Source organism: Citrobacter sp. CK195, assembly GCF_030333365.1.
Classification (GTDB): Bacteria; Pseudomonadota; Gammaproteobacteria; order Enterobacterales; family Enterobacteriaceae; genus Citrobacter_B; species Citrobacter_B koseri.
The window spans coordinates 300834-416176 of sequence record NZ_JAOWGB010000023.1 but is presented as its reverse complement, the minus strand read 5'-3'; the positions used below and the strand labels follow the sequence as shown (position 1 = coordinate 416176).

Annotated in this window: 115 protein-coding genes and 2 pseudogenes (2 of these 117 cut by a window edge); 52 read left to right on the top strand and 65 right to left on the bottom strand. The window is 53.3% G+C overall.

Annotated elements, in window-relative coordinates:
* On the bottom strand, positions 1-434 hold the 5' portion of the coding sequence (locus OGX93_RS10540) for a DUF481 domain-containing protein (RefSeq protein WP_071258191.1). 325 nt of this gene lie to the left of the window's left edge; 434 of the gene's 759 nt are visible here — the first part of the coding sequence; it begins with the start codon at positions 432-434; its stop codon lies off the left edge, out of view.
* Between the two features lie 287 nt (positions 435-721).
* Here OGX93_RS10540 and pfkB point away from each other — a divergent pair, with 287 nt between their 5' ends.
* The 3 genes from pfkB to OGX93_RS10525 all read left to right on the top strand — a co-directional run bounded on the left by pfkB (position 722) and on the right by OGX93_RS10525 (position 3016).
* Positions 722-1651: a 6-phosphofructokinase II gene (pfkB, locus tag OGX93_RS10535; protein WP_049008572.1), complete on the top strand. Its 930-nt coding sequence runs from the start codon at positions 722-724 to the stop codon at positions 1649-1651.
* 106 nt (positions 1652-1757) lie between these two features.
* Complete coding sequence (locus tag OGX93_RS10530) at positions 1758-2045, top strand: type V toxin-antitoxin system endoribonuclease antitoxin GhoS (protein ID WP_012132615.1); 288 nt, start codon at positions 1758-1760, stop codon at positions 2043-2045.
* 110 nt (positions 2046-2155) lie between these two features.
* A complete protein-coding gene (locus tag OGX93_RS10525; protein WP_024130386.1) occupies positions 2156-3016 on the top strand; it encodes a fructosamine kinase family protein in 861 nt (286 codons plus the stop codon).
* A 79-nt stretch (positions 3017-3095) separates the two neighbouring features.
* On the opposite strand, the gene OGX93_RS10520 is transcribed toward OGX93_RS10525, so the two are convergent.
* Positions 3096-3632, bottom strand: coding sequence for a YniB family protein (locus OGX93_RS10520; RefSeq protein WP_012132617.1), 537 nt, complete (start codon positions 3630-3632; stop codon positions 3096-3098).
* 148 nt (positions 3633-3780) lie between these two features.
* On the opposite strand from OGX93_RS10520, the gene hxpB reads away from it, so the two are divergent.
* The 4 genes from hxpB to tcyP all read left to right on the top strand — a co-directional run bounded on the left by hxpB (position 3781) and on the right by tcyP (position 7571).
* On the top strand, positions 3781-4449 hold the full coding sequence (hxpB, locus tag OGX93_RS10515; protein WP_012132618.1) for a hexitol phosphatase HxpB: 669 nt from the start codon (positions 3781-3783) through the stop codon (positions 4447-4449).
* Positions 4450-4597: 148 nt separating this feature from the next.
* Positions 4598-5359 carry a 2-dehydro-3-deoxy-D-gluconate 5-dehydrogenase KduD gene (gene kduD, locus OGX93_RS10510; RefSeq protein ID WP_012132619.1) on the top strand — a complete coding sequence of 254 codons (762 nt, stop codon included), beginning with the start codon at positions 4598-4600 and terminating at the stop codon, positions 5357-5359.
* Positions 5360-5444: 85 nt separating this feature from the next.
* On the top strand, positions 5445-6047 hold the full coding sequence (locus OGX93_RS10505) for a metal-dependent hydrolase (protein ID WP_077956894.1): 603 nt from the start codon (positions 5445-5447) through the stop codon (positions 6045-6047).
* Between the two features lie 132 nt (positions 6048-6179).
* On the top strand, positions 6180-7571 hold the full coding sequence (gene tcyP, locus OGX93_RS10500; protein ID WP_012132621.1) for a cystine/sulfocysteine:cation symporter: 1392 nt from the start codon (positions 6180-6182) through the stop codon (positions 7569-7571).
* Between the two features lie 49 nt (positions 7572-7620).
* Here the strand turns inward: tcyP and cedA are convergent, their stop codons facing one another.
* The 8 genes and pseudogenes from cedA to osmE form a co-directional block, all read right to left on the bottom strand.
* Positions 7621-7884 carry a cell division activator CedA gene (gene cedA, locus OGX93_RS10495; RefSeq protein WP_196050445.1) on the bottom strand — a complete coding sequence of 88 codons (264 nt, stop codon included), beginning with the start codon at positions 7882-7884 and terminating at the stop codon, positions 7621-7623.
* Positions 7885-8060: 176 nt separating this feature from the next.
* Positions 8061-8819, bottom strand: a complete 759-nt coding sequence (chbG, locus tag OGX93_RS10490) for a chitin disaccharide deacetylase (protein ID WP_153258449.1) — start codon at positions 8817-8819, stop codon at positions 8061-8063.
* A gap of 12 nt (positions 8820-8831) precedes the next feature.
* Positions 8832-10187, bottom strand: a complete 1356-nt coding sequence (locus OGX93_RS10485) for a 6-phospho-beta-glucosidase (RefSeq protein ID WP_058669037.1) — start codon at positions 10185-10187, stop codon at positions 8832-8834.
* 123 nt (positions 10188-10310) lie between these two features.
* Positions 10311-11153, bottom strand: a complete 843-nt coding sequence (chbR, locus tag OGX93_RS10480; RefSeq protein ID WP_012132626.1) for a transcriptional regulator ChbR — start codon at positions 11151-11153, stop codon at positions 10311-10313.
* 7 nt (positions 11154-11160) lie between these two features.
* A complete protein-coding gene (gene chbA / locus OGX93_RS10475) occupies positions 11161-11511 on the bottom strand; it encodes a PTS N,N'-diacetylchitobiose transporter subunit IIA (RefSeq protein ID WP_012132627.1) in 351 nt (116 codons plus the stop codon).
* A 50-nt stretch (positions 11512-11561) separates the two neighbouring features.
* Positions 11562-12919, bottom strand: a pseudogene (gene chbC / locus OGX93_RS10470) (PTS N,N'-diacetylchitobiose transporter subunit IIC).
* An 86-nt stretch (positions 12920-13005) separates the two neighbouring features.
* A complete protein-coding gene (chbB, locus tag OGX93_RS10465; protein WP_200028167.1) occupies positions 13006-13326 on the bottom strand; it encodes a PTS N,N'-diacetylchitobiose transporter subunit IIB in 321 nt (106 codons plus the stop codon).
* 300 nt (positions 13327-13626) lie between these two features.
* The gene (gene osmE / locus OGX93_RS10460) at positions 13627-13968 is read right to left on the bottom strand and encodes an osmotically-inducible lipoprotein OsmE (protein WP_012132630.1); all 342 of its coding nucleotides are present in this window, start codon (positions 13966-13968) and stop codon (positions 13627-13629) included.
* A gap of 228 nt (positions 13969-14196) precedes the next feature.
* Here osmE and nadE point away from each other — a divergent pair, with 228 nt between their 5' ends.
* Positions 14197-15027, top strand: coding sequence for an NAD(+) synthase (gene nadE, locus OGX93_RS10455; protein ID WP_114848547.1), 831 nt, complete (start codon positions 14197-14199; stop codon positions 15025-15027).
* Between the two features lie 162 nt (positions 15028-15189).
* Here the strand turns inward: nadE and ves are convergent, their stop codons facing one another.
* The 7 genes from ves to astC all read right to left on the bottom strand — a co-directional run bounded on the left by ves (position 15190) and on the right by astC (position 22778).
* On the bottom strand, positions 15190-15765 hold the full coding sequence (gene ves / locus OGX93_RS10450) for an environmental stress-induced protein Ves (protein ID WP_012132633.1): 576 nt from the start codon (positions 15763-15765) through the stop codon (positions 15190-15192).
* Between the two features lie 172 nt (positions 15766-15937).
* Complete coding sequence (gene spy, locus OGX93_RS10445; protein ID WP_047457387.1) at positions 15938-16426, bottom strand: ATP-independent periplasmic protein-refolding chaperone Spy; 489 nt, start codon at positions 16424-16426, stop codon at positions 15938-15940.
* 324 nt (positions 16427-16750) lie between these two features.
* Positions 16751-17719, bottom strand: a complete 969-nt coding sequence (astE, locus tag OGX93_RS10440) for a succinylglutamate desuccinylase (RefSeq protein ID WP_286449620.1) — start codon at positions 17717-17719, stop codon at positions 16751-16753.
* Positions 17712-19055 carry an N-succinylarginine dihydrolase gene (gene astB / locus OGX93_RS10435; RefSeq protein ID WP_286449621.1) on the bottom strand — a complete coding sequence of 448 codons (1344 nt, stop codon included), beginning with the start codon at positions 19053-19055 and terminating at the stop codon, positions 17712-17714. Before astB ends, astE begins: the two co-directional genes overlap by 8 nt.
* Complete coding sequence (gene astD / locus OGX93_RS10430; RefSeq protein ID WP_058669032.1) at positions 19052-20530, bottom strand: succinylglutamate-semialdehyde dehydrogenase; 1479 nt, start codon at positions 20528-20530, stop codon at positions 19052-19054. Before astD ends, astB begins: the two co-directional genes overlap by 4 nt.
* The gene (astA, locus tag OGX93_RS10425; RefSeq protein ID WP_104868736.1) at positions 20527-21561 is read right to left on the bottom strand and encodes an arginine N-succinyltransferase; all 1035 of its coding nucleotides are present in this window, start codon (positions 21559-21561) and stop codon (positions 20527-20529) included. Before astA ends, astD begins: the two co-directional genes overlap by 4 nt.
* Positions 21558-22778: a succinylornithine/acetylornithine transaminase gene (gene astC, locus OGX93_RS10420; protein WP_101744278.1), complete on the bottom strand. Its 1221-nt coding sequence runs from the start codon at positions 22776-22778 to the stop codon at positions 21558-21560. Before astC ends, astA begins: the two co-directional genes overlap by 4 nt.
* 445 nt (positions 22779-23223) lie before the next feature.
* Between astC and xthA the strand changes: the two genes are divergently transcribed.
* The 6 genes from xthA to OGX93_RS10390 all read left to right on the top strand — a co-directional run bounded on the left by xthA (position 23224) and on the right by OGX93_RS10390 (position 29427).
* Positions 23224-24030, top strand: coding sequence for an exodeoxyribonuclease III (gene xthA / locus OGX93_RS10415; RefSeq protein ID WP_060816196.1), 807 nt, complete (start codon positions 23224-23226; stop codon positions 24028-24030).
* A 9-nt stretch (positions 24031-24039) separates the two neighbouring features.
* A complete protein-coding gene (locus tag OGX93_RS10410) occupies positions 24040-24714 on the top strand; it encodes a TVP38/TMEM64 family protein (RefSeq protein ID WP_012132644.1) in 675 nt (224 codons plus the stop codon).
* A 14-nt stretch (positions 24715-24728) separates the two neighbouring features.
* Entirely contained in the window at positions 24729-25892 is a 1164-nt protein-coding gene (locus OGX93_RS10405) for an ABC transporter substrate-binding protein (protein ID WP_286449622.1), read from the top strand.
* Positions 25865-27400 (top strand): ABC transporter permease family protein, encoded by a 1536-nt coding sequence (locus OGX93_RS10400; protein WP_286449644.1) that lies wholly within the window; start codon positions 25865-25867, stop codon positions 27398-27400. Before OGX93_RS10405 ends, OGX93_RS10400 begins: the two co-directional genes overlap by 28 nt.
* The gene (locus OGX93_RS10395; protein WP_286449623.1) at positions 27400-28032 is read left to right on the top strand and encodes an ATP-binding cassette domain-containing protein; all 633 of its coding nucleotides are present in this window, start codon (positions 27400-27402) and stop codon (positions 28030-28032) included. The genes OGX93_RS10400 and OGX93_RS10395 overlap by 1 nt, the downstream gene beginning before the upstream one ends.
* Positions 28033-28119: 87 nt before the next feature.
* Positions 28120-29427: a rhodanese-like domain-containing protein gene (locus OGX93_RS10390; RefSeq protein ID WP_112002371.1), complete on the top strand. Its 1308-nt coding sequence runs from the start codon at positions 28120-28122 to the stop codon at positions 29425-29427.
* A gap of 88 nt (positions 29428-29515) precedes the next feature.
* Here the strand turns inward: OGX93_RS10390 and OGX93_RS10385 are convergent, their stop codons facing one another.
* Together OGX93_RS10385 and OGX93_RS10380 are read right to left on the bottom strand one after the other, a co-directional pair.
* Positions 29516-30151 carry a CDP-alcohol phosphatidyltransferase family protein gene (locus tag OGX93_RS10385; RefSeq protein ID WP_275147341.1) on the bottom strand — a complete coding sequence of 212 codons (636 nt, stop codon included), beginning with the start codon at positions 30149-30151 and terminating at the stop codon, positions 29516-29518.
* Complete coding sequence (locus OGX93_RS10380) at positions 30144-30713, bottom strand: carboxymuconolactone decarboxylase family protein (RefSeq protein ID WP_024130391.1); 570 nt, start codon at positions 30711-30713, stop codon at positions 30144-30146. Before OGX93_RS10380 ends, OGX93_RS10385 begins: the two co-directional genes overlap by 8 nt.
* Positions 30714-30792: 79 nt before the next feature.
* Between OGX93_RS10380 and OGX93_RS10375 the strand changes: the two genes are divergently transcribed.
* Entirely contained in the window at positions 30793-31206 is a 414-nt protein-coding gene (locus tag OGX93_RS10375) for a pyrimidine (deoxy)nucleoside triphosphate diphosphatase (protein WP_111925695.1), read from the top strand.
* Here the strand turns inward: OGX93_RS10375 and OGX93_RS10370 are convergent.
* Positions 31166-31408: a YnjH family protein gene (locus OGX93_RS10370; RefSeq protein ID WP_172773950.1), complete on the bottom strand. Its 243-nt coding sequence runs from the start codon at positions 31406-31408 to the stop codon at positions 31166-31168. The two genes, OGX93_RS10375 and OGX93_RS10370, sit on opposite strands and share 41 nt — an antisense overlap.
* Positions 31409-31676: 268 nt before the next feature.
* Here OGX93_RS10370 and gdhA point away from each other — a divergent pair, with 268 nt between their 5' ends.
* Positions 31677-33020, top strand: coding sequence for an NADP-specific glutamate dehydrogenase (gdhA, locus tag OGX93_RS10365; RefSeq protein WP_012132655.1), 1344 nt, complete (start codon positions 31677-31679; stop codon positions 33018-33020).
* A gap of 102 nt (positions 33021-33122) precedes the next feature.
* Here gdhA and topB read toward each other — a convergent pair whose 3' ends face one another.
* The 3 genes from topB to OGX93_RS10350 all read right to left on the bottom strand — a co-directional run bounded on the left by topB (position 33123) and on the right by OGX93_RS10350 (position 36826).
* Positions 33123-35066: a DNA topoisomerase III gene (gene topB / locus OGX93_RS10360; protein WP_115181702.1), complete on the bottom strand. Its 1944-nt coding sequence runs from the start codon at positions 35064-35066 to the stop codon at positions 33123-33125.
* A gap of 4 nt (positions 35067-35070) precedes the next feature.
* Complete coding sequence (gene selD / locus OGX93_RS10355) at positions 35071-36114, bottom strand: selenide, water dikinase SelD (protein ID WP_024130393.1); 1044 nt, start codon at positions 36112-36114, stop codon at positions 35071-35073.
* A 160-nt stretch (positions 36115-36274) separates the two neighbouring features.
* Positions 36275-36826: an NAD(P)H nitroreductase gene (locus tag OGX93_RS10350; protein ID WP_286449624.1), complete on the bottom strand. Its 552-nt coding sequence runs from the start codon at positions 36824-36826 to the stop codon at positions 36275-36277.
* 180 nt (positions 36827-37006) lie between these two features.
* Here OGX93_RS10350 and sppA point away from each other — a divergent pair, with 180 nt between their 5' ends.
* From sppA to pncA, 3 genes are all read left to right on the top strand, one after another.
* Positions 37007-38863: a signal peptide peptidase SppA gene (gene sppA, locus OGX93_RS10345; protein WP_286449625.1), complete on the top strand. Its 1857-nt coding sequence runs from the start codon at positions 37007-37009 to the stop codon at positions 38861-38863.
* Between the two features lie 127 nt (positions 38864-38990).
* Complete coding sequence (gene ansA / locus OGX93_RS10340) at positions 38991-40007, top strand: asparaginase (protein ID WP_058669022.1); 1017 nt, start codon at positions 38991-38993, stop codon at positions 40005-40007.
* A gap of 10 nt (positions 40008-40017) precedes the next feature.
* On the top strand, positions 40018-40659 hold the full coding sequence (gene pncA, locus OGX93_RS10335; RefSeq protein WP_115626625.1) for a bifunctional nicotinamidase/pyrazinamidase: 642 nt from the start codon (positions 40018-40020) through the stop codon (positions 40657-40659).
* A gap of 103 nt (positions 40660-40762) precedes the next feature.
* Here the strand turns inward: pncA and OGX93_RS10330 are convergent, their stop codons facing one another.
* Entirely contained in the window at positions 40763-41038 is a 276-nt protein-coding gene (locus OGX93_RS10330) for a YeaC family protein (RefSeq protein ID WP_012132664.1), read from the bottom strand.
* Between the two features lie 41 nt (positions 41039-41079).
* Positions 41080-41493, bottom strand: a complete 414-nt coding sequence (gene msrB, locus OGX93_RS10325) for a peptide-methionine (R)-S-oxide reductase MsrB (RefSeq protein ID WP_047457431.1) — start codon at positions 41491-41493, stop codon at positions 41080-41082.
* A gap of 341 nt (positions 41494-41834) precedes the next feature.
* Here msrB and gapA point away from each other — a divergent pair, with 341 nt between their 5' ends.
* Both gapA and OGX93_RS10315 read left to right on the top strand, forming a co-directional pair.
* Complete coding sequence (gene gapA, locus OGX93_RS10320) at positions 41835-42830, top strand: glyceraldehyde-3-phosphate dehydrogenase (protein ID WP_012132666.1); 996 nt, start codon at positions 41835-41837, stop codon at positions 42828-42830.
* Positions 42831-42914: 84 nt separating this feature from the next.
* Entirely contained in the window at positions 42915-43799 is an 885-nt protein-coding gene (locus OGX93_RS10315; RefSeq protein WP_286449626.1) for a D-hexose-6-phosphate mutarotase, read from the top strand.
* Between the two features lie 209 nt (positions 43800-44008).
* On the opposite strand, the gene OGX93_RS10310 is transcribed toward OGX93_RS10315, so the two are convergent.
* Complete coding sequence (locus OGX93_RS10310) at positions 44009-44755, bottom strand: MipA/OmpV family protein (RefSeq protein ID WP_012132670.1); 747 nt, start codon at positions 44753-44755, stop codon at positions 44009-44011.
* Positions 44756-45187: 432 nt separating this feature from the next.
* On the opposite strand from OGX93_RS10310, the gene yeaG reads away from it, so the two are divergent.
* Positions 45188-47122 carry a protein kinase YeaG gene (yeaG, locus tag OGX93_RS10305; protein WP_012132672.1) on the top strand — a complete coding sequence of 645 codons (1935 nt, stop codon included), beginning with the start codon at positions 45188-45190 and terminating at the stop codon, positions 47120-47122.
* A gap of 204 nt (positions 47123-47326) precedes the next feature.
* A complete protein-coding gene (locus OGX93_RS10300) occupies positions 47327-48610 on the top strand; it encodes a YeaH/YhbH family protein (RefSeq protein WP_058669020.1) in 1284 nt (427 codons plus the stop codon).
* A 51-nt stretch (positions 48611-48661) separates the two neighbouring features.
* Here the strand turns inward: OGX93_RS10300 and OGX93_RS10295 are convergent, their stop codons facing one another.
* Positions 48662-49432 carry a class I SAM-dependent methyltransferase gene (locus tag OGX93_RS10295; protein WP_286449628.1) on the bottom strand — a complete coding sequence of 257 codons (771 nt, stop codon included), beginning with the start codon at positions 49430-49432 and terminating at the stop codon, positions 48662-48664.
* A gap of 170 nt (positions 49433-49602) precedes the next feature.
* Between OGX93_RS10295 and dgcJ the strand changes: the two genes are divergently transcribed.
* Both dgcJ and OGX93_RS10285 read left to right on the top strand, forming a co-directional pair.
* Positions 49603-51090 carry a diguanylate cyclase DgcJ gene (gene dgcJ, locus OGX93_RS10290; protein ID WP_012132675.1) on the top strand — a complete coding sequence of 496 codons (1488 nt, stop codon included), beginning with the start codon at positions 49603-49605 and terminating at the stop codon, positions 51088-51090.
* A 45-nt stretch (positions 51091-51135) separates the two neighbouring features.
* Positions 51136-51639 carry a YbaK/prolyl-tRNA synthetase associated domain-containing protein gene (locus OGX93_RS10285; protein ID WP_012132676.1) on the top strand — a complete coding sequence of 168 codons (504 nt, stop codon included), beginning with the start codon at positions 51136-51138 and terminating at the stop codon, positions 51637-51639.
* Between the two features lie 4 nt (positions 51640-51643).
* Here the strand turns inward: OGX93_RS10285 and yoaI are convergent, their stop codons facing one another.
* Entirely contained in the window at positions 51644-51748 is a 105-nt protein-coding gene (gene yoaI / locus OGX93_RS10280; protein ID WP_096753847.1) for a small membrane protein YoaI, read from the bottom strand.
* A 209-nt stretch (positions 51749-51957) separates the two neighbouring features.
* On the opposite strand from yoaI, the gene OGX93_RS10275 reads away from it, so the two are divergent.
* Positions 51958-52404, top strand: a complete 447-nt coding sequence (locus tag OGX93_RS10275) for a DUF441 domain-containing protein (RefSeq protein ID WP_101744274.1) — start codon at positions 51958-51960, stop codon at positions 52402-52404.
* Here OGX93_RS10275 and OGX93_RS10270 read toward each other — a convergent pair.
* Positions 52387-53176 (bottom strand): annotated as a pseudogene (locus OGX93_RS10270) (AraC family transcriptional regulator); the annotation flags it as partial. The gene OGX93_RS10275 and the pseudogene OGX93_RS10270 overlap by 18 nt on opposite strands.
* A 99-nt stretch (positions 53177-53275) precedes the next feature.
* Here OGX93_RS10270 and OGX93_RS10265 point away from each other — a divergent pair.
* On the top strand, positions 53276-54463 hold the full coding sequence (locus tag OGX93_RS10265) for a CynX/NimT family MFS transporter (protein WP_200024322.1): 1188 nt from the start codon (positions 53276-53278) through the stop codon (positions 54461-54463).
* A 32-nt stretch (positions 54464-54495) separates the two neighbouring features.
* On the opposite strand, the gene OGX93_RS10260 is transcribed toward OGX93_RS10265, so the two are convergent.
* Positions 54496-55203 carry a CTP synthase C-terminal region-related (seleno)protein gene (locus OGX93_RS10260; protein WP_012132680.1) on the bottom strand — a complete coding sequence of 236 codons (708 nt, stop codon included), beginning with the start codon at positions 55201-55203 and terminating at the stop codon, positions 54496-54498.
* Between the two features lie 217 nt (positions 55204-55420).
* Here OGX93_RS10260 and OGX93_RS10255 point away from each other — a divergent pair, with 217 nt between their 5' ends.
* Positions 55421-55768, top strand: coding sequence for a DUF488 domain-containing protein (locus tag OGX93_RS10255; RefSeq protein ID WP_012132682.1), 348 nt, complete (start codon positions 55421-55423; stop codon positions 55766-55768).
* A gap of 55 nt (positions 55769-55823) precedes the next feature.
* On the opposite strand, the gene OGX93_RS10250 is transcribed toward OGX93_RS10255, so the two are convergent.
* Positions 55824-56078 carry a putative hemolysin gene (locus tag OGX93_RS10250; protein ID WP_024130397.1) on the bottom strand — a complete coding sequence of 85 codons (255 nt, stop codon included), beginning with the start codon at positions 56076-56078 and terminating at the stop codon, positions 55824-55826.
* A 170-nt stretch (positions 56079-56248) separates the two neighbouring features.
* Here OGX93_RS10250 and OGX93_RS10245 point away from each other — a divergent pair, with 170 nt between their 5' ends.
* Entirely contained in the window at positions 56249-56347 is a 99-nt protein-coding gene (locus tag OGX93_RS10245) for a YoaK family small membrane protein (RefSeq protein ID WP_024130398.1), read from the top strand.
* A 139-nt stretch (positions 56348-56486) separates the two neighbouring features.
* Here OGX93_RS10245 and OGX93_RS10240 read toward each other — a convergent pair whose 3' ends face one another.
* A complete protein-coding gene (locus OGX93_RS10240; protein WP_012132684.1) occupies positions 56487-56735 on the bottom strand; it encodes a GlsB/YeaQ/YmgE family stress response membrane protein in 249 nt (82 codons plus the stop codon).
* A gap of 466 nt (positions 56736-57201) precedes the next feature.
* Here OGX93_RS10240 and fdhF point away from each other — a divergent pair, with 466 nt between their 5' ends.
* A complete protein-coding gene (gene fdhF, locus OGX93_RS10235; protein ID WP_115609368.1) occupies positions 57202-59349 on the top strand; it encodes a formate dehydrogenase subunit alpha in 2148 nt (715 codons plus the stop codon).
* Positions 59350-59412: 63 nt separating this feature from the next.
* Here fdhF and OGX93_RS10230 read toward each other — a convergent pair whose 3' ends face one another.
* The 7 genes from OGX93_RS10230 to OGX93_RS10200 all read right to left on the bottom strand — a co-directional run bounded on the left by OGX93_RS10230 (position 59413) and on the right by OGX93_RS10200 (position 66220).
* The gene (locus tag OGX93_RS10230) at positions 59413-60060 is read right to left on the bottom strand and encodes a hypothetical protein (protein WP_058669016.1); all 648 of its coding nucleotides are present in this window, start codon (positions 60058-60060) and stop codon (positions 59413-59415) included.
* 231 nt (positions 60061-60291) lie between these two features.
* A complete protein-coding gene (locus OGX93_RS10225; RefSeq protein WP_012132688.1) occupies positions 60292-60474 on the bottom strand; it encodes a DUF1869 domain-containing protein in 183 nt (60 codons plus the stop codon).
* A 3-nt stretch (positions 60475-60477) separates the two neighbouring features.
* Positions 60478-60840: a DUF1971 domain-containing protein YeaR gene (yeaR, locus tag OGX93_RS10220; RefSeq protein WP_024130400.1), complete on the bottom strand. Its 363-nt coding sequence runs from the start codon at positions 60838-60840 to the stop codon at positions 60478-60480.
* A gap of 185 nt (positions 60841-61025) precedes the next feature.
* A complete protein-coding gene (gene leuE, locus OGX93_RS10215) occupies positions 61026-61664 on the bottom strand; it encodes a leucine efflux protein LeuE (protein ID WP_012132690.1) in 639 nt (212 codons plus the stop codon).
* 209 nt (positions 61665-61873) lie between these two features.
* The gene (zinT, locus tag OGX93_RS10210) at positions 61874-62524 is read right to left on the bottom strand and encodes a metal-binding protein ZinT (protein WP_024130401.1); all 651 of its coding nucleotides are present in this window, start codon (positions 62522-62524) and stop codon (positions 61874-61876) included.
* A gap of 136 nt (positions 62525-62660) precedes the next feature.
* Complete coding sequence (locus OGX93_RS10205) at positions 62661-65105, bottom strand: trimethylamine-N-oxide reductase 2 (RefSeq protein WP_200024325.1); 2445 nt, start codon at positions 65103-65105, stop codon at positions 62661-62663.
* A gap of 20 nt (positions 65106-65125) precedes the next feature.
* A complete protein-coding gene (locus OGX93_RS10200; RefSeq protein ID WP_286449629.1) occupies positions 65126-66220 on the bottom strand; it encodes a NapC/NirT family cytochrome c in 1095 nt (364 codons plus the stop codon).
* 531 nt (positions 66221-66751) lie between these two features.
* Here OGX93_RS10200 and uspF point away from each other — a divergent pair.
* Positions 66752-67180, top strand: a complete 429-nt coding sequence (gene uspF, locus OGX93_RS10195) for a universal stress protein UspF (RefSeq protein ID WP_012132695.1) — start codon at positions 66752-66754, stop codon at positions 67178-67180.
* A gap of 308 nt (positions 67181-67488) precedes the next feature.
* Complete coding sequence (locus tag OGX93_RS10190; protein ID WP_130028435.1) at positions 67489-67746, top strand: hypothetical protein; 258 nt, start codon at positions 67489-67491, stop codon at positions 67744-67746.
* 100 nt (positions 67747-67846) lie between these two features.
* Here the strand turns inward: OGX93_RS10190 and OGX93_RS10185 are convergent, their stop codons facing one another.
* The 3 genes from OGX93_RS10185 to icd form a co-directional block, all read right to left on the bottom strand.
* Positions 67847-67978 carry a hypothetical protein gene (locus tag OGX93_RS10185; RefSeq protein WP_012132696.1) on the bottom strand — a complete coding sequence of 44 codons (132 nt, stop codon included), beginning with the start codon at positions 67976-67978 and terminating at the stop codon, positions 67847-67849.
* Positions 67979-68101: 123 nt separating this feature from the next.
* Positions 68102-69061 carry a Kdo(2)-lipid IV(A) acyltransferase gene (locus tag OGX93_RS10180; protein WP_024130404.1) on the bottom strand — a complete coding sequence of 320 codons (960 nt, stop codon included), beginning with the start codon at positions 69059-69061 and terminating at the stop codon, positions 68102-68104.
* Between the two features lie 704 nt (positions 69062-69765).
* Entirely contained in the window at positions 69766-71016 is a 1251-nt protein-coding gene (gene icd / locus OGX93_RS10175; RefSeq protein WP_047457457.1) for an NADP-dependent isocitrate dehydrogenase, read from the bottom strand.
* Between the two features lie 172 nt (positions 71017-71188).
* On the opposite strand from icd, the gene rluE reads away from it, so the two are divergent.
* From rluE to purB, 5 genes are read left to right on the top strand one after another with little or no spacing between them, the layout of a single operon-like run.
* Positions 71189-71842, top strand: coding sequence for a 23S rRNA pseudouridine(2457) synthase RluE (gene rluE / locus OGX93_RS10170; RefSeq protein WP_047457460.1), 654 nt, complete (start codon positions 71189-71191; stop codon positions 71840-71842).
* A 9-nt stretch (positions 71843-71851) separates the two neighbouring features.
* Positions 71852-72313, top strand: a complete 462-nt coding sequence (locus tag OGX93_RS10165; RefSeq protein ID WP_286449630.1) for an NUDIX hydrolase — start codon at positions 71852-71854, stop codon at positions 72311-72313.
* 54 nt (positions 72314-72367) lie between these two features.
* Positions 72368-73474 carry a tRNA 2-thiouridine(34) synthase MnmA gene (gene mnmA, locus OGX93_RS10160; RefSeq protein ID WP_199971513.1) on the top strand — a complete coding sequence of 369 codons (1107 nt, stop codon included), beginning with the start codon at positions 72368-72370 and terminating at the stop codon, positions 73472-73474.
* A 35-nt stretch (positions 73475-73509) separates the two neighbouring features.
* Positions 73510-74151, top strand: coding sequence for a high frequency lysogenization protein HflD (hflD, locus tag OGX93_RS10155; RefSeq protein WP_024130407.1), 642 nt, complete (start codon positions 73510-73512; stop codon positions 74149-74151).
* 3 nt (positions 74152-74154) lie between these two features.
* The gene (gene purB / locus OGX93_RS10150) at positions 74155-75525 is read left to right on the top strand and encodes an adenylosuccinate lyase (protein WP_012132704.1); all 1371 of its coding nucleotides are present in this window, start codon (positions 74155-74157) and stop codon (positions 75523-75525) included.
* 108 nt (positions 75526-75633) lie between these two features.
* Here the strand turns inward: purB and OGX93_RS10145 are convergent, their stop codons facing one another.
* Both OGX93_RS10145 and OGX93_RS10140 read right to left on the bottom strand, forming a co-directional pair.
* Positions 75634-75867 carry a hypothetical protein gene (locus OGX93_RS10145; protein ID WP_134769466.1) on the bottom strand — a complete coding sequence of 78 codons (234 nt, stop codon included), beginning with the start codon at positions 75865-75867 and terminating at the stop codon, positions 75634-75636.
* An 11-nt stretch (positions 75868-75878) separates the two neighbouring features.
* Positions 75879-76193: a hypothetical protein gene (locus OGX93_RS10140; RefSeq protein WP_286449645.1), complete on the bottom strand. Its 315-nt coding sequence runs from the start codon at positions 76191-76193 to the stop codon at positions 75879-75881.
* 572 nt (positions 76194-76765) lie between these two features.
* On the opposite strand from OGX93_RS10140, the gene OGX93_RS10135 reads away from it, so the two are divergent.
* From OGX93_RS10135 to roxA, 6 genes are all read left to right on the top strand, one after another.
* The gene (locus OGX93_RS10135) at positions 76766-78088 is read left to right on the top strand and encodes a DUF6418 domain-containing protein (protein ID WP_286449631.1); all 1323 of its coding nucleotides are present in this window, start codon (positions 76766-76768) and stop codon (positions 78086-78088) included.
* A gap of 221 nt (positions 78089-78309) precedes the next feature.
* Entirely contained in the window at positions 78310-78525 is a 216-nt protein-coding gene (gene xisR, locus OGX93_RS10130; protein ID WP_104868789.1) for an excisionase family protein, read from the top strand.
* The gene (locus OGX93_RS10125; RefSeq protein ID WP_286449632.1) at positions 78525-79259 is read left to right on the top strand and encodes an Arm DNA-binding domain-containing protein; all 735 of its coding nucleotides are present in this window, start codon (positions 78525-78527) and stop codon (positions 79257-79259) included. Before xisR ends, OGX93_RS10125 begins: the two co-directional genes overlap by 1 nt.
* 65 nt (positions 79260-79324) lie before the next feature.
* Positions 79325-79996, top strand: a complete 672-nt coding sequence (gene phoP, locus OGX93_RS10120; RefSeq protein WP_024130426.1) for a two-component system response regulator PhoP — start codon at positions 79325-79327, stop codon at positions 79994-79996.
* The gene (gene phoQ / locus OGX93_RS10115; protein ID WP_219935630.1) at positions 79996-81459 is read left to right on the top strand and encodes a two-component system sensor histidine kinase PhoQ; all 1464 of its coding nucleotides are present in this window, start codon (positions 79996-79998) and stop codon (positions 81457-81459) included. The genes phoP and phoQ overlap by 1 nt, the downstream gene beginning before the upstream one ends.
* A 92-nt stretch (positions 81460-81551) precedes the next feature.
* A complete protein-coding gene (roxA, locus tag OGX93_RS10110) occupies positions 81552-82673 on the top strand; it encodes a [50S ribosomal protein L16]-arginine 3-hydroxylase (protein WP_047457471.1) in 1122 nt (373 codons plus the stop codon).
* 99 nt (positions 82674-82772) lie between these two features.
* Here roxA and pepT read toward each other — a convergent pair whose 3' ends face one another.
* Complete coding sequence (gene pepT, locus OGX93_RS10105) at positions 82773-83999, bottom strand: peptidase T (protein WP_047457474.1); 1227 nt, start codon at positions 83997-83999, stop codon at positions 82773-82775.
* Positions 84000-84249: 250 nt separating this feature from the next.
* Here pepT and potA point away from each other — a divergent pair, with 250 nt between their 5' ends.
* From potA to potD, 4 genes are read left to right on the top strand one after another with little or no spacing between them, the layout of a single operon-like run.
* Positions 84250-85386 carry a spermidine/putrescine ABC transporter ATP-binding protein PotA gene (gene potA / locus OGX93_RS10100; protein WP_012132791.1) on the top strand — a complete coding sequence of 379 codons (1137 nt, stop codon included), beginning with the start codon at positions 84250-84252 and terminating at the stop codon, positions 85384-85386.
* Entirely contained in the window at positions 85370-86227 is an 858-nt protein-coding gene (gene potB, locus OGX93_RS10095; protein ID WP_049011765.1) for a spermidine/putrescine ABC transporter permease PotB, read from the top strand. The genes potA and potB overlap by 17 nt, the downstream gene beginning before the upstream one ends.
* A complete protein-coding gene (potC, locus tag OGX93_RS10090; RefSeq protein ID WP_012132793.1) occupies positions 86224-87003 on the top strand; it encodes a spermidine/putrescine ABC transporter permease PotC in 780 nt (259 codons plus the stop codon). The genes potB and potC overlap by 4 nt, the downstream gene beginning before the upstream one ends.
* 24 nt (positions 87004-87027) lie before the next feature.
* A complete protein-coding gene (potD, locus tag OGX93_RS10085; protein WP_071258216.1) occupies positions 87028-88074 on the top strand; it encodes a spermidine/putrescine ABC transporter substrate-binding protein PotD in 1047 nt (348 codons plus the stop codon).
* Positions 88075-88175: 101 nt separating this feature from the next.
* Here the strand turns inward: potD and cobB are convergent, their stop codons facing one another.
* From cobB to lolC, 5 genes are read right to left on the bottom strand one after another with little or no spacing between them, the layout of a single operon-like run.
* On the bottom strand, positions 88176-88997 hold the full coding sequence (gene cobB, locus OGX93_RS10080; protein ID WP_047457485.1) for a Sir2 family NAD+-dependent deacetylase: 822 nt from the start codon (positions 88995-88997) through the stop codon (positions 88176-88178).
* A 15-nt stretch (positions 88998-89012) separates the two neighbouring features.
* The gene (nagK, locus tag OGX93_RS10075; RefSeq protein WP_110494339.1) at positions 89013-89924 is read right to left on the bottom strand and encodes an N-acetylglucosamine kinase; all 912 of its coding nucleotides are present in this window, start codon (positions 89922-89924) and stop codon (positions 89013-89015) included.
* A 32-nt stretch (positions 89925-89956) separates the two neighbouring features.
* Complete coding sequence (lolE, locus tag OGX93_RS10070) at positions 89957-91201, bottom strand: lipoprotein-releasing ABC transporter permease subunit LolE (protein WP_024130429.1); 1245 nt, start codon at positions 91199-91201, stop codon at positions 89957-89959.
* The gene (lolD, locus tag OGX93_RS10065) at positions 91201-91902 is read right to left on the bottom strand and encodes a lipoprotein-releasing ABC transporter ATP-binding protein LolD (RefSeq protein ID WP_012132798.1); all 702 of its coding nucleotides are present in this window, start codon (positions 91900-91902) and stop codon (positions 91201-91203) included. The genes lolE and lolD overlap by 1 nt, the downstream gene beginning before the upstream one ends.
* Complete coding sequence (lolC, locus tag OGX93_RS10060; RefSeq protein WP_024130430.1) at positions 91895-93094, bottom strand: lipoprotein-releasing ABC transporter permease subunit LolC; 1200 nt, start codon at positions 93092-93094, stop codon at positions 91895-91897. Before lolC ends, lolD begins: the two co-directional genes overlap by 8 nt.
* Before the next feature lie 261 nt (positions 93095-93355).
* Between lolC and OGX93_RS10055 the strand changes: the two genes are divergently transcribed.
* From OGX93_RS10055 to ldtC, 3 genes are all read left to right on the top strand, one after another.
* Positions 93356-94429 (top strand): acyltransferase family protein, encoded by a 1074-nt coding sequence (locus OGX93_RS10055; RefSeq protein WP_199977228.1) that lies wholly within the window; start codon positions 93356-93358, stop codon positions 94427-94429.
* 129 nt (positions 94430-94558) lie between these two features.
* Positions 94559-98005 (top strand): transcription-repair coupling factor, encoded by a 3447-nt coding sequence (mfd, locus tag OGX93_RS10050; RefSeq protein ID WP_012132801.1) that lies wholly within the window; start codon positions 94559-94561, stop codon positions 98003-98005.
* Between the two features lie 290 nt (positions 98006-98295).
* A complete protein-coding gene (gene ldtC, locus OGX93_RS10045; protein ID WP_024130431.1) occupies positions 98296-99261 on the top strand; it encodes a L,D-transpeptidase LdtC in 966 nt (321 codons plus the stop codon).
* A 79-nt stretch (positions 99262-99340) separates the two neighbouring features.
* On the opposite strand, the gene bhsA is transcribed toward ldtC, so the two are convergent.
* The gene (gene bhsA / locus OGX93_RS10040; RefSeq protein ID WP_047457498.1) at positions 99341-99598 is read right to left on the bottom strand and encodes a multiple stress resistance protein BhsA; all 258 of its coding nucleotides are present in this window, start codon (positions 99596-99598) and stop codon (positions 99341-99343) included.
* Positions 99599-99838: 240 nt separating this feature from the next.
* Between bhsA and comR the strand changes: the two genes are divergently transcribed.
* A complete protein-coding gene (gene comR / locus OGX93_RS10035; protein WP_024130432.1) occupies positions 99839-100474 on the top strand; it encodes a TetR family copper-responsive transcriptional repressor ComR in 636 nt (211 codons plus the stop codon).
* Between the two features lie 73 nt (positions 100475-100547).
* Here comR and OGX93_RS10030 read toward each other — a convergent pair whose 3' ends face one another.
* The 8 genes from OGX93_RS10030 to hinT form a co-directional block, all read right to left on the bottom strand.
* Entirely contained in the window at positions 100548-101087 is a 540-nt protein-coding gene (locus OGX93_RS10030; protein ID WP_024130433.1) for a glycine zipper 2TM domain-containing protein, read from the bottom strand.
* 235 nt (positions 101088-101322) lie between these two features.
* On the bottom strand, positions 101323-102627 hold the full coding sequence (gene ndh / locus OGX93_RS10025; protein ID WP_024130434.1) for an NADH-quinone dehydrogenase: 1305 nt from the start codon (positions 102625-102627) through the stop codon (positions 101323-101325).
* Positions 102628-102876: 249 nt separating this feature from the next.
* The gene (gene ycfP, locus OGX93_RS10020; protein WP_012132812.1) at positions 102877-103419 is read right to left on the bottom strand and encodes an alpha/beta hydrolase YcfP; all 543 of its coding nucleotides are present in this window, start codon (positions 103417-103419) and stop codon (positions 102877-102879) included.
* A 23-nt stretch (positions 103420-103442) separates the two neighbouring features.
* Positions 103443-104468: a beta-N-acetylhexosaminidase gene (gene nagZ / locus OGX93_RS10015; protein WP_130028442.1), complete on the bottom strand. Its 1026-nt coding sequence runs from the start codon at positions 104466-104468 to the stop codon at positions 103443-103445.
* A gap of 10 nt (positions 104469-104478) precedes the next feature.
* On the bottom strand, positions 104479-105303 hold the full coding sequence (gene thiK / locus OGX93_RS10010) for a thiamine kinase (RefSeq protein WP_286449633.1): 825 nt from the start codon (positions 105301-105303) through the stop codon (positions 104479-104481).
* Complete coding sequence (gene lpoB / locus OGX93_RS10005; protein WP_049008938.1) at positions 105284-105925, bottom strand: penicillin-binding protein activator LpoB; 642 nt, start codon at positions 105923-105925, stop codon at positions 105284-105286. The genes thiK and lpoB overlap by 20 nt, the downstream gene beginning before the upstream one ends.
* Positions 105926-105938: 13 nt before the next feature.
* A complete protein-coding gene (locus OGX93_RS10000) occupies positions 105939-106313 on the bottom strand; it encodes a YcfL family putative periplasmic lipoprotein (protein ID WP_286449634.1) in 375 nt (124 codons plus the stop codon).
* 2 nt (positions 106314-106315) lie between these two features.
* Positions 106316-106675, bottom strand: coding sequence for a purine nucleoside phosphoramidase (gene hinT / locus OGX93_RS09995; RefSeq protein ID WP_115182342.1), 360 nt, complete (start codon positions 106673-106675; stop codon positions 106316-106318).
* 354 nt (positions 106676-107029) lie between these two features.
* Between hinT and fhuE the strand changes: the two genes are divergently transcribed.
* On the top strand, positions 107030-109228 hold the full coding sequence (gene fhuE / locus OGX93_RS09990) for a ferric-rhodotorulic acid/ferric-coprogen receptor FhuE (protein ID WP_286449635.1): 2199 nt from the start codon (positions 107030-107032) through the stop codon (positions 109226-109228).
* A gap of 191 nt (positions 109229-109419) precedes the next feature.
* Here the strand turns inward: fhuE and ptsG are convergent, their stop codons facing one another.
* The 6 genes from ptsG to pabC all read right to left on the bottom strand — a co-directional run.
* On the bottom strand, positions 109420-110853 hold the full coding sequence (ptsG, locus tag OGX93_RS09985; RefSeq protein WP_200053585.1) for a PTS glucose transporter subunit IIBC: 1434 nt from the start codon (positions 110851-110853) through the stop codon (positions 109420-109422).
* A 416-nt stretch (positions 110854-111269) separates the two neighbouring features.
* Entirely contained in the window at positions 111270-112067 is a 798-nt protein-coding gene (locus OGX93_RS09980) for a metal-dependent hydrolase (RefSeq protein ID WP_115609380.1), read from the bottom strand.
* A gap of 10 nt (positions 112068-112077) precedes the next feature.
* Entirely contained in the window at positions 112078-113082 is a 1005-nt protein-coding gene (gene holB, locus OGX93_RS09975; RefSeq protein WP_115609381.1) for a DNA polymerase III subunit delta', read from the bottom strand.
* Complete coding sequence (gene tmk, locus OGX93_RS09970) at positions 113079-113720, bottom strand: dTMP kinase (RefSeq protein WP_115609382.1); 642 nt, start codon at positions 113718-113720, stop codon at positions 113079-113081. Before tmk ends, holB begins: the two co-directional genes overlap by 4 nt.
* Positions 113710-114732 carry a cell division protein YceG gene (gene yceG / locus OGX93_RS09965; protein ID WP_049008934.1) on the bottom strand — a complete coding sequence of 341 codons (1023 nt, stop codon included), beginning with the start codon at positions 114730-114732 and terminating at the stop codon, positions 113710-113712. Before yceG ends, tmk begins: the two co-directional genes overlap by 11 nt.
* A gap of 2 nt (positions 114733-114734) precedes the next feature.
* On the bottom strand, positions 114735-115343 hold the 3' portion of the coding sequence (gene pabC, locus OGX93_RS09960) for an aminodeoxychorismate lyase (protein WP_286449636.1). The gene runs 201 nt beyond the window's last position; 609 of the gene's 810 nt are visible here — the last part of the coding sequence; its start codon lies off the right edge, out of view; its stop codon occupies positions 114735-114737.

The following is a 115343-nucleotide window of genomic DNA, read 5'->3' as shown; positions in this document are numbered from 1 at the left end:
CCGTTGAGGAACTGACGGCCATAACCGGCGGTCAGTGTGTCACGCTCACGATAACCGTTGTAACGGTCTGTCAGCCAGCTTGCCTGGCCAAACAGGTAATCGTAGTCGGTCATATTGAAACGGCTACGGCCGCCTACCGCGTATTTCTCCGAAGAGCGCTCATCGTTGGAGGATGTATTGCTGGCATTCCCCCACAGCGACCAGGCGGTGGTTGCACCGTACCAGGTCATCGTGGTGTCAGCCGTTAAAGAAGAACTTTTCGTGTTGCCTGACTGAGCAAGGTAGCCCGCATTCAGGTTACCTTCGAAGGGTTTCTTCGCAGTGGCGGGATCATCCATGACAGTAAAAACGGAATCATCAGCAGCGGCATGCATTGACGCAAATACGCCCCCTGCCAACATTAATGCAGCGGGTACTGTCTTCAAAAGCTTCATTTATAAAGAGTCCGTACAACAAAAAAAGAGACCGTTACGGTCCCGGAAACTTTCATAAGGATCAATGACAAACGATCCAGGAAAGGTAACAAATTATAAAAAGGCTCGAATAACATAGCAATGAATTCTTATTTCATTTTTTGAATAAGAGAGTTCCCAAAGCAGATATTTATTTATATATCTTTCTCCCGGTAATTTTAAATAAATATCCAGTAAATCATATTGTTAATTACTTCCCTTTCCGGGCATTCAGTGCCAGACTGAAGTCAGCCTAACAGGAGGTAAAGATGATACGTATCTATACGTTAACACTTGCGCCCTCTCTCGATAGCGCAACAATCACCCCACAACTCTATCCCGAAGGGAAACTTCGCTGTTCATCACCCGTTTTTGAACCCGGCGGCGGCGGAATCAACGTTGCCCGCGCGATTGCCCATCTTGGCGGAACCGCAACCGCGATTTTCCCCGCTGGCGGCGCGACCGGCGAACATCTGGTCGCACTTCTGGCCGATGAAAACGTCCCCGTCGTCACCATCGATGCCAAAGACTGGACGCGACAAAACCTGCATGTTCATGTGGAGTCCAGCGGGGAGCAATATCGCTTTGTCATGCCCGGCGCCGCACTCGACGATGACGAATTTCGCCAGATTGAAGAACAGGTTCTGGAGATCGAATCCGGCGCCATTTTGGTCATCAGCGGGAGTCTGCCGCCCGGCGTCAAGCTGGAAAAACTGACGCAGCTTATTGCCGCCGCGCAGAAACAGGGCATCCGCTGCATTATTGATAGTTCGGGCGATGCGCTCAACGCGGCGTTATCTCTCGGCAATATTGAACTGGTCAAACCGAACCAAAAAGAGCTGAGCGCGCTGGTCAATCGCGAACTCACGCAGCCTGACGATGTGCGCAAAGCGGCGCAGGAAATCGTGAAGAGCGGCAAAGCGCGCCGCGTCGTTGTTTCTCTGGGGCCGCAGGGGGCGCTGGCGGTAGATAGCGAAAGCTGCGTCCAGGTTGTTCCCCCTCCCGTCAGAAGTCAAAGTACCGTCGGCGCGGGCGACAGCATGGTTGGCGCAATGACGCTAAAACTGGCGGAAAACGCCTCGCTGGAAGAGATGGTGCGTTTCGGCGTCTCGGCAGGCAGCGCGGCGACGTTGAATCAAGGAACACGTCTGTGTTCCCGGGACGATACGCAGAAAATCTACGCCTGGCTTTCTCAGTGATCGGGCCATCCCCCTCCTTATTACGAGGGGGTTTCAGCGGCAAAGCTATCAGCATACGAATTAACCGACTATGCTAAAAAATCATGTGATTACAAAGAGGTGATTTATGGCCAGTGGTGATGTCATCCGCTATGTCATAACCGTGAAATTTCATGAAGACTCGCTGACAGAAATTAACGAGTTGAACAACCATCTGACGCGGTGCGGTTTTCTGCTCACCATGACCGACGAGCAAGGGCATGTACATGAACTGGGTACCAACACATTTGGTTTTATCAGCGCCCTGAGCGAAGATGAGATCGCCGCGCTTACCGCCGGGCTGGCGGAAAGCGCTTTAGATAAGAAACCAGAAATATCGGTCATGACATGGGAGGAGTGGACTAAAGACCGATAATATCAGTGCCATTGTGCAAAAACGCGTCTACGGTGTGCGTTAGCTCGTGTTTTTTCACCGCATTTATGCGCTAACCTTATGATCTGGCAGACAACATGGGGAGAGACATCATGTGGCAGGCTATCAGTCGTCTTTTAAGCGAGCAATTAGGTGAAGGCGAAATCGAACTGCGTAATGAACTGCCCGGCGGAGAGATCCATGCCGCATGGCATTTACGCTATGCGGGACGCGATTTTTTCGTCAAATGTGATGAAAGAGAGCTCCTTCCCGGCTTTACGGCGGAAGCTGACCAACTGGAGCTGCTTTCCCGCAGTAAAACCGTCACCGTCCCGAAAGTCTGGGCGCAGGGCTCAGACAGAGACTACAGTTTTCTGGTGATGGATTATCTCCCTCCCCGTCCTCTGGATGCCCACAACGCCTTTATCCTCGGTCAGCAACTTGCCCATTTACATGAATGGAGCGACCAGCCCCAGTTTGGCCTTGATTTTGATAACGCCCTGTCCACTACGCCTCAACCCAATGCCTGGCAACGACGCTGGTCAACATTTTTTGCCGAACAACGCATTGGCTGGCAGCTTGAACTGGCGGCAGAAAAAGGCATCGCATTTGGCAATATCGATGCGATCGTTGAGCATGTTCAGCAGCGTCTGGCCTCGCATCAGCCGCAGCCTTCGCTGCTGCACGGCGATTTATGGTCAGGAAACTGCGCGCTTGGGCCTGATGGCCCCTACATTTTCGATCCCGCCTGTTACTGGGGCGACAGGGAGTGCGATCTGGCCATGCTGCCGCTGCATACCGACCAACCTCCGCAGATCTATGATGGCTACCAGTCTGTTTCTCCACTACCGCTGGATTTTCTGGATCGCCAGCCGATTTATCAGCTCTATACCCTGCTCAATCGGGCGAGACTGTTTGGCGGGCAACACCTGGTGGTGGCGCAAAAAGCGATGGAAAGGTTGCTGGCGGCATAGCCATTGTGCCGGATGACAGCTTACAAATGCACTGAACCACAGGCCCGATAAGCGAAGCGCTATCGGGCATTTTTCATTGCTACACAAATCCAAGAAGCGAAAAGAAAACGTAGCCCAACACGATGATAATCACCGGCAGGATATAAAGCGGGAAAAACTGTAAGAAGATCGTGTGATGCGGAACCACGATGCGCGACTCAATTTGCTCGCGTGACAACCCCTCGCTGCCTTTCGCTTTTTCCAGAATAAGCTGATCTTCAACCCCTTCGCGAAGAAAACGCGCCTGGCGGCTCATCCTGGCGCCTGAGTCCTGCAATGCCAGGCCAACGAAAATCAACACAAAAATCACCCAGAAAACAATGTTCAGACTGTGTTGAAAATCCGGCGTCGGCGAGTTATACCAGAACAGGTTCAGGAACGCGGTATTCGCCCGCATCATATCAATCATAACGTGAGTAAAATCAAGCATCACCGCGTTAATCCCTTCCTGCTTTTCGCTGTGCTCATACATAAACTTCAGCAATGAAACCAGTGTGGAAATAAGCGCGGGGATAAAAATCACCCATCCCAGAATCCTTTTTAAGACAGCAATGCGTCCAGCTTGTTGATACGTCATGAGTTCCCCTTGATAAAGACGCGTCGTTTTGGCCTAAGTCTACCTGCTGATAACCAATTTCGCCTGTTCTTTAAAGGCGCTATGATACGTCATTAGCCATAATAAGCGCTTAATCCATTGTGTTTTCACCTCAAAAGGAGAGGTTGTAATGTCAACCCCGCGTCAGATTCTTGCTGCAATTTTCGATATGGATGGACTACTGATCGATTCCGAACCGCTTTGGGATCAAGCTGAACTGGAGGTCATGGCAAGTTTAGGCGTAGATATTACCCGCCGCCATGAACTCCCGGATACGCTGGGTTTACGCATCGATATGGTTGTTGACCTCTGGTACGCCCAACAACCGTGGAATGGGCCAGACCGTCAGGCGGTTACCGACCGAATCATTACCCGCGCCATCTCACTGGTTGAAGAAACTCGCCCGCTGCTCCCCGGCGTGCGCGAAGCGGTCGCGCTGTGCAAATCTCAGGGGTTAATGGTCGGTCTGGCCTCCGCTTCCCCCCTGCATATGCTGGAAAAGGTGCTGACCATGTTTGATCTGCGTGAAAGTTTCGATGCCCTGGCCTCTGCGGAAAAACTGCCTTACAGCAAGCCGCATCCGCAGGTATACCTCGATTGCGCGGCCAAACTGGGCGTTGACCCGTTAACCTGCGTTGCGCTGGAAGACTCCGTCAACGGCATGGTCGCCTCAAAAGCGGCGCGAATGCGCTCAATTGTTGTTCCGGCGGAAGAAGGCCAGCACGACCCGCGCTTTGCCCTTGCCAACGTCAAACTGACTTCGTTGGCTGAACTGACCGCAGCGCATCTGCGCGGTTAAATAGCGACGGGCGGTGGCGACATTGCCCGTTTTGCTACGCACATCTGCTTTATAAAACACTGTTTCATTTTTTATTGTATTCCTTCACCGCCTCTTCTATCCTTTTCTCAGGGCAAAAAACTGATAAAAACCGATAGCCGAGGTGAACATGATTCTGGATGCGTTTAGTCTTGCCGGTAAAGTCGCGATAGTGACCGGATGCGATACCGGGCTTGGGCAGGGTATGACGCTGGCGCTGGCGGAAGCAGGCTGCGACATCGTCGGCGTTAATCGCAAAGTCCCCCACGATACGGCAGCAAAAGTGGAGGCGCTCGGACGCCGTTTTATGGCGATCCAGGCCGACCTGAGCCAGCAACGCGCTATCCCGGCTATTGTCGCGCAAACGGTCGAACAGTTTGGCCGAATCGACATTCTGGTGAACAACGCCGGGACGATCCGCCGCGAAGACGCGCTGTCGTTTAGCGAGAAAGACTGGGACGATGTGATGAATCTGAATCTCAAATCCGTGTTCTTTCTCTCTCAGGCCGTCGCACGGCAATTCCTGAAGCAAGGTGATGGCGGGAAGATTATTAATATCGCCTCAATGCTTTCATTCCAGGGCGGCATTCGCGTTCCTTCTTATACCGCGTCGAAAAGCGGCGTATTGGGCATCACGCGGTTGCTGGCGAACGAATGGGCGGAACATCACATCAACGTGAACGCCATCGCTCCCGGCTATATGGCGACGAACAATACGCAGCAGCTGCGGGATGACGCCGCACGCAGCAAAGAGATTGTTGACCGCATTCCGGCCGGACGCTGGGGCACACCTGCCGATCTGCAAGGCCCGGTTGTCTTTCTCGCTTCTTCGGCGTCTGATTACGTTCACGGCTATACCCTCGCCGTCGATGGCGGCTGGCTGGCGCGCTAATTCATGTCATTTGTGACATAGAGTTACAACGTCACCTCTTCCGCCTACTGTATAAAAACCCTATACTGTATGAATTGACAGTTTATTGGGTTTTATCATGACGGCGGAAGGCCACCTTCTTTTTTCCATTGCCTGCGCAGTGTTTGCCAAAAATGCGGAATTGACGCCGGTTCTCGCTCAGGGCGACTGGTGGCATATTGTCCCTTCGGCCATCCTGACCTGCCTGCTGCCCGATATTGATCATCCAAAATCATTTCTTGGCCAGCGTCTGAAATGGATATCAAAACCTGTCGCGCGCGCGTTCGGCCATCGCGGGTTTACGCACAGCCTGTTCGCCGTGTTCGCTATGCTTGCCCTTTTCTACCTGAAAGTGCCGGAGAGCTGGATTATTCCGGCCGATGCCCTGCAAGGAATGGTGCTCGGTTATTTAAGCCATATTCTGGCCGATATGCTGACCCCGGCGGGCGTTCCCCTGCTCTGGCCCTGCCGCTGGCGCTTCCGTCTGCCGATCCTCGTTCCGCAAAAAGGCAATCAACTGGAGCGTTTTTTATGCATGGCGTTATTCGTGTGGGCTATCTGGATGCCGCAGACAATGCCCGAAAACAGTGCAGTGCGTTGGTCGTCGCAGATGATTAATATGCTGCAAATGCAGTTCGATCGCTTTATAAATCACCAGATTGCTGAGTAAACCAGCATAAATGTCATTTTTGGCATAAACAATTCCATTTGAATATAAGAGGTCGGTCACAGTTCTGCTAACCTTGCGCCAACAGGATCGCTGTCACATGGCGATACGTATAAAAAAATCAGGAGAACGGGGATGAATTTTCCATTAATCGCGAACATCGTGGTGTTCGTTGCACTGCTGTTCGTGCTGGCGCAAACCCGCCACAAACAGTGGAGTCTGGCAAAAAAAGTGCTGGTCGGTCTGGTGATGGGCGTGATCTTCGGTCTCGCCCTGCACACCGTTTACGGGTCTGACAGCCAGGTACTAAAAGACTCCGTTCAGTGGTTCAACATCGTCGGCAACGGCTATGTACAACTGCTGCAAATGATCGTCATGCCGCTGGTCTTCGCGTCTATTCTCAGCGCCGTTGCGCGTCTGCATAACGCGTCTCAGTTGGGTAAGATCAGCTTTCTGACCATTGGCACGCTGCTTTTCACTACCCTGATTGCCGCACTGGTGGGTGTACTGGTCACCAACCTGTTCGGCCTGACGGCGGAAGGTCTGGTGCAGGGCGGCGCGGAAACCGCGCGTCTGAACGCCATCGAAACCAACTATGTTGGAAAAGTCGCCGACCTCAGCGTGCCGCAACTGGTGCTGTCGTTTGTGCCGAAAAACCCGTTTGCTGACCTGACCGGCGCAAACCCAACCTCCATCATCAGCGTGGTGATCTTCGCGGCATTCCTCGGCGTCGCGGCGCTGAAACTGCTGAAAGACGACGCGCCGAAAGGCGAACGCGTGTTAATCGCTATCGATACTCTGCAAAGCTGGGTGATGAAGCTGGTGCGCCTGGTGATGCAACTGACGCCATATGGCGTACTGGCGCTGATGACCAAAGTCGTCGCAGGGTCTAACCTACAGGACATCATCAAACTGGGTAGCTTCGTGGTCGCGTCTTATCTTGGCCTGATCATCATGTTTGTGGTGCACGGTATCCTGCTGGGCGTCAACGGCGTTAGCCCGCTGAAATATTTCCGTAAAGTATGGCCGGTTCTGACGTTCGCCTTTACCAGCCGCTCCAGCGCCGCGTCCATTCCGCTGAACGTGGAAGCGCAAACGCGTCGTCTGGGCGTACCGGAATCCATCGCCAGCTTCTCCGCCTCTTTTGGCGCGACGATTGGTCAGAACGGTTGTGCAGGCCTGTACCCGGCTATGCTGGCGGTGATGGTTGCGCCGACTGTCGGTATTAACCCGCTTGATCCGGTCTGGATTGCCACCCTGGTCGGTATTGTGACCGTCAGCTCTGCCGGTGTCGCGGGCGTCGGCGGCGGCGCCACCTTCGCTGCGCTGATCGTCCTGCCTGCGATGGGCCTGCCGGTCACGCTGGTCGCGCTGCTGATTTCCGTTGAACCGCTGATCGATATGGGTCGTACCGCGCTGAACGTGAGCGGCTCAATGACTGCCGGTACGCTGACCAGCCAGTGGCTGAAGCAGACGGACAAAACCCTTCTGGACAGTGAAGACGATGCCGAACTGGCACATCATTGATCCCGCATGATGAACAAACCGCCTTAATCAGGCGGTTTTTTTATGCGAATTATTCGGCTATCTCATTTTCCTGGCGAACCTGATTCGCCCATCGCTGCGCCGACTCAGGAACGGTAAATGCAGGCGATCGCTGAAATGCCTCCCCCATTAAGATAAAGGCGACATACTTTCCGCGCAGTATCCATACGTCACGAAACGCGTCCATTTTTATCGCATGTTCTGGCGGCGCGGGCTCCACGCGTGGAACATAGCTGATAACCGGGCGATTTTGTTGGCGAAGAGGTTTCATCATCAGTTGTTTCACTAAAGGCAAATGCTAAAAATCAGAAAAACACTATCTTAGCTGATTTTGCCCCCGTTCGTCCCGCCTTGCATGTGCGGTTTACGCTGATGGCGACGCACCGCGTCTGGTCACAGGCGGGTAAAACAAGCGCCGTCAGGCTGACGGCATAAAAAATGCGGCGCAGCAATGCGCCGCAAACTCAGGAGTCAGACATCAAGAAAACTGCCGAGACGATACCCGCGTTCCGCAATCGCATACTTCAGCGACGCAGACGTCAGCACGTCAAGCTCAGTCAAGCGGGGGTAACAATAGGCGCTCTGACGGATGATATTGTCGATAAACGCCGGATGACACATCACTTCCAGTGACTTTTCGCCTCTGTCAGCAGAGGCATCCAGCACCCGAAGAAATAGCGCTTCTGAAATAGCGTCGCCGTAAAACTCGCTGCTAAATCCCTGCGAGCTACGTAACGCTACCGGCAGATCGTCAGCATTAAGCACCGACTGACGATCGATACGCAGAGCAACGCCGCGTTCTGCCGCAAACTGTGCCACAATGGGAAAAATTTGCGGGAACATATGCACATGGTGATGACTGTCCAGATGCGTTGGCTCACGGCCAAAAAGGTCGATAAAACGCTGATACTGACACTCCAGCTCATGCGAAATTTCATCCAGCGGCAAGGTCTCTTCCTCGGCCATTTGCCAGATCCATTTTCCCAGCAGCCCTTCACGCGTCAAACCCGGCATTGCCGTCAGCGGCTTCCCTAAGGTGAGCACAAAATGCATCCCCACCGCCAGTTTCGGCACGTCACGGCACAATTGCGCCGCATGGTCGATGGCTTCACCATTGACCAGCGCCGTTGTGGACGTCACAACGCCATTCCGACAAGCCTCGACAATGCCGTAGTTTTGTCCCTTGCTCAGGCCAAAATCATCCGCATTCACAATCAATAAGCGTTCCATACCCAACCTCTGTTAGTGTTGTGCGCCTTTGAGTTTCTCGATGCATTCCGCAAAATTCGGCAGCCACTTCTCGTGGGCCAGAATCAACTCCCGCGCCAGGGTTTCCGCATCGCGATCGGAGTGCACCAGCGGGCTCAGGTTAAGCGCTAACAGCACATCATTGAACTCGCCGCTCAGCGCCGCCTTACTGGCTGCGACTTCAAACCCTTTGATGGTATAGATGAGGCCCAGCACTTTTTCATCGAAATGCGTGATGCGCGGGTGCGGCGTCGCCCCATTCCGCCCTAATGTGCAGGTCATCTCCACCGCCCAGTCAGCAGGGATATTATCCACATGACCATGATGCGGGATATTAACGTAGTGTTCCGTCTGCTTATCGTTATAGATAGCGTTAATCACTTCACATGCGGCGTCGGAATAGTAAGCCCCGCCGCGCTGCTCCAGCTCTTTCGGTTTGATGTTCAGCTCTGGATTTTTATAAAGATCAAAGAGCTGTTTCTCAACCTTCTGCACCACCTGAGCGCGCGCGCCGCCTTTATAGTATTCGCCCATTTCAATCGCCAGCATCTCTTTTTGCTTGAAGTAGTAAAGCAGATAGGAACACGGCAGCATATTCAGCGAGCGAATAAGCCCTTCGCTAAACGGCAGGTCAAAAATATTTTTCACCGTTGACGCTTTTAACTGCCCGGACGCCACGCCATCCAGCAGTTCAGCAAAGCGTGATTCGCCATTCACCAGTACGTCTTTAATAAACACCATGTGATTGAGGCCAAACAGGTCGATCGACAGATCGTCGCTGTCTTGCAATGCCAGCACGTCATGGATGAACATTTTCATCCCCACGGGGATATTGCATACGCCGATGAATTTCTTAAAGCGGGTGTGGCGATAAACCGCTTCTGTCACCATGCCTGCCGGGTTAGTGAAGTTAATGACCCACGCGTTCGGGCACAGTTCTTCGACATCTTTCACGATATCAAAGATAACCGGGATGGTGCGCAACCCTTTGAACAGGCCGCCTGCGCCGTTGGTCTCTTGCCCCAGATACCCGTGACTTAGCGGAATGCGTTCATCCTGTTCACGGGCTTTCAGCTGGCCCACGCGCAGTTGCGTAGTGACGAAATCTGCCCCTTGCAAAGCTTCGCGACGATCCAGCGTTTTGTATAATTTCAGCGGGACACCGGCTTTGTCGATCATGCGCTGGCAGAGGTCAAAAATAATATCCAGCTTCTCTTTTCCGTCTTCAACATCCACCAGCCATAATTCAGAAACCGGCAATTCATGATAACGCTTAATAAAACCTTCCAGTAATTCAGGGGTGTAGCTGCTCCCGCCACCAATCGTGACGACTTTTAATTTCTGGCTCATACTTTCTCCCTTCAGTGTAAAAACACTGGCGTGTATTACGCTCTGCCCATTCGTCAGGTATGGCGCGGGCGTCCCGCGCTATTCAGGGCAAGCGATAAAATCGTGTTGTCAGGTCAATATTGTTTACTGATTAAATTCAGTTAATTTTTTACGATAACTGTTCGGTGTAAATGAGGTCAGCTTTTTAAACGTTTTAATAAACAGACTTGGGCTACTGTAACCCGCCTCATATGCTATATCCGTTACGGAGTAGTTGGTCATTTCCAGCTGTTTTTTCGCAAAATTAATACGGATCTCATTAATAATCTGCATTGGCGTTTTGCTGTAATAACGCTGCGTTGCGCGGGTCAGATACTCCTGAGATTTTGCGGACAGGTGCACCATATTTTCCAGCGCGTTTTCACCAAACTGCGTTTTGTCGTGCATTGTCTCCACGGTCGCTTTCAGCCATTGCGGAATATCGTCAATCACCTGCTCTTCACGGTGATGGCGCAGCCGGTTAATGATGTAGAAGGTGACCACTTCTACAAACTCATCTAACCCGTTTCCCCGGAAGTTCAGCGACGCGATAACTGTTTCAATATAAGTCAGAAAAGCGCTGTTGACCCGGTATACCTGAGACGCAACAAAACAAAACGGTAATAAAGGATGATAGTGTTGTTCAAAAAAACGCTTACTGATACCAACGTTAAGAATACGCGTGGCGCCGAACTCATAGAAACTCTGGTGGTGCGATCCCAACGGGATAAACACGAAATCACCACGCTCCAGCAGCACACGTTTACCGTTGATTTCCTGATAGTAGCGCCCCGTTAACACCAGGGTAAATTCATAATAATCATGCTGATGCAGCCCACTGATGCTCTCAGTTTTGTTATAGATAAACACATGGAAATTCTTGCCGTTAAAAAGCTGTTGCTCACGAGCGGTAGCGATCTCCGGTGCGTTAACCTGTAGCTGCATCATTTATCCCTCACTGTTCCAGCTTCTCGTGAAGCTCGATTAACTCTGTAACCAGTTCCCGCGCTAACATCGACGTCATCAGGTGATCCTGAGCATGAACCAGCACCAGGCTGACTTTCATTTTACCTTCGCCCTGATCGCCTTCAATCAGTTTCGTCTGCACGAGATGCGCTTCATTGAGCGCCATCCGCGACTGCTCCATCATCGTTTTTGCCGCAGCAAAATCGCCCTGCTTGGCCTGTTTCAGCGCCGCATAAGCCAGGCTGCGCGCCTGACCGGAGTTGATGATAAGCCCCATCACCACTTCTTCAAGTTCTTCAGCCTCTGACGGCGTACCCGCTACGTTTTCGAGATCCAACATACGTTTTCCTCTGGTTCAGCCCGGCATGGGGAGACCATGCCGGATTAAATTTAAAATTTCAGTGCGTTAGCGATTTCTTCTTCGCTTTCTTCTTGCTCAATTGCATTCTGCGCTTTGTTGGCGACAACCACGAAAGGCAGATAAATCAGCGTCGCGACGCCCAGGTTGAACAGTGCGACCAGCAGAGCGGCACGCTGCCGTTGGTGTTAAAGAACGCGCCCAGACCGGTTGGCATCGTCCACGGCGCGATGTTGGTAATCGGCGGGATAATCCCCAGGTAATACGCAATCAGCGTAATGGCGGCCAGAATCGGCTGAACCAGAATGAACGGGATAAACATCACCGGGTTCATAATAATCGGCAGGCCGAACAGAATCGGTTCGTTAATCTGGAAGATACCGGACGGCAGCGCCAGTTTTGCTACCTGGCGGTAATCCGCACGACGCGAGGCCAGGAAGATAGCGATAATCAGACCCAGCGTCGCGCCACTCCCCCCGAGGAAAATATAGGAATCGAGCATCGGTTTCGCCCAGACGTGGAACGTCTTCCCGGCTTCCAGCGCCGCATCCACGGAACCAAACTGCTGATAGATGGCGATGTTTTCCAGCGCCCACGGGGTCATAATACCGCTGTCCAGCGCGGTCAATGCCAACGAGCCGTGAATACCAAAGAACCACAGCAGCGGAACAAACAGCACATAGGCCCAGCCAACCACGCTGCCCAGCGATGCCAACGGCGTAGAAATGGTATCCATAATGATCTGGTGGAAGTTAGAACCGTAGTTCGCCAGCGCCCACGCAATGATCCCCATAATGGAGAGAATAATAAAGCCAGGAATTAACGCCGAGAATGAACGGGAAACCGACGCCGGAACGCTGTCCGGTAATCTAATGACCCAGTTGCGGCGCACAATAAAGGTAAACATTTCCGCCACGACCAGACCAATAATAATACCGGAGATAATATTCGCACCGCCCAGCCAGTTCGCGCCAACCGCATAAGCTTCGCCTACGCTATATGGCGTAACGGTCATAAAGGCCGCCACGGATAACAGCCCCGCCGCCAGCGCATCAACTTTACGCTCTTCCGCCAGCGCCATTCCGATAAAGAACGGCGCCATTAACGACATAATACCGAGCGTACCGTTATAGACGTTTCCGCCAATGCCTTTTAGACCATTCAATGTTTCAATGGTGGAAGCATCAAGCCGAATGCCTAAAGAATAAAAAAACGACCCCTCCCCAAAGCTCAGGAAAACGTTGTTGATTAATACAAACATGGCCCCCGCAAGGGTTAACGGCATTAAGCGAATAAAGCCGTTTTTGATTGCATTAACGTGCGGCTGCTTTCCTATTTTAACAGCAAAAGGAAGGAGTACCTTTTCAAGTGAAGCAATGACGTTACTCATAGAAAAATACCCTTAAATACCGCAATAAAATATTGCGGTGAATGTTTATGAAATAACTCTTTGACGGGAAAAATTAAAACAAAAAATTAATTTGCGGCGGCTTTTTTAATTGCTGCGACAGCAGCCTTAAGCACGCCTAAACCATCGACTTTGCCGTACAGCAGCGAGTCAATCACTTCCACAGGTTTGTTGGGTAACAAACGCTGAATTTCGGGTAACATATAAGCAATTTGTGGGCCTAATAACACGACATCCGCTGAAAGACCTTTTTCTCCTGCCAGCGTCTCAGGAAATGCGTCAATAATAACCGGCACTTCATATTTCTCAGCCTGAGCGCGCATCTTCGATACCAGTAAAGAAGTCGACATGCCCGCAGAACAAAACAGATAAATGTGTTTCTTTTCCATAAAAACGATCCTCATATGCGATTATCTGTTAGCCAGCCATTCCGCAAGCCTTAACCTGCATCCATGCACTGGACAACTTGCGTAACCGAATTTACTTTTTTAGGTGGCTGAAATGAGTATACGGGATAGAACTGGCGGATGGTATTTCTTTGACTAACAAAATTGTCTCTCATTGACCTGGTGTTATGACCCCTCTCACATTTCAGGCAAATATTTCGCGACAATAAATAAGATTATCCCAGGAACAAAAAAACCGGCACACAGGCCGGTTCATACATATGCTCAGGCAATATACAGTTGTTACTGCTTCGGAGCCTGCGGATCGGTGTCATACTCTGCACAGCTCTGGTAGCCGGAGTTAATCACATGTCCAGTATCATCCAGCGCGACAAAATAGGTTTCAGCTTTACCATCACGTTGACCCAGGATGTAGGTCTGGCAAGTACCGCGCGCATGAATCATGCTCACTTCAGATGATGGCTTACCGGCAATCTGCTCAACTTGCGACCGGCTCATCCCTTTTTTCACATCTTTTACTACAGGCTGGACAAATTGGTCTTTTGTACGATCGTACGCCGTACACCCTGCCAGCATAGTCATTACCGCCGCTGCACTCAGAATTCCTGCTATATTCTTGTTCATTTTCCGTCCTCTTGTTTATCAGCGTGTTATATAAGCCTGGAATACATCAGGGCTTTTTTCAAGCCCACAATCGATGCAACAAATCTTTCAGAAAATTCCAATTAAACAAAACGATGTCGTTTTAATGCCGTAAATTGCGCCACTCAGGCCGTGGAGTCTTGTCGTTTAGAGAGCAAAGCGTTAGCTTTAACGCAGTATATTTATTCTGAAAATCTTCGGAGGGGTTAAATGACGCTACAGCAAGAGATAATCCGGGCGCTTGGCGCAAAACCGCACATTAATGCAGAAGAGGAAATTCGCCGCAGCGTAGATTTCCTGAAAGCGTACCTGAAAACATATCCCTTCCTGAAATCCCTGGTACTGGGTATCAGCGGAGGGCAGGATTCGACGCTGACGGGCAAATTGTGCCAGACCGCAATTACTGAACTGCGTGAAGAGACAGGGAACGACGCCCTGCAATTTATTGCCGTGCGTCTGCCATTCGGCGTGCAGGCCGACGAGCAGGATTGTCAGGATGCAATCGCGTTTATTCAGCCGGACAGAGTCCTGACCGTCAATATTAAAGGCGCCGTTCTGGCCAGCGAGCAGGCATTGCGTGAAGCAGGCATTGAATTAAGCGATTTTGTTCGCGGCAACGAAAAAGCCCGCGAACGCATGAAGGCGCAGTACAGTATCGCCGGAATGACCCACGGTGTGGTGGTCGGCACCGATCATGCCGCCGAAGCGGTGACGGGTTTCTTCACTAAATATGGCGATGGCGGTACCGATATTAACCCGCTTTTCCGTCTGAACAAGCGCCAGGGAAAACAGCTGCTCGCCGCGCTGGGTTGCCCGGAACATTTATACAAGAAAGCGCCAACGGCGGATCTCGAAGACGATCGCCCTTCTCTGCCGGACGAAGCGGCGCTGGGCGTCACCTATGACAACATTGATGATTATCTGGAAGGGAAAACGCTGGATGCCAGCGTCGCGAAAATCATCGAAGGTTGGTATATCCGAACGGAACACAAGCGTCGCACACCCATTACGGTGTTTGACGATTTCTGGAAGATATCATAATCGCCGGATGGCGACGTACCGTCTTATCCGGCCTACATCGCTGTATAACTCCCGTAGGCCCGATAAGCGAAGCGCGAACGTACCGTCTTATCCAGCCTACATCGCTGCATAACTCCCGTAGGCCCGATAAGCGAAGCGCCATCGGGCGCCGTCCTGTTACACTTACTGGACGGTGTCCGGCGTATAACCCGGCAACCACGTAATCTCGCTAAACAACAGCTGTCCTTCTGGCTTCAACAACCGTAACGTGTGTTTCCCGTCATGCCAGCAGGCGCCCTGATCGGCGGTCAGGAGCTTGTCTCCCAGTTGCCAGGCGCCGCTAATAACAAACACAACGCCACCGCGCGAACCGAAGGTCGTAAACGTGCGATCGGCAACCCTGACCTTCGCCTTACAGCGATCGCGTCGGGTCATGATATTGAGATCCATCGACATTTGCCCTTCCGACAGCGTGGCTTTCACGACGCTATCGCCTGCAAACGTGAACGGCTGATGTCGCTTGAGGGTATGGGTAAACGCATTCACGCCTTCCAGCATCACCTCTCCGCCTTCCAGTAACGTAATAACGCGCTCAACCCCAGGAAAAAGGGAAAACTCCCCGTTCCCGGCGATAGACGCAATACTGGCGCGCCAGTGAAAATCCCGCGTCGCCGGAGGAAAACAACAAATCTCGCGCGTTTCGCCCGCACCATTGCGCCAGAGGTTTACCGGCATTTTACGGATATCAAAGTATTCCATTATCACTCCCGAGAAGGACGCAGCGCCATAATATGGCACATTGTTGTTATCGGCAGCAGTGAAGATTTACCTTAACGAGAAGAAAAGAAAAACCGCCGATCCTGTCCACATCGAGAAGAGATGTTGTGAACAGGACCGGCGGTCTTGAATGCGTTAGCATAACGCTGAGGGATTACTCAGCAGGTGGTGTTGGCATTTTACCTTCCGGCGCCGGACGTTCTGTCAGACGCTTCTCAAAATTGGCATTAAACTGTTTTTTCTGTTCCGGCGTCAGAATGTTGTAGATCTTATTCTGCGTTTCCATGTGCGCCAGCATATTGGCTTTACGCTGTTCTTCCATCTTCGCAATCTGCGCTTCAGCTTTCGCCTTATCGAAGCTGTCGCTGGCGATGATATCGTGCATTGCGCGGCGCTCTTCCAGCGGCGGACGTTTCATCTGGTCACGCTGACCTTTCATAATGTCGCGGATTTGCTGTTTCTGCGCGTCGGTCAGGTTCAAATCTTTGAACATCATGTCATGATGCGGACCGAATTTGCCTTTGTGGTGCATCATCGGCTTCGCATCTGCCGGAGCAGCGGTAGTGGTATCAGCCGCGTGAGCCAGGTTCGCAGCGCCCAGCGCCAGGGTAGAGGCAACAAACAGTGCAGTTAATTTACGCATAATCTATGTCCTTCCTTTCAGTTATTCTTTCGGCGTAGCGCCGTGTTGACGAGATAAACTTTACCGCCTTAATCGTCAATTAGTCAGAGCAACGGTAAAACAATGAAAGTGTAAAAAACAATTTTTCGTCAATTATGAAGAAAAAAAGAATAAATCGAGGAGAGTTGCAATATTTTATTGCAACCGGATGATTTTGCAGGAAATATGAAGAACTATACCTGACCGGTGACTATTAATAAAGCAGTTTACCAGGATTAATCCGTAATAAATCGCGATAGCACACAAAAATAAGATCCTCAGACGTTCGCCTGAGGGGAGAAATAATTACGCGAGTTTTTCCAGCATCAGGCCAGCGCGTAAACCACAGGCCACATTAGGGTTAGGAAAGAGAACATATTCAACATCATGGGTAACGATCACCTGCTCATCGCCATCCTGCGCCAGTAGCGTTCCTTCTTTGAACGGCGTGAAATTCAGCGTCTGGTTATCCATATAGAGAACAAACGCGTCGCTGCGGCGTGTAATTTGCGCCACCACGCGATAGCGAATCGGCCTCGTTCCCCCTTCCATCGGCTTTTCTCCCGCCAGCAACGTCGCCAGCGCCTGCGCGGTAGGGGTAAATTGCGTCAGATCGTTGTGCCCAAACGGCAGCGCTTTGCCCAACTCCAGCGTGCAGGACAACGCGCCAAAATGCTCACAGCTAAAATGCGTAAAGGTGCCGCCCGGCGTTTGATGAAAAACCAGCGCCTCCAGCCCTGCTGCCCCCAGCCATGACAAAAAGTGTTCATCCCAGGGGATCGGCCGTTGCGGCAAGACGCCAAACCGAACGTGGCGGGAGCCGCGAATCGCAGTATGCAGATCGAGATGCCAGCGTATCCGCGTTTTGCGGCGGGAATAAAAATCCTCCAGCAGCTGTTCCAGCTCGCGGGCGCGCAGCGTTTCCCCGCTCTCCTCGAACATCTGCCAGCGCCCGCCGAACATACGGTTCATATCGCTATGGCAATAGCGTACCCCCTCGGCCAGCGCCGGAGGATTCCCCAGAATCACCAGCAATCGCCAGCGCAGGGGGATTTTCCCTTCAAACAGCGCCGAAAGGAGTGCGTCCAGCATTTCCACAGGCGCCGTTTCATTGCCGTGGATGCCCGCAGAGAGCACCAGAGCGCGGTCAACCTCAACGGCAGGCGTAAGTTCAAGCACACCAGGCATCTGCCAGCGCCAGTGAAAGCTCTCCGTTTCCCCTTGCGTAATATCGGGGGATATTCCTGCCAGCGTCTGCGCCAGAAAGTTATCCATTCCCTGCGCCCTCCTGCTGGAAGGGATACACCGACCCCAGGTTAAGCAGTTGCGTCAGCGTATCAAGCGCCTCCCGCCCTTCATGCAGCAATTGCGGATCGGCCAGATCGGCGGCGGTGAGGCGGTCGCGATAATAACGGTCCACCCAGTCATTGAGCGTGCTGAACAGGGTATCGTTCATCATCACCGCCGGATTCACCGCCCGCAGCTCATCCTCGGTCAATACCACGCGCAAGCGTAAACAGGCCGGGCCGCCACCGTTCGCCATACTTTCGCGCAGGTCGAACACGCGCAGATCGCTGATGGGGTTATCAGCCGCCAGCAACACGTTCAGATACCGCCACACACCGGCATGTTCCCGGCACTCCTGCGGCAGAACCAGCGCCATCGAGCCGTCATCGCGGCTTAAAAGCTGACTATTAAACAGGTACGTGGCGACGGCATCCTGCACAGAAACCTCCCGGGCAGGCACCTCAAGCGGCATAAATCCCGCCACGCGCGACCGGAGCTGGCGCATCAGCTCGCCCTGCTTTGCGAACGCCTGTTCATGGCAGAACAGCACCTGGCGGTTCGACACCGCAATCACATCATTGTGGAACACGCCGAGATCGATAACGTCTGGATTCTGCCGGGCAAAGATAACCTGATGCGGATTCACCTGGTTAAGACGCGCCACCGCTTCACTGGCCTCGCGGGTTTGCCGCGCCGGATAGCGCACCGGACGCGTATCGACGCCCTCTTCACGCCCATAGACAAACAGCTGAATGCCCGGCGCGCCATAATCACCGCCGAGCCGGTTATGGTTGGCAGCGCCTTCATCCCCCAGCAGCGCCACCTGCGGCAGCGCGTCGTGCACTGCGAAAAACTGCGCGTCACGGAAGATGGCCCGCAACAAAGACGCCGTGGTCGGCGCCTCCAGCGCGCGGTGAAATTTGTTGTTCAGGTTCGCCACCGTCAGATGCACTTTGCCGTCAAGCGCGTCCGCTGAAGGACATACCGTCGCCGCATTCGCCACCCACATCGGCGAAGCGGAGCTGACGCTGGAGAGCCAGTGAGGCGCCTGGCGCGCCACTTTCTCCAGCACCTGCTCGTCCTGCCCGCTAAAACCTAGCTGACGAAGCACGGGAATAAACGGCCGCTCGTGCGGGGGGATGACCGCCTGAGGGAACCCCGCATCCGCCAGCGCTTTCATCTTGAGTAAGCCCTGCTTCGCCGCCAGGCGGGGATTCGACACCTGAAAGCGGTGCTGTATCGACGCCTCGTTACCAAAGGACAGCCCTGCATAGTGGTGGGTTAACCCCACCAGACCGTCAAAATTCACTTCATGCGCTTTCATACCGGTTCCTCGCGAGAGAAGTCCAGCCCCGGACTGAGCGAATCGGGCAGTACAAGCGTCGGCGATTCCAGGCTCGCCATCGGCCAGGCGCAATAATCTGCCGCATACCAGGCGCTGGGGCGATGGTTCCCCGACGCGCCAACGCCGCCAAACGGCGCCGTGCTGGCCGCTCCGGTCAGCGGTTTGTTCCAGTTAACAATACCCGCACGCGCCTCCAGCAGTAGCTGGTCGAACTGCTTACGATCGGGAGACACCAGCCCGCACGACAACCCGAAGCGGGTGTTATTCGCCATACGAATGGCTTCATCAAAGCGCTCATAGCGCCAGACGCTCAGTAACGGGCCAAACACCTCGTCATCCGGGACCTGCTTCACGCCGGTCATTTCGATAATGCCCGGCGTCAACAAGGACGTTCCCGCTTTCAGCATACGTGGGGCCAGCAGCGTTCGTCCGCCCATCGCCTCAAGACGCTGCCAGGCCTCATACACATGACGCGCAGCCGGTTCGGAAATCAGCCCGCCGATAAACGGCTGCGGTTCATCATCCCACTCACCCGGCGTTAAACGCTGACTCACCTCCAGCAGGCGCGCCAGAAACGCGTCGCCCTGTTCCCCGCGTTTCACCAGCAAACGGCGGGCGCAGGTGCAGCGCTGTCCGGCGGTGACAAACGCCGACTGAATCGTGAGGTGTACCGCCGCATCAATGTCCTCTGGATTCTCAATGATGAGCGGGTTATTCCCTCCCATTTCCAGCGCCAGGATTTTTTCCGGTTGCCCGGATAACTGACGGTGCAACTGATACCCCGTATTCGCGCTGCCGGTAAAGAGCAGACCGTCAAGCGCATCCAGCGCGCTGAGCGCCTGTCCCGTTTCGCGCCCTCCTTGCACCAGGTTGAGTACGCCTGGCGGCACCCCCGCCTGTTGCCACAGTTTCATCACCGCTTCGCCAGTCCACGGCGTTAGCTCGCTCGGTTTAAAAATCAGGGTATTTCCGGCCAGCAGCGCCGGAACGATATGGCCGTTGGGTAAATGGCCGGGAAAATTGTATGGGCCAAACACCGCCAGCACGCCATGCGGACGATGGCGCAATGTCGCCGCCCCGTCCGGCAATTCGCTTTGTTGTTCTCCCGTCCGGGCATGGTATGCCTTCACCGAGATAGCGATTTTATTGATCATCGCCGTCACTTCCGTCGCCGCTTCCCAGCGAGGCTTCCCGGTTTCTCGCGCAATAATTGCCGTCAACTCCGCTTTATGAACCTCCAGCAAGGCGGCAAATTTTTCCACGATGGCCTGTCGCGCGGCGAAAGGCAGCCTGGCCCAGGCCGGAAACGCCGCACGCGCCGCACGCCCTGCCTCAGCGACCTGTGTCGCATCCGCGTCGCTGCCCTGCCAGAGCACTTCGCCATTCACCGGATTCGTTTTGACCCGGCGCTCCCCCTGACCAGTTACCCAGTCGCCATTTATCCATAAAGTCATGCGGTTTTCTCCTCAGCGCAAAGACGTACCAGACGAACGCGATCTCCCGCGTGGCATTTGAGCGCATCAAGTTGCGCCGCAGTCAGCACCAGACGTTGCGTATCCGGGTCGGTACGAATCAGCATGGCGCGAAAATGATGATAATTTTCATTGGCGACCAGACACGCCGGAAACTCGCCCGGCGCGGGCTGGCCTTCCACCACGTCCAGCAGGCGGCTTTTACGGATTGCCCGAACCCGATCAATGTCGCACTCCAGCGTCGGGCCGCCGTCGAAAATGTCGATATAGTTGCGGTAGCGGAAACCTTCTTTCTCCAGTACCGTTCTGGCTGGCGCCGTTTGCGGATGTACTTCGCCAATCACCGCCTGCGCGTCTTCCGATAAGAAATGGGTGTAAATAGGGTGCTTCGGCATCAGTTCAGCAATAAACGCCTTCTGCCCGGTGCCGCATAAATAGTCTGCCCGGCTGAATTCCATGGAAAAAAAGCGTTCTCCCAGGCTTTCCCAGAACGGCGAGTAGCCGTGTTCGTCGATCACGCCGCGCATTTCCGCCACAACCTTTTCATTAAATTTGTCGCGAAACGCCGCCATAAACATAAAGCGTGATTTAGAGAGCAAATAGCCGTTGCCCTCTTTGCGCCAGTCGGGGTCGAGGAACAGCGTGCACAATTCGCTGCTCCCGGTGTGATCGTTACTGAGGAACAGCGTCGGCAGCGCGTTATAGACATTCAGCTCTTTAGAAGCATGCACCAGCGTGCCAACGCGATAGTTGTACCAGGGATCGTTCAACCCCACGGCCACCTCAATCGCACAAATTCCCGCAACGCTTCCCGTATCGCTGTCCTCCAGCACGAACACGTAACCCTGTTCGCTTTTCGGCAGTTCGCCACGCCACGTTTTTAGCGCGCGCTCAATACGCGACGTCAGCGTCGCTTCATCTGCTGGCAGAGAGGTCAGGCCGCCGCCGGTTTTACTGGCAAGCTGCATTAACGCACTGACATCACGTCGTTCGACGGGGCGGATCACCATCATGACGAACCTCCTGCTTTGATGCGTTCACAGGCCAGCGCAAAGCGATCCAGCCCGGTTGCCACTTCCTCTTTGCTGACGTTTAACGCAGGTGCGAAACGCACCACGTTAGCGCCCGCAATCAGCACCATCACTCCGGCTTTTGCGGCTTCCTGTGAAATAAGTTTAGCTTTTCCGGCAAACTCAGCCTCCAGAACACAGCCAATAAGCAGCCCCAGTCCACGAATTTCACTGAACAATCCGAAGCGTTCATTTATGGCATTCAGGCGTTCGACAAACCAGTCATGGCGTTGCTTAACGCCGTTCAGCATTTCCGGCGTATTGACGATTTCCAGCAGCTTTCCCGCCACCGCAGAAGCCAGCGGGTTGCCGCCGTAGGTGGTTCCGTGAGTGCCTACCGTCATCACGCTGGCGCATTTTTCAGTGGCCAACAGCGCCCCGATGGGGAAACCGCCGCCCAGCGCTTTCGCAGTGGTAAGCAGATCGGGGGTGACGCCATAATGCATGTAGGCATACAGCTCGCCGGTACGCCCAACCCCCGTTTGTACTTCATCAAAAATCAGCAAGGCATTGTGTCGGTCGCACAATTCGCGCAGCCCCTGTAAGAATGCTTTCGTGGCCGGGAGCACGCCCCCTTCGCCCTGCATGGGCTCCACGATCACCGCGCATGTCGTGTCATCAATCAGTTCTCTGGCCGCGTTGAGATCGTTATACACGGCATGGCGGATATCCGGCGGCAGCGGAGCGAAATCCTGTGAATACGCGGGCTGCCCGCCTGCGCTGACGGTAAACAGCGTGCGGCCATGAAAGGCATTTTTGAATGCCACAATCCCGCTTTTATGCGTGCCAAAACGATCGTGCGCATACTTACGCGCCAGTTTCAGCGCCGCTTCGTTGGCCTCCGCGCCGGAGTTACAGAAGAAGACGCGTTCAGCAAAGGTGGCGTCAATCAGCATCTTCGCCAGTCGCAGCACCGGCTCGTTGGTGTAGCCATTTCCGGTATGCCAGAATTTGCTCGCCTGCTCATTCAGCGCCTCGCGTAAAGCCGGGTGCGCATGGCCGAGCGCATTCACCGCAATTCCCCCGGCGAAGTCGATATACTCTTTCCCCTGCTGATCCCACAGACGTGAGCCTTCTCCACGAACCGGAATAAAAGGTGCCGGGGCATAGACCGGCATCATCCATTCATCAAAATTTTCACGCGTAATTGACAGAGACATAGCGACCTCTTCCGGTAAATAAAAAGTTATTTATATGTTAATAAAATGAGTGTTTGCGCTGTAAATGTAGATTGCACTGTTCGTGCCAGCCAGAGGAAAAAATGCATAAACCGGTTTTGGAAACGAAAAATCAACGGGTTACAACCCGTCGGTATTCACTATTGCTGCATAAAAAGTGAATATATTTGCGAAGAAAAGAACAAATAAGAGGAAAAATCGAAATATTATTCAGTCGCCAAATATAATTCTGGAATTGTGATCGTAGACGAAATTTATCGGAAATTATTGCATCGTTATGACGCACTCTGCCCTGAAACAGTGCAGTTTTTGCTCCATCGTTAAGGCCATTGGCAGTTATCGTTTGATTCGCGCGACAAGTGGCAGTCAGCCCGTCTAATTTCTGCTACCATCCTTGCACTATTCACCTTGCAAAGTGGCAGCGACTATGAAATTTGTCTCTTTTAATATCAACGGCCTGCGCGCCCGTCCTCATCAACTGTCAGCCATTGTCGACAAGCACCAGCCTGACGTGATCGGCTTGCAGGAGACAAAAGTTCACGACGATATGTTTCCTCTCGAAGAGGTAGCAAAGCTCGGCTATAACGTCTTCTATCACGGACAGAAAGGCCATTACGGCGTCGCGCTACTGACCAAAGAGACGCCTGTTTCTGTGCGCCGTGGTTTTCCCGACGACGGCGAAGAGGCGCAGCGCCGTATCATCATGGCGGAAATCCCGTCGCCGCTGGGCAGTATCACCGTCATTAACGGTTATTTCCCGCAGGGCGAAAGCCGTGACCACCCGCTGAAATTTCCGGCAAAAGCGCAGTTTTATCAGAACCTGCAAAACTACCTGGACAACGAACTGAAACGCGACAATCCGGTGTTGATCATGGGGGATATGAATATCAGCCCAACCGATCTGGATATCGGCATTGGCGAAGAGAACCGCAAACGCTGGCTGCGTACCGGTAAGTGCTCTTTCCTGCCGGAAGAGCGCGAGTGGATGGATCGCCTGATTAGCTGGGGGCTGGTGGATACCTTCCGTCACGCGCACCCGGAAACGGTCGATAAATTTTCATGGTTTGATTACCGCTCAAAAGGTTTCGACGACAACCGGGGGCTGCGCATCGACCTGCTGCTGGCGAGCAATCCGCTGGCCGAACACTGCGTTGAAACCGGTATTGACTATGAAATCCGCAGCATGGAAAAACCGTCCGACCATGCGCCCGTCTGGGCAAAATTCCGGGTCTGATAAACGCAGGTGAACGCGAAAAAACGACTGCTCTCAGGTTTTTTAATCATCTGCATCGCCGGGGTGGTGTGGGCTTTGCCCCCCGGTTTTCTCTCCCTTGATACCCTGAAACGCTATCACACGATGCTGGCGGCCTGGCAGCAACAGTCGCCATTCCTGAGCGCCGGTCTCTATTTTCTGGTCTATACGCTGGTGGCGGCCTTATCGATTCCCGGCGCTGCGCTGCTGACGCTGCTCGGCGGCGCGCTATTCGGACTCTGGCAAGGAACGCTGCTGGTCTCCTTCGCGTCAACCCTCGGCGCTACGCTCGCCATGCTGGCCAGCCGCTACCTGCTGCGGGAGTGGATCTCCCGCCGGTTCGCACGCCAGATGCAAACCGTAAATCATGGTATGGCGCGCGACGGCGCCTTTTATCTGTTTGCGCTACGCGTAATGCCGCTGTTCCCCTTTGTTCTCGTTAATTTACTCGCCGGGTTGACGTCAATCCGCGTACGTCAATACTGGTGGATCAGTCAGGCGGGCATGTTTCCGGCAACGGTGATTTATCTCAACGCCGGACGCCAGCTCAGCCAGTTGACATCAATACGCGACATCATTTCCCCCGGTATGCTGGCGGCCTTTGCCCTGCTGGGGCTGTTACCACTGGCCTCCCGTTGGCTGGTTAAGCGTTTTTTACGATCCTAATTTCAGGAGCGATCATGCGTCGTACTCTATTACTGGCGGGTCTGCTGTTGACGGGCCATGTGCAAGCCGTCGAAAACTGGCAGGCGGTGAAAGATGAAGCCAAAGGCCAGACCGTCTGGTTTAACGCCTGGGGCGGCGACAATGCCGTTAATCAGTATCTCGACTGGGTCAGCGGCGAGATGAAAACGCATTACACCATTAACCTCAGGATTGTCCGGCTTGCGGATGCCGCCGATGCCGTGAAACGCATTCAGACTGAGTCCGCCGCCGGGCGTAAAACCGATGGTTCCGTCGATCTGCTGTGGGTAAATGGCGAGAACTTCCGCACGCTGAAAGAAGCCGGACTGCTGCAAACCCACTGGGCGGAAACGCTGCCAAACTGGCGCTATGTCGATACGCGCAAACCGGTACGCGAGGATTTTTCCATGCCGACGCAAGGGGCGGAGTCACCCTGGGGCGGCGCGCAGTTAACCTTCATTGCTAACCGGGATATTACGCCGCAGCCGCCGCAAAGCCCGCAGGCGCTACTCGCTTTTGCGAAAACCCATCCCGGTACGGTCACCTACCCACGGCCGCCGGATTTTACCGGGACGGCGTTTCTGGAACAGCTGTTACTGGCGTTAACCCCTCAACCGGATGCGCTCAAGGTCGCGCCGGATGACGCGACGTTCGATTCCGTCACCGCGCCGCTATGGGCATACCTCGATGCGCTGCATCCCAGCCTGTGGCGGAAGGGAAAAGACTTCCCTCCCTCTCCCGCCCGGATGGACACGCTGCTGCAAGCCGGTTCTCTGCGCCTGTCTCTGACGTTTAATCCCGCTCATGCGCAGCAAAAGATCGCCAGCGGCGAGCTGCCCAAAACCAGCTACAGTTTCGGTTTTTCACAAGGCATGATTGGCAACGTGCATTTTGTTACAATCCCGGCAAACGCCCGCGCCAGCGCAGGCGCAAAGGTGGTTGCCAATTTCCTGCTCTCTCCCGACGCGCAGTTGCGCAAAGCCGATCCGGCGTTCTGGGGCGATCCTTCCGTGCTTGACCCGCATAAGCTGCCCGCCGGGCAGCGGGAAGCGTTACGGTCGCGCATTCCTGACGGGTTGCCGCCTACGCTGGCGGAACCGCATTCCGCATGGGTGAACGCGCTGGAACAGGCATGGCTACGCCGCTACGGTACGCAGTAACCCTGCTGGTCTGGGGCGTGATGGCGGTCATCTGGCTGCCGCTGGTTCCTGCCGCATTCACGCTTATCACGCCCGCGCTCTCCGCTACGCACTGGCTGGCGCTGTTTAGCGATCCGCAGCTTCCGCAGGCGCTGCGGGCAACGCTGGTCTCCGTCACCCTGGCGGCAACCGGCGCGCTGGCTATTACGCTGACGATCGTCGTCGCGTTGTGGCCTGGCGCAAAATGGGCGCGTCTTTGCGCCCGCCTCCCCTGGCTACTGGCCATTCCCCATGTGGCCTTTGCCGCCAGCGCCCTGCTGCTTTTTGCCGAAGGCGGGATGCTTTATCGCCTTTTCCCCTCGCTCACGCCGCAGATGGATCGCTATGGCATCGGGCTTGGGCTCACGCTGGCCGTCAAAGAGAGCGCCTTTCTGCTCTGGGTCCTGTCGGCATTATTAAGTGAAAAACAGCTTTCGCAGCAGGTCATCGTGCTGGATACCCTGGGCTACAGCCGTCTGCAATGCCTGAGCTGGCTGCTGTTACCCGCCGTTGCGCCAGGATTAGGCGCGGTGATGCTGGCGATTGTCGCCTGGTCATTATCGGCAGTGGATGTCGCGATGATTCTGGGGCCGGGCAATCCACCTACGCTGGCAGTGTTAAGCTGGCAATGGCTGAGCCAGGGCGACGCCGACCAACAGGCCAAAGGCGCGCTCGCCAGTTTACTGCTCGTGGCGTTGCTTATGCTTTTTGCTCTGTTCGGCTATCTCATCTGGCGGGGATGGCAACGTACCCTTCCTGCCATCAACGGTTTTCGCCGCCAGCGCTTATCAGGCAGAAGCGGAAAAACGCTGGCGCTGACGCTGCCGTTAAGCGGCATGCTGTGCGTGGCGCTGCTGGCTTGTATGGCTGAACCTGCGTCGGTGAACCGCGAAGCGCTGATGAACAGCCTGCAAATGGGGCTGGCATCCGCCGTGCTGGGGTTGATGACGCTGTTCTTATGGCTGGAATGGGGGCCGCAAACCGGGCACCGCTGGGTCTGGCTGCCAATATTGCTGCCTGCGCTGCCGTTGGTCGCCGGGCAATACACTCTGGCGCTGCTCGCCGGGCAAGACGGCCAGTACGCTACCGTTATCTGGGGGCACCTGCTGTGGGTTATCCCGTGGATGTTATTCGTCCTCAAACCCGCCTGGCAGCGCATTGACCCACGTCTGGTGCTGATCGCGCAAACGCTGGGCTGGACGCGGGTTCGTATCTTCTGGCGCATCAAGTGCCCACTTTTACTGCGCCCCGCATTGTTTGCCTTCGCGGTAGGCTTTTCCGTCAGCATCGCCCAATATATGCCGACACTCTGGCTGGGCGCCGGACGCTATCCTACGCTCACCACAGAAGCCGTGGCGCTCAGCAGCGGCGGCAGTACCACAATTCTTGCGTCGCAGGCGCTATGGCAACTGCTGTTACCCCTGCTGGTTTTCGCGCTGACGGCGCTATGTTCACGCGTCATTGGCCACTATCGTCAAGGACTCCGCTAATGCTCATCGTTCAACATCTCACGCTGCGCCTGGGCAATCACCGCTTATTGAATCAGGTCGCCTTTCAGGTCAAAAAAGGTGACATTGTCACGTTAATGGGGCCTTCCGGTAGCGGAAAGTCTTCGCTGTTTTCGTGGATGGTCGGCGTACTGCCATCTCAGTTTCAGGCCTCCGGCGAGCTTTGGCTCAACGAACGACGCATCGATACGCTCCCCACCGCGCAACGTCAAATCGGTATTTTGTTTCAGGATGCCCTGTTGTTTGACCATTTCAGCGTCGGGCAGAACCTACTGCTGGCGCTGCCTGCCGCAATAAAAGGGGCGGCCAGACAAACGGAAGTGCGGCATGCTCTTGAGCGCGCCGGGCTGGACGGGTTCAGCCGCCGCGATCCGGCGTCATTGTCCGGCGGACAGCGCGCCAGGGTGGCCCTGCTTCGCGCGCTGCTGGCGCAACCGCAGGCATTACTGCTGGATGAGCCGTTCAGCCGACTGGACGCCGGGCGCCGCGACGCCTTCCGCCGGTGGGTCTTTGCCGAAGTACGGCAACAAAATATTCCGGTGGTACAGGTGACGCACGATATCCAGGATGTCCCTCCCGGCGGCACGGTGCTCCAGATGGAGGCGTGGGCGTGAATATGCCGACAAACTGCGTTAACGCAAAGTTTTTCCCTGCCAGCCAGCAGAGAATGGCGCCCTCTTATTTTAACGTCGGGCTATTCGATGAAACGTGTTTCTCAAATGACCGCGCTGGCACTGGCTTCAGGACTCGCCTGCGCTTCCTCCTGGGCTGCTGATATGGCGCAGTCGCTTACCTTCAGCCAGCTACAGCAAAAACAGGGCGCCGCAATTGATACGCGCCAGAGCGCTTTTTACAACGGCTGGCCGCAAACCCTTAATGGCCCTTCCGGTCACGAACCTTCCGCACTGAATCTGTCAGCCTCCTGGCTCGATAAAATGAGCGACGAGCAGCTCGCCGCCTGGCTGCAACTGCATCAGCTCAGGAAAGACGCCCCGCTGGCGCTGTATGGCAATGACAGTGGCGTACAGGCGGTGAAATCACGTTTACAGAAGGCAGGCTTCAGCCAGATTGCTACGCTGAGCGATGCGCTGACCGATCCTTCCCGACTGCAAAAGCTCCCTCACTTCGAGCAATTAGCATACCCACAGTGGTTGCATGCCCTTCAACAAAACCAGCCGGTTACGGCTAAACCGGCGGGAGACTGGAAGGTGATTGAAGCAGGCTGGGGCGCGCCGAAATATTATCTGCTCAGCCACATTCCCGGCGCCGGATACATCGACACCAATGAGGTGGAAAGCGAACCGCTGTGGAATAAAGTCTCTGACGCGCAGTTGAAAGCGATGCTGGCGAAACACGGTATTCGCCATGACACGACGGTTATTCTGTATGGCCGCGACGTATACGCTGCGGCGCGCGTTGCGCAGATTATGCTCTATGCGGGCGTGAAGGACGTTCGTCTGCTCGACGGCGGTTGGCAAACCTGGTCCGATGCAGGTCTGCCGGTTGAACGCGGCATGCCGACTGACGTGAAGCCGGAACCCGACTTTGGCGTGGCGATCCCGGCGCAGCCGCAGTTAATGCTGGATATGGAACAGGCCCGCGCCCTGCTGCACCGTCAGGACGCATCGCTGGTCAGTATCCGTTCCTGGCCGGAATTTATCGGCACCACCAGCGGATACAGCTATATCAAGCCAAAAGGCGAAATTGCCGGCGCGCGCTGGGGACATGCGGGCAGCGATTCCACGCATATGGAGGATTTCCATAACCCGGACGGCACCATGCGCAGCGCAGAGGATATCGCCGCCATGTGGAAGCAGTGGGATATCCTGCCGGATCAGCACGTTGCCTTCTATTGCGGCACCGGCTGGCGCGCCTCCGAAACGTTTATGTACGCGCGAGCGATGGGCTGGAAAAACGTCGCCGTGTATGACGGCGGTTGGTACGAATGGAGCAGCGATCCGAAAAATCCGGTGTCCACCGGCGAGCGCGGCCCGGACAGCAGTAAGTAGTCGTATACGCCTGATGGCGCTGCGCTTATCAGGCCTACGGGAAAGCGCCGTGCCATACTGATGCCTGATGGCGCTACGCTTATCAGGCCTACAGGGAGGCTCTTTTTCCAGGCCGGATAACCTTCAGCGTCAGGTATCCACTCCAGACCCTTGTCAGGGTGGTCATCCAGCACAACGCGCCAAATACCCACGCCAGAACGGGAAAATAACGCGGAAACAGGCAGCCCAGAACAAAAAGCAATATTGTCTCGGTGCCCTCGGTCAACCCGCCCAGATAGTAAAACGATTTGTGCGCATAGCCCGGATTATCAATCTGATGCTTCGCCGCCAGCGCCGCAAACGCCAGAAAACTACTGCCCGTACCGATAAACGCAAACAGCAGCCATCCCCCTGCCAGCGCGTTTTGTTCCGGTGCGGCCAGAATAAAGCCAAACGGAACCAGCGCGTAAAACAGAAAGTCGAGGGTGATATCAAGAAATCCCCCCGCATCGGTTAACCCTCTGCGCCGTGCCAGCGCGCCATCCAACCCGTCGAACAGGCGATTCAGCACAATGGCCGCCAGCGCGGCCAGATACCAGCCCAGCGCCAGAAACGGCAGCGCCAGCACGCCAATGGCAAATCCGAACAGCGTCAGGCCGTCCGGGGTGATCGCCGGTTTATCGAGATACGCGGCACAGCGGTGCAGGAGCGGTTTAACCCGTGGGTGCAGATGCCGGTCAAACATGTGGCGCCCCTTTCAATGCGTCACACAGCCCTTGCGAAGGAATATCCAGCGCGGCATTAAAACGCGCCGACAGGTTCTGAAAGGCGATCAGCGCCGTCATTTCGGTAATCGCGTCGTCAGTAAAATAGCGTTTCATCATCGCCTTGAGCGCCTCATCAACCTGCGGCGGCGTGGCGGTCACGGCCTCGGCATAAGCCAGTGCGACACGCTCCTCCTCGCTGAACAGCGTGGACGATTGCCACCCGGCAACGGCCTGTACTTTATCCAGCGCCCCACACCGCTCGGCCAGACGTAAACTGTTGGCATCCACACAGAAGGCGCAATGGCACACCTGCGAAACGCGCGTCATCAACAACGCGCGCATCACCGGCGTTAACCGCGCGCGCTTACGTTCCAGAAACCCGACAAACAGCGCCACCAGCCAGAACAGAAACGGCATTCGCCCCCACCAGCGCGTGGGGTGCAGAACGTCGCCGTAATGTTTTTTCTGCGTAGCGACGAGAGGTTTCAGACTGGAAGGGATATGGGTCAATGGGCTAACCCAGGGTTGTGGATCGTTCAACGCTTGCTCCTGAAGACTTTAGGTCACGCAAAGATAAGGATAGTATGTCACTTTCCGTTGTTGAACCTTGATGAATATGATGAAAACCATTGATGTCGTCGCCGCAATCATTGAGCGTGACGACAAAATATTGCTGGCTCAACGCCCGGAACATGCCGATCAGCCGGGTATGTGGGAGTTTGCCGGAGGCAAAGTGGAGTCCAGTGAGACGCAGCCTCAGGCGTTGATTCGCGAACTGCGTGAAGAGTTGGGTATTGAGGCGGTTGTCGGGCGCTATATCGCCAGCCATCAGCGCGAAGTCTCTGGCCGGCTGATCCATCTGCACGCCTGGCACGTCCCGGCGTTTACCGGCGCCGTCACCGCGCACTATCACCAGAACATGATCTGGTGTTCGCCAAAAGAGGCGCTGCGTTACCCGCTTGCGCCTGCGGACATTCCGCTGTTAGAGGCGTTTATGGCTTTACGCGACGCCAGACCAACGGATTCGTACTGAGCGTTTTTTCGTCGCGCTGGCATTGCAGCAGCACGCCTTCGGCTTTAATCACCGCCCCTTCCGAATAGTTTTGATCCTGGTAGACGCAGCACTGATTGCAGGGCTGCGCACGCTGCCCGCTGGAGCTGAACACTTCGGGCGGGACGTTAACCTCCACATCCGGGCGATAATGCTGATTCGCCAGCGCGGCAAAAGAGACCATCGCCGCTGCTGCCGCGATAAATAAACGATGCATAGCGTTTCCTTGTTATGAAGCCTACCTTCAGTATAACGGTCGTAAGCGACTGAAACTTTAGCCACTCCATCCATCGCTTTTTATTATGACGCGCGCGCCGTTATTAATTTCCCTGGCACGCCATTTTTTTTCTTGCTTACCGTCACACTGCTGGTGGTATAGTCAAAAACTGCATAAACACGAAACACAACATTATAAATATAACCATATCAATACATAAGAGGTTCTTATATCTATGGATCAGACATGTTCTCTGGAGTCGTTTCTAAACCATGTTCAACAGCGTGACCCCAATCAGACCGAGTTCGCGCAGGCCGTTCGTGAAGTAATGACCACGCTGTGGCCTTTCCTTGAGCAAAATCCTCGTTATCGTCAGATGTCATTGCTGGAACGTTTGGTTGAGCCAGAACGCGTGATCCAGTTCCGCGTGGTGTGGGTGGACGATCGTAACCAGGTGCAGGTTAACCGTGCCTGGCGCGTACAGTTTAATTCCGCCATCGGCCCGTATAAGGGCGGGATGCGTTTTCATCCTTCCGTTAACCTCTCAATACTGAAATTCCTCGGCTTCGAGCAGACGTTTAAAAATGCGCTGACCACGCTGCCGATGGGCGGCGGTAAAGGCGGCAGCGATTTCGATCCTAAAGGCAAGAGCGAAGGCGAAGTGATGCGTTTCTGTCAGGCGCTGATGACAGAACTCTATCGCCATTTAGGGCCAGACACTGACGTACCTGCTGGCGATATCGGCGTGGGCGGACGTGAAGTGGGCTTTATGGCCGGCATGATGCGTAAGCTCTCCAACAACAGCGCCTGCGTGTTCACCGGGAAAGGCCTCTCGTTTGGCGGTAGCCTGATTCGCCCGGAAGCCACCGGTTATGGCCTGGTGTACTTTACCGAAGCGATGCTCAAACGCCACGGTCTGGGTTTTGAGGGTATGCGTGTGGCGGTGTCCGGTTCCGGCAACGTGGCGCAGTACGCTATCGAGAAAGCAATGGCGTTCGGCGCTCGTGTGGTGACGGCTTCGGACTCCAGCGGCACCGTCGTGGATGAGAGCGGCTTCACCGAAGAAAAACTGGCGCGCCTGTGCGAAATCAAAGCCAGCCGTGACGGGCGCGTGGCGGATTACGCCCGCGAGTTTGGCCTGCCCTATATGGAAGGCAAACAACCGTGGTCAGTGCCGGTTGATATCGCCCTGCCGTGCGCAACGCAGAACGAACTCGACGTGGACGCCGCGCGCGTGCTGATCGCCAACGGCGTGAAAGCGGTGGCGGAAGGCGCCAATATGCCAACCACCATTGAAGCCACCGATCTGTTCCTTGAAGCCGGCGTGCTGTTCGCGCCAGGTAAAGCGGCCAACGCAGGCGGCGTGGCGACCTCCGGTCTGGAGATGGCGCAGAACGCCGCGCGAATGAGCTGGAAAGCCGAGAAAGTGGATGCGCGTCTGCACCACATCATGCTGGATATTCATCATGCCTGCGTGGAATACGGCGGCGAAAACAAACATACCAACTATGTTCGCGGGGCGAACATCGCAGGCTTCGTCAAAGTGGCCGACGCGATGCTGGCGCAGGGCGTGATTTAATTTTCCGTGGCATGCAGGCCTGATAAGCGTTGTAGGCCTGATAAGCGCAGCGCCATCAGGCATTGCCGGATGGCGGCGTAAGTGCCTTATCCGGCCTGTGCGTTATACGCTCGCCTCTTCTGACGGCGGGCTTTTTTTCGCCGCTCGCTTACGGGGCGCGCTCTTTTTCTTCTCGCCGCCACCGCCTGGCGCGACAATGCCCCGGAACTGACGTACCGGCGTGCGTTTAGCCTGATCGATCAACTGAAAAAGCGTGCCGACCAGCGGCTGCATAAAATCCTGATAGCGGCACTGCTTTTCACTGATTTGCGTCAGGACAGACTCCCAGTGCGCCGTCATATCCGGTCGGGCAGCCATCTCCGGTAACGAGTGAATCAGGGCCTTCCCGGCATCCGTTGAATGAATGTAACGCCCTTTCTTGGTCAGGAATCCGCGCCTGAATAGCAGTTCGATAATGCCCGCGCGCGTCGCTTCGGTTCCCAGCCCGTCGGTCGCTCGCAGGATCTTTTTCAGATCTTTATCCTGCACGAAACGGGCAATCCCGGTCATGGCGGACAGCAGCGTAGCATCGGTAAAATGGCGTGGCGGCTGGGTCTGACGCTCAACGACCTCGCCCTTTTCGCACAGCAGTTCGTCGTCTTTCGCCACCACCGGTAACGGCGTACCGTCGTTCTCTTCGTCACGCTCTTTATTGCCCAACAGCGTTCGCCATCCGGCCTCCGCCAGAAAACGCGCTTTGGCGACGAATTTCCCCTTCGCAATCTCCAGTTCAATGACGCATTTGCGAAATACCGCGTCCGGGCAGAATTGCATCAGGTACTGGCGTGCGATCAGGTTGTACACCTTCGCTTCATTGTCGCTGAGGAAAATTGATGAACTGCGCGCAGTCGGGATGATCGCGTGGTGAGCGTCAACTTTTTTATCATCCCAGCAGCGGTTTCGCGTGTCCGGGTCAACCACCGGCTGCGGCAACAAATCCGCGGCATGTACGCCAATGGCGTTCATCACCGCATGGCGTCCGGCAAAATGCTCTTCCGGCAGATAGCGGCAGTCGGAACGCGGATAGGTAATTAATTTGTGGGTTTCGTACAACTTCTGGCAGATATCAAGCACGTTCTGCGCACTCAGGCCAAAGCGTTTTGCCGCTTCAATCTGCAACGCAGACAGCGAAAACGGCAACGGGGCAGATTCTGATTCCCGTTTATCGTTATAGCTGGTGACGATCGCGGGCTGACCGTTAATACGATTCACCACATGCTCCGCCAGCGGACGATGCAGCAAACGCCCCTCTTCATCCTGATACGGTTCGCACGCTTCACTGGGTTGCCAGATGGCGGTAAACCGCTCCTCAGCTGGCGTGACGATATGCGCTTTCACTTCAAAGAAATCTTTGGCGACGAAGTTCTCGATCTCTTCATCGCGGCGAACCACCAGCCCGAGAACCGGTGTCTGAACACGCCCTACCGAGAGCACGCCCTGGTAGCCCGCGTTGCGCCCGAGAAGGGTATACGCGCGGGTCATGTTAATGCCGTACAGCCAGTCGGCGCGTGCACGCGCCAGCGCGGAGACGCACAGCGGCACAAATTCGCTGTTGGCGCGCAGCCGGGAAATCGCACGCTCCACCGCCTGCGGGTTAAGATCGTTGATCAGGCAACGCTGCACCTGCTGGCGTTTTTCCGGGGACAGTTGCAGATAATCCAGCACCTCGTCCACCAGCAGTTGCCCTTCGCGATCCGGGTCTCCCGCGTGAATCACTTCGCTTGCGTCATGTAAAAAGCGCTTAATGACATTGAGCTGCTTCATCACGGAAGGACGCGGCTGGAGCTGCCACTTTTCCGGCACAATCGGCAGATCGGCCAGATTCCAGCGCGCATAACGACCGTCATACGCGTCCGGCTGCGCCTGTTCAAGCAGATGGCCGATGCACCAGGTGACCACCTGTCCATTCCCGCATTCGATAAAGCCGTCGCCTTTGCGGTGCGGCTTTGGCAGCACATCCGCAATGGCGCGGCCCAGACTCGGCTTTTCGGCAATAAACAACCGCATCGAATTAACGGATCTCTACCATGGCGCGACCGCCACGGGCGTCAACCAGTTCACCAATCGCCGTCAGTTCAATACCAAACTCCGCCGCGGTGACTTTCACTTCCTCTACCGCTTCCGGCGTCACCGCCAGCAGCAGGCCGCCAGACGTTTGCGGATCGCACAGCAGATCACGCACCTCGCGCGGCATGTCGCCCATCAGATGACCGTAGCTGGCGAAATTACGCTCCGTCCCCCCCGGCACTGCGCCAAGTTTAATGTACTCTTCGACGCCCGGCAGTTTTGGAATGTCCTGATAGCAGATCCGCGCCTGCACGCCTGCGCCCTGGCACATTTCGCTAAGGTGCCCCAGCAGACCAAAACCGGTCACGTCGGTCATCGCTTTCACGCCGTCGATATGGGCAAACGACGCCCCCGCAATGTTCATCCGGCACATCACTTCTGTCGCCAGCCCCTGATGTTCCGGCTTGAGCAGTGATTTTTTCTCGGCGGTGGTCAACACGCCAATGCCCAGCGGCTTGGTGAGGAACAGTTTGCATCCGGCCTGCGCGGTGCTGTTTTTCTTCACGCGCTCGGTCGGCACCACGCCGGTGACAGCCAGACCGAAGATGGGCTCAGGCGCGTCGATAGAGTGCCCGCCCGCCAGCGCAATACCCGCCTGACGACAGGCAAAACGCCCGCCTTCGGTGACTTCCCGGGCAATTTCCGGCGACAGTTTGTTGATGGGCCAGCCCAGAATGGCGATCGCCATAATCGGTTTGCCGCCCATCGCGAAGATATCGCTGATGGCGTTGGTCGCCGCAATACGGCCAAAATCAAACGGATTATCGACAATCGGCATAAAGAAGTCGGTGGTGCTGATGATGCTGGTGCCATTACCCAGGTCGTATACCGCCGCGTCATCGCGGGTTTCATTGCCCACAAGCAGGTTCGGGTCGACAAACTTCGCCTGCTCGCTGTGCAGGATGGTTTCCAACACTTTAGGGGAAATTTTACAACCGCAACCGGCTCCGTGGCTGTATTGCGTTAAACGAATAGCGTGCTCGCTCATGGACATCTCCTGTCATTGCAATCGGGCTATGGTAGCGCTCATTCCATGACGTGGTAAGAGAGAGTGTCTGAATTCCGGCGTCTTTGCTCATAATCCAGACAGTTTTGCCGAATAATCGGCAGGCGCTCACCGAAAAAGCCGCCTGCCGGGGCCATGACGCTTAGAAATACGTCACGAAAGACGTCGGGTCCGGTACGCTGATGGTCGTTGACGCTTTCAGCTGCGGCGTGCCCAGATAGAGGAAGCCTACAATTTTATCCTGTGCGCGACAGCCGAACGCCTCGCGAACCACCGGGCTTTCGGTTAACGCGCCGCTGCGCCAGATGCCGTTGAAGCCTTGCGCAATCGCCGCCATCTGCATCGCCATAACCGCACATCCTGCTGACATCTCCTGCTCCCACAGCGGCACTTTGTGGTTCTCCTCGCATTTCGCCACCACCGTGATGATCAGCGGCGCACGAAATGGCGCGGTGCGCGCTTTCTCTATCGCTTTCTCATCGCCTTCCGCCGCAATGGCGCCCTGCTCCAGAACAGCGCTGAAGCGCTCACGCCCCTCACCTTCAATCACAAAAAAACGCCAGGGTTGCAGGGATTTGTGATCGGGTACGCGCATGCCCGCGCGCAGAATATTTTGTAACTGTTCACCCGCAGGCGCGGGCTCGGCCAGACGAGAGGCGCTACGACGGTTTACAAGTAATTCGAGTGCGTCCATTTGGTTAACTCCAGCAATGATATTTATTCACAAAATTAACACGAGAGGGGATTTAGTTACAGCACAGGCAGTGATTCCTGCTGACAAGTGCCTGCCTGGTCATTACGATACCCACATCTTATACGCTTTCTCTCTGAGTATGACGGAGATAGCGGAATGTTAATCTGGTAGGGAGAATACATGCGAACCCTGTGGCGATTTATTGCCGGATTTTTTAAGTGGACATGGCGACTGCTGAATTTCGTCCGGGAACTGGTGCTCAACCTGTTCTTCATCTTTCTGGTTCTGGTGGGCGTCGGTATCTGGATGCAGCTTAGCGATGGCAATACCAGCCAACAAACTGCACGCGGCGCGCTGCTGTTGGATATTTCCGGCGTGATCGTCGATAAACCGTCCAGCACCAACCGCCTGGGCGTCATTGGCCGACAGCTGTTTGGCGCCAGCTCTGACCGCCTGCAAGAAAACTCACTGTTTGATATCGTCAACACCATTCGTCAGGCGAAAGACGATCGCAATATCACCGGCATCGTGATGGATCTGAAAAACTTCGCGGGCGCCGATCAGCCTTCCATGCAGTACATCGGGAAAGCGCTGCGCGAATTTCGCGATAGCGGCAAGCCGGTCTTTGCCGTAGGCGACAGCTACAGTCAGGGGCAATATTACCTGGCGAGCTTCGCCAATAAAATCTGGCTTTCTCCGCAGGGTACGGTCGATCTGCACGGCTTCGCAACCAACGGCCTGTATTACAAATCCTTGCTGGATAAGCTGAAAGTCTCCACGCACGTCTTCCGCGTCGGCACTTATAAATCCGCCGTGGAACCGTTTATCCGCGATGATATGTCGCCTGCCGCGCGCGAAGCGGACAGCCGCTGGATTGGCGAGCTGTGGCAAAACTACCTGAACACCATTGCGGCGAACCGTCAGATCCCCGCGCAGCAGGTCTTCCCTGGCGCGCAGGCTATGCTCGACGGGCTGAGCAAAGTGGATGGCGATACCGCGAAATACGCGCTCGACAACAAACTGGTGGATGCGCTGGCGTCTAACGCCGAAGTGGAAAAAGCGCTGACCAAGCAGTTTGGCTGGAGCAAAGCAGAAAACAACTATCGGGCCATCAGCTATTACGATTATTCGCTGAAAACGCCTGCCGATACCGGCGACGGTATTGGCGTCGTGTTCGCCAATGGCGCGATTATGGACGGTGAAGAAACACCGGGCAACGTCGGCGGCGACACGACAGCGTCGCAAATCCGCGATGCGCGCCTGGACCCGAAAGTGAAAGCGATTGTGCTGCGCGTAAACAGCCCCGGCGGCAGCGTCAGCGCCTCTGAAGTCATTCGCGCCGAACTGGCCGCTGCGAAAGCCGCAGGCAAGCCGGTTGTGGTGTCGATGGGCGGAATGGCGGCATCCGGCGGTTACTGGATCTCCACCCCGGCAAGCTACATTGTGGCGAACCCGAGCACCCTGACAGGCTCAATCGGCATCTTTGGCGTTATCAACACCGTTGAGAACAGCCTGGATTCGATCGGCGTGCATACCGATGGCGTCGCCACCTCGCCGCTGGCGGACGTTTCTGTCACCAAATCGCTGCCGCCTGAAGTGCAGCAGATGATGCAGCTCAGCATTGAGAATGGCTACAAACGCTTTATCACGCTGGTTGCCGATGCGCGTAAGAGCACCCCGGCGCAGATTGATAAAATCGCGCAGGGGCATGTCTGGACCGGTCAGGATGCAAAAGCGAATGGTCTGGTAGACAGTCTGGGCGACTTTGACGACGCCATCGCCAAAGCCGCAGAGCTGGCTAAACTGAAGCAATGGCATCTTGAGTATTATCAGGATGAACCGACATTCTTCGACAGAATCATGGACAGCATGTCCGGCTCCGTGCGCGCGATGCTGCCGGAAGCCATTCAGGCGATGCTCCCGGCGCCGCTGGCGACAGCCGCCAGCGCGGTAAAAGCAGAGAGTGATAAACTGGCTGCCTTTAACGATCCGCAAAACCGTTATGCGTTCTGCCTGACCTGCGCGAACGTGCGCTAAATTGCCATTGCCGGATGGCGATGCTATCGCGTCTTATCCGGCCTACGAGTTTCGCGTAATTTGTAGGCCGGATAAGGCGCAACCGCCTCCGGCAATATAAGAGACTTCACTTCGTAAGAACATTGCCATGCAGAAGAAATCGATTTACGTTGCCTATACCGGCGGTACGATTGGTATGCAGCGCTCGGAACAGGGTTACATTCCGGTATCAGGCCATCTCCAGCGCCAGCTGGCGCTGATGCCCGAATTTCACCGCCCGGAAATGCCGGACTTCACTATTCATGAATATGCCCCGCTGATGGACTCATCCGATATGACGCCGGAAGACTGGCAGCATATCGCAGAAGACATCAAAGCGCGTTACAACGACTATGACGGCTTTGTCATCCTCCACGGCACGGACACGATGGCATTCACCGCCTCGGCACTCTCCTTCATGCTGGAGAATCTGGGTAAGCCGGTAATTGTGACAGGGTCACAAATCCCGCTGGCGGAGCTACGCTCCGATGGGCAGATTAATCTGCTGAATGCCCTGTATGTCGCCGCGAATTACCCCATCAATGAAGTTACCCTCTTTTTCAATAATCGGCTGTTTCGCGGCAACCGCACGACAAAAGCGCATGCCGATGGCTTTGACGCGTTCGCCTCCCCCAACCTTCAGCCGCTGCTGGAAGCCGGAATTCATATCCGTCGCTTAAGTACGCCGCCCGCACCGCACGGCGAAGGCGAGCTGATTGTTCACCCAATCACGCCGCAGCCTATTGGCGTCGTCACCATTTATCCGGGAATTTCTGCCGAAGTGGTGCGTAACTTCCTGCGCCAGCCGGTAAAAGCGCTGATCCTGCGTTCTTACGGCGTCGGTAACGCGCCGCAGAACAAAGAGTTCCTCAAAGAACTGGAAGATGCGAGTTCACGCGGTATCGTGGTGGTTAACCTGACGCAATGCATGTCCGGCAAGGTGAATATGGGTGGGTATGCCACCGGCAACGCGCTGGCGCATGCTGGCGTGATCGGCGGCGCGGATATGACCGTTGAAGCAACGCTGACTAAGCTGCACTACTTGTTAAGCCAGAATCTGGATACACAGACCATTCGTACCGCGATGACGCAAAATCTACGCGGTGAACTGACGCCAGACGAATAAGGAACTTTTCATGACGACCCGGGCCTTACTACTGGTTGATTTGCAGAATGATTTTTGCGCCGGCGGCGCACTGGCCGTCCCTGAAGGCGACAGCACCGTGGACGTAGCAAACCGTCTTATCGCCTGGTGTAAAGCGCGCGGCGACGCGGTGATCGCCAGCCAGGACTGGCATCCTGCCGGACACGGCAGTTTCGCCAGCCAGCATCAGGCGCAGCCCTACAGCCAGGGACAACTGGACGGTTTAGCGCAAACCTTCTGGCCCGATCACTGCGTACAAAATAGCGACGGCGCGGCCTTGCATCCCCTGCTCAGGCAGAACGCCATCGATGCGGTTTTCCATAAAGGCGAGAATCCGCAGGTGGACAGCTACAGCGCCTTTTTTGATAACGGACGCCGCCAGAAAACCGCCCTGGACGCCTGGCTTCGTGAGAACGGCGTACAGACGCTGATCGTGATGGGGCTGGCGACCGATTACTGCGTGAAGTTTACCGTGCTGGATGCGCTGCAACTGGGTTATACGGTGAATGTGATTACCGACGGCTGTCGCGGCGTGAATATTCAGCCGCAGGACAGCGCGCACGCCTTTATGGAGATGGCGGCCGCTGGTGCCACGCTGTATACGCTGGCTGACTGGGAAGAAACGCAGGGTTAGGTGTTCTTACTGCCTGATGGCGCTTCGCTTATCGGGCCTACTGGTCATTGCTTTGTAGGCCTGATAAGCGAAGCGCCATCAGGCTACCAACAAAAAAGCTACATTACAGTTTCAGCGTCGCAATCGATTTTGGCGCAATGCCAAAATCCTCTTTCAACTGCTGCTTACTTTTCATCACCATCTGACCGTTGGTATCAATGGTCATATGCTGCGCGTCGGTATTGTGCCGCGCCTGCCAGAGCATCACCAGTTGCATGCTGTTCTCTTTTTGCTCCGGCGTCAGCGCAACGCCGTCCGGCCATTTTCCCAGCTCAACGGCGGTAGATAAGCGCTGATAAACTTCCGGCGTCATGCTGTCGATCATCTCATCAAGATTCATGATAAGTCCGCTCCTGTGGAATAATTTGCTGAATCGTTTTTTCAGCCCTTAGTTTGTTCGCCGTTTTCATCATCGGTGAAGCTTAATGAGGCCGAATTGACGCAATAACGCTCACCCGTCGGCTGTGGGCCATCCGAAAAGACATGTCCCAGGTGCGCATCACAGTTGCCGCAGCGAATTTCTATACGCTGCATCCCGTGGGAAAAGTCCTTAATGTAACGGATAGATTCTTCACTGACCGGCTCGTAAAAGCTCGGCCAGCCGCAGCCGGAATCATACTTGGTTTGGGAATGAAACAGCGGCGCGTCGCAGACCAGACAGTGGTAGACGCCATCACGCTTATTATGCAGCAAACGCCCGGTAAATGGCGGTTCCGTACCGTGATTCTGCGTCACGTAGAATTGCATTTCGGACAACTTTTTTTTCAGATCTTCCGCAGAGGGTTGATTAGCCATTTGCTCACATCTCGCTTTAGCCATACTCACATTGCGTGACCGATTCTAACAAAACATTAACACCCCAGTGTGAACTTTTGTTCTAAACTTGATCCTTGCGAAATGGCAGCTTATGAATCGTGATCGGAATCACGTTTTTATCTCAGTTGCCCTTTAAAATTCGGGGCGCCGCCCCCATGTGGTTTCAAGCCGAAAGGAAGAGTGAGGCGAGTCAGCCGTGCAAAGCTTGTACAGAGGATTGATTTGTCGCAATGATTGACACGATTCCGCTTGACGCTGCGTAAGGTTTTTGTAATTTTACAGGCAACCTTTTATTCACTAACAAATAGCTGGTGGAATATATGACTATCAAAGTAGGTATCAACGGTTTTGGCCGTATCGGTCGCATTGTTTTCCGTGCTGCTCAGAAACGTTCTGACATTGAGATTGTTGCAATCAACGATCTGTTAGACGCTGAATACATGGCTTACATGCTGAAATATGACTCCACTCACGGTCGTTTCGATGGCACCGTTGAAGTGAAAGACGGTCATCTGATCGTTAACGGTAAAAAAATCCGTGTTACCGCTGAACGTGATCCGGCTAACCTGAAATGGGACGAAGTTGGTGTTGACGTAGTTGCTGAAGCTACCGGTATCTTCCTGACTGACGAAACCGCACGTAAGCACATCACTGCTGGCGCGAAAAAAGTGGTTCTGACAGGTCCGTCCAAAGACAACACTCCGATGTTTGTTAAAGGCGCTAACTTTGACAAATACGAAGGCCAGGACATCGTTTCCAACGCATCCTGCACCACTAACTGCCTGGCGCCGCTGGCTAAAGTTATCAACGACAACTTCGGCATCATCGAAGGTCTGATGACCACCGTTCACGCGACCACCGCTACTCAGAAAACCGTTGACGGCCCGTCTCACAAAGACTGGCGCGGCGGCCGTGGCGCGGCTCAGAACATCATCCCGTCCTCTACCGGTGCTGCTAAAGCGGTAGGTAAAGTACTGCCGGAACTGAACGGCAAACTGACTGGTATGGCGTTCCGCGTTCCGACTCCGAACGTATCCGTTGTTGACCTGACCGTTCGTCTGGAAAAAGCGGCTTCTTACGAAGACATTAAGAAAGCGATCAAAGCTGCTTCCGAAGGCCCGATGAAAGGCGTTCTGGGTTACACCGAAGACGACGTAGTATCTACCGATTTCAACGGCGAAGTATGCACTTCCGTGTTCGATGCTAAAGCAGGTATCGCGCTGAACGACAACTTCGTGAAACTGGTCTCCTGGTACGACAACGAAACCGGCTACTCCAACAAAGTTCTGGATCTGATTGCTCACATCTCCAAATAAGTTGAGATGAGAAATTGATCCCAAAAGGCGACCTCCGGTCGCCTTTTTTTATGGCTAAGAGTTTTCAACTCCAAGGATTGCATCATGATTAACACAATTTTCGCTCTCCCGGTCATCGAACAAATTACCCCTGTCCTCTCCCGCCGCCAGCTCGACGAGCTTGACGTGATCGTCGTCGATCACCCGCAAGTTAGGGCGTCTTTTGCACTCCAGGGCGCACATTTGCTCTCCTGGAAACCAGCAGGCGCCGAAGAAGTGCTGTGGCTGAGCAACAACACGCCGTTTAAAACAGGCGTTGCGCTGCGTGGCGGCGTACCGATCTGCTGGCCGTGGTTTGGCCCCTCTGCGCAGCAGGGTCTGCCGTCTCACGGCTTTGCCCGTAACCTGCCGTGGGCGCTGAAAGCCCACAACGAAGACGACAACGGCGCGGTACTGACATTTGAACTACAGAGCAGTGAGGCAACACGCCAGTACTGGCCGCACGATTTCACCCTGCTTGCGCGCTTCAAAGTGGGTAAAACCTGTGAGATCGAACTGGAAGCCCACGGCGAATTCGAAACCACATCTGCCCTGCACACCTACTTTAACGTCGGCGATATCGCCGCAGTTAAGGTCAGCGGCCTTGGCGACCGTTTCATTGATAAAGTGAACGACGCCAAAGAAGATGTGCTGGCAGACGGCATCCAGACGTTCCCGGATCGTACTGACCGCGTTTACCTGAACCCGGAAGCCTGTAGCGTTATCCATGATGATGCGCTGAACCGCAACATTGACGTCATCCACCATCACAACATTAACGTTGTGGGATGGAACCCTGGCCCGGCACTCGCCGCCAGCATGGGCGACATGCCGGATGATGGCTACAAAACCTTTGTCTGTGTGGAAACGGCTTACGCCACCGCGCCGCAAAAAGCCAGCGAAGAAAAACCGTCTCGCCTGGTGCAAACAATTCGCGTCGCAAAACGTTAAGGCTTGACTGATGCCGGATGACGATGCTGACGCATCTTATCCGGCCTGCAACCTGTCGGCACCGCCGTCTGCGTACATCTCTGCGCTGGCATTCTCACCCATGTACCACGTCCTGTCATCGCATCCTCCCCATCAATGCACCACCGCAAAGCAAAACAGAGCGCAAGCGCCCTGTTTTGATGCACGAATTGCACTGTAAAAATGCACAATCAGAACTTATAGGTGATCCCGGTTGAGATCAGGCCGGTCCAGGATTTATCAACCATCGGACTGTCGGTCACTTCATCCGACAAACGGGTATAACGCGCTGTACCGTAAACGCTCCAGTCCCCGAGGAAGTTGTAGTTAGCGCTGATTTCCAGGTACGGGTTCCAGCCGCTTTCTGGATCGTAGCTACGCAGGCCGCTGCGCGAGGACTCTTTGCGCGAAACGCCATAGTAGTATTCGTTCTGGTTTTCGCTGTTCCACTGCACGCCAATACCCGGCGTCAGCGTCAGCGCGCCATTGGTATAGCGGTACAACCAGGCCAGATCCCACACGATGCCGTTGCTGTTATCCAGCGTATCGCCCGCCAGCGTGGTGCGCAGGAAACCGTATTCGGTATTGTGGATGTAAGACAGGCCCGCCATCATGGTGCTCTTACGCTTGTCGAGTTCGCGCAGTCGGCGATCGTCGCTGTCACCCGGCTTAAAGTACAGCGGAGACCAGTACGCGGTAATCGACAATTTATCCGCTTTGTCGTTCCACAGGTAGTATCCGCCGCCCAGGCCCCGGAACCAGAAGTTATCACTTTCATAGTTGATAACCGGCACCGGATACACATCAGCATCGTAATCTTTGTAAGGATGTTCAACCACACCAACGCCAGCGCCCAGCGTCAAGTCGTTTTCAGCTTGCGCTACGCCAGCTGATGTGGCGATAAGCACGCCAAATGCCAGAAGTTTGAGTTTGGTCACAATCCATATTCCTTATTCAAATGTTTAGCGCCAAAAGTGTAACTGCCAATACGTTTCAACCCAACTATTTTACTTATTCGTTTCACTCTCTGTAACCGGTTAATTTCTCAATAGTGGATGACAGTTTGCTTGCAGTCGGATGAACGCGGGATGACTTTCATCTCTTTTCTTTACATAACCATGCACTTTTAGCGGATGAGTTATTGATATGCCATTGAAATTCATTTATGCGCACAGGCAAGTTTTGCAAATGCCATCTACGCTTAATTTTAAGAAGGTGTATCACCGGGCACGTTGATCTCTTGCTCTGCGTTGTGGCATGAGAGTTGCTGTTTATCAGTAGAGACGTCGTTCAGTTACCTCTTCCGGGAGCCTCTACTATTCATATGAACGGCTCTTACCATGTGCTAAAAAACGAAAGGACGGCATACCATGAATATATTCGATCACTATCGCCAGCGCTATGAAGCTGCCAAGGACGAAGAGTTCACACTGCAGGAGTTTCTTACCACTTGTCGGCAAGATCGCAGTGCTTATGCCAACGCGGCAGAGCGGCTACTGATGGCTATTGGTGAGCCTGTCATGGTCGATACTGCCCAGGAACCTCGACTTTCTCGACTCTTTTCGAACCGGGTCATCGCTCGCTATCCCGCATTCGAAGAGTTTTACGGCATGGAAGACGCGATTGAACAGATTGTCTCTTATCTGAAACACGCGGCTCAGGGGCTGGAAGAGAAGAAACAGATCCTGTATCTGTTGGGGCCTGTAGGGGGCGGTAAATCGTCGCTGGCCGAGCGACTGAAATCTTTGATGCAGCATGTGCCTATTTATGTTCTGAGCGCCAACGGTGAGCGTAGTCCGGTAAATGATCACCCGTTATGCCTGTTTAATCCGCAGGAGGACGCGCAGATTCTGGAAAAAGAGTACGGCATTCCGCGCCGCTATCTCGGCACCATTATGTCGCCGTGGGCCGCGAAACGTCTGCATGAGTTCGGCGGGGATATTACCAAATTCCGCGTCATCAAAGTCTGGCCGTCCATTCTGGAACAGATTGCTATCGCCAAAACAGAACCCGGCGATGAAAACAACCAGGATATTTCCGCGCTGGTCGGCAAGGTGGATATTCGTAAACTCGAACACCACGCGCAAAACGACCCGGATGCCTATGGCTATTCCGGCGCGCTGTGCCGCGCTAACCAGGGGATCATGGAGTTCGTCGAGATGTTTAAAGCACCGATTAAAGTGCTGCATCCTCTGCTGACCGCCACTCAGGAAGGTAACTACAACGGGACGGAAGGTATCTCCGCCCTGCCGTTTAACGGCATTATTCTTGCCCACTCGAACGAATCCGAATGGGTGACTTTCCGCAACAACAAAAATAACGAAGCCTTCCTCGACCGTGTTTACATCGTGAAGGTGCCGTATTGCTTACGCATTTCCGAAGAGATCAAAATCTACGAGAAGCTGCTGAATCACAGTGAGCTGACTCATGCGCCATGCGCGCCGGGTACGCTGGAAACCCTGTCGCGCTTCTCGATTCTTTCTCGTCTGAAAGAGCCGGAAAACTCGAGCATCTACTCGAAAATGCGCGTCTATGATGGCGAAAGCCTGAAAGATACCGACCCGAAAGCGAAGTCCTATCAGGAATACCGGGACTACGCCGGCGTCGATGAAGGGATGAATGGTCTGTCCACGCGTTTCGCGTTTAAGATCCTCTCCCGCGTGTTTAACTTTGACCATGCCGAAGTGGCCGCCAACCCGGTGCATCTGTTCTACGTACTGGAGCAGCAGATCGAGCGCGAACAGTTCCCGCAAGAGCTGGCTGAACGCTATCTGGAGTTCCTGAAAGGTTATCTGATCCCGAAATACGCCGAGTTTATTGGCAAAGAGATCCAGACCGCCTATCTGGAATCCTATTCCGAGTACGGACAGAACATTTTTGATCGTTATGTCACCTATGCGGATTTCTGGATTCAGGATCAGGAATACCGCGACCCGGATACCGGCCAGCTCTTTGACCGCGAGTCACTGAACGCTGAACTGGAGAAAATCGAAAAACCGGCGGGCATCAGCAACCCGAAAGATTTCCGTAACGAGATCGTCAACTTCGTTCTGCGTGCCAGAGCGAATAACAGCGGTCGCAATCCAAACTGGACCAGTTACGAAAAACTGCGCACGGTTATTGAGAAGAAAATGTTCTCGAATACCGAGGAGCTGCTGCCGGTGATTTCGTTTAACGCGAAAACCTCAACCGACGAGCAGAAAAAACACGACGATTTTGTCGACCGCATGATGGAGAAAGGTTATACCCGTAAGCAGGTTCGCCTGCTGTGCGAATGGTATCTGCGCGTACGGAAATCGTCTTAACAGCATAAATGGCCCGGAAAATTTTATCCGTTTACCGGGCCAACAATTCTTTTGTACGCGAAATCATTCAAGAGGTATCAAGGCGGCAAATGAGTGAATCCCCAGGAGCGTACATAAGTACGTGACTGGGGTGAGCGAATACAGCCAACGCAGAGACAACTTGAAGGATGAAGCGTAAGTTGGCAAATGCAGTACGGGGGGCTTATGACCTGGTTTATTGACCGGCGTCTTAACGGTAAAAACAAGAGCATGGTGAACCGCCAGCGCTTCTTACGCCGTTATAAAGCGCAAATTAAACAGTCGATCTCCGAGGCCATTAATAAACGTTCGGTGACCGATGTAGAGAGCGGCGAGTCCGTCTCAATCCCGACAGATGACATCAGCGAACCGATGTTTCATCAGGGACGGGGCGGCTTGCGCCATCGCGTACACCCCGGCAACGATCATTTCGTACAGAACGATCGCATTGAGCGTCCACAAGGTGGCGGCGGTGGTTCCGGGAGTGGGCAAGGCCAGGCCAGTCAGGATGGTGAGGGTCAGGATGAATTCGTCTTTCAGATTTCCAAAGATGAGTATCTGGATCTGCTCTTTGAAGATTTAGCGCTGCCTAACCTGAAAAAAAATCAGCAACGGCAGCTTACTGAGTATAAAACCCACCGCGCGGGTTTTACCTCCAACGGCGTTCCGGCCAACATCAGCGTGGTGCGTTCCCTGCAAAACTCTCTGGCGCGCCGCACGGCGATGACTGCGGGTAAACGTCGGGAGCTGCGCGCGCTTGAGGACGACCTGGACATCATCACCAAAAGCGAACCCGCGCAGTTGCTGGAAGAGGAGCGGCTACGTAAAGAGATTGCTGAACTGCGGGCAAAAATCGACCGTGTCCCCTTTATCGACACCTTTGATTTACGCTACAAAAATTATGAAAAGCGCCCTGACCCTTCCAGCCAGGCCGTGATGTTCTGCCTGATGGACGTATCCGGCTCGATGGATCAGGCCACCAAAGATATGGCCAAACGTTTTTATATCCTGCTCTACCTGTTCCTCAGCCGAACCTATAAGAACGTTGAAGTGGTCTATATCCGCCACCATACGCAGGCAAAAGAGGTGGATGAGCATGAGTTCTTCTACTCCCAGGAAACCGGGGGCACTATCGTCTCCAGCGCCCTGAAATTGATGGATGAGGTAGTGAAAGATCGCTACGACCCGGCGCAGTGGAATATCTACGCGGCGCAGGCTTCGGATGGCGATAACTGGGCAGATGACTCTCCGCTGTGTCATGAGATTCTGGCGAAAAAACTGCTGCCGGTGGTGCGCTATTACAGCTATATCGAAATCACCCGCCGCGCCCACCAGACCTTATGGCGCGAATATGAGCATCTGCAATCGACTTTTGATAACTTTGCGATGCAGCATATCCGCGACCAGGATGATATCTATCCAGTCTTCCGTGAACTGTTCCAGAAACAAAGTACGACAAGTAAAGACTAGAAATCAGTCCGTCAGGTCAGTAAAAAGCCAGAACCCTGTTCTGGCTTTTCTTTATTTCCCCTTAACCGAACAGCAGGCAATGTAATTCAACTGATGGCGCTGTGATTTAAAGAAGCGAAACATCTTGATAAAACGGCTGCGATTGTCACGGATGCACAGCCCGTTATAAACAATTCTAAGCGCCCCTTTCAGCCCTTCATCGCGAATCAACCCTCGCGGAGACATCAGCGACATTTCACCGTTCTGCTGTAAAACCTGCTCAAACCCGGAATCCAGCAACAGATCGCGCCAGCCTTGTTTGGTCATCGGGCTTACATTCGATTTCACCACATGCTGAAGCTGGTTCTGCTCACCTTCCGCCAGCTTCTGGCTGGTCAGCATAATATCGTGCGTTAAGAGACGGCCACCCGGCTTCAGAACCCGATAATATTCACCGATCAGCTTTGCTTTCGCTTTGTCGGCATACATGGTGAGCATGGCCTCGTTAATCACGACATCAAAACTGTTATCGGCAAAGGGTAGGCTGTTGGCATTGGCAGCCATGACATGGATGTGATTTTCCAGCCCGTGCGCCGCGACATTGTTCCGCGCGTTTGCCAGCGCGTTTTTATCCATATCGATGGCGTAGACCGAACAACCAAAACGTTGCACCAACTCAATGGCGGTCGTCGCCATATTGCATGCCACTTCCAGCACCTGGCTGCCCGGCGTCAGCTGAGACTGGCTGAACAGCCACTCCGTCGCCTCAATGCCGCCCGGACGCAGACGGGTTTTGCCCAGGCTTGCTAAAAATGTATGGCCCGCTTTTTCATTCGCACTCATCGCGCACCTCCTTCCTGATAAGTTGCATTATAAATACAACATTAAGAGAAAAAGGGGAAGTATGAGAATGATTTTTATTTCATAACACAAAAGAGGACGAAGGCGCTGTTAGAGAGAACATCGCCACTGTGATAAACTGAAGCGTCGCCCTTTGAAAACTGTTATTCATCATGAAATTGCATCATAAAGCGCTCAGGCTCTTTATCTCCGCAAGCGTCATTGTACTGACGTCCTCTTTTCTGGCTTATGAATTGATCGCCAGTGACAGGGCGATGAATGCCTATATGGGCTACATCATCGAAAAGGCAGACTCTTCATTTTTGTATGACAAGTACCAGAATCAGAGCATTGCAGCTCATTTAATGCGCACGTTCACGGAGCCCAAAACACCGCCATCCGATGAACAACAATATGCGTTATGCCGCGGATTTGAAACAGGTCGCAATACCCACGGCATCAATCTCACCACTCATAATAACCCATCGCTACATGGAACACTGCAAACCGCCGAGGCAAACTGCGCGATCGTAGCTGACGACGCTCCTCTGTTGTTCGCTTTTGATCAGGCGGTGGCCGCGAATCGTAACCAGAAGGATTATGGTAAAGGGCTGGGCACTGTAGAAGATAAATTCCACTACTATCTGGATATTAAAAAACGCTACGTCTATTTTTATAACCTGATTGACTCCAGACAATTTTTTATGCACCACTGGTCTTTTCTGCGAAAAGGAACGCTGGGAATCAACCGTAACGATATTGATGGTCAATTCACAGGGCGAACAGTGCTCTCAAGCATTTATCAGGACGATCTTACGGAAAAAAATGTGATGAGTTTTTTAACTCCCGTTTATCTACATGGAAAGTTAAAAGGCATAGTAATGGTGGATATTAACCAGGATAACCTGAAGAATATTTTTTACACTCAGGATCGTCCACTGGTCTGGCGCTATCTGGACGCGACTCTGTTCGACCTTAATTCAGAGAAAAAAATCATTGTCCATCAGAGCGAAAATAACCTCTTTAATTATGTTAATTATGTTCACGACCTGCCAGGCGGAATCCGTGTCACATTATCTCTCGACATCCTGTATTTTATTGTCTCATCATGGAAACTGTTCGCCTTTTACCTGCTCGTTACCGCTACGTTACTGAACATGGTCAGAATGCATTTTCGCCTTTACCATAATGTCAATCGTGAAAATATCAGCGATGCGATGACCGGCCTCTATAACCGTAAGATCCTGACACCGCAGCTTGAACAGCGGTTGCAGCGACTGGTCAACACAGGCACCTCCGTGACGTTTATCGCCATCGATCTGGATAGGTTGAAAGTCATTAACGACACGCAGGGGCATCAGGAAGGCGATCGCACAATTACATTGCTGGCAAAAGCCATTGAAGCATCGGTGCGTAAAACTGATTACGCAATAAGATTGGGAGGTGATGAATTTTGTGTAATTCTTATCGATTCAGTTGTACCGGCAACAACTTTACCTGAGCGTATTGCCAATAAGTTGCGAATCATCGCGCCAGATAAGGTGATTAGTTTTTCCGCTGGACTTTATCATATGCAGCCTGAGGATACGATCCAGGACGCATACAAGGCCTCTGATGAGCAACTCTATCTCAACAAACAACAAAATCATGCACGTTTGTGATACCCTTTTGCCGTTAAAACTTCATCGCAATATTGGGAGTGAATAATGAATGAAGTCGCTAAGGGGATCACGGCTCACCAGCGTTTGATTACCCTTTTATCGCAGGAAGGCGCCACTTATCGTGTACTCAGCCACGAGGCGGTCGGTAAGTGCGAAGCGGTTTCGGAAATTCGCGGCACCGCACTGGGCCAGGGGGCAAAAGCGCTGGTGTGTAAAGTGAAAGGCAATGGCGTCAATCAACATGTCCTGGCGATCCTTTCCGCTGACCAGCAGGCCGATCTCGCCCAACTCGCAAACCATCTCGGCGGACTAAGAGCTTCGCTTGCCAGCCCTGCCGAGGTGGATGCGCTGACCGGCTGCGTCTTTGGCGCGATTCCCCCTTTTAGCTTCCACCCTAACCTGAAGCTGGTGGCCGATCCGCTGTTGTTCGAGCGCTTCAACGAAATCGCGTTTAACGCCGGCGTACTGGAAAAATCGGTCATTATGAATACCGACGATTACCTGCGCATTGCGCAGCCTGAACTGGTCAACTTTCGCCGAGCGCAATAACGGCTCAGAAACGTCTTTCCAGCACCAGTACGGAAATCACAATCACCGCGGCAATAGCGAAAAATGATGAGGTAATGATCAGCGTTTCAATCAGCATATGATCGTTCATGGTTTCACCCCGTTGCGACAGAGAAAACGGCTCACCTGTTATTGATAAATCGAATTAATGGCAATTTAATGACAGCAAGCCTGGCCTGCCCGGAAAATTCTCCTCAGGCATTCGCCTGAAAATGTGCCGTTATTGATAAAAAAGCCTGTTCACTCACGTATTTGCGCGTACAGTAAGCAGGCTTATCTTTCTCTGGCAAGGAAACCACGATGTTTGATGTCACTCTGCTGATCCTGCTTGGACTGGCAGCGCTGGGCTTTATCAGCCATAACACCACTGTCGCCGTTTCAATTCTGGTGTTGATCATTGTCCGCGTTACCCCACTCAATACGTTTTTCCCGTGGATTGAGAAACAGGGGCTTACCGTCGGGATCATTATCCTGACTATCGGCGTCATGGCGCCGATCGCCAGCGGTTCGCTGCCTCCCTCTACGCTCATTCACTCCTTCGTCAACTGGAAATCACTGGTTGCCATCGCCATTGGCATCTTTGTTTCCTGGCTGGGCGGGCGCGGCGTTACGCTGATGGGAAGCCAGCCACAGCTGGTCGCGGGTTTACTGGTGGGAACGGTACTGGGCGTCGCGTTGTTCCGGGGCGTGCCGGTCGGCCCGCTCATTGCCGCAGGCCTGGTGTCGCTGATTATTGGGAAGCAGTAAGCCCGGCCAGATAACGGCCTGGCGTTTGCCCCAGCCCCTTTTTAAACATGGTGATAAACGCGGTCGTTGAATCATAACCCAGCGTTTGAGCGACGTGCTGCACGCTGTGTCCGTCAATCAGCGCCTGCAACGCCAGAATAAGCTGCAACTGGTGACGCCAGCGACGAAAGCTCAGGCCGGTTTCCTTTACCACCAGTCGGGCAAGATTGCGTTCGCTCATGGCGAACAAGCTCGCCCACTGCCCCAGCGTTTGCCAGCGGGCTGGTTCACGCGCCATCGTCTCCACCATTTGACGTATTTTAGGATGCCCGGAAACCGGAAGCTGCATCTGCTCCTGTGGTTGCTGCGGAAGCTCATCAAACAAGACCTGTGTCAGGCGCTGCGTCATTGGCTCGGTACGCTGAATATCCGTTCTCGCGGCAAGCGCCAGAATCAGCTCCCGGCACAATGGCGTTATTTTTAGCGTACAGCAGCGATCCGGCATCACAACCGCATCCGGCTCAATAAACAGAAAACATAATTCCGCCCCCGCCGTGACGTGGTTACTGTGGGGAATTTCGCCGGGAACCCATACCGCATACTGTGGTGGCACCATCCACATGGCGCTTTCTACCTCGCAGGTAATAGCGCCATGCAGCGCCAGGATCAGTTGCCCTTTTCGATGGTGATGCAGCGGACTGAAAAGCTCATCTTCGCGAGCGCGAATGCAAAAGGCCACAGCCGCATCATGGTGAAGGTCAGGCTCGTAGCCATCCAGTCTCAGGCCAATCATCATATTGTCCGATTTTAGCGATAAACTGTCATTTTAGCTTGATTGATCCAGAGAGTAAAAACGGTAAGGTATCGCCTCGCCTGTTGATATGAGAAAACAATGACTATTTCCCCTTCATTACGTGGCAAAAACGCTGCATTACTGATTGCCGGTATTCTGATGATTGCGACGACGCTGCGCGTTACCTTCACTGGCGCTGCGCCGTTACTGGAGACGATTCGTGCGGATTACGGGCTAACTACCGCACAAACGGGCCTCCTGACCACGCTTCCCTTGCTGGCTTTCGCGCTGGTCTCTCCGCTGGCGGCAAACATTGCGCGCCGGTTCGGCATGGAACGTAGCCTGTTTGCCGCCATGCTGTTGATTTGCTTCGGTATTGCCGTGCGCTCGCTGCCTTCTGCCAGCTTCCTGTTTACCGGCACAGCCATTATTGGTTGCGGTATCGCGCTGGGAAACGTGCTGCTCCCCGGGCTGATTAAACGCGATTATTCGCAGCATGTGGCAAAACTGACCGGCGCCTATTCATTGACGATGGGCGCCGCAGCGGCGGTGGGTTCGGCAATGGTCGTACCGCTGGCGTTGCATGGCTTTGGCTGGCGCGGCGCGCTGTTAATGCTGATGCTGTTTCCCCTGCTGGCCTTTCTTATCTGGCTGCCGCAGTGGCGCAACACGGCCACCGCCAACCTGAGCAGCTCCCGCGCGCTACACTCGCGCGGCATCTGGCGATCTTCCCTCGCCTGGCAGGTCACCTTATTCCTCGGCATTAACTCGCTTATCTATTACGTTATCATCGGCTGGCTGCCCGCGATTTTAATCAGCCACGGCTACAGTGAAGCGCAGGCCGGATCGCTACACGGTCTGCTGCAACTGGCGACGGCTGCGCCGGGACTGTTGATTCCGCTCATCCTGCACCGGTTCAAGGATCAGCGCAGTATTGCCGCGCTGGTATCGCTCATGTGCGCTCTCGGCGCGGCCGGGTTCTGGTTTGTGCCGGAACAGGCGGTGCTGTGGACGATTCTGTTTGGGTTTGGCTCTGGCGCGACGATGATTTTGGGTCTGACGTTTATCGGGCTGCGCGCCAGTTCCGCGCACCAGGCGGCGGCGCTTTCAGGCATGGCGCAATCTGTCGGCTATCTGCTGGCGGCATGTGGGCCGCCGTTGATGGGTAAGATTCATGATGCCAACGGCGACTGGCACATCCCGCTAATTGGCGTGGCGGTTCTGGCGGTCGCGATGGCGATATTCGGCCTTTATGCCGGACGCGATCGGGAGATCGCAGCAAAATAACCGAACGGGCAGGCATTGACCTGCCCTTGTTTTTATCCCCGTGCGGCTCGCAGCATCGCCTGCACCAGGGGAACGGGTTTTCCCGCCAGCGCGCCACGTTCATGCTGAAAAAGCGTACCAACGAAAAAGGGATGCGTTACCAGTTCCACGGCACGGATGTCTCCCGCCTCATCCCACCCGGTAACCCGCAAATCGCCATTCTCAAGTTCAGCGGCAAAATCCTCTGATACCCCGTAGTTGCAGTGATACCCTTCGGAGATAACGTCCTGCCCGTAGGCTTTGGCGACCAGCGTATTCGCCCTCAGTTCGATATCATCCGTTTTTTCCACCAGCGAGCAGCTCAACGGGGCGATAACCATCCGGCCGGAAGCATCAGTTTCGGCGTGCGCCGCATCGCGCCAGCCCAGCACGTTGCGGGCATACTCGAGGATCGCGTGCTGGAATCCGCCGCAGGTTCCCAGAAAAGGAATGCTGTTTTCACGGGCATAGCGAATAGCAATCAGTGCCCCTTCGGTATTTTTATAGGGACTGCCGGGAACAACCCAGATGGCATCATAGCCCACCAAATCTTCGTCACTATTGATGTCGGGCGTCGTCAGCCAGTCATAGTCCGCCATTAACTCCAGCACAGCGGCCGCATCATCAATAGCAAGGGGAATGGCCTGGTGCGCCACAATATCGGGGTTGTAATCACCCACCAGCGCAATACGTAGCGTGTCTTTAACAGGGGAAAGTTCCATGAGGCGTTCCTTATGTCAATGCAATGAGGGACAACATAAGGAACCTCAGACTACCGATCTTTTACTGTTATCACAATCCCTTAAATTGAGGAGGTTCGAAGTGCTATAGTGATGACGTTCTACGTTTCAGAAACAGCCTGCTACGTCAGCATGACGCGGCACGATTTTCCGGCAATCAGATTAATGAAGTCATGGCCTGGATTGAGGAGAGAAAAGGATGAAAATTCAGTGTAAACGCGTCTACGACCCGGCAGAAAAAAGCGACGGCTACCGTGTACTGGTTGACAGGCTGTGGCCGCGAGGGGTCAAAAAAACCGATCTGGCCTTTGACGAGTGGGATAAAACGCTGACGCCTTCATCTGAATTACGCAAGGCCTTTCACTCTGAAGTGATTGATTTCAAGAACTTTACTGAGCAATACCGGAGTGAACTCGACCAACAGAAGCAGGAAGGTAAACGGCTGGCGGATATTGCCCGCCAGCAGACGCTGACCCTGCTATATGCGGCAAAGAACACAGAGCAGAATCACGCACTTGTCCTGGCCGACTGGCTACGCGGATTGTGATTCGCACACAAAATCCGCCAAAACACGGCGCACGCGCAAAGCGATGCGCCGGGTGTCACTTACCGCTGGCAGGATGATCTCTGCGCCAGAGATCCCACTCTTCAATCACTTCACCGCCGGGTAGTTTACATTCCGTGCGTACCCCTTGCGGGCTTTGAACGGGCACTCGCGTACCGCCCTTCTGTTCGCAATAGACGGCAGCCGGGTTTGCCATACCTATCTGCGGAGGTTTCGGCGCCTCGGGCTGGGATGACGACGAACAGGCGGAGAGCGCCAACGCGCACGGCAGCGCGACAAACATGAATCTCATATGAACTCCCGTTAACATTACACCCCGACAGGTTAACCCGCCTGCCGTTGTATCTCCATGTTTTCTTGCGATGCGTATCAGAATGAAAAGCGTGACGTTAAAACATCTTTTGTCACGCACGACGCCCTGCTATCCTTGCTCGTCTTCCTATAACGAGAACGGGTGATAGCATGAAATTAGGCATTATTTTTCCTGTCGTAATTTTCATCACGGCGGTGACTTTTTTGGCATGGTTTTTCATCGGCGGCTACGCCACGCCGGGGGCGTAACGATGAAGAAAACGACGCTCATCATGATTGGCATTGCGATTATCGCGGTGGCAGGAACCAACCTGGGCTGGTGGTAACGGGCTTATCAAAATAATAAAGGCCACCAACGGTAGCCTTTTCGTCTTACGAACTACTTCGCTTAACTTTTGATTTTTCTGTAGATAAACAGAACGACAATCGCGCCGATAACCGCTACGGCAAAGCTGCCAAAGTTGAAGCCGTCAACTTTGCCAAACCCGAAGAACGTGCTGATCCATCCCCCTACCACGGCACCGACGATCCCCAGGATGATCGTCATGAAGAATCCGCCGCCATCCTTACCAGGCATAATCCACTTCGCCAGAATACCTGCAATAAGCCCAAAGATAATCCATGAAATAATGCCCATTTTTTCCTCACTTATGTTTGTACGTTAGCGGTTTACTCGCCGTTAAAAAGAATAGCACATCATCAGAGAATTGAAATTTGTGATAAATGTCACTTTTATTATTTTTTCTTTACTCCCATAAAAGTTGGGGTTGCAAGTTTAGATGATAAAGATTATCTTTCTCATTACTGAATAGTTGAGCAAATCACTCAGGTATTCAGTACGACATTGCTCACATTGCTTCCAGTATTTTTGCCCGCCTCACTGAGTGCGGGCTTTTTTTTGACGTTTACTCGTCATTTATGACGAATCCCCTGTCATTTTCTTCATCTTTTCGCAGACAAGCCCCGCCGCGCCTGAGTTTCTGTTTCTGGCACGGTTTGTGCTTTAACAGCCCGTCGCTACGACAAACCGAAGCCAGCGCCATGTCGCGCGTCGGCTTCGTCTACAATTCGCGCTATTTCAGCTTTTAACAGGTCTGTTATTGATGAAAAAAATCACCAGTGTGTGCCCGTACTGTGGGGCCGGGTGCAAGCTCAAGCTTGTTGTTGAAAATAACAAAATTATCCGTGCCGAAGGCGCAGAGGGTGTAACCAACCAGAACCAGTTATGCCTGAAAGGCTACTATGGTTGGGACTTCCTTAACGACACGCGGCTTTTGACGCCACGTCTGACCCGCCCGATGATCCGCTATCAAAAAGGCGGAAAATTTACCCCCGTCAGTTGGGATGAAGCAATCCGCTATACCGCACAACGCTTATCCGCCATTAAAGAAACCTTTGGGCCCCGCGCCATTATGACGACAGGCTCTTCCCGTGGGACAGGGAATGAAACCAACTACGTCATGCAGAAATTCGCCCGCGCCGTACTCAATACCAACAATGTCGATTGCTGCGCCCGCGTATGCCACGGCCCTTCCGTCGCCGGGTTGCAGGAGACGCTGGGTAATGGGGCGATGAGTAACTCCATCAGCGATATAGAGAACTCCAAGTGCCTGCTGATTTTCGGCTATAACTGCGCAGACTCTCACCCTATTGTCGCGCGCAGAGTCATTAAGGCCAGGCAGAACGGCGCCAAAATTATCGTGTGCGATCCCCGGCGCATTGAAACCGCCCGTATTGCCGATCAGCATCTGCAACTGAACAACGGCTGCAATATGGCGCTGGTTAACGCCTTTGGCTACGTTCTGCTTGATGAACACCTTTACGACACGGAGTACGTACAAAAGCACACGGAAGGACTGGAGGCCTACCGGGAGACCGTAAAAGATTACGCCCCGGAATCCGTCGAACATTTAACCGGCGTCCCTGCCCAGCAGGTGCGTCAGGCGATGCGAACGTTCGCCGCCGCCCCTTCCGCCACGGTCATGTGGGGAATGGGCGTGACCCAGTTTGGTCAGGCTGTCGACGTCGTGCGCGGTTTGTCGAGCCTGGCGCTGCTGACGGGCAATCTGGGGCGTCCTGACGTCGGCGTCGGCCCGGTACGCGGTCAGAACAACGTCCAGGGAGCGTGCGATATGGGCGTTCTGCCTAACCAGTTCCCCGGCTACCAGGACGTAACGGATGCAACCGCCAGAGAGAAATTCGCGCAAGCCTGGGGAATCGATGCCAGCCTGATGGATGACAAAGTCGGCACGCGTATTACCGAGGTGCCGCACCTGGCGATGGAAGGCAAAATTAAAGCCTACTACATCATGGGGGAAGATCCGCTGCAAACCGAGGCCGACCTGGGGCTGGTGCGGGCCGGTTTCGAGGCGCTGGACTTTATCGTGGTGCAGGATATTTTCATGACCAAAACGGCAGAAATGGCGGATGTTCTCCTGCCCGCGACCTCATGGGGCGAACACGGCGGCGTCTTCACCTGTGCCGACCGTGGCTTCCAGCGGTTTGAAAAAGCCATCGACCCCACCGGAGATGTGAAGCGCGACTGGGAGATTATCAGTCTGCTGGCGACCGAAATGGGCTACCCGATGCATTATGAAAGTAACCAGCACATCTGGGATGAGATGCGCGAACTGTGTCCGCTTTTCTACGGCGTCACCTGGGAGAAAATGGGCGATATGGGGCATGTGCAGTGGCCGTGCCCGGACCTTGATCACCCCGGCACACCGTATCTTTACGCACATAGTCAGTTTGATACGCCCAGCGGCAAAGGCAAGTTATTCGCCGCGCCGTGGCGGGCTCCGGCGGAAGTTCCTGATGATGCGTTCCCGATGGTGCTCTGTACCGTTCGCGAAGTGGGACACTATTCCTGCCGCTCAATGACCGGCAACTGCGCTGCGCTACAGGCGCTGGCAGATGAACCTGGCAACGTGCAAATCAACACGAACGACGCGGAAAAACTGGGGATTCGTCATCGCGAACTGGTGTGGGTGAGTTCACGTCGCGGTAAAGTCATCAGCCGGGCCGATGTTTCAGATCGCATTAACCAGGGAACGGTCTATATGACCTATCAATGGTGGATAGGCGCCTGTAACGAACTGACTCAGGATAATCTTGATCCGATTTCGAAAACGCCTGAAACCAAATACTGCGCCGTGAAGGTCGAAGCCATTACCGATCAGCGCTGGGCGGAAAACCATGCTGCCCAATCGTACAGCGATATGAAGTCGCGTTTATGCGAGGCAATTGCATAAGCCGCGCTGTGCCAGTTAGCCCGGGTTCGGGAAAAGGAACCCGGGCGTTTTCATCAGCGAACCTCAATATTCCGCATGCTGCGGTTCCGCCGTCTGCAACGCAATATATTCATCTTGTTTATCGCGTTTCATAAACGTCAGCGTAACCAAAAAAAGCCCGATCATGAACGGCAATTCGTACAGTTCTTCAATCAAATCGGTGTATTGCTTACTGTGCAGGAACAGCGGCGCCAGTAACCGATGATGCTCCACCGTATCGGAAATTAAAAACGCACAGGCAGTAACAGTTAGCAACCACAGCGGCAGGGATTCTTCACGCAGCCGACGCGCAATTTCCTGGCGCAAAGTCTTTGAGATCAATACCGGAAGCACAAGCGCGGCGATCAGGACGACGGAAATCCCCCGGAAGATCATTTTGGGATGATCAGGAAAATAGTCGCGCCCCCAGCTGGTGCTTCGCCCTAACAACACCAGCCACCACACCACCGCCCAAAGCCAAAACTGCTTTGCGCCGTCAGGGCGAGACAACGGCCTGATATACCAGGCGGTAAATAGCGCACCAAACAGTAGCCATAGCGCCTGCCCATTTTCAATCCATAACACCACGACGCCATTTAGCAGAGGTACGTGCCAGTTCGCAGTGAAAGGAATAACCAACGCAACAAGCGCAAGGACGAGAGCCGACGAGGTCAATCGAGTATCAAATTTCATGGTGGTCATTTTCTGTTCAGTGTTTGATGCTCAATCATATATTTTATGAATGCCATAGCATTAACAAACAATGCGATGTTCTTAAGGTTTCCTTAATATTTCTTTTCAATTAATTTCAGTTGTCAGGTACATGCTGATATCAGGCGAAAAAAAACCGCCCAGCGTCGTGATAGCGCTGTGCGGTTTAGCGTAACGGTTAAAAAATCGCGGTCGCAGGCTTCCCGAACGGGATCACCAGCCGCAAACGTCGTGCTCGTTTTCGGTGTCGTATGAGCGCACGGTGTTCACCAGATCTTTCACCACTTCTGCCGCAACGTCCGGGACCAGCAGTGTCATCGGCGCTTCAGTTTCATAATCAACTGAAACACCGTTGCTGTTATTGGTTACGGTAACGGTATAGGTCGCTTTGCCCATGATTTACTCCTTCCCGGTATGAATGACTTTTCGTTGGCTGGCGCTTTCCATCAGCACTTCCGGTGCAACAAAAAAGTCGATGTTAAAGTAGGTATCGTCGCTCATCACTTCGATGTTGTGCCATTTTTCCGGGGGAAAAACGCCGAACTGACCGGCTTCAATGATCATCACTTTTTCCGGTTCCGGGCTGTGTTCATCTGCGTATCCGAGATATTTGACCGCCCCCTGCATAACCGACAGGCGAGGATAAACCCCTGGTCGGGTTCCTTTATCAAGGTGGCGTTCGAAAATTCCGGCTGGCGCGGTGTCTTTATTCCAGAACGGAGTGGAGCGTGTATGGATATGATTTTGTGGAATTTGAAGCATTTTATTCCCTCTTCCAGTAACAACCAGCGATCTTACTGAATCGCTGCTGTAAAAAGGGTACGCCTCATAAGATGTGTTTTAAATACCATTTATTGGTTATTTTTTCCGTCGCGCGTGGCGGTGAGCATCATCTTTAAACAAAAAGTAAAAACAGAAGGCCCACAGAGTGCACGGGCCTGATGGCGTTATGACTGAAGCGTCGCCAGACGTGCGGCAAAACCAACGAAAATCAAACCGATAAGGGAATTCCCCACCTTCGCCAGTTTCTTTTTCGTGCGAATGTACTGCGTTACAAAAGCGCCCGAAATAATCAGGAAGCTCAGATAGAAAAAGCTCACCACTTCAAGCGTTGTCGCCAGGATAAAAAATGACAGCCCCGCGTGCGGCGCATTGACGTCAATAAACTGGACGAAAAACGAAACGTAAAAAAGGATGGCTTTGGGATTGGTCAGGCTCAGAATTAAGGCACGTTTAAAGATTGCGCCAAACGGAACCTCATCATGCGCCACTTCGCTCCCTTTCGATTTGAGCGTGGCGTAAAGGATCTTCGCACCAAGATACAGCAGATAAAAAGCGCCGAGATAACGAACGATATTAAACAGCACCGGCGTTGTTTTTATTAATGTTGCGACGCCCGCGTACGCCAGAAACATCAGCACCGCATCGCCAATGAACACGCCGCTGGCGGCGAGATACCCGCCTTTCATCCCTCGCCCGACGCTGTTTTTCAGCACAAATATCGTATTAGGCCCCGGCACCAGCACGATAAAAATGGCCCCAACCAGATACGTCCAGTAGTTCAGAACTCCATACTCTGCGAACACGTTAACCTCTTCCTGAAAAAAACAGATACGCTTTACTGCGAAACAATATGCTAACGAATGAACTGAATGATGGGAAGGGAAATCATAGCGTTGCGTTATATCATGATATTTACCGGCAAAGGCGCCCTACTTATGACAGATATCGCTCTTTTGGAACACCGTCACAACACGATGGCGGGTCCTGCCGGGCCCGCCATAATAACAACATATTAGTGGTGCAACATCTCGTCGACGACCTCTTCGGCCTTCAGCTGGTACGGATAATAGGTTGGCCAGTTATCCATTTCTTCAAGCAATGCCTGCTGGGAGGTGTTCCCCATAAAGATATGGAAATGGCTCGACTTACGCGGCGCGATAATATGATCGCTGAACTGCACATATTTAGGCGCGTTGCTCTTAGCATCTTTACACTCAAACAGATAGCGAACGCCTTTTTTACCGGATGCATAGGTCAGGATTTTGTGTCCGGCATAATCGTATTGGCAGGACTCAACCTGATTACCGGTGTGAAATTCCATGACGCCATTCTCAATGCCGATAGTATCCACATTGGTAGCGTAGCCTTTACGGTAATAGGCCTTAATCTCCTCGGCTGTTTTGCTGTTATCTTTCTCCGCTTTCTTTTTAAATACCGGATCAAGCTCCCCGCTTACCAGATACGGATAAACAGACTGCCACATACCGTCCCAGTCCGTTAGCGCCCTGTCCTTCACGTTTTTATCGTCAAAAACGCCTTCTGCCGCCTTTTGCTCCATCTCCGTTAGCGGTGCGCCATGTGAATGGTGCCCATGCGCAAGCGCGTGTCCGCTAACCAGAAGCATTCCCAGAGCTACTGCTAATTTTTCAAAATGAATCGCCAAAATATCACCCTCAATCAGTGCGTAAAGATGGAATGTTATAATATAACATCACCATTAATTCAACTCTGAATGAGAAGCATAAAAAACGGGAGCACACAGGCTCCCGCTTATTCCAACAAACTAACAGTCCCCGGCGTTACAGAGTGACAATCTCTGGCTCATCAAATACCGTGAGCGTTGGGGCTTCGCCGGTAAATTTCTCTGCGTATACCAGGGTCGTATTCCCCGCGCAGCCGTTCGCCAGTCTTGACGTCGGGATGTCCGCCGTCAGCACGTTGGCGCCGCCGTTTTTACAGATGCCATTCTCGATATCAGGCCAGGCGCCTTCATGGATACAGATGATCCCCGGCTTGATCCCGTCGCTGACGTGCGCCCCGACCAGAACCTGACCACGACCATTCCATACGCGTACCAGGTCGCCCTCGACAATGCCCCTTGCCTTCGCATCATCTGGATGAATCGTCACCGGCTCGCGATCGGCAATGGCATACTCTTTTCGCAACGACGCATAGTTCAACTGACTGTGTAGACGGTGCGCCGGATGGGCGGTCAGCAACTGTAGCTGATCCTTATCCGCAGACCCTTTCCACTCATCCGGTTCAATCCATGAAGCATGAGGCGGACAGTCTTTGTAGTGATAACCTTCAATGGTTTTTGAATAGATCTCGATCTTACCGCTTGGCGTACCGAGCGCATTCATGACCGGATCATGGCGGAAATCGGCATAACGCACATACTTGTTGTTCTTTTCGTTCTCGCGCATTTCAATCAGCTTATTCTGCTGCCAGAACGCATTGAACTGAGGCATTGCCACACGTTGAGCGCGAGCCGCCTTTTGCGCGGCGTCGTAGAATTGCTTCAGCCACGCCATCTCATCTTTACCTTCGGTATAGACCGCTTTGCCGCCGGGTTTGAGCATCTCAGCTAAATCAGCAAAGACGTCAAAGTCATTACGGGCCTCAAACTGCGGCGCAATCACCTGCTTCATGGGCACCAGATGCTGGTTGCTGTAGTCTCCGGTCATCGTGAGATCGTTACGTTCAAACGATGTGGTGATCGGGAGAACAATATCGGCATGTTTCGCCGCCGCCGTCCAGTAACACTCGGAAATCACCACCAGCTCGGGCTTCTGCCACGCTTTGATTAAGCGGTTGGTATCCTGATGATGAGTAAAGTTCGCGCCGCCTGCCCACCAGATCATTTTGATATCCGGGAAGGTCTGCTCTTTACCATTATGCTGATATTTTCCTCCCGGGTTTTCCAGCGCCTCCACAATTCGCGCCACAGGCAGATTCACCACCGCATCCGATACCGCCCAGTCGTTCCCTGCCGACGATCCCCCCTCAATTTGCGCCGATATCGCAGGCAGTACACCACCGGTACGCGTCGGGTTCCCGCCGTTGGAATAGTGATAGGAGAAACCGAAACCGCCGCCTTCCGTCCCAATTTGCCCCAGCATCGCGGCCAGCGTCACCAGCATCCAGTGTTTTTGCTCACCGTATTGCTGACGTTGAATCCCCCAGCCCGCCATCAGCATGGTTTGGTTGCTGGCAAAAATTTCCGCCAGTTTCTCAATCTGTTCTGCGGGTACGCCACAGACGCCGGATGCCCATTCAGCGGTTTTCTCAACGTTGTCGCTCTTGCCGAGCAGATACTCTTCAAACTGCGGATAACCGGTGGTGTATTTTTCCAGGAACGCTTTATCGTGACGCTCTTTTTTCACCAGCGTATGCGCAATCCCCAGCATCATCGCCACGTCAGTTCCCATATGCGGGGCGATCCACGTTGCATTGTCGCCAAAAAACTCAATGGTTTCTGAGCGCATTGGGTCGATCGCGATAACGGTTTTTCCCGATTTCTTCAGCAGATTAAAATACTCAAGCCCTTGTTCATCCGTACTGCTCCAGGCAATTTTTAACGTGTTGAGCGGGTTCATCCCCCACAGCACCACCACCTGGCTGTGCTCAAGCACCATCGGCCATGTCGTCTGTTGTTCGTATACCTCAACCGATCCCACAACATATGGCATGATAACCTGCGCCGCCCCGGTGGAATAATCCCCGGTATGGCCTGCATATCCCCCGGCCATACTCATATAGCGTTGCAGCAATGTTTGCGCTTTATGCAAGACGCCGCTGGAGCGCCAGCCATAGGAACCCGCAAAAATGGAGGACGGGCCATAGCTGCTACGAATACGGCTATGCTGCTCATGAATGAGTTTCAGCGCCTGTTCCCAGCTCACCCGCACAAAGGGATCGCTTCCCCGTTTACCGTCCGCTTTACCTGGATTTTCCAGATAGCTTTTACGCACCATTGGGTATTTTACTCGGGCGTTGGTATGTACCTGATCCGGCGCGGTTTGCTGCAATGAGTTCGGTATGGTTTTAGGTAATGCGCCTTTTGAAGAGACAACTTTGCCGTCTTTGACCTCCACATATACGGCCCCCCAACGTGCGGCAGTCAGGATGGCGCCGCCATTTTGGTTTTCGGCCCAGGCAGGCATTGGGATCACCGAAGAAATCGCCATAGTCCCGGTTGCCGCTCCAGCCGTCTTGATAAAGTCACGTCTTGTGAGTTTCATGATTTCTCCTGGTATTATCACTATTCATGCATGTCTTTCGCGTTGTACTGGAAGTAACGGCTCAGGATATCCAGTTCGTTTTCACTGATGTTGGTACGAGCCCCCATCCCTTTCGCCACAGAGGGCCAGGCATTGAGGGTAAAATGCTTCGCAGGAATCGGCGCATGGCAGCCTGCGCAATACACATTGTCGAGTTTGCGCGCGTAGTCCCACATCGGTTCGCGGCTGGCGAGCGCAGAGCCACTCCACTCGCCCTGTAGCGCCACATCCCGCCACGCGTTACCGTAATCATCTTTTTTCCAGTCAGAGAAAATGTGGAGTGATTGCTGCCCTTTCTCACTCAGGCTGGCAAGGATCAACCGCTGGCCTGCCGCGTAGTAAATAACCTGCTCGCTCCCCTGCATCTGGCTCCCGCGAATCTCCACCAGCCGTGACGTTTCCATCGATTTCAGGACATGCATTTGCGTGGCCGGATAGACGGTTGCCAGATCGCCAAGTGCGGTATTGCTTACGGCATAGAGCGTTTTTGCAGATGCGGGGGTAGATGCAGACTGGGCCTCAAGCGCTTTGAGGGCGCTGTCGTCCATTGTTATTTCGGGTGGGAAGTGGGCGACGCCTTTGTGGCAATCAATACAGGTTTGTTTTTCCTGAATGCCCATTTGGTGCATTTTGCGGGCATCAGCGCTTTGCGCGTCAAGATCCATCGCATCCATGCTATGACAGCTACGACAGGTTGCGGAGTCGCTGGCTTTCAACTGCGCCCAAACGGTTTGCGCCATCTCCAGACGATGCTCTTCAAACTTCTCTGGCGTGTCGATTTTTTTGGTGATGAACTGATGATAGACATCTTTCGAGGCAAGGAGCTTGGCTACCAGGTAATCCACCCCGCCTTCCGGGATATGGCAATCCGCGCATTCCGCACGAATCCCCTTCTGATTCTGGAAGTGAACCGAGCCCGTATACTCCTCATAAGGCGCCTGCATCGTATGGCAAGACAGACAAAATTCAGTGCTCGATGTTTTATGTAACGTCCATTGCCCCGCTAAAACAATTACTGCGCCAAGAACGATGCAAAGCAGCATCGTCCATAAAATGGTTTTATTTATTTTTCTCATTCTTCATTCTCATCAGACAACTACCCTTTTAGAGGTAGACAATAATTAGACTGAGCAGGTTAATTATTGATATCCATCAAGCGTGGATGTGAATAAGAATTAGCATGCAAGTAAATTTGAAGGGGATCGCAGATTACACAGCAACGGAATATATGAATACAAAATCGTTAAAACACAGCCAGTTACACTGCATAATATAGATATTTAAACCGGCATTAAATTAAATATCAGGAGAAAGTTTCAAATAATTAAAATGGCGATTCAAGAGAGAGAAAATATCCCGTCGTTATATAAATAAATATACAATGAAATAAAGTAAAACGGAACCCATTACTGCTTCATAACGATATTCACGGTAAAAATCATTCTCCTGACAGCCATCATGTCAGTAACACCTTCTGGTGGACGTTTTGTGTCTACATTCTTACGACTTGCGGACTCGTTCACATAACTTTGATCTGATTACTTCTTATACAACCGATAAGTCCAGTACACTTAAGGTGGAGATAAAACAAACAGGAGGTGGTGAATATGTATCGTTCTATTCTGGTGCCGATTGATATCTCAGAAGCCAGCTTGACCCGTCAGATCATCCCGCAGGTTGAGGCGCATGCTAAAACCGCAAAGGTGCATTTTTTGGCCGTAATACCTTCTGTCCCGTTCTATGCCTCACTGGGTCTGGCCTACTCCAGCGAGTTCCCGGATAGAAGCGGTCTTCAGTCAAAGGCCGCCGTCAAACTGGAGGAAATTGTTAAACAATTCAATATCCCCGAGGGCAGGAGCCAGTCCCATGTTGTCTACGGCCCGCCCAAAGATCAGATCCTCAAACTGGCGGATGCGGTAGAAGCCGACCTGATTATCATTGCGTCGCATCAACCGGGTTTCAGCACCTATCTGCTGGGTTCAACTGCTGCGGCCGTTGTTCGCCATGCAAACTGCCCTGTTCTGGTTGTACGCTAATACCGCTCGCTAACCCTGGCGAAAACGGGAGCCAACAGGCTCCCGTTCTTGTATCACATCTGTTTTCTGATGAATGACTCCCGATAAAAACAGCCTTATAAAACGAATGGTTGAATCATTAAATGATAATGGTTATCATTCTCTCGCTGTAAATACCTTAGCGCCTAATACAGGTATTGAAAGCACGACATTGCTCACATTGCTTCCAGTATGATTTTGCCCGCACTCTGTTGCGGGCTTTTTTTGCCAGAGTATTCATGCTCTCAGGGAAAAGGGCATGTGAGTCGTTAAACATTAAAAGGATATTTATGAACATAAAGAGAGTTGCCGGCACGATTTCAATCGTATTGTTGACGGCTTGTGTCGACTCAGAAGTACAACCCGCGCCCTCTTCCGCCAGCCCAATTTGTCAGGGATTCGGCTGTGTAAAAACTCCCGGAAAACTTCCCAGCCGCGCCGCCACCCATAAACCGACAAAAGAAGAAAGAAACCGTGTGATCCGGGGCGAGAAACCCGATTTTGGCTCCGAAGAGTGGAGTGTCGGGGGTACGCTGCCTGGCTGGTGATTGCAGGTGCAGAGTCGTCACTCTCACAACACGCCATTCTACTGACATAAAAAAACGGGAACTGACAGGTTCCCGTTCTTGTTTATCCTCAGGTGCATATTTACAGATACCCGGCGATATAACCGGAGATCATACGCACAAGATAAGGCCACCCGGCCATGACAAGCAGCATCAGCAGCGCGATAAGCAGCCCCGTTAATACTGACCGAATGCGTTCATGTTCCGTGCCCATTTTCACCTCCCCTGACCGCAGAAAATGAATGACTAAATTCCCAATAGCACGAACACATGACAGGTTTATGACGGCATTATTGACCAGTAACCGCCCGGAGGCGGTTTGAAACCAGAAAGCGAGCTATTCGCCGTTACTCTCAATCGCGTTTTCCTTCTTCCCATACAGGGCCGGCTTGCCTGCTGGTCGGGTCTTAAAGCGACGGTGTAGCCACATATATTGTTCAGGAGCCAGGCTGATTGCGCGTTCAATCGCCCGATTCATTCTGGTCGCAACGGTTTCCTTGCCCTCGTCATACAGTTCATGGCCGATATCCGGGAGGATGATCAGCTCATACCCTCTTCCATCCGCTCGGCGTCGGGGAACAAAAGGAACAACCGCCGGGCGCGCGCTTCTGACAAGCATGTAACTGCCTGCGGTAGTCGCCGCATCGGGAACATCAAAAAAAGGAACAAACACGCTGTTACGAGCGCCATAGTCATGATCAGGTGCATACCAGACAATCTCACCTTGTTTGAGCACTCGTATCATGCCTTTTAAATCATAGCGATCGAGCATGGTTTTATTTGAGCGAAGACGTCCCCGCGTCTGCAACCAGTCATACAGCGCGTTATTGTTCGGCCTGTATACGCCAATGCCCGGATTGAGCATCCCAAATATGCGCGCCCCAAGTTCAAGAGTAAGAAAGTGCATACCGATGAGAAGCACGCCTTTATTTTCAGCTCGCGCACTTTCCATATGTTCATAACCCGTAACCGTAAACCATTTGCGTAAACGCCTGTCTGACCAGAACCAGGCGATACCGGTTTCAAGTACCCCCATGCCTACCGACTCAAAATTTTTAATCAGTAATTTCTCACGCTCCTTCGCAGGTAACGCCTTAAAGCAAAGTTCCAGGTTGCGACGGGCTATTGTTACCCTGCGAGGCAATGCGCGCATGGCCACTCTCCCCAGACAAGCGCCAAGCCTGAGCAGAATGGGATAAGGCAGCAAAACAGCACATCGTAAGAAGAAAATACCCAGCCATAGCAGCCAGTAGCGAGGATGAAAAAAAGCGAATGAAAATGTTGGGAGTCTCGTCATTGAGTAAAATACGTTCCGATTTACTGATAACTGCGGTGTTAGCTATCTGACTATTACAAAGAGGGGAAAACTAAAGCCCCGGTTAGCACAAAAAGTCTATAAAAAGACGAAAAAGTCGTTTTGTCATTTTTTGCGACTTATCCCCTGCTCACCGCGAGGTCGTAAAAACGTCATTTACCTTTTCGCCGCCACATGACCGATCGGACAATTTCAGGTCTATTCATTAAGCACAATTGAGGTTATGTTATTACATAACTTTTAGTGAGAAGGGTAATCATCAGATGAAAGTCAGAAACATATTCGCCATATCACTGGCAGCCTCGTCGTTCAGTTGCCTGGCATTCAAATCGCCGCCCAACGTAGTACCCGGTACGGCTCCTGATAACGTTCGCACACTCGAAAGTAAGATTCTGGGAAGTTTTTACAGTCAGCATGGTACTGAGCCGCAGACAACATTTTTGGGAACCTGTGATGCTTCACCCGTTCCAGGTTGTTCATGCCCGTTTTGCACAATGCTCCGTAGCCATATTCGCTGATGGGCTAAACGTCTGAGCCACTGGCAGATGCACATCTTCCCCGTCTGGAGACTTGCGAAGTAGCGTCTTAATCCTCTGCGGGTTCGACATTCAAAAAACAAGTTCGAATGCTAATAATAAAAAACGGGAACCCTCAGGCTCCCGTTCTTGTTTAACCCAGAAACTGGATTACATATTTGCGATGATCGCGTCGCCAAACTCTGAACATTTCAGCAGCTTAGCGCCTTCCATCAGACGTTCGAAATCGTAAGTGACAGTCTTCGCGGCAATCGCGCCTTCCATCCCTTTGACGATCAGATCTGCGGCTTCGAACCACTGCATGTGGCGCAGCATCATCTCAGCAGACAGAATGATGGAGCCCGGGTTAACTTTATCCTGGCCCGCGTACTTCGGCGCAGTGCCGTGAGTCGCTTCGAACAGCGCGCACTCGTCACCGATGTTCGCGCCCGGCGCGATACCGATACCGCCAACCTGCGCCGCCAGGGCGTCAGAGATGTAGTCGCCGTTCAGGTTCATACAGGCAATCACGTCGTACTCAGCCGGACGCAGCAGGATCTGTTGCAGGAACGCATCGGCGATCACGTCTTTAATCACGATCTCTTTGCCGGTGTTCGGGTTCTTGATTTTGACCCACGGGCCGCCGTCGATCAGCTCGCCGCCGAATTCATCACGCGCTAACTGGTAGCCCCAGTCTTTAAACGCGCCTTCGGTGAACTTCATGATGTTGCCTTTGTGAACCAGGGTCACAGAATCACGGTCGTTAGCGATGGCATATTCAATCGCCGCACGCACCAGACGTTTGGTCCCTTCTTCGGAACACGGCTTAATACCGATACCACAGTGTTCAGGGAAGCGAATTTTCTTCACGCCCATCTCTTCACGCAGGAATTTGATCACTTTCTCGGCATCCGCAGAGTCGGCTTTCCATTCGATACCTGCATAAATATCTTCAGCGTTTTCGCGGAAGATGACCATGTCGGTCAGTTCAGGGTGTTTAACCGGGCTTGGGGTGCCCTGATAGTAACGAACCGGACGCAGACACACGTACAGGTCGAGTTCCTGACGCAGCGCCACGTTCAGGGAACGAATACCGCCGCCGACCGGGGTAGTCAGAGGGCCTTTGATGGCCACGCGGTAATCACGAATCAGATCCAGGGTTTCAGCAGGCAGCCAGACATCCTGGCCATAAACCTGAGTGGATTTTTCACCGGTGTAAATTTCCATCCAGGAGATTTTACGCTCGCCTTTATAGGCTTTCTCGACAGCGGCATCGACCACTTTGAGCATGGCTGGGGTTACATCAACACCGATACCGTCGCCTTCAATGAACGGGATAATCGGATTTTCAGGAACGTTGAGTTTGCCGTTTTGCAGGGTGATCTTCTTACCTTCCGCCGGAACAACTACTTTGCTTTCCATTCACCTCTCCTTCGAGCGCTTCTGGTTTGCTCGTCTGTCATCACGCTGCATGTGCGTTTGCGTCCTGCGACACGGATGCATTAGAGCAACTTTTTTGTTAATGATTTGTAATGAGCGTGTCAATACTACCCTATTGTTTGCTGCCATGAAAGACACTCGTTATTAGGCTATAATGCGGCAATTGATAAGCCCTGAAAATACCATGCAAAAAACTTCTTTTAGAAATCACCGGGTTGAGCGATTCAGCTCACGACAAGTCACTAAGCGGCGGAAAGAAAACCAGCCAAAACGCGTGGTTTTGTTCAATAAACCTTACGATGTTTTGCCGCAATTTACGGATGAGGCCGGGCGCAGCACATTAAAAGACTATATTCCTGTCCAGGGCGTCTATGCAGCAGGTCGTCTGGACAGGGACAGCGAAGGTCTTCTGGTGCTCACCAACGATGGCGCATTGCAGGCTCGTCTGACGCAGCCCGGCAAACGTACCGGTAAGATTTATTACGTTCAGGTTGAAGGCGAACCCACCGCAGAAGCGCTGGAAGCCCTGCGCAATGGCGTGACGCTCAATGATGGCCCCACTCTGCCTGCGGGCATTGAGGTAGTGGACGAACCCGAATGGCTGTGGCCGAGAACGCCGCCGATTCGCGAACGAAAAAGTATTCCCACCCGCTGGCTCAAAGTGACCTTATATGAAGGCCGTAACCGTCAGGTACGGCGTATGACGGCGCACGTCGGCTACCCTACGCTGCGACTGATCCGCTACGCAATGGGCAACTACACGCTGGATAATCTTGCCAACGGCGAATGGCGAGACGCTACCGATTAAGGAAAAACCATGTTCAAACCGCACGTCACCGTTGCCTGCATCGTCCATGCAGAAGGTCAATTCCTCGTGGTGGAAGAGACCATTAACGGCAAAGCGCTCTGGAATCAGCCAGCCGGACACCTGGAAGCCGACGAAACGCTGGTGGAAGCCGCCGCGCGCGAACTCTGGGAAGAAACAGGGATTACCGCGCAACCCCAGCACTTTATTCGTCTGCATCAATGGATCGCGCCGGACAACACGCCGTTCCTGCGTTTCCTGTTCTCCATTGAGCTTGCCAGGATGTGCGCTACTGAACCTCACGACAACGACATTGACTGCTGTCGCTGGGTCAGCGCCGACGCGATCCTCAACGCCCCTAACCTGCGTTCGCCGCTGGTTGCCGAGAGCATTCGTTGCTGGCAAAACGGGCAATGTTATCCGCTGGCGATCATCGGCGAATTTAACTGGCCGTTTACAGAGGGTGTCAAGTAAAAGGGCTGCGTGATAGAATACGCCGCCTTGAAGTTCAATGTCGTGAGTATTCCAATGTCAGAAAGCCCAAAAAAAGTGATCGTCGGCATGTCCGGCGGTGTCGACTCCTCCGTTTCCGCCTGGCTGTTGCAACAACAGGGCTACCAGGTAGAAGGCCTGTTCATGAAGAACTGGGAAGAGGACGACGGTGAGGAATATTGCACAGCGGCAGCCGACCTGGCTGATGCGCAGGCCGTTTGCGACAAACTTGGCATTGAACTGCATACCGTAAACTTTGCCGCAGAATACTGGGACAACGTTTTTGAACTCTTCCTGGAAGAGTACAAAGCGGGCCGCACGCCGAACCCGGATATTCTGTGTAATAAAGAGATCAAATTTAAAGCCTTCCTCGAATTTGCCGCTGAGGACCTGGGCGCTGATTATATCGCCACCGGTCACTACGTCCGTCGCGCGGATGTGGACGGCAAAAGCCGCCTGCTGCGCGGGCTCGACGGTAACAAAGATCAGAGCTACTTCCTTTACACACTCGGCCATGAGCAGATCGCCCAAAGCCTGTTCCCGGTCGGTGAACTGGAAAAACCGCAGGTACGCAAAATTGCCGAAGACCTCGGTCTGATCACCGCGAAGAAAAAAGACTCTACCGGCATCTGCTTTATCGGCGAACGTAAATTCCGCGAGTTCCTCGGTCGCTATCTCCCGGCGCAGCCAGGAAGAATCATCACCGTAGACGGCGACGAAATCGGTCAGCACCAGGGGCTGATGTACCACACGCTGGGCCAACGTAAAGGTCTGGGTATCGGTGGCACCAAAGAAGGCACCGAAGATCCGTGGTACGTGGTCGATAAAGATGTCGAGAATAACATTCTGGTTGTCGCTCAGGGTCATGAGCATCCACGTCTGATGTCCGTCGGCCTGATTGCCCAACAGCTTCACTGGGTCGATCGCGAACCGTTTAGCGGCCCCTTGCGCTGCACGGTGAAAACCCGCTACCGCCAGACCGACATTCCGTGCACCGTGAAAGCGCTGGATGACGAACGCATTGAAGTGATTTTTGATGAGCCGGTAGCCGCAGTAACGCCGGGTCAGTCGGCTGTCTTTTATAACGGAGAAGTGTGCCTCGGCGGCGGTATTATCGAGCAGCGCCTGCCCCTGCCGGTATAATTATTCTCTATAACTGATACAAGGAAGCAGTGATCGTGGCAAAGAATTATTATGACATCACCCTCGCACTGGCAGGCATTTGCCAGTCAGCACGCCTGGTGCAACAGCTGGCGCACCAGGGGCACTGTGATGCCGATGCGCTACACGTTTCACTGAACAGCGTTATCGATATGAACCCCAGCTCTACGCTGGGCGTATTCGGCGGCAGCGAAGCGAACCTTCGCCTCGGTCTGGAAACCCTGCTCGGCGTCCTGAATGCCAGTAGCCGCCAGGGGCTGAACGCAGAGCTGACGCGCTATACGCTGAGCCTGATGGTGCTGGAGCGCAAACTGTCAGCCGCCAAAGGCGCGCTGGACATGCTGGGCGAGCGCATTAACGGCTTACAGCGTCAGCTTGACCATTTTGACCTGCAATCAGAAACGCTGATGAGCGCGATGGCCGGTATTTATGTCGATGTCATCAGCCCGCTGGGGCCGCGCATTCAGGTGACGGGCTCACCCGCCGTGCTGCAAAGCCCGCAGGTGCAGGCAAAAGTTCGCGCCTCGCTTCTGGCCGGTATCCGTGCCGCAGTGCTCTGGCACCAGGTCGGCGGTGGCCGCCTGCAATTAATGTTTTCTCGTAATCGCCTGACCACTCAGGCAAAACAAATTCTTGCTCATTTAACCCCGGAGTTGTGATCTATGGAATTATCCTCACTGACCGCCGTTTCCCCTGTCGATGGACGCTACGGCGATAAAGTCAGCGCGCTGCGCGGGATTTTCAGCGAATACGGTTTGCTGAAATTCCGTGTACAGGTTGAAGTACGCTGGCTGCAAAAACTGGCCGCGCACGCAGCGATCAAGGAAGTTCCTGCTTTTGCTGCCGACGCAAACGGTTTCCTGGATACGATCGTCGCGAACTTCAATGAAGAAGATGCCGCGCGTATCAAAACCATTGAGCGCACGACAAACCACGACGTGAAGGCAGTTGAGTATTTCCTGAAAGAAAAAGTGGCGGATATCCCGGAACTGCATGCGGTTTCTGAGTTCATCCACTTCGCCTGTACTTCTGAAGACATCAACAACCTGTCTCATGCGCTGATGCTGAAAACCGCACGCGACGAAGTGATCCTGCCGTACTGGCGTCAGCTGATCGACGCGGTCAAAGATCTGTCCGTTCAGTATCGCGACATTCCCCTGCTCTCCCGTACCCACGGTCAACCGGCTACGCCGTCCACGATGGGGAAAGAGATGGCTAACGTGGCTTACCGTATGGAACGCCAGTTCCGTCAGTTAAACCAGGTGGAAATCCTTGGTAAAATCAACGGCGCGGTCGGTAACTATAACGCCCACATTGCCGCTTACCCGGAAGTGGACTGGCACCATTTCAGCGAAGAGTTTGTGACATCGCTGGGTATCCAGTGGAACCCGTACACCACACAGATTGAACCGCATGACTACATCGCAGAGCTGTTTGACTGTGTCGCGCGCTTTAACACCATCCTGATTGACTTCGATCGCGACGTCTGGGGTTATATCGCGCTCAACCACTTCAAACAGAGAACCATCGCGGGTGAAATTGGTTCTTCCACCATGCCGCACAAGGTTAACCCGATTGACTTCGAAAACTCCGAAGGCAACCTGGGGCTGGCTAACGCCGTACTGCAACACCTGGCAAGCAAACTGCCGGTTTCCCGCTGGCAGCGCGACCTGACGGACTCCACCGTGCTGCGTAACCTGGGCGTCGGTATTGGCTATGCGTTGATCGCGTATCAGTCCACCCTGAAAGGCGTAAGCAAACTGGAAGTGAACCGCGATCGTCTGCTGGATGAACTGGATCACAACTGGGAAGTGCTGGCAGAGCCGATCCAGACCGTAATGCGCCGCTACGGCATTGAGAAACCGTACGAGAAGCTGAAAGAGTTAACGCGCGGCAAACGTGTTGACGCCGAAGGCATGAAGCAGTTTATCGACAGTCTGGCCCTGCCGGAAGAAGAGAAAACGCGCCTGAAGGCGATGACCCCGGCCAACTATATTGGTCGCGCCATCACTATGGTTGACGAGCTGAAGTAATCCCCCCTGCCGGATAGCGATGCTAACGCATCTTATCCGGCCGATATTCAGCGCCCCCAAAATCCATACCGAAAACCAATAAAAAGCCCACTTCAGTGGGCTACTCTGCTATGGATTCACGCCATATTTCACTCTGAAATCATCTTCCATCTTTTCACAGGCCCCGGCAATAAATTGCCCTTGGGATGCAGAATTTGATTTTTTATTTTGAGTCGACCAGCAATAACTTATCGCATCTCTTGCTGCTTGCTTTTCTTTTCCTTCAGGCGTTGAGCCAACATAAAAGCCAAAACCTAAAAATGCGACGATGCATATGATGGCGATTAAAAAGATAGTTTTCATACGCCCACCACTCAAGAATTGTCGTTAGCGCACTTCACAGATTTAAGCGACTCCAGTTGCTTAAGTCTCACCTGGGCTTTTTTACGCGCTTCGTTCTTCGCCATCCCATTACCGATGCCAAAGTCACCCAACACACCGAGAACAGTACGCCCGTCAAATTGACCGGTTGATTCGATCTCACTCTGGACACTATGAGTTTTCGCGATTTCTTGTTTTATTGCTGTGCAGTCTAATGCTGTGGATTCTTCACCTGTTACTGCTGGGGCCTGTGGGTACTGTTTAGTTGCACACCCCACCAAAAGGACCATAGCCACCGCTACCACCATTATTTTTTCATTCCATGTTTCCTTTGATTGCAATCGGAAACATCTTATCAGGGATCAGCATTATGGGAAATGTACAGACAGGAGAGGAGCAACCGCATGAATCGAGTTTTGTGGGAATTGACCGAAGAGACAGTAAGTGGTCAGTTTCAGATTAGACACATTGATCCGTTGTGCCGAGCAGGTACAATCCGCGACGGATGGCAACATATCAACGATCTCCAGCCTGCCGTAGTTGCGTTCTTGCATATGGCACGGCGGATGAACCTAAACATCGGGTTTTCATTAAGCTATGGCTGCTAACAAATCTATCTGAAAGATGATATTATCCACAGAAAATCTGAAACGTATTTGTAGGTTGAACGGAGGGGTAGCATGCACAACAATACATTGATTTTAAAAAATGTTTTTCGAATTTCATATGTATTGATAGTGATTTGTGGAATGATCAAAGCTATGCTTTTTGATCTTGATACTACATTGTTTGTTATGATTGTAATTCTGATTATACCTGCTGTCTTTGATGTTGATTCAACACTATCAAACTTATGCAAGAAGTCAACGGAAGATAATAAATGATTTTTCTGACATCGTTATGGTTTTCATTAATTTTCTTATCTTTATTTGATTTTGTCAGCCTGTCATTGATTAATGCTCTTTCCGTTATTCTTTGGGTTATATCCTGTTTAGCTTTTATCAGAAAAAACAGTGAATTTGGTGTAATTTCACTGGTAGTTCTATTTTCATTTAGTGTAACTGGTATTGTTTGTACTTATGCAGAAACTGGGGCTTTGTTAAGCGAGATACATCAATTTGCATTTTTGACAGGTGCAACGTCAAGAATTATGGCCGTATGCTACTTCGTGATGCTCAGCGCTTTTTATTCTTATAAAATAACAGGATCAATAAAGTTCATTTACGGTAATATATCACATATTTCAAATGAAATAATAATTAAAATGTTAACCATTATCGTAATGGTTCTTGTATTGTTAATGCTTTATTTCAGAATTAGATATGGTTCCCCCAATGATTATGGGGTTGACAGGTTTTATTACTGGAATAACATAGCGCCTAAATGGGGAGAGTATGCAAAATTTATATTACAACAACTATCGTTTTTAGTTGGTGTTTTATACGCAGTAAAGAGAAATAAATTTTATATTTTCCTATATTTTATATCAGTATTATCTCAATATTTTACTGGCGAAAAATTTACAGGGCTTTTCCTGTCAACAATTTTCTTTTTTGTTCCATTGGTTGTAGTTCGCCAGATTAATTTATGGAGAATTTTATTCAATCCCAAAACTATAGCAATGATGTTGATTGGCTCTGGCTTGCTTATGATAACAGCCTTCCTTAGCTATTTAGCTATTAGTGGAAGTGATGCAAGCGAAAGGCTTCTTAATAGATTTGTTTTGCAAGCCCAGATGTGGTGGGCAGTAGATTACTACTCTAGTGGTGGGTTTTCTGGGCTGGATAATATTTTAACTCATATGCTTGGTTTTGGCGCAGAAGACAATTATCAAGGGATAAAATACCTTATGAGTATTGTCGCACCAGCAGATGTCTATAACATATTTATGGACAGAGGAATCACTTTTACTATGGCTGGCCCTGTAAATCTTATCTACTTCTTTGGATTTCCATTGTGCTTACTTCCGGCAATCATCATTGGATGGATAACAGGTCTTTCATTTCGAGTGGTAATTGAGTCAATCAAAGTTGGTGATATGATATTATGCCTGTTATCAATCAAGCTGTATTATGTCATGATTAGAGTTCTGACAATGGCTGATGTGCATCAGTTATTTGAGATGAAAACCATAGCCTGTATATTTGTTTTTATATCATATTGCATAGTATCTGCGTTGCTAGTAAGAAGAAAACTAGCATAATGACATTGCAGCGGGGCATGTGTGCCCCGCTTTTCAATTATTATGCTACTCCACCAAATCCTCGCCATGTTCCTGGGGTGCCAGAGGACACACCCACTCCAGCGCTCCAGCAGCCAACACATTGGTATTGTATACAATAGATCCTTGCAGATACCGGCCGGAAGTTGGCGCAGCAGTGCCCCACTCAACTGATGGAAGTACAGCTATACCTGAGGTGAACCATGTCACAGGTAATTTTTAACGAAGAGTGGGTTGTTGAGTCCAGACTTACCGAAAGAACAGGACTTACTGAAGGACAAATTAAAAATTATCGCCTGAAGCTATGGGTTGAAGGTGTGCACTTCAAGCGCCTTACTGCGCTTGGACAGACTGACAACTCTAAAGGTCTGCTTTGGTACAACTACCCGAAGATTAATCAGTTAGTTCAGGATGCTTAATGAAATACCCGACTGGTGTTGAACTGCACAACGGAAAAATCAGAATCACATTTATCTATCGCGGCATTCGTTGCCGCGAAGCTCTCCAGGGTTGGGTTGTCAACAGTAGCAACATTAAAAAAGCAGGCAATCTGCACGCGGCAATTGTGAGTGAGATACAACTCGGTAAGTTCGACTACGCAGATCGTTTCCCGGAATCAAAAGCTCTTAAGAAATTTTCGTCCACAAAACGGATCTCCACATTCAAAGAACTGAGTGATTTTTTTACAGATACAAAGTCACTGGAGGTATCTGAAGCCACTTTGCTATCCATCACATCAGTCGTTAACACCCTGAAACGAGTAGTGGGCGAGAACACGCGGCTGGTTGATATTCAGCACGCAGATATTCTGAATTACCGCAAAGAACTCCTGACCGGGGAAGTTTTCAACCCTTCAATGCCAAACCGCATCAAAAATGGGCGCGCGCCCTCAACAGTCAATAAACAGATGGCTGTTTTATCAGAAATGCTGAAGCTTGCAAACCGAAGCCAGTTTATATTGCATGCTCCTTATGAAGGAGTGTCGCGACTCAAGTTATCTAAAAATGATCCCGATCCACTTTTACTTCATGAGTACCAGGCACTGATAGCCGCCCTTCCCCGTAGCCAGGCATTAATCATCATTATTGCAGTACATACAGGGATGAGGCCCCCAAGGGCGAGGGAGTATGAAAAAAGTCATTTAATTTCATAGCGCTGGTTTCAATCCACACAATCAGCGTTAAACTACTAATACCGTTAATTTAGGGAGAAAAGATGATGCGCGTACTGGTTGTCGAAGATAATGCCTTATTACGCCACCACCTGAAGGTTCAATTACAGGATTTGGGGCACCAGGTTGATGACGCAGAAGATGCAAAGGAAGCCGATTATTATCTTAACGAGCATCTGCCGGACATCGCCATCGTCGATTTAGGCCTCCCGGATGAAGACGGGCTTTCGCTGATCCGCCGCTGGCGCAGCAATGACGTTTCCCTTCCTGTTCTGGTATTAACCGCCCGTGAAGGCTGGCAGGATAAAGTGGAAGTGCTGAGCGCCGGCGCCGACGACTACGTGACAAAACCGTTTCATATTGAAGAAGTGGTCGCGCGTATGCAGGCGTTAATGCGCCGCAACAGCGGTCTGGCCTCGCAGGTTATCTCTATTCCGCCTTTTCAGGTGGATCTCTCCCGCCGTGAATTGTCCGTAAATGATGAAGTGATAAAACTGACGGCGTTTGAATACACCATTATGGAAACGCTGATCCGCAATAATGGCAAAGTCGTCAGTAAAGATTCGTTGATGCTACAGCTCTACCCGGATGCGGAACTACGTGAAAGCCATACCATTGATGTATTAATGGGGCGCTTACGCAAAAAAATTCAGGCGCGATATCCTGATGATGTGATTACCACCGTCCGTGGTCAGGGATACCTGTTCGAACTGCGCTAATGAATAAATTACTGCGTCATCTTTTTCCTTTATCGCTGCGCCTGCGCTTTCTGCTGGCGACGGCAGGCGTTGTGCTGGTGCTCTCTCTGGCCTACGGCATGGTCGCACTGGTTGGCTATAGCGTCAGTTTTGATAAGACAACCTTTCGCCTGTTACGCGGTGAGAGCAACCTTTTCTACACCCTCGCGTCATGGCAAAACAATAAAATCAATATCGAGATCCCGGAAAATCTCGATATGCAAAGCCCCACGATGACACTGATCTATGATGAGAACGGCAAGTTGTTATGGGCGCAGCGCAACGTTCCCTGGCTGGAGAAACGTATCCAGCCGGAATGGCTGAAAGCCAACGGTTTTCATGAAATTGAAGCCGATGTCGACGCCACCAGCACGTTGCTGAGTGAAGATCATTCCGCCCAACAGCAGCTCAAAGAGGTGCGGGAAGATGACGACGATGCGGAAATGACCCACTCCGTGGCGGTGAATGTCTATCCGGCTACCGCGCGGATGCCGCAACTGACGATAGTGGTTGTCGATACTATCCCCATCGAGCTGAAACGCTCGTATATGGTCTGGAGCTGGTTTATTTATGTGCTGGCGGCAAACCTGCTGTTAGTCATCCCGTTGCTCTGGGTCGCCGCGTGGTGGAGTTTACGCCCTATCGAAGCGCTGGCGCGTGAAGTGCGCGAGCTGGAAGAACACCACCGAGAAATGCTCAACCCGGAAACCACGCGGGAACTGACCAGTCTGGTGCGCAACCTCAACCGGCTGCTAAAGAGCGAACGTGAGCGTTATGATAAATACCGCACCACGTTAACCGACCTCACCCATAGTCTGAAAACGCCGCTGGCGGTATTGCAGAGCACCCTGCGTTCAATGCGCAGCGAAAAAATGAGCGTCAGCGACGCCGAACCGGTCATGCTGGAACAGATCAGCCGTATCTCCCAGCAGATCGGTTATTACCTGCATCGAGCCAGCATGCGCGGAAGCGGCGTGTTACTCAGTCGCGAGCTGCACCCCGTAGCGCCGTTACTGGACAATCTCACCTGCGCGCTCAATAAGGTGTATCAGCGTAAAGGGGTCAACATTAGCCTCGATATTTCGCCGGAAATCAGCTTCGTCGGCGAGCAGAATGACTTTATTGAAGTGATGGGCAACGTGCTGGATAACGCCTGTAAATACTGCCTGGAGTTTGTCGAAATTTCAGCCCGGCAGACCGATGAGCATCTGCATATTCTGGTGGAAGACGACGGCCCGGGCATTCCGCAAAGCAAGCGTGATGTGGTTTTCGATCGCGGTCAGCGCATTGACACCCTGCGACCAGGGCAAGGCGTGGGGCTGGCGGTCGCCCGTGAGATCACTGAGCAATATGACGGGAAGATCGTCGCCGGTGACAGTTTGCTCGGCGGAGCGCGGATGGAGGTGATTTTTGGTCGCCAGCACCCGATTCAGCGCGATGAATGACGCTGGCGTGTAATATTTATGTATGTTCTTCACCGCATGTCGTTAAGCATCCGTTATAATCGGTGTCAGATACCAGCCTGCGGATAATCAACATGGAATATCAATTAACACTTAACTGGCCCGAATTTCTTGAACGCCACTGGCAAAAACGCCCGGTGGTGTTAAAACGTGGGTTCAACAACTTTATTGATCCGCTCTCCCCTGACGAACTGGCGGGACTGGCGATGGAAAGCGAAGTCGATAGCCGTCTGGTCAGCCATCAGGATGGTAAATGGCAGGTCAGCCACGGCCCGTTCGAGAGTTACGACCACCTCGGCGAGAACAACTGGTCGCTGCTGGTTCAGGCCGTAAACCACTGGCATGAACCTACCGCTGCGCTGATGCGCCCTTTCCGCGCGTTGCCAGACTGGCGTATTGACGATCTGATGATCTCCTTTTCCGTCCCTGGCGGCGGCGTGGGTCCGCATCTGGATCAGTACGATGTCTTTATCATTCAGGGAACCGGTCGCCGCCGCTGGCGCGTAGGCGAGAAGCTGCAACTGAAGCAGCATTGCCCTCACCCGGACCTGCTCCAGGTCGATCCTTTTGAAGCCATCATTGATGAAGAGCTGGAGCCCGGCGATATTCTGTATATCCCACCCGGATTCCCGCACGAAGGCTACGCGCTGGAAAACGCGATGAACTACTCGGTTGGTTTCCGCGCGCCGAATACGCGTGAACTGATCAGCGGTTTTGCCGACTACGTTCTGCAACGCGAGCTGGGCAGCACCTATTACAGCGACCCGGATATCCCGCCGCGCGAGCATCCTGCCGACGTTCTGCCGCAGGAGATGGACAAGCTGCGTGAAATGATGCTCGACCTGATCAATCAGCCTGAACACTTTAAACAGTGGTTTGGCGAATTTATCTCCCAGTCTCGTCACGAACTGGACATCGCGCCGCCGGAACCGCCGTATCAGCCGGATGAGATCTATGATGCGCTGAAACAAGGCGATGTGCTGGTGCGTCTGGGCGGCTTACGCGTCCTGCGCATTGGCGATGAGGTCTACGCCAACGGTGAGAAGATTGATTCTCCGCACCGCCCGGCGCTGGAGGCGCTCTCCAGTCACATCGTGCTGACCGCCGAGAATTTTGGCGATGCGCTGGAAGACCCGTCGTTCCTCGCGATGCTGGCCGCGCTGGTCAACAGCGGGTACTGGTTCTTCGAAGGGTAATAAGTTATTGCGATTGAGCCTGATGGCAACGCTAGCGCGTTTTATCAGGCCTACACACGGTAGGCCTGATAAGCGAAGCGCCATCACACCACGGCACCATTACTGCTGCTTCGCAGTTAGCTCCGCAATACGCACAATCACCTGCACCGCTTTCTCCATCCCTTCCAGCGTCACAAACTCGTGCTTGCCATGATAGTTATAGCCGCCGGTAAAGAGGTTCGGGCACGGTAAGCCCATAAACGAAAGCTGGGCGCCGTCAGTGCCGCCACGAATCGGCTTCATATCCGGCACAATATCGCAGTCACGCATTGCCTGCTGTGCAATATCGAGAATATGTGGGTGTTCGACCACTTTCTCACGCATATTGTAATAGCTGTCTTCGATCACCAGCTCAATGTAGCAGTCCGGGTGCAGCCCCTTCCCGACCTTTTTAGCGATCTCCATCATTTTGCGCTTGCGGGCTTCAAACTGTTTGCGGTCGAAATCGCGAATGATGTAGTGCATATCCGCACGATCAACGGTGCCTTTCATACTCGCCAGATGGTAGAAGCCTTCATAGCCTTCGGTCGTCTCCGGGCTCTCATCCGCCGGAACCTCGGCATGAATACGCGCCGCCAGCGACAGCGCATTCACCATCACGCCCTTCGCCGTACCGGGGTGTACGTTATTGCCCACGATTTTGATATTCACGGAGGCCGCATTGAAGTTTTCAAACTCCAGTTCCCCTACGCCGCCGCCATCAACGGTATAAGCCCACTGCGCGCCGAAAGCCTCAACGTCAAAATGTTTTGCCCCTTTCCCGACCTCTTCATCCGGCGTAAAGGCCACGCGAATATCACCGTGCGGAATGTCTTTCTGTTTCAGTACCGCCAGCGCGGTCATGATTTCCGCCACGCCCGCTTTGTCGTCAGCACCCAGCAGCGTTTTCCCGTCAGTGGTGATCAGCGTCTGCCCCAGCAGTTGATGCAGAACCGGGAACATCACCGGCGACAGCACCTCATCGCCGATCCCTAGCGCAATATCGCCACCACGGTAGTTTTCCACAATCTGCGGATTCACATTTTTACCGCTGAAATCAGGTGAGGTATCCACATGAGAGATAAAACCAATCGCGGGGATATCGCCAGCAACGTTGGCTGGCAGCGTCGCCATGACGGTCCCTTTGTCACTTAACGTGACGTTCACCAGCCCCATTTCTTCGAGCTGTTGTTTGAGCAAATGTAATAATTTCCACTGGCCCTCAGTGCTGGGCACTTGCCGTACGCCCGCCTTTGATTGGGTATCCAGCGACACGTAGTGTAAAAAACGCTCAAGTAGTTTATCCATGCAGTCACCCTCACTTTTCGTGACAACATTATTAATAAGCAAGAAAAGACAAATATTGCGTCAGGTCACTTTTATCCCTGCAAACGAGAATATTTCGCGTAGACACTTTTTCTGACTATAAAGCTAAGCCAGTAATTCGCAACAAGGATTGGCGATTTTAGCGGTTTGCCGTAGAATGACCGCCCTCATTAAGAGTCACCAAGGTGGTTAACCACAAACCCCGCATCGGTCAGCCATCCGTTGCGTCTACATGGGACAGAGTAAAAAATTGAATAAACAACCGCGTTCGCTTTCACCGCTGGTACAACTGGCGGGAATTCGCAAAAGCTTCGACGGAAAAGAGGTCATTTCTAATCTGAATCTGACCATCAATAACGGCGAATTCCTCACGCTGCTTGGCCCCTCTGGCTGCGGTAAAACAACCGTTCTGCGCCTGATTGCCGGTCTGGAAAATGTTGATGCCGGTCATATCATGTTGGATAACCAGGACATCACCGACGTTCCAGCGGAACACCGCTATGTGAACACCGTCTTTCAAAGCTATGCGTTATTCCCCCACATGACCGTATTTGAAAATGTGGCTTTCGGTTTACGCATGCAGAAAACCCCCGCCGCCGAGATTACCCCTCGCGTCACCGACGCTCTGCGCATGGTGCAACTGGAAGAGTTTGCGCAGCGAAAGCCGCATCAGCTTTCCGGCGGGCAGCAGCAGCGTGTGGCCATCGCCCGCGCCGTCGTCAATAAACCGCGTTTATTGCTGCTGGATGAATCCCTCTCCGCGCTGGATTACAAGCTGCGAAAGCAGATGCAGAACGAACTGAAAGCGTTGCAGCGTAAGCTGGGCATCACTTTTGTGTTCGTTACGCACGATCAGGAAGAAGCGCTGACCATGTCTGACCGTATCGTGGTGATGCGCGACGGCATTATTGAGCAGGACGGCACGCCGCGAGAAATCTATGAGGAGCCGAAAAACCTGTTCGTCGCCGGATTCATTGGCGAAATCAACATGTTTAACGCCACGGTAATTGAACGTCTGGACGAACAACGCGTACGCGCCAATGTAGAAGGACGCGAGTGCAATATTTATGTTAACTTTGCCGTCGTTCCTGGTCAGAAACTGAACGTACTGTTACGCCCGGAAGATCTGCGCGTTGATGAAATTAACGATGATAACCACATTGAAGGTCTCATCGGCTACGTGCGCGAGCGCAACTACAAAGGTATGACGCTGGAGTCCGTCGTCGAACTGGAAAATGGCAAAATGGTGATGGTCAGCGAATTCTTCAATGAAGACGATCCTGACTTCGACCACTCTCTCGACCAAAAAATGGCCATTAATTGGGTAGAAAGCTGGGAGGTCGTACTGGCTGATGAAGAACACAAGTAAATTCCAGAATGTGGTGATTGTCACTGTCGTTGGTTGGCTTGTGTTGTTTGTCTTTCTGCCCAACCTGATGATTATTGGTACCAGCTTTTTGACCCGTGATGACGCGAACTTCGTCAAAATGGTCTTTACGCTGGATAACTACGCTCGTTTGCTCGATCCGCTCTATTTTGAGGTATTGCTGCATTCCCTCAATATGGCGCTCATTGCCACCTTCGCCTGCCTGGTGCTCGGCTATCCCTTTGCCTGGTTTCTGGCGAAACTGCCGGAAAAAGTGCGTCCGCTGCTGCTGTTTTTGCTGATCGTGCCGTTCTGGACCAACTCGCTGATCCGTATTTACGGCCTGAAAATTTTTCTCAGCACCAAGGGCTATCTCAACGAGTTCCTGCTGTGGCTGGGTGTGATTGACGCCCCGATCCGCATCATGTTCACGCCGGGCGCGGTCATTATCGGTCTGGTCTATATCCTGCTGCCGTTTATGGTGATGCCGCTCTACTCCAGCATTGAAAAACTGGATAAGCCGCTGCTGGAGGCCGCCCGCGATCTGGGCGCCAGTAAATTGCAGACCTTTATTCGCATTATTATTCCACTGACCATGCCGGGGATCATCGCCGGGTGTCTACTGGTGATGCTGCCGGCGATGGGGCTGTTCTATGTCTCTGACCTGATGGGTGGAGCAAAGAACCTGCTGATTGGTAACGTTATTAAGGTTCAGTTCCTGAACATTCGCGACTGGCCGTTTGGCGCAGCCACCAGCATTACGCTGACGATTGTGATGGGCCTGATGCTGCTGGTTTACTGGCGCGCATCGCGGCTGCTGAATAAGAAGGTGGAACTCGAATGATCGGTCGACTGCTTCGTGGCGGTTTTATGACCGCTATCTACGCGTACCTGTATATTCCAATCATCATCTTGATTGTGAACTCCTTTAACAGTTCGCGCTTTGGCATCAACTGGCAGGGCTTTACCACCAACTGGTACAGCCTGCTGATGAATAACGACAGCCTGTTGCAGGCGGCACAGCACTCGCTGACGATGGCAGTGTTCTCGGCCACCTTTGCCACGATCATCGGCTCGCTAACGGCAGTGGCGCTGTATCGCTATCGTTTTCGCGGTAAACCGTTTGTCAGCGGCATGCTGTTCGTCGTCATGATGTCGCCGGATATTGTAATGGCGATTTCACTGCTGGTGCTGTTTATGCTGCTCGGCATCCAGTTGGGCTTCTGGTCGTTGCTGTTTTCGCATATCACCTTTTGCCTGCCCTTCGTGGTCGTTACCGTTTACTCGCGCCTGAAAGGGTTTGACGTGCGGATGCTGGAAGCGGCAAAAGACCTGGGAGCCAGTGAAGTCACGATTTTGCGTAAGATCATTCTGCCGCTGGCAATGCCTGCGGTCGCGGCTGGCTGGTTGCTCAGTTTCACCCTGTCGATGGATGACGTGGTGGTTTCGTCATTCGTCACCGGGCCTGGCTATGAGATTCTGCCATTAAAAATTTACTCAATGGTAAAAGTCGGCGTTTCGCCGGAAGTTAACGCGCTGGCAACGATTTTGTTGGTTCTGTCGCTGGTTATGGTCATCGCCAGCCAGCTTATTGCTCGTGATAAAACCAAGGGCCGTTGAGGCCCACTATTCAGGGGACGTTAAATGAAAAAATGGTCACGCCACCTGCTCGCGGCGGGTGCTCTGGCACTGGGCATGAGCGCCGCTCACGCTGATGACAACAACACGCTCTATTTCTACAACTGGACCGAGTATGTTCCACCAGGACTGCTGGAACAGTTCACTAAAGAGACGGGCATTAAGGTTATCTATTCGACCTACGAGTCGAATGAAACCATGTATGCCAAGCTGAAAACGTATAAAGACGGCGCCTACGACCTGGTGGTGCCTTCCACCTATTACGTCGATAAAATGCGTAAAGAGGGCATGATCCAGAAGATCGACAAAACGAAGTTAACCAACTTCCACAACCTCGATCCTGAAATGCTCAACAAACCGTTTGACCCGAATAACGACTACTCCATCCCGTATATCTGGGGCGCAACGGCAATTGGCGTTAACAGCGACGAAATTGACCCGAAAACCGTCACCAGTTGGGCTGACCTGTGGAAGCCTGAGTATAAAGGCGGCCTGCTGCTGACTGACGATGCGCGTGAAGTGTTCCAGATGGCGCTGCGTAAGCTGGGTTACTCCGGCAACACCACCGATCCTAAAGAGATTGAAGCGGCGTATAACGAACTGAAAAAACTGATGCCAAACGTGGCGGCGTTCAACTCCGACAACCCGGCTAACCCGTATATGGAAGGCGAAGTCAACCTGGGGATGGTGTGGAACGGTTCTGCGTACGTTGCACGTCAGGCGGGGACGCCGCTTGAGGTTATCTGGCCGAAAGAAGGCGGTATTTTCTGGATGGACAGCCTTTCTATTCCGGCGAACGCCAAAAACAAAGAAGGCGCGCTGAAGCTGATCAACTTCCTGCTGCGCCCGGATGTGGCGAAAGAAGTGGCGGAAACCATCGGTTATCCGACGCCGAACCTGGCCGCACGTAAGCTGTTAAGTCCTGAAGTGGCAAATGATAAATCACTCTACCCTGATGCCGACACCATCAATAAAGGGGAATGGCAGAACGATGTGGGTTCCGCCAGTGCTATCTATGAAGAGTATTATCAGAAGCTGAAAGCGGGACGCTAATTCAGCGTTGTAAAGAATGCCCGATGGCGCTGCGCTTATCGGGCCTGGATAAATGCAAACCGTAGGCCGGATAAGGCATTCACCGCCATCCGGCAAAAAAATCACAGTCCTTTCAATAATTTCTCAATAAACGCCGGTACAACCTGGCTTGCCGGGCCATAATATTTCTCTTCAAACTCGCTGCCGACCTGGCTTGGTTCAAGATTTAGCTCGACCGTATGCGCGCCGTGCAGGCGGGCCTCATGCACAAACCCGGCAGCCGGATAAACATGCCCGGATGTTCCGATAGCGATAAACACATCCGCCATCGCCAGCGCCATATAGATCTCATCCATGCCAAGCGGCATTTCACCAAACCACACGACGTGCGGGCGAAGCGAAGCCGGGAACTGGCAGCAGTGGCACTTATCGTCTGAAGTCACATCGCCCGTCCAGTCCAGAATTTGCCCGCTCTGGGAGCAGCGCACTTTCAACAGCTCGCCGTGCATGTGAATGATATTCTTGTTGCCCGCGCGTTCATGCAGATTATCGATATTTTGCGTCACCAGCAGGAAACGATCGCCCAGCGCCTCTTCCAGTTTTGCCAGCGCGACATGCGCCGGGTTGGGCTGAATCTCAGGCCGCTGCAACTGCTGACGGCGGGCGTTGTAAAATGACTGAACCAGTTCTGGATCGCGGGCAAACCCTTCCGGGGTCGCCACATCCTCTACCCGATGCTCTTCCCAGAGACCATCAGCGGCGCGAAATGTACGAATGCCGGATTCGGCAGAGATTCCCGCTCCAGTAAGAACTAATACTCTTGGTTTTTCCATCATTTCCGGCACCACTCTGTCTCTGAAAAAGATTCGCTGACGCAGGCGTTCACGCAAATGGCGTTTGTTTTTACGAAAACGGCTTAATCGATGAGCCCGACGCGACTGCATAACAACCTCTTTTGATTAATCGGTAAGATGTAAGAAGGCAGCGCCGCGCATCCCGCCCGCATCACCGTGTCGCGCCCGTTCAATACGCGGTACACGAGCAACAGGAAGGAGATGACGTGGCAACCTGTCTGCCAGTTGCGTTGTTATAGCAGTGAAGTTTGATAATCCTCCCCCAATCACCACCAGATCGGGATCGACGATCGTGAGGATATTCCCCAGGCAGACCGCCAGTAAATCCAGGTAACGTTCAACATGCGCACGCGCGCGTTCATCACCTTGCTCCCACAAAGCAATAATCTCCGGCGCCTGTAGAGGTTGATGATAGTAATGCTGATACAGCCACGCAAACCCGCGGCCGGAAAGATAATTTTCGATGCAGCCCAGTTGACCGCAGCCGCAGCGACGCAGAGGAAAATCGAACCCCATCAGGGTGAGCGCATCGACAGGCAAACGCATATGACCAAACTCGCCGGTAATATAGCTGCGACCGGTGATCGGCTTACCGTTGAGCACCAGTCCGCCGCCTACGCCCGTCCCGAGGATAAGCCCCATGACCAGCGGGTACTGCGTGAACTCATCATCCCAGGCTTCCGACAGTGCAAAGCAGTTCGCGTCGTTATCCAGGCGAACATCACGATCCAGCCGGGCGCTGAGATCGGCGCGGAGCGGTTTACCGCTGGCGGCCGGAACATTGGCGGCATACAGCGTTCCGTCTTCCGTTTCCGGCATCCCGGGAATACCAATGCCCACGGAACCTTTTACGTCAAACCGCTGGTCGGCTTCCGCCACCAGATCGCAGACCGCCGTTAAAAAAGCCTCATAGCCTTCGCGTGGCGTCGGTACGCGTTTTTCCCAGCGCAAACGTCGCTCGTTATCAAACACGCCTAAGGCAATTTTTGTCCCGCCAATGTCAAACCCGTAATACATCACGCACCGCTCCTTGTTCTTATGTACTGCGACTACTGGCCGCTTAACACTCTCGCGGGGTCAATATTGCTGGCGCGTCGTGCCGGATACCAGCTCGCCAACAAGCTCAGCAACAATGCCGTAACCAGTACGTAAATAACGTCCAGCCAGTGTAATTCGGATGGCAGGAAGTCGATAAAATAGATGTCTCCAGAAAGGAACTGATGCCCTATCAGCTTTTCGATGCCTTCAATGATAGGAGTCAGTTGCAATGAGACGACCACGCCAATCGCCACACCGCACAGACTGCCGAGCAGACCCGCCAGCAGCCCATACCAGACGAAAATGGCGCGGATTAGGCCATCTTTCGCCCCTAAGGTTCTTAATACCGCGATATCGCCGCTCTTATCTTTTACCGCCATCACCAGCGTCGAAACGATGTTGAAGCAGGCCACGCCGATCACCAGCACCATCGCCAGATACATGATGGCGCGGATCATCTGAATATCATGGTACATATAGCCGTAAGTACCGATCCAGCTCTTAATGTAAACGTAACTGTCGGTCACTTCGCCAGCGTCCCGTACCAATTTATTGGCGTTAAAGACATCGTTGACCTTAATCGCGATGCCGGACACGCTGGCCCCCATATCCAGGTACTGCTGCGCGTCTTCCATAGGGATCATGGCAAAGCTGTGATCGAGCTGACCGCTCAGTTGCAGAATCCCCGTCACATGCAGACGCACTCGCTTAGGCTGCTGCAATTTATGATCGGCGCTGGCATTGGGGATCATGATCGACACCCAGTCGCCCTGCTTCACTTTCAGCGCATCGGCAACGCCCTTGCCAATGATGATCTGCTGCTCGCCCGCCCTGAAGTTATCCCAGGCATGGTTTTGCACAAACGACGGCAGCGCGCTCAAGCGCTGTTCCTGTTTCGGGTCCACGCCCTTCACCTGGATTGCACGCAGATTCGCCCCGCTCTCCACCAGCCCGGTAAAGTTGATATAGGGCGCTGCCGCTGCAATCCCCTGTACGTGCTGCACTTTTTCCAGCGCTTCGCGCCAGTGAGTCCACGGCTGATTCACCGCTTCAATTTCACCATGCGGCACCACGGCCAGAATACGGTTGTTCAGCTCGCGCTCGAAACCGTTCATCGCGCTTAAACCGACAATCAGTACCGCCACGCCCAGCGCGATGCCGATAGTCGAGATAACGGAAATCAGCGACACCATACCGCCGCGTCGACGACCACGACTAAAGCGCAAGCCGATCAATAACGATAAAGGCGAAGCCATTACTCAGCTCCCATCAGGCTCAGTTCTGCCGTCAGCAGACCGTCGCGCATTTCAAGCTGACGGCTCATTCGCTTCGCCAGCTGCAAATCGTGAGTCACCACCAGAAACGCCGTTCCCTGAGCGCGATTGAGTTCACCCAGAAGCTGGAAAATACTGTCGGCATTGCGCGCATCCAGGTTGCCGGTCGGTTCATCCGCCAGCACCAGGCGCGGATTGTTGACCAGCGCTCGGGCGATGGCGACACGCTGACGCTCGCCGCCGGAAAGTTCGGATGGACGATGGTTAGCACGGTGATCCAGCCCCACCGCCTGCAACATTTCACGCGCCCGCTCGGTAATTTCAGCCGGTTTTTTCTTGCCGATCAGCAGCGGCATCGCGACGTTTTCCAGCGCGGTGAAATCCGGCAGCAGGTGATGGAACTGATAAATAAAGCCAAGCTTCTGGTTGCGCAGTTCCGCTTTCGCCGCCGACGAGAGTTTGCTCATCGGCTGGCCGCTAAAAATGACATCGCCCGACGTCGGCGTATCCAGGCCGCCCAGCAGGTGCAGAAGCGTACTTTTCCCGGAGCCGGAGCTGCCGACAATCGCCATCATTTCGCCTTCGCCAATGCTGAAGCTGACATCGTGCAGCACGTCGGTTTGCACGGAGCCTTCCTGATAGCGTTTGCACAGGTTGTCGCATTGCAACAGGATCTTATTCATAACGTAAAGCCTCAGCGGGTTGGGTGGCGGCAGCGCGCCAGGAAGGATACAGCGTGGACAATAACGCGATGGCCATCGCCACCAGCGCAATAACAACAACCTGTAGCGGTTCAATCGCCACCGGCAGCGCAGCGCCATCCAGGAATGCGCCAATGATCGGCATCAGGTTATTCAGTTGGCTGGCCAGCAATGCGCCCAGCACCGCCCCCAGCAGCGCGCCGATAATCCCGGCGCTGGCGCCCTGAACCATAAACACCATCATGATCTGGCGCGGCGTCAGCCCTTGGGTTTGTAAAATAGCCACTTCGCCCTGCTTCTCCATCACCATCAAACCTAACGAAGTAATAATATTAAACGCCGCCACGGCGACGATCAGGCTTAACAGCAAACCCATCATGTTTTTTTCCATGCGCACGGCCTGGAACAGTTCGCCTTTTCGCTCACGCCAGTCCTGCCATTTCGTCCCCTCTGGCAACGTCTGCTGGCTGAGGGTATCCACCTTCAGCGGCTCATTGAGCCACAAGCGCCAGCCGGTGATATTGCCCGCCGGGTAGCGCATCAGGCGCGACGCATCCTGAATATTGGTCAGCATCTGGTAGCCATCCACTTCGCTGTTCGCCGCGAAGGTGCCAATCACCGTAAACAGGCGCTGGCTCGGCAGCCGTCCCATTGGTGTGAACTGGCTGGCGGAAGGCACCATCACGCGAATTTGATCGCCGCGATTGACGCCCAACTGCCCGGCAAGCTGCTCGCCGAGGATGACATTATACTTGCCCGGTTCAAGAGAGGTTTGCTTCACATTGACCAGATACGGCGTTAAGGGATCTTTTTGCGCCGGGTCGATACCCAGCATCACGCCCACGGCGACGCTACGCGCGCTTTGCAGCACGACATCTCCCGTGGTAAGCGGCGCGATACGATTGACGCCATTCAACGTAACCGCTTTTTCGGGTATCTGCTGTGGATTAAGGGAGCCCTGCTCAGACGAGAGAATTGCCTGCGGCATCAGGCCAAGGATGTTGTTTTGCAGTTCACGTTCAAAACCATTCATCACCGACAATACCGTGACCAGCGCCATCACCCCGAGAGTAATGCCAATGGTGGAAAGCCAGGAGACGAAACGACCGAAACGATCTGCTGCACGCCCACGCATATAACGCAGGCCAATAAATAGAGCGACAGGTTGGTACATGAAATCCGTCTGGTTGCTGTTAGCAAAGCCCTGAGTATATAAGCGAAAGCGGAATGGGTAAATGACTGAACCGTAAGTGTTCGTCAGCGTAATTCTGAAAAGTATCAAGAAATCAACTTCCTGAAGATACCTGCCTTGATACTCACCCTTGACCCTGATCTTTATCTTAAAAAAATAAAATACAGAATGTTACGCATTACAACACCGATCCCCGCCCGCAGGATCACAGGCTATGTTGAATAACACGAGTACGCAGTCCTGATGAAACAAAAAGAATTGTGGATCAACCAAATCAAAGGGTTATGCATCTGCCTGGTGGTCATTTATCACTCTGTGATTACGTTTTATCCCCACCTGACCGCTTTCCAGTATCCGTTATCGGAGATCCTGACGAAATGCTGGATCTACTTTAACCTCTATCTGGCGCCGTTTCGCATGCCGGTGTTTTTCTTTATTTCCGGGTATCTGATCCGCCGCTATATTGACAGCGTGCCCTGGGGAACCTGTATTGATAAACGGATCTGGAGCATTGTCTGGGTACTGGCGCTCTGGGGAGTGGCGCAATGGCTGGCGCTTAGCTGGCTCAACCACTGGCTGGCGCCCGAACGCGACATCAACAACGCCTCCAACGCCGCTTATGCCGGGTCCGTCGGCGAGTTTATTCACGGAATGCTGACGGCCAGCACCAGCCTCTGGTATCTGTATGCGCTGGTTGTCTATTTTGTGCTGTGTAAAGTTTTCAGCCAATGGGCAAAACCACTGTTCGTACTGTTTGTACTGCTGAGCGTGACGATAAACTTCGTGCCGACGCCGTGGTGGGGAATGAACAGCGTGATCCGCAACCTGCCTTACTACAGCCTCGGCGCCTGGTTTGGCGCCACGCTGATGGAGTGGATTAAGCATGTCCCACTGCGTCGTTATGCTATCGCGTTTGCGGGCATTGCGCTGCTCGCCGTCATCGCCTGGCTGGTTAATGTATCCCTGCTGCTCTCACTGGTGTCGATTGTGCTGATCATGAAGCTTTTCTATCAGTATGAGCAGCGCTTCGGCATGCGTTCTTCCAGCCTGCTGAATGTCATCGGCTCAAACACTATTGCTATCTATACAACCCACCGTATCCTGGTCGAAGCGTTCAGCTTAACGTTGATTCCGAAAATCAACGGCGCGGCATGGTCGCCGCAGCTTGAGTTTGCTCTGCTGTTGGTTTACCCCTTTGCCAGTCTGCTGATTTGCACGCTGACGGGCCTTACCGTCCGAAAAATTTCGCAACGCCTGTTTGCCGATCTCTTCTTCTCTCCGCCTTCTCTCCCCGCCGTTACCAGCTATTCGCGTTAATCTTTTCGCCCCCTCCCGGGGGCGAATCAATTTGCTAAAGAGAAACGATCACGGATAATAAAGAGCATTGCTTATCAGTGATATGCCCCCATAGTGTGGTGTATACCCAATAGAGATCCTGCAACCACTATGCCTGAACAACAACGTTATACTCTGCCAACCAAACCCGGCGATCAGCGCCAGTTGGGTGAGCTTACCGGCGCCGCCTGCGCCACGCTGGTGGCGGAGATTGCCGAGCGCCATGCTGGCCCAATCGTGCTTATTGCACCTGACATGCAAAACGCCCTGCGCCTGCATGACGAAGTTCGCCAGTTCACCGACCAACTGGTGATGAATCTGGCGGACTGGGAAACGCTCCCTTACGACAGCTTTTCCCCACACCAGGAAATCATCTCTTCACGCCTGTCCACGCTTTACCAGTTGCCGTCAATGCAGCGCGGCGTATTGATTGTTCCGGTAAATACGCTGATGCAGCGCGTTTGCCCGCACAGTTATTTGCACGGCCACGCCCTGGTGATGAAAAAGGGTCAGCGTTTGTCGCGCGACGCCCTGCGCGCACAGCTGGATAGCGCGGGCTATCGCCATGTTGATCAGGTCATGGAACACGGTGAATACGCCACTCGCGGCGCGCTGCTGGATCTGTTTCCGATGGGCAGCGAACAGCCCTATCGTCTTGATTTTTTTGATGATGAAATCGACAGCTTGCGCCTGTTTGATGCCGATACCCAGCGTACGCTGGAAGAAGTCGACGCCATCAATTTGCTGCCCGCGCATGAATTTCCGACCGATAAAACGGCCATCGAGCTGTTCCGCAGCCAGTGGCGTGACACATTTGAAGTTAAACGCGACGCCGAGCATATTTACCAGCAGGTCAGTAAAGGCACACTGCCTGCCGGGATCGAATACTGGCAGCCGCTGTTCTTCAACGAGCCGCTGCCGCCTCTGTTCAGCTACTTCCCGGCGAACACGCTGCTGGTGAATACCGGCGCGCTGGAAAACAGCGCTGAGCGCTTCCAGGCCGATACCCTGGCGCGTTTTGAAAACCGTGGCGTCGATCCTATGCGCCCGCTTTTGCCGCCGGAATCCCTGTGGCTGCGGGTCGATGAGCTGTTCTCTGAACTCAAACGCTGGCCCCGCATACAGTTAAAAACCGAACATCTGCCAGGTAAGGCGGCGAATACCAATCTGGGTTTCCAGAAACTGCCGGATCTGGCGGTACAGGCGCAGCAAAAAGCGCCGCTGGACGCGCTGCGTAGATTTCTTGAATCCTTCAACGGGCCGGTCATTTTCTCCGTAGAAAGCGAAGGCCGCCGTGAAGCGCTCGGGGAACTGCTCGCCCGTATTAAAATTTCACCCAAACGAATTTTGCGCCTGGATGAAGCGCTCGACGCCGGACGTTACCTGATGATTGGCGCTGCGGAGCATGGTTTCATCGATACGCAGCGTAATCTGGCGCTTATTTGCGAGAGCGATTTGCTGGGTGAACGCGTTGCGCGTCGCCGTCAGGACTCACGCCGCACGATTAACCCCGACACGCTGATCCGCAACCTGGCGGAGCTGCATCCTGGCCAGCCGGTGGTACACCTTGAGCATGGTGTGGGGCGTTATGCGGGTATGACGACGCTGGAAGCCGGCGGCATCAAGGGCGAGTACCTGATGCTCACCTACGCCAACGACGCCAGACTGTACGTACCGGTGTCATCTTTGCATCTCATCAGCCGCTATGCCGGAGGCGCCGAAGAGAACGCGCCGCTGCATAAACTGGGCGGCGACGCCTGGTCTCGCGCCCGACAGAAAGCCGCGGAGAAAGTGCGCGACGTGGCGGCAGAGCTACTGGATATTTACGCCCAGCGCGCGGCGAAAGAAGGTTTCGCCTTTAAGCACGATCGCGAGCAGTATCAGCTGTTCTGCGACAGCTTCCCGTTCGAAACCACGCCAGACCAGGCGCAGGCCATTAACGCCGTCCTGAGCGACATGTGCCAACCGCTGGCAATGGATCGTCTGGTGTGCGGCGACGTCGGCTTCGGGAAAACCGAAGTGGCGATGCGCGCCGCGTTCCTGGCGGTGGAAAACCACAAACAGGTCGCGGTGCTGGTGCCTACCACCCTGCTGGCGCAACAGCATTTCGATAACTTCCGCGACCGCTTCGCCAACTGGCCGGTGCGCATCGAAATGCTCTCCCGTTTCCGTAGCGCCAAAGAGCAAGCGCAGATCCTTGAGCAGGTCGCTGAGGGGAAAATCGACATTCTGATCGGCACTCATAAGCTGCTGCAAAGCGATGTGAAATTAAAAGATTTGGGCTTGCTGATTGTCGATGAAGAGCACCGTTTCGGCGTACGGCATAAAGAGCGCATCAAGGCAATGCGCGCCGACGTTGATATTCTGACGCTGACGGCAACGCCAATCCCTCGTACGCTCAACATGGCGATGAGCGGTATGCGCGATCTGTCGATCATTGCCACACCGCCCGCCCGTCGTCTGGCGGTAAAAACCTTCGTCCGTGAATATGACAACCTGGTGGTGCGCGAGGCTATCCTGCGTGAAGTTCTGCGCGGCGGCCAGGTGTATTATCTGTATAACGACGTGGAGAATATCCAGAAAGCCGCGGACCGACTGGCGGAACTGGTGCCGGAAGCCCGCATCGCAATTGGTCACGGGCAGATGCGCGAGCGCGAACTTGAGCGCGTTATGAACGACTTCCACCACCAGCGCTTTAACGTTCTGGTGTGTACCACCATTATCGAAACCGGTATTGATATTCCAACCGCGAACACGATCATCATTGAGCGCGCTGACCATTTCGGCCTGGCGCAGCTACACCAGCTACGTGGCCGCGTTGGACGTTCGCACCATCAGGCGTATGCCTGGCTGCTGACGCCGCATCCAAAAGCGATGACGACCGACGCGCAAAAACGTCTGGAAGCCATTGCCTCGCTGGAAGATTTGGGCGCTGGTTTTGCGCTGGCGACCCACGACCTCGAAATTCGCGGCGCTGGCGAGCTGCTTGGCGAAGATCAGAGCGGGCAGATGGAGACCATCGGCTTCTCGCTGTATATGGAGCTGCTGGAGAACGCCGTGGATGCGCTGAAAGCCGGACGTGAGCCGTCGCTGGAAGACCTCACCAGCCAGCAGACGGAAGTCGAACTGCGTATGCCGTCGCTGCTGCCGGATGATTTTATCCCGGATGTGAATACACGTCTGTCGTTCTATAAACGCATTGCCAGTGCGAAAAACGAAAACGAGCTGGAGGAGCTCAAGGTAGAGCTGATCGACCGTTTCGGCCTGCTGCCTGACCCGGCGCGCAATCTGCTGGATATCGCGCGTCTGCGCCAACAGGCACAGAAGCTGGGCATTCGAAAACTGGAAGGCAACGAGAAAGGCGGTACGATCGAGTTTGCCGAGAAAAATCACGTTAACCCAACCTGGCTGATTGGTCTGTTGCAAAAACAACCGCAGCACTTCCGCCTCGACGGCCCGACACGCCTGAAGTTTATTCAGGATCTGGCGGAGCGTAAAACGCGTATGGACTGGGTGCGCCAGTTTATGGCGCAACTGGAAGAAAACGCGGCGGCGTAACGCCCTACGACGCCGGATGGCGGCGCAAGCACCTTATCCGGCCTACGGGAAGCATACCCTGTAGGCCCGGTAAGCGCAGCGCCACCGGGCACATCGCCTTATCCGGCCTACGGGAAGCATATCCTGTAGGCCCGGTAAGCGCAGCGCCACCGGGCGTAATGCCCTCTGCCATCCCCCGCGTTTTCGCCCACATTTACAACACTTTGCACTTCTCTTGCACTTCAAGACATGACAACCCGCCATAATGATCATTGACTCAATTTATTACAATAACCCTTTGATTTGTGATGATAATGAATAACATGCGACTTTCCCGCTGGCTGGCGTTTTTTACGCTCGCCGCGTCCGTAGCGCTGGCGATACCGGCGCAGGCGAACACATGGCCGCTTCCTCCTCCCGGCAGCAAACTGGTGGGCGAGAATACATTTCACGTTGTCGAAAACAACGGCGGCTCGCTGGAGGCGATTGCTAAAAAATACAATGTCGGTTTTTTAGCGTTGCTACAGGCAAACCCGGGCGTTGATCCTTACGTTCCCCGCGCGGGCAGCGTTCTGACCATCCCTCTGCAAACCTTACTGCCGGATGCGCCGCGCGAAGGTATTGTGATTAACCTCGCCGAATTGCGTCTGTATTACTATCCTCCCGGAAAAAATTCGGTGACCGTGTATCCAATCGGTATCGGTCAACTGGGTGGCGATACGTTGACGCCAACGATGGTCACTACCGTCTCGGATAAGCGCGCGAACCCAACCTGGACGCCTACGGCGAATATCCGCGCCCGTTACAAGGCTCAGGGAATAGACCTCCCTGCCGTGGTTCCCGCCGGGCCGGATAACCCAATGGGCCATCATGCGATCCGCTTAGCGGCTTATGGCGGCGTCTACTTGCTGCACGGCACGAATGCTGATTTCGGTATCGGGATGCGCGTCAGTTCCGGCTGTATTCGCCTGCGTGACGGTGATATTGAGACGCTGTTCCGTCAGGTCACGCCGGGTACGAAGGTCAACATTATTAATACGCCGATCAAAGCGTCCGTTGAACCTGGCGGCATGCGCCTGGTAGAAGTCCACCAGCCGTTATCGAAGAATATTGATGACGACCCGCAGATATTGCCGATCGTATTGAACGGTCAAATGCAGGCTTTCAAAGATGCCGCACAGACCGATGCCGCCGTTATGGAGCATGTTATGGAAGTGCGTTCAGGAATGCCGGTCGATGTCACCCGCCATCCCGGGATAACGCAGCAGTCGATGTAACGTCGGATAATAAAAAAGCCCCGCTCAGACAGCGGGGCTTTTTTGTGGCAGTAGCAGTGGCATTAATGAGGGTTAATGCTTATTTGTAGATAACCGCAGTCCCGTGGAGGGTGTTAGGACCGGTTACCGAAGTAATGCGGAAAGATTTCGCGCCCATTTCATCCGCTTTCTGCGCCAGTTGATCTTCCAGAGATCCCAGGTTAGTCCCGGCGGTTGCGGAAATGGTGCCCACTTTCTGTTGATCTACAGGCGTCGCCTGAACTTCAACAGCAGCGAAACTTGCGAAAGAGAGTGAACTCAGTACAGCGGCAGCAATGAGGGTTTTTACGTTTTTCATGATAGTGACCTTTAGCAGATGAACGGTGTCGAAATATTTACTTAACGATCGATAGGTAAATCATAGATGTGATCCAGGTCACACGTCAACATTTTTTTATAACGATCATTATATAAATTAAAAAGAACTTATTTTTCATATCAATACAGGTGAATTATTTTTCTTCTGAATGCGCTGGAGACTGAGCGGGATTATTTTTATAATGGTTGTTCAACAAACCCAACAAGGTACAACGGCATCATGACAACTGACTCGACAGGTTGCGTAAAAAAAAGCCGTGGCCGACCAAAAGTGTTCGACAGGGAAGCCGCGCTTGATAAGGCCATGACACTCTTCTGGCAGCACGGCTATGAAGCAACATCGCTCGCCGACCTCGTGGAAGCGACCGGCGCAAAAGCGCCCACGCTGTACGCAGAATTTACGAACAAGGAAGGGTTGTTCCGCGCAGTGCTGGACCGCTATATCAGCCGTTTTGCGGCAAAACATGAGGCCCAGCTCTTTTGTGAAGAAAAAAGCGTTGAGTCCGCGCTGGAAGACTATTTCACCGCCGTCGCGACATGCTTCACCAGTAAAGACACCCCTGCCGGGTGCTTTATGATCAACACGTCCGCCACACTGGCCGCCTCCTCCCGTGAAATCGCCCATACGGTGAAATCCCGCCACGCGATGCAGGAGCAGACGCTGACCCAGTTTTTGCGCCAGCGGCAGGAGCGCGGGGAAATTCCGGCGCACTGCAATCCACAAACGCTGGCGGAATATCTGAACTGTATTTTACAAGGAATGTCGATCAGTGCGCGTGAAGGCGCGACGTTTGACAAACTGATGCAGATAACCCGCACCACCCTACGGCTGTGGCCGGAGATGCTGAAGGCTTAGCGCCTGACCGTCTGATAAAAAAAGCCCCTCAGCCTGAGCGAATGAGGGGCTAACGTGCAGAGTACAGCTTTTTTTACGCGTCGTTATTCAGAATCAATTGACCGTTATTATCAAGCGGGATTTGCGTTCCGGGATCTTTATCCATGCGGATTTTCCCCTGCTGATCGCCAATCTTGTAAGTGACGTCATAGCCCAGCATTTTCTCTGACTTGTCATACACCGTTTTACAACGCTGCTGCGTAGAGGTGTAGGTGTCATTTTCCTGCATTGATCCCTGGATTTGGTTACCGGCGTACCCTCCGCCCAGCGCCCCGACGACGGTCGCCACATCTTTACCACGACCACCGCCGAACTGATGACCAATCACGCCGCCAGCAACCGCGCCAAGCACCGAACCGGCAATGCGATTTTCGTCCTGAACAGGTTTGCGGTGCGTGACCGTCACGTTGCGGCATTCCTGACGCGGTGTTTTGACGGTTTCTTTTATGGGTGTGGCTGATACGACTTGCGCATATTTCGGGCTACGGTCAAAAACGTTCAGACTGGCCACCGCCGCCACACCCAGCGCAGCAGCTACGCCAATCCCTATACCCGCCAACATTGATTTATTCACGGGAATTCCTCCTTTTTTTCTATTAGTAACAATTTTGCAACCAGCAGTGGGGTTAAGCAAATCAGAAAGAGGATGAAAAGTGCGGGGTTATGCGGCAAACAGACACGATTCAGAGAACTCTGAAGCAAATGGCGCGATTAAATTGCCGGATGGCGGCCGATGGCCTTATCCGGCCTACATGCTGTGCGAGCCGTAGGCCTGATAAGCGAAGCGCCATCAGGCGATACGGTAAGGATTAATGCAGTTTCAGACGCGGGCGAATCACACGGTTAATGCTGCCTACTAACATCATTAACCCGGTTTTAAAGTAACCGTGCAGCGCAATCTGGTGCATACGGTAAAGCGAAATGTAAACAAAACGCGCGATACGCCCTTCCACCATCATTGAACCGCGCATCAGGTTCCCCATCAGGCTGCCGACAGTCGAGAAATTAGAGAGCGATACCAGCGAACCGTGATCTTTATAAACGTAGTCTTTCATCGGTTTGCCTTTCATCTGCGCCAGAATATTATTCAGTGCGCAGCTTGCCATCTGATGCGCGGCCTGAGCGCGCGGCGGCACAAAGCCCCCTTCAGGACGTGCGCAGGAAGCACAGTCGCCGATGGCATAAACATCCGGGTCACGGGTGGTTTGCAGCGTCGGTTCAACCACTAACTGGTTGATGCGGTTAGTTTCCAGCCCGCCAATATCTTTCAGGAAATCAGGCGCTTTAATCCCTGCCGCCCACACCATCAGGTCAGCTTTGATGTGTTCGCCATCTTTCGTGTGCAGGCCGCCTTCGTCTGCGCTGGTCACCATCGTCTGAGTCAGTACGCGTACGCCCAGTTTGGTCAGTTCGCTATGCGCCGCAGCGGAAATACGCGGCGGCAGCGCAGGCAGAATGCGCTCACCGGCTTCAACCAGCGTCACGTTCAGCGCTTCGTTAGTCAGGCCTTTGTAGCCGTAGCTGTGCAGCTGTTTCACAGCGTTATGCAGTTCCGCAGAAAGCTCCACGCCCGTTGCGCCGCCACCGACAATCGCGATGTTGACCTTACCGCTAACCCCCATGCTGGAAGAGTATTTCAGGAACAGGTTCAGCATTTCCTGATGGAAGCGACGCGCCTGATGCGGGTTGTCCAGGAAAATACAGTGTTCTTTAACGCCAGGGGTGTTGAAGTCGTTAGAGGTGCTGCCCAGCGCCATCACCAGGGTGTCGTACGCGATTTTACGCTCAGGAACCAACAGTTCCCCTTTCTCGTCACGCAGTTCCGCAATGGTGATCGTTTTCGCTTCACGATCGATATCCATAACCGAACCCAACTGGAACTGGAAACCATGATTACGCGCATGCGCCAGGTAGCTCAGAGCGTCCACGCCTTCGTCCAGTGAACCGGTCGCCACTTCATGCAGCAACGGCTTCCACAGATGGCTGTGGTTTCTGTCCACCAGCGTGATTTTTGCCTTTTTCTTACGACCCAGTTTTTTACCCAACTGAGTCGCCATTTCAAGCCCGCCAGCACCGCCGCCGACAATCACGATCTTTTTCAATGGTGTAGTCAACGTGACCCCCCCTTAAATTTATTAACCAATTGTTAAGTAAAAGTTATAAATATAGCCTTTAATTAACAATAAGTTACGGTAATGCAAAGTGACTTCGCTAGTGAGAATAACACGAACGGTGCATTGGTCATACCAAAATTGATGTACATCAAGTTTTCTCGCTGAAAAGATAGACAACCCTGCCTGAATGCCCATAAAAAAACCAGCCCGAAGGCTGGTTTCTGAGGGGGGTGATCGGGTTATAACGGCTTAACCTAACGTTTTAAACGCTTTTATCCTCTGTAAATGAGGAGAGATATTCTTAAATTTATGGGTCTGCTCTTCGTCCCAGACAATTTCATAGAAATGATGCAGCTCTTTTGCCGAACGATGGCTGTCCAGCGCTTCATCATGCCGGGACAGGATCACCAGGCAGCGATCGCGGTTTTTTTCGCGGAAATTGGTGACGCATTTCGTTGCGATATCGGCATACTCTTCCGGGCGGTCGATTTTGCCTTCCATGTTCTCATAGGGGAACAGATTAGGGTTGAATACCACCTGGCGTATGTCGCACAGGAAGCCAATCCGCTCCGCCCAATACCCACCCAGTCCTACGCCACAAATTAATGGCCGATCGTCCACATTCAGTTGCAACATTTTGTCTACTTCTTTCAGCAGATGCTGCATGTCATGTTTGGGATGCCGTGTGCTATAGCTGATCAGTCTGACATCCGAATCAATAAACTGTAGCTGCAACACTTTCTCGTGGTTACCCGGACTGTTGGAGTCAAAACCGTGTAAATAGATAATCATCGCATCCTCACACAAAACTCGGGTTAATGACCTGCTTTTTCTTCCTGCCAGCGTTCATGCAACTGGTTAAGCTGGGCGCTGACCGTTTTCCAGCGTGCGGAGTCCATCAACTCCTGACGCGAAAATGAACCTTTATGATACAAACGCGTAACACGTTCTGCATTGATCGGCGACAGATTATCTAACACGCTGACCGCTCCTTTACGATTATTACAGACCAGGATCATATCGCAACCCGCATCCAGCGACGCCTGCCCGCGCTCCGCGTAGCTCCCCATAATCGCCGCCCCTTCCATCGACAGGTCATCGGAGAAAATCACGCCATCAAAACCAAGTTCCTCACGCAGCACCGTTTTCAGCCAGTGCGGTGAACCACTCGCCGGACGCGGATCGACATCGCTGTATATGACGTGCGCCGGCATAATCGCATCAAGTTTGTTCCCGGTGATTAGCGAACGGAACACCGACATATCCCTGGCGCGAATTTCCGCCTCAGGACGCGGATCGGTCGGCGTTTCTTTGTGCGAATCGGCAGTGACTGCCCCATGTCCGGGGAAGTGCTTACCGGTGGTTTTCATTCCGGCAGCATGCATCCCGTCGATAAAACGCGTCGCCATTGCCAGAGCTTTAAGCGGATCGGCATGGTAAGAACGCTCGCCAATTGCTGCGCTGATATGCCCGACATCCAGCACCGGCGCGAAACTGATATCAATGTCCATCGCGATCATCTCGCTGGCCATTAGCCACCCGGCGTCCTGCGCCAGTTTGCCCCCTTCTTCCAGCCCTTGCAGCGCAGCAAAAGATTGTGCGGCTGGCAGGCGGGTAAAACCTTCACGAAAACGCTGTACGCGTCCGCCTTCCTGGTCAACCGCCACCACCAGATGATTGCACGAAGCCGCCCGAATCTGGCGGACTAACTCGCGCAGCTGCTCCGGGTCATGATAATTACGCGTAAAGAGGATCAGCCCCCCCACCAGCGGATGGGCCAGAATCTCGCGCTCTTCTGCGTCCAGCTCAAACCCTTCGACATCCAACATTACTGGACCCACACTGCTCTCCTTATCCTTTCTTTTTCAGCTGCCGCCAGTCGTCGTCGGCCAGCCTGATAAATTGTTGTTCGCCGGTTTGCTGCCAGCGGTATTCAAACCATCCGGCTTTCAGCATCATTACCCAGGGGCGCCATAACCTGACCTGCCGCCATAGCGTTTGCGGACAGATATGCGCAACGGCGGCATAGGATGCCACCAGCCGTTGATGCTGCCGCTCATCCTCTACCCATACGGCGGCCAGTTCCAGAGCGATATCGCCGTCCCCGGCGTATTCCCAGTCAATCAACCGTAGCCCCGATGCCGTCTGTACCAGGTTATCGCCGTGGACATCCATATGCAAAGGCGCCAGACGCAGCGGACGAGGTTCCCGCGCCGCTCGCAGCCGTTTTAGCATCCGTAGCCAGTACGGCGTCCTGCGTGCCGGATCGCTCCCCTGCCAGTAGCGCACAAGCAGCGGTAACAGCGAAATACGCCAGCCAAAACGCGGTTGTTGATGCAGATGATACAGTAAGCCCGCCAGTTCGTCGGTATCCGGTAATCCAGATTTTACCTCTCCCTGCAAATAGTCCACCGCCATCCAGCCGGGAATATAAAAACGCGGTCTGGGAGCAAGGGTTTCCGGTAAACGTGACAACGCGTGATACTGACGCAAAAAATCAGATTCAGGCGCGAAGGGATCATGATGGCAACGGAGCACCAGACGGCGGGCGTCATGTTCAATGATGCAACTCCCGCCGCTTAATCCGTTGTGGCAGGCGGCGACGGGATGATATTGCGGGAAGTAGCGCGACAAAACGTCGTCGCGCGTCAGTAGATTATTGTTGCTGGACTGCACCTTTACCTGACCAGATTATCTCGCCAGTTTGTACCAGCATTAACTGCATTTGCAGCGATGGCGCATTGACGTTACCCGCCGCGCTGGAATAGAGCACATATTGCGCCCCTACGTTACGGGCGATGCCAATCGCTTTACTGCGCGTACCGAGGCTGTCCTGCGGTGATAAACCCAGTTGCTGCTTCGCCATCGCCAGTTGCTGCGCGGAAACCAGCGTAAATTTACCGTTATTCGCCAGCGCATTACGTAAAGTCTCTGTGGCCTCGCCCGCGTTGAGCGAACCGTTGGTGCGATTATTTACGCTATCGACCAGCAGTACGTTACCCGCCGTTACGCCATCAGCCTGGAGCATTTTTCCGACCATCGGCTGCATCGCGCTGTTCCAGTCATAATGGCGCACGCGCGGCGCAGGCTGTGCGGTCTGGTCTTCGTGTTCAATCGGGCCCGGCTGTTGCGGGATCGTCGGCACCGATGGCACGACCGGCACAGGCTGCTGCGGCTCAGCTGGCTGTTCCGGCGCCGGTTTGACTTCATCAACCGGTGCGGGTTCACGTTGCCCCACACAACCGGAGAGGAATATCGCCAGCGCGGCCACCAGTGCGTAGCGATTCATTTTCGTCATCAAAATTCACCCCTTACAAATAAAGATAAAGTCTAACCTTATGCGCCCCCAGATAATTGGCGCTGCCATACAGCGTGACCGACGAACGCGCCGGGATAGTCACACTGCGTGGCGCTTCCAGAGGATGCATTTCCAGCCCTCTGGCGTCATACCAGTAAAACCGATAATGCACGGTAACGGGTTCTTGCCTTTCGTTATAGAGGCGTGAGGATGCAGAAGGCTGAATATCGGACGTCGTCAACGTAGGCGCTTCCGCCGTGATACCGGCCGCCAGCAGCGTTGACTCCATCACCAGTGTCTGTTCATCACTGACCGGAATTTCAGGGTGTGAGCGACAACCCGCAAGCAACAGTAAGGCCAGTGATATCGCAAGGCATCCTCTGGTCATTGTCAGAGGCCTTTATGCGCCAGCATCGGCCCCAGCGCACACCCGCCCAGCAGGTGCATATGAATGTGATAAACCTCCTGCCCGCCATGACGGTTAGTATTCATGATCAGGCGGTAGCCGTCTTCGGCAATGCCTTCCTGCCCGGCAATTTTTGCCGCGACGGTGATCATACGGCCCAGCGCCTGTTCGTGCTCCGCCGTGACATCATTAACCGTTGGGATCAGGGTATTCGGGATGATCAGAATGTGCGTGGGCGCCTGCGGCGAAATATCGCGAAATGCGGTAACCAGTTCATCCTGGTAAACGATATCCGAGGGGATTTCACGACGGATAATTTTGCTGAATATAGTTTCTTCTGCCACGACATTTTTCCTTTTTTCAAAATTAGCCATAACGTTGCGCCATGCTACGCCGAGCCACACTGCGAGTATAGAGTATGAGCGAGTTACTCACGCTCTTTCAACTTTAACCCACGATTTATTAAGCAAAAAATCTGTCAGTTGCTGCGCTTATACTCATTTCCCTCTTCTCTTTGCACCTCATAACACTGAAACAAGATTTCATTTTCACCCGTAACATCTGTTTACAGCATTAATGCAAGTGCGTATATTTCGCATTTGCATTTTCATGCGCATTTGATGGTTAGAAAATTAAAAGGGTTCGCCATGCCATTTCATGGTTTGAACTTAACGTTCATCATTATTAGGGGTTTTTCGATGTCTTTCACAACACACACCCAGGATGAGCAGCGTCAGCCTGCCGCAGTTCCCACTCTGCTGGCAGCCTGCATCGCTATGGCATTGATGCCTTCCACCAGCTTCGCCGCTACCACAACAGAAGAAACAATCGTTGTTGATAGCGCATCACAAGCCGACACGTCCAGCGATGAAGAACAGGACTACAACGTTAAAACGACAACCGCTGGCACTAAAATGCAGATGGCGCAGCGCGATATTCCTCAGTCTGTCAGTATCATCAGCCAGCAACGCATGGCTGATCAGCAATTACAAACCCTTGGCGATGTAATGGACAGCACGCTGGGTATCAGCAGAAGCCAGTCAGACTCCGACCGCAACCTCTACTACTCACGCGGTTTCCTCATCGACAACTACATGGTCGATGGCATCCCCACCTATTTTGAATCACGCTGGAATCTTGGCGATGCCCTTTCTGACACGGCCCTGTTTGAACGTGTGGAAGTCGTACGCGGCGCAAATGGATTAATGACCGGAACCGGCAACCCTTCCGCGTCTATCAATATGATCCGCAAACATGCCACCAGCCGTGAATTCAAAGGTAATGTGTCTGCGGAATATGGAAGCTGGAACAAACAGCGTTACGTAACCGATTTACAAAGCCCGCTGACAGAAGACGGTAACGTACGTGCGCGGATTGTTGCGGGTTATCAGAACAATGACTCATGGCTGGATCGTTATAACAGCGAGAAAACATTCTTCTCCGGCATTATCGATGCCGATCTGGGGAGCACAACCAGCCTTTCCGCCGGGTATGAATATCAACGCATCGACGTTAACAGCCCGACCTGGGGCGGTTTACCTCGCTGGAATACGGATGGCAGCACCAACAAATATGACCGCTCGCGCAGTACCGCTCCAGACTGGACCTACAACGATAAAGAGTTTAATAAAGTCTTTGTCACGCTGAATCAGCGTTTTGCGGATACCTGGCAGGCAACGCTCAACGCCACGCATTCTGAAATCAAATTCGACAGCAAAATGATGTACCTGGATGCCTATGTCAATAAAGACACCGGTATGCTGGTTGGCCCTTACGCCAACTACGGGCCAGAGTACGGTTACATTGGCGGTACGGGCTGGAACAGCGGCAAACGTAAAGTCGATGCTGTCGATCTTTTCGCCGATGGGGGCTACGACCTGTTTGGCCGTCAGCATAACCTGATGATCGGTGGAAGCTACAGCAAACAGAATAACCGCTATATGAATACCTGGGCGAACGTATTCCCGGATGAACTGGGCAATTTCTACAACTACGACGGTAACTTCCCGGAAACAAACTGGGGTCAACAAACCGTTGCCCAGGATGATACCACGCACATGAAATCGCTCTATGCAGCGACTCGCATTTCGCTGGCCGATCCGCTGCATCTGATCATCGGCGCTCGCTACACCAACTGGAGTATCGACACGCTGACCTACCGGATGGAGAAAAACCATACCACGCCATATGCCGGACTGGTGTATGACATTGATGATAACTGGTCTGCCTACGCCAGCTATACTTCCATCTTCCAGCCACAAAACTATCGTGATAGCTCGGGTAAATACCTCGCCCCTATTACGGGTAACAACTATGAAGTGGGCTTGAAATCTGACTGGATGAACAGCCGCCTGACCACCACATTGTCGGTCTTCCGTATTGAGCAGGATAACGTCGGTCAGTCGACCGGTAGACCGATTTCAGGTAGTAACGGTGACACCGCTTATAAAGCGGTAGATGGAACCGTCAGCAAAGGCGTTGAATTCGAAATTAACGGCGCTATCACCGACAACTGGCAGATGACTTTCGGCGCAACGCGCTTTATCGCAGAAGATAACGAGGGAAATGCGGTGAATCCGAACTTGCCACGTACAACCGTGAAGCTGTTTACCAGCTACCGTCTGCCAGTCATGCCTGAGTTGACCGTCGGCGGTGGCGTTAACTGGCAGAACCGTGTTCACGGCAGCGACACTGTCACACCATACGGCACATGGCGCGCGGAACAAGGCAGCTATGCATTAGTGGATCTGTTCACTCGCTACCAGGTAACCAAAAACTTCGCCGTACAGGGCAACATCAACAACTTGTTAGACAAAACCTACGACACCAATATCGATGGTTCTATTGTCTACGGCGAACCACGTAACGTCAGCATTACTGCAAGCTATCAGTTCTGATAACGTTACTGACGAGAAGGGAGCCATCTGGCTCCCTTTTTTACGTTCTCGCAAGCCTGATGGCGGCTAACGCCTTATCAGGCCTACAACTGTGCTATAACCGTAGGCCGGATAAGCCACGCGCCATCCGGCAACACAGCGTAAAAAAGGCAGCCATTTGGCTGCCTTAGTTCTCCCCAACGTCTTACTGCTTAGCTATTGCGAATGTATTCATCCATTTCCGTTTTCAGGTTATCGGATTTCGTACCGAAAATAGCCTGAACGCCGGAACCTGCGACGACGACACCAGCTGCGCCAAGCGTCTTCAGGCCAGCCTGATCCACTTTAGCAACGTCAGCAACGCTAACGCGCAGACGGGTGATACATGCGTCGAGGTTAGTGATGTTCTCTTTACCACCAAACGCGGCGATCAGGGCCGGAGCCATTTCACTGGTTGCGCCCACTTTGTTGTCTTCGCTCGCGTCTTCACGACCCGGCGTTTTCAGATCCAGCGCTTTAATCAGCACACGGAAGACGGTGTAGTAAATAATCGCATAACCTGCACCAACAATCGGGAACAGCCACAGTTTGCTGCTGTTGCCAGACAGAACGATGAAGTCGATCAGACCGTGCGAGAACGATGTACCGTCACGCATACCCAGCAGGATACAGATCGGGAATGCCAGACCTGCCAGAATCGCGTGGATAACGTACAGGATCGGCGCAACGAACATGAAGGAGAACTCGATCGGCTCGGTGATACCGGTCAGGAACGAGGTCAACGCTGCGGAGATCATGATACCGCCCACTTTCGCGCGGTTTTCCGGTTTAGCAGAGTGCCAGATCGCGATAGCCGCAGCAGGCAGACCGTACATTTTGAACAGGAAGCCGCCGGACAGTTTGCCCGCAGTCGGGTCGCCCGCCATATAGCGAGGAATGTCGCCGTGGAACACCTGACCTGCTGCGTTGGTGTATTCACCAATCTGCATCTGGAAAGGAACGTTCCAGATATGGTGCAGACCAAACGGCACCAGGCAGCGTTCAATGAAGCCATAGATACCGAACGCCACAACCGGGTTCTGGTAAGCAGCCCACTGAGAGAACGTCTGGATAGCCGTCCCGATCGGCGGCCAAATGAAGGACAGGATCACGCCGGTGAAGATGGCAGCCAGACCAGAAATGATCGGCACAAAGCGTTTACCCGCAAAGAAGCCCAGATACTCAGGCAATTTGATACGGTAGAAGCGGTTGAACATGTACGCTGCAATCGCACCGGAGATAATCCCCCCGAGAACACCGGTATCCGCCAGGTGTTTTGCTGCGATTTCTTCAGCAGGTAAATGCAGAACCAGCGGCGCAACCACGGCCATGGTTTTGACCATGATGCCGTAAGCGACAACCGAGGCCAGAGCCGAAACGCCGTCGTTGTTGGTGAAGCCCAGTGCGACACCAATGGCGAAAATCAGCGGCATATTTGCAAAAACAGAACCGCCTGCTTCTGCCATAACGTGCGACACAACGGCTGGCAGCCAGCTGAAGTTAGCGGAACCGACGCCCAGCAGGATACCTGCGATAGGCAGTACGGATACCGGTAGCATCAGCGATTTACCGACCTTTTGCAGGTTAGCAAATGCATTCTTAAACATAATTAGGAGTGCTCCTGAGTATTTGTGCTTATACACTTCATCCTTCAAACCGCCTCAGCGTTGGCTGCGCTCGTTCATCCCAGTCACTTACTCAAGTAAGCTCCTGCAATTTACTCACTTGCCGCCCTGATGCAGCCTGAATGATTTTGTGTATTCTACGTTTTCACGCATTGGCGAGGGGGGAGAACCTCGCCGTGGACAGGGCATCTAAGCGCCCTTTATTTATTACACAGAGTAAAATAAATAAGCTCGGTTTTGTTTGACGGCTATCACGTTTCAGCTCCAGACAGCCATAAAACCATCACATTCTGACAAAATGAGTGTCTGAATGTTACAATTTGCTCATTCACCGCCCATTTTGTGGCGGTGAACTTTACTCGCTTTGAATATTAATTACGAGCTTTAAAAAAACTCAGTTAACGGGTTGATTGCAGGCGAGAAGCGTCGATGTGGAACAGGCGGGCAAAGTTTTCAGTGGTTGCCTGCGCCAGTTCTTCAACGGCAACACCCTTCAATACGGCCATATACTCTGCGACATCGCGAACCATTGCAGGCTGGTTCTCTTTACCACGATGCGGCACCGGAGCAAGATAAGGAGAGTCCGTCTCAACCAGCAGACGATCCAGAGGAACATAGCGGGCGGCATCACGTAACTGCTCCGCGTTGCGGAAGGTCACGATCCCGGAAAAAGAGATATAAAACCCAAGATCCAATAATTTACCCGCCGTCTCCCTGTCCTCTGTAAAACAGTGTAGTACGCCACCGCAATCCGTCACTTTTTCTTCGCGCAAAATCGCCAGCGTATCGGCGCGTGCGTCACGGGTATGCACAATCACGGGTTTATTTAATTCACGGCCAATCTGAATATGGTTAATGAAGGATTCTTGCTGGCGAACTTTTGTTTCCGGCGTATAAAAATAATCCAGCCCGGTCTCCCCCATGGCCACCACGCCTTCTTCAGCGGCAAAGCGACGCAGGTTTTCCACATCGTATGTTTCATCCTGGTTTAACGGGTGTACGCCGCAGGAAAACACAACGTTATCCCGCTCGCCAACCAGTTCGCGCATACTTCGGTATCCGGGCAGGGTTGTCGCCACCGCCAGGCAGAACTTCACATCGCGCGCGGCGGCTTTTGCCAGCACGTCATCCACGTCCTTATGCAGAGATTGATAATCCAGGCCATCAAGATGGCAGTGTGAGTCGACTAAAAACATAATGTCTCTCTCAAAGATGGGAAACAGGCAACATGGCGCCTGGTTGCAGGTAATGCTCTATGCGGAGAATAAGATCGGTTAATACCAGTTCGCGGTTTAATCCGGTCACGTTAATCAGCTGTTCGCGACAATGGCAGACATCGCTGAGTATGGCCTGGATGCGTGCGACGGATAACCGTTCAGCTATCGACGCCACCAGCGTTCCGGCATCCTGATTTGTCAGGCTGGAAGCGCCATACTGGTATTTAAGGGCATCCATAAGCAGCGTCGCCAGCCAGTGTAAACGTGTGGCGGCCTGTTCGTGATTCAACACCGACAGAAGGATATACCAGTCGCCGGATTGCAGCGTATTCGCCAGCGCTTCGCAAAGCGCGTTACGATGCGCCCAGCTGTCGGCCTGCAACAACGCCAGAGCGGCGCCGGGAGCCCCTGCGCTCAGGCGCAGCGCCGCCAGCAACGTCTCTTGTGACATTGTCACTTCACGAGAAAGCCAGGAAACAGCGTATTGTTCAGATGGCGGCGCAAGATGATGCAGGCGGCAGCGGCTGCGTAAAGTCGCCAGCAGGCGTGCCGGTTCACGGCTGGCAAGGAAGAACCAGGTTTGCTCCGGCGGCTCTTCCAGCGTCTTTAATAAGGCATTCGCCGCGGCATCAGTCAGCAGGGCCGCATCCGGGATCAACACGACTTTCGCGCCGCCAAGTCGAGAATGTTCGTACAGCTTCTCGCCCACGTCGCGTACCGCGTCCACGCCAAGGGTGCTTTTTCCCTTTTCCGGCAACAGCGAATAATAGTCAGGATGCGTACCCGCCTGCATTAACTGGCAGCCACGACAGCGCCCGCAGCTTTTATGCCCTTCCGGTTGCTGGCACAGCAAATAACGACTGAGGGCATAAATCAGCGCATCATCCCCCATTCCGGGCAACGCCTGAATCAGTAACGCATGGTGGCCCCGACCCGCCTGATAGCTTGCTACCAGTTTTTCAAAGTCTGGCCGTAACCACGGATACCATTTCATGCACCCAGCTCCTTGATCCAGGCCGTTACGGTTGTGCGAATATCGTTCATCACAGCCTCCAGCGGCTGAGTCGCATCAATGGTGCGAATGCTGGCATCGCTGGCGGCCAGTTCAAGGTAGCGGGCACGCGTGCGATTGAAGAAATCCAGAGACTCCTGCTCAATGCGGTCAAGCTCGCCGCGCGCGCGCGCGCGTTTTAAGCCAACCTCCGGCGTCACATCCAGATACAGGGTCAGGTCAGGACGGAAGTCGCCCAATACAGCATCACGCAGCGTCGCCAGCATTGTCTGATCGATCCCACGGCCGCCGCCCTGGTAGGCCTGAGTGGACAGATCATGGCGATCGCCAATGACCCATGTTCCTTTCGCCAGCGCAGGCTTGATAACGGTTTCCACCAGTTGCACTCGCGCGGCATAAAACATCAGCACTTCAGCTTTATCCGTGATCGTTTCATCACCCACCGATTTGATGTCCAGCACCAGACTTCTTAATTTCTCTGCAAGCTGGGTGCCGCCCGGCTCACGCGTAAAAATCATGTCGTGAATACCCAGTTGCTCAAGTGTTTCCACCACCACGTTACGCGCGGTGGTTTTTCCGGCGCCTTCCAGGCCTTCGATGACGATATAGTTACTGCCCATTTTTTTCCTTAAGCACTTTCAGGTAGTCCTGCACTGACCGGTTATGGCTGGCAAGATTGGTGTTAAACGTGTGACCGCCCTTTCCGTCAGCCACAAAATAGAGGTACGGCGTTTTCGCCGGATGCGCGGCGGCTTTCAAAGAGGCTTCGCCAGGCATGGCGATAGGACCTGGCGGCAACCCGGTGATGGTATAGGTGTTATACGCCGTCGGCGTTTCCAGCGCCGCGCGCGACAGCTTACCATTATAACTCGCCCCCATGCCGTAAATCACGGTCGGATCGGTCTGCAAACGCATACCAATACGCAGACGGTTAATAAAGACCGATGCCACCTGGTCGCGTTCGCTGGCGACGGCCGTCTCTTTTTCGATAATAGACGCCATCGTCACCAGTTGATTCTTATCTTTATAAGGCAGCCCTTCCGCGCGCCCTTCCCAGACGTCATCTACCGCTTTAACCATCTTTTGATGCGCACGCTTCAAAAGTGCGACATCGGTGGTGTTGGCGGTATACATCCAGGTGTCCGGCCAGAACCAGCCTTCAAGCCACTCCGGGTTCTCCAGCTTCAGCGCCTGCGCGACGGTTTCGTAACGGTCATCGCTAAGCGTATGCTGAATATAAGGCGCATTTCGCAACTGATTCAGGTAATCGCTCAGGCGCATCCCTTCGACCAGACGTAGCGGGAACTGTGCTTCTTTACCACTTTCCAGCAGTTTCAGCATCTCCCGTACGGTCATATCAGGCGTTAAACGATAGGTGCCCGCTTTAAAGTTTGATAATTCAGGTTCAACGCGCAGCAACCACTGAAACACGCGCGGCCGATTGATAATCTTGTCGGCGTAGAGTTGATCGCCTAATGCCAGACGCCCGGTTCCGGCCTTCAGGGTAAAGATCGTCTCTTCTTTTATTAACAAGGGGCTGTCGGCCAGTTGGCGCACTTTCCACATTCCTGCGCCAGCGGCAATGCCCAACACAACGACCAGCAGAAGGAAAAAGCGTAACATTCTTTTCATGACTAATTCGGGTGCTCACAAAGTGGGGCTAAAAAATCGAACAATGAACGTGCAAACATCAGTTTATCGCCACAGGCGCGCACGGGAATCACGGGCATCAACGCATTGCAGATAACCATCTCATCGGCCTGCATAAGCGCGTCCTCCCCGGCATACACTTCGACAACCTGGAAAGGCGATTGTGCCAGCGACTGTAAACAAAATTGTCGCATAATGCCGTTTACCCCCGCCTGATCCAGGCGCGGCGTATACACCACATTCTCTTTACGCCAGAACAAATTAGCCGCACAGCATTCCGTAACCCATCCCTCGCTGTCAAGAACCAGCGCTTCATCGGCGTTTGTCTGCTCAAGATGAGACCGGATCAGTACCTGTTCCAGCCGGTTAAGGTGTTTTATACCCGCAAGCATAGGGTTACGCCCCAGCCGTACGGGGCTTAGCGCCAGCGTAATACCTTCCGTACGCCAGCGTTCATAATGAGTGGGATAAGGAGAAACGGATAAAATTCGCGTGGCCGCACGACAGTTTGACGGGCTGTAGCCCCTGCCGCCGCTGCCACGACTCAGAATAACTTTCAGTACACCACTGTTCTGGCCTGCTGCCATCGCCAT

Excerpts from the sequence above, each read along its gene's own strand:
- pfkB (WP_049008572.1), top strand. The coding sequence starts at position 722 with ATGATACGTATCTATACGTTAACACTTGCGCCCTCTCTCGATAGCGCA.
- OGX93_RS10530 (WP_012132615.1), top strand. The coding sequence starts at position 1,758 with ATGGCCAGTGGTGATGTCATCCGCTATGTCATAACCGTGAAATTTCAT.
- OGX93_RS10525 (WP_024130386.1), top strand. The coding sequence starts at position 2,156 with ATGTGGCAGGCTATCAGTCGTCTTTTAAGCGAGCAATTAGGTGAAGGC.
- OGX93_RS10520 (WP_012132617.1), bottom strand. The coding sequence starts at position 3,632 with ATGACGTATCAACAAGCTGGACGCATTGCTGTCTTAAAAAGGATTCTG.
- hxpB (WP_012132618.1), top strand. The coding sequence starts at position 3,781 with ATGTCAACCCCGCGTCAGATTCTTGCTGCAATTTTCGATATGGATGGA.
- kduD (WP_012132619.1), top strand. The coding sequence starts at position 4,598 with ATGATTCTGGATGCGTTTAGTCTTGCCGGTAAAGTCGCGATAGTGACC.
- tcyP (WP_012132621.1), top strand. The coding sequence starts at position 6,180 with ATGAATTTTCCATTAATCGCGAACATCGTGGTGTTCGTTGCACTGCTG.
- chbG (WP_153258449.1), bottom strand. The coding sequence starts at position 8,819 with ATGGAACGCTTATTGATTGTGAATGCGGATGATTTTGGCCTGAGCAAG.
- OGX93_RS10485 (WP_058669037.1), bottom strand. The coding sequence starts at position 10,187 with ATGAGCCAGAAATTAAAAGTCGTCACGATTGGTGGCGGGAGCAGCTAC.
- chbR (WP_012132626.1), bottom strand. The coding sequence starts at position 11,153 with ATGATGCAGCTACAGGTTAACGCACCGGAGATCGCTACCGCTCGTGAG.
- chbA (WP_012132627.1), bottom strand. The coding sequence starts at position 11,511 with ATGTTGGATCTCGAAAACGTAGCGGGTACGCCGTCAGAGGCTGAAGAA.
- chbB (WP_200028167.1), bottom strand. The coding sequence starts at position 13,326 with ATGGAAAAGAAACACATTTATCTGTTTTGTTCTGCGGGCATGTCGACT.
- osmE (WP_012132630.1), bottom strand. The coding sequence starts at position 13,968 with ATGAACAAGAATATAGCAGGAATTCTGAGTGCAGCGGCGGTAATGACT.
- nadE (WP_114848547.1), top strand. The coding sequence starts at position 14,197 with ATGACGCTACAGCAAGAGATAATCCGGGCGCTTGGCGCAAAACCGCAC.
- ves (WP_012132633.1), bottom strand. The coding sequence starts at position 15,765 with ATGGAATACTTTGATATCCGTAAAATGCCGGTAAACCTCTGGCGCAAT.
- spy (WP_047457387.1), bottom strand. The coding sequence starts at position 16,426 with ATGCGTAAATTAACTGCACTGTTTGTTGCCTCTACCCTGGCGCTGGGC.
- astE (WP_286449620.1), bottom strand. The coding sequence starts at position 17,719 with ATGGATAACTTTCTGGCGCAGACGCTGGCAGGAATATCCCCCGATATT.
- astB (WP_286449621.1), bottom strand. The coding sequence starts at position 19,055 with ATGAAAGCGCATGAAGTGAATTTTGACGGTCTGGTGGGGTTAACCCAC.
- astD (WP_058669032.1), bottom strand. The coding sequence starts at position 20,530 with ATGACTTTATGGATAAATGGCGACTGGGTAACTGGTCAGGGGGAGCGC.
- astA (WP_104868736.1), bottom strand. The coding sequence starts at position 21,561 with ATGATGGTGATCCGCCCCGTCGAACGACGTGATGTCAGTGCGTTAATG.
- astC (WP_101744278.1), bottom strand. The coding sequence starts at position 22,778 with ATGTCTCTGTCAATTACGCGTGAAAATTTTGATGAATGGATGATGCCG.
- xthA (WP_060816196.1), top strand. The coding sequence starts at position 23,224 with ATGAAATTTGTCTCTTTTAATATCAACGGCCTGCGCGCCCGTCCTCAT.
- OGX93_RS10405 (WP_286449622.1), top strand. The coding sequence starts at position 24,729 with ATGCGTCGTACTCTATTACTGGCGGGTCTGCTGTTGACGGGCCATGTG.
- OGX93_RS10400 (WP_286449644.1), top strand. The coding sequence starts at position 25,865 with ATGGCTACGCCGCTACGGTACGCAGTAACCCTGCTGGTCTGGGGCGTG.
- OGX93_RS10395 (WP_286449623.1), top strand. The coding sequence starts at position 27,400 with ATGCTCATCGTTCAACATCTCACGCTGCGCCTGGGCAATCACCGCTTA.
- OGX93_RS10390 (WP_112002371.1), top strand. The coding sequence starts at position 28,120 with ATGAAACGTGTTTCTCAAATGACCGCGCTGGCACTGGCTTCAGGACTC.
- OGX93_RS10385 (WP_275147341.1), bottom strand. The coding sequence starts at position 30,151 with ATGTTTGACCGGCATCTGCACCCACGGGTTAAACCGCTCCTGCACCGC.
- OGX93_RS10375 (WP_111925695.1), top strand. The coding sequence starts at position 30,793 with ATGAAAACCATTGATGTCGTCGCCGCAATCATTGAGCGTGACGACAAA.
- OGX93_RS10370 (WP_172773950.1), bottom strand. The coding sequence starts at position 31,408 with ATGGTCTCTTTTGCCGCGCTGGCGAATCAGCATTATCGCCCGGATGTG.
- gdhA (WP_012132655.1), top strand. The coding sequence starts at position 31,677 with ATGGATCAGACATGTTCTCTGGAGTCGTTTCTAAACCATGTTCAACAG.
- topB (WP_115181702.1), bottom strand. The coding sequence starts at position 35,066 with ATGCGGTTGTTTATTGCCGAAAAGCCGAGTCTGGGCCGCGCCATTGCG.
- selD (WP_024130393.1), bottom strand. The coding sequence starts at position 36,114 with ATGAGCGAGCACGCTATTCGTTTAACGCAATACAGCCACGGAGCCGGT.
- OGX93_RS10350 (WP_286449624.1), bottom strand. The coding sequence starts at position 36,826 with ATGGACGCACTCGAATTACTTGTAAACCGTCGTAGCGCCTCTCGTCTG.
- sppA (WP_286449625.1), top strand. The coding sequence starts at position 37,007 with ATGCGAACCCTGTGGCGATTTATTGCCGGATTTTTTAAGTGGACATGG.
- ansA (WP_058669022.1), top strand. The coding sequence starts at position 38,991 with ATGCAGAAGAAATCGATTTACGTTGCCTATACCGGCGGTACGATTGGT.
- pncA (WP_115626625.1), top strand. The coding sequence starts at position 40,018 with ATGACGACCCGGGCCTTACTACTGGTTGATTTGCAGAATGATTTTTGC.
- OGX93_RS10330 (WP_012132664.1), bottom strand. The coding sequence starts at position 41,038 with ATGAATCTTGATGAGATGATCGACAGCATGACGCCGGAAGTTTATCAG.
- msrB (WP_047457431.1), bottom strand. The coding sequence starts at position 41,493 with ATGGCTAATCAACCCTCTGCGGAAGATCTGAAAAAAAAGTTGTCCGAA.
- gapA (WP_012132666.1), top strand. The coding sequence starts at position 41,835 with ATGACTATCAAAGTAGGTATCAACGGTTTTGGCCGTATCGGTCGCATT.
- OGX93_RS10315 (WP_286449626.1), top strand. The coding sequence starts at position 42,915 with ATGATTAACACAATTTTCGCTCTCCCGGTCATCGAACAAATTACCCCT.
- yeaG (WP_012132672.1), top strand. The coding sequence starts at position 45,188 with ATGAATATATTCGATCACTATCGCCAGCGCTATGAAGCTGCCAAGGAC.
- OGX93_RS10300 (WP_058669020.1), top strand. The coding sequence starts at position 47,327 with ATGACCTGGTTTATTGACCGGCGTCTTAACGGTAAAAACAAGAGCATG.
- OGX93_RS10295 (WP_286449628.1), bottom strand. The coding sequence starts at position 49,432 with ATGAGTGCGAATGAAAAAGCGGGCCATACATTTTTAGCAAGCCTGGGC.
- dgcJ (WP_012132675.1), top strand. The coding sequence starts at position 49,603 with ATGAAATTGCATCATAAAGCGCTCAGGCTCTTTATCTCCGCAAGCGTC.
- OGX93_RS10285 (WP_012132676.1), top strand. The coding sequence starts at position 51,136 with ATGAATGAAGTCGCTAAGGGGATCACGGCTCACCAGCGTTTGATTACC.
- yoaI (WP_096753847.1), bottom strand. The coding sequence starts at position 51,748 with ATGAACGATCATATGCTGATTGAAACGCTGATCATTACCTCATCATTT.
- OGX93_RS10275 (WP_101744274.1), top strand. The coding sequence starts at position 51,958 with ATGTTTGATGTCACTCTGCTGATCCTGCTTGGACTGGCAGCGCTGGGC.
- OGX93_RS10265 (WP_200024322.1), top strand. The coding sequence starts at position 53,276 with ATGACTATTTCCCCTTCATTACGTGGCAAAAACGCTGCATTACTGATT.
- OGX93_RS10260 (WP_012132680.1), bottom strand. The coding sequence starts at position 55,203 with ATGGAACTTTCCCCTGTTAAAGACACGCTACGTATTGCGCTGGTGGGT.
- OGX93_RS10255 (WP_012132682.1), top strand. The coding sequence starts at position 55,421 with ATGAAAATTCAGTGTAAACGCGTCTACGACCCGGCAGAAAAAAGCGAC.
- OGX93_RS10250 (WP_024130397.1), bottom strand. The coding sequence starts at position 56,078 with ATGAGATTCATGTTTGTCGCGCTGCCGTGCGCGTTGGCGCTCTCCGCC.
- OGX93_RS10245 (WP_024130398.1), top strand. The coding sequence starts at position 56,249 with ATGAAATTAGGCATTATTTTTCCTGTCGTAATTTTCATCACGGCGGTG.
- OGX93_RS10240 (WP_012132684.1), bottom strand. The coding sequence starts at position 56,735 with ATGGGCATTATTTCATGGATTATCTTTGGGCTTATTGCAGGTATTCTG.
- fdhF (WP_115609368.1), top strand. The coding sequence starts at position 57,202 with ATGAAAAAAATCACCAGTGTGTGCCCGTACTGTGGGGCCGGGTGCAAG.
- OGX93_RS10230 (WP_058669016.1), bottom strand. The coding sequence starts at position 60,060 with ATGAAATTTGATACTCGATTGACCTCGTCGGCTCTCGTCCTTGCGCTT.
- OGX93_RS10225 (WP_012132688.1), bottom strand. The coding sequence starts at position 60,474 with ATGGGCAAAGCGACCTATACCGTTACCGTAACCAATAACAGCAACGGT.
- yeaR (WP_024130400.1), bottom strand. The coding sequence starts at position 60,840 with ATGCTTCAAATTCCACAAAATCATATCCATACACGCTCCACTCCGTTC.
- OGX93_RS10205 (WP_200024325.1), bottom strand. The coding sequence starts at position 65,105 with ATGAAACTCACAAGACGTGACTTTATCAAGACGGCTGGAGCGGCAACC.
- OGX93_RS10200 (WP_286449629.1), bottom strand. The coding sequence starts at position 66,220 with ATGAGAAAAATAAATAAAACCATTTTATGGACGATGCTGCTTTGCATC.
- uspF (WP_012132695.1), top strand. The coding sequence starts at position 66,752 with ATGTATCGTTCTATTCTGGTGCCGATTGATATCTCAGAAGCCAGCTTG.
- OGX93_RS10190 (WP_130028435.1), top strand. The coding sequence starts at position 67,489 with ATGAACATAAAGAGAGTTGCCGGCACGATTTCAATCGTATTGTTGACG.
- OGX93_RS10185 (WP_012132696.1), bottom strand. The coding sequence starts at position 67,978 with ATGGGCACGGAACATGAACGCATTCGGTCAGTATTAACGGGGCTGCTT.
- OGX93_RS10180 (WP_024130404.1), bottom strand. The coding sequence starts at position 69,061 with ATGACGAGACTCCCAACATTTTCATTCGCTTTTTTTCATCCTCGCTAC.
- icd (WP_047457457.1), bottom strand. The coding sequence starts at position 71,016 with ATGGAAAGCAAAGTAGTTGTTCCGGCGGAAGGTAAGAAGATCACCCTG.
- rluE (WP_047457460.1), top strand. The coding sequence starts at position 71,189 with ATGCGGCAATTGATAAGCCCTGAAAATACCATGCAAAAAACTTCTTTT.
- OGX93_RS10165 (WP_286449630.1), top strand. The coding sequence starts at position 71,852 with ATGTTCAAACCGCACGTCACCGTTGCCTGCATCGTCCATGCAGAAGGT.
- mnmA (WP_199971513.1), top strand. The coding sequence starts at position 72,368 with ATGTCAGAAAGCCCAAAAAAAGTGATCGTCGGCATGTCCGGCGGTGTC.
- purB (WP_012132704.1), top strand. The coding sequence starts at position 74,155 with ATGGAATTATCCTCACTGACCGCCGTTTCCCCTGTCGATGGACGCTAC.
- OGX93_RS10145 (WP_134769466.1), bottom strand. The coding sequence starts at position 75,867 with ATGAAAACTATCTTTTTAATCGCCATCATATGCATCGTCGCATTTTTA.
- OGX93_RS10140 (WP_286449645.1), bottom strand. The coding sequence starts at position 76,193 with ATGGTGGTAGCGGTGGCTATGGTCCTTTTGGTGGGGTGTGCAACTAAA.
- OGX93_RS10135 (WP_286449631.1), top strand. The coding sequence starts at position 76,766 with ATGATTTTTCTGACATCGTTATGGTTTTCATTAATTTTCTTATCTTTA.
- xisR (WP_104868789.1), top strand. The coding sequence starts at position 78,310 with ATGTCACAGGTAATTTTTAACGAAGAGTGGGTTGTTGAGTCCAGACTT.
- OGX93_RS10125 (WP_286449632.1), top strand. The coding sequence starts at position 78,525 with ATGAAATACCCGACTGGTGTTGAACTGCACAACGGAAAAATCAGAATC.
- phoP (WP_024130426.1), top strand. The coding sequence starts at position 79,325 with ATGCGCGTACTGGTTGTCGAAGATAATGCCTTATTACGCCACCACCTG.
- phoQ (WP_219935630.1), top strand. The coding sequence starts at position 79,996 with ATGAATAAATTACTGCGTCATCTTTTTCCTTTATCGCTGCGCCTGCGC.
- roxA (WP_047457471.1), top strand. The coding sequence starts at position 81,552 with ATGGAATATCAATTAACACTTAACTGGCCCGAATTTCTTGAACGCCAC.
- pepT (WP_047457474.1), bottom strand. The coding sequence starts at position 83,999 with ATGGATAAACTACTTGAGCGTTTTTTACACTACGTGTCGCTGGATACC.
- potA (WP_012132791.1), top strand. The coding sequence starts at position 84,250 with ATGGGACAGAGTAAAAAATTGAATAAACAACCGCGTTCGCTTTCACCG.
- potB (WP_049011765.1), top strand. The coding sequence starts at position 85,370 with ATGAAGAACACAAGTAAATTCCAGAATGTGGTGATTGTCACTGTCGTT.
- potC (WP_012132793.1), top strand. The coding sequence starts at position 86,224 with ATGATCGGTCGACTGCTTCGTGGCGGTTTTATGACCGCTATCTACGCG.
- potD (WP_071258216.1), top strand. The coding sequence starts at position 87,028 with ATGAAAAAATGGTCACGCCACCTGCTCGCGGCGGGTGCTCTGGCACTG.
- cobB (WP_047457485.1), bottom strand. The coding sequence starts at position 88,997 with ATGCAGTCGCGTCGGGCTCATCGATTAAGCCGTTTTCGTAAAAACAAA.
- nagK (WP_110494339.1), bottom strand. The coding sequence starts at position 89,924 with ATGTATTACGGGTTTGACATTGGCGGGACAAAAATTGCCTTAGGCGTG.
- lolE (WP_024130429.1), bottom strand. The coding sequence starts at position 91,201 with ATGGCTTCGCCTTTATCGTTATTGATCGGCTTGCGCTTTAGTCGTGGT.
- lolD (WP_012132798.1), bottom strand. The coding sequence starts at position 91,902 with ATGAATAAGATCCTGTTGCAATGCGACAACCTGTGCAAACGCTATCAG.
- lolC (WP_024130430.1), bottom strand. The coding sequence starts at position 93,094 with ATGTACCAACCTGTCGCTCTATTTATTGGCCTGCGTTATATGCGTGGG.
- OGX93_RS10055 (WP_199977228.1), top strand. The coding sequence starts at position 93,356 with ATGAAACAAAAAGAATTGTGGATCAACCAAATCAAAGGGTTATGCATC.
- mfd (WP_012132801.1), top strand. The coding sequence starts at position 94,559 with ATGCCTGAACAACAACGTTATACTCTGCCAACCAAACCCGGCGATCAG.
- bhsA (WP_047457498.1), bottom strand. The coding sequence starts at position 99,598 with ATGAAAAACGTAAAAACCCTCATTGCTGCCGCTGTACTGAGTTCACTC.
- comR (WP_024130432.1), top strand. The coding sequence starts at position 99,839 with ATGACAACTGACTCGACAGGTTGCGTAAAAAAAAGCCGTGGCCGACCA.
- ycfP (WP_012132812.1), bottom strand. The coding sequence starts at position 103,419 with ATGATTATCTATTTACACGGTTTTGACTCCAACAGTCCGGGTAACCAC.
- lpoB (WP_049008938.1), bottom strand. The coding sequence starts at position 105,925 with ATGACGAAAATGAATCGCTACGCACTGGTGGCCGCGCTGGCGATATTC.
- OGX93_RS10000 (WP_286449634.1), bottom strand. The coding sequence starts at position 106,313 with ATGACCAGAGGATGCCTTGCGATATCACTGGCCTTACTGTTGCTTGCG.
- fhuE (WP_286449635.1), top strand. The coding sequence starts at position 107,030 with ATGTCTTTCACAACACACACCCAGGATGAGCAGCGTCAGCCTGCCGCA.
- ptsG (WP_200053585.1), bottom strand. The coding sequence starts at position 110,853 with ATGTTTAAGAATGCATTTGCTAACCTGCAAAAGGTCGGTAAATCGCTG.
- OGX93_RS09980 (WP_115609380.1), bottom strand. The coding sequence starts at position 112,067 with ATGTTTTTAGTCGACTCACACTGCCATCTTGATGGCCTGGATTATCAA.
- holB (WP_115609381.1), bottom strand. The coding sequence starts at position 113,082 with ATGAAATGGTATCCGTGGTTACGGCCAGACTTTGAAAAACTGGTAGCA.
- tmk (WP_115609382.1), bottom strand. The coding sequence starts at position 113,720 with ATGGGCAGTAACTATATCGTCATCGAAGGCCTGGAAGGCGCCGGAAAA.
- yceG (WP_049008934.1), bottom strand. The coding sequence starts at position 114,732 with ATGAAAAGAATGTTACGCTTTTTCCTTCTGCTGGTCGTTGTGTTGGGC.